The following is a 115,343-nucleotide window of genomic DNA, read 5'->3' as shown; positions in this document are numbered from 1 at the left end:
CAGGATGGGTGGGCCGAACGCCGGCTCGCCGCCGAAGACATGGTTGACGGCGAGGATCTGCCGGATCACGGTCCAACGGCGCCCGGCTCCCCACCAACCGCCACTCATTCGCTCGGAGTTCCAGGCAGAGGCGATCTGCAGGGTCGTGTCGTCGCCGTGCTCGGGCTCGTGATCGAAGAACATGCCCTGGGTGCGGGCGGTGTTCCGGGGGGTGGCCGGCTCCACGGGCTTGGGCGGTGCCAGGTACTGGGCGGCTGCGACAGCCCGGTACACCGCGTCCTGGACGAGCGCGGTGACGCCCGTGAGGAGCCGTACGTCGGACACCTCGGGCAGCAGCCGGGCGACGACCTCCTGGCTCAGCTCCCGCGAAGAGGGACCGGTGTACTCCTTGACCGCCCGGAACGCCTCCAGATGCCGGGCGACCACGACAGCGACCTCCTCGAACAATTCCTCCGCCCGGGAGTCCGTCAGGTTCCGCAGGGCGGTGGAGCCCCGCTCGTCCCTCGGGCGCAGGGCGTGCCAGTAGGTGACGGGAGGTACGTAGGGGGTGCCCGCCGCGTCGTTCCCGCCGGAGGAGTCGGGGGTGACGGACCACAGGCTGCCACCGGTGCCGTCCGTGTCCGCCGGGTGTACTTCGACGGAGCGGTGGTGCAGGGCCGCGAGAGGCCGTGACCCGCCGGGCAGGGTGAGGGCGCCGAGCGGCACCGGGGCGTCCCCGCCGGGCAGCGGGTGCGGCAGGGTGACCGTGTGGCCGTCGGGGGTGCCGGCGACGATCCGGTGCCCGTCGGCCGGGGCGGCCGTGCCGGGCTCGGTGACCGTGTGGCGGACCCAGCGGCCGAGGACCGTGCCGTCGGTGCCGAACGGGGTGGTCTCCAGACCGGGCTGGAGGGGCAGCACCTGACAGTGCTCGGCGAGCAGCCGGGTGCCGTCCTGCACCCCGGAGCGGAGGAAGGCGGGGAGGGACGCGCGGCCGTGCGTGCCGCCGGCCGGGTCGTACTCCAGCCACACCCGCTGCGTGCCCTGGTGGCCTTCCCGCCAGAGCCCGGTGCCGTCGGAGATGACGGCGCGCTGGGGCGGGAGGGAGGTGTCGCCCGCGTGCAGGGCCTTGCCGCCGGTGGCGCGCCCACCGTCGGGCAGCGGCAGGCAGACCTCGTCCGAGGGGCCGGAGCCACCCCAGCGGGGGATCTGCTCGCCGCCGACGGTGAACACCTCGGCGGGGCGGTGCGACCAGTAGCCGCGCTGCTTGCCGTCCTCCCACCAGATGACCAGCAACTCGCCGTCGACGTAACGGAAGGCGAGCGTCCGCCAGTGGTCGACGGTGCCGGGCAGCCGCAGGGTGTGGCGCAGCAGAACGCCTTCCGGGCCGACGACGACGGCCCGTTCGAGCGTGTTCAGGATCAGCGCGGGCCAGGCCCCGGTGACACCGACGCCCTCCGACCGGTGGCGCTGCCGGCGCACGGCATCGGCCTCGGCGGCCAGTTCGGCGTAGGTCTCGTCGAGCGCGGGCCAGCCCAGTTCGTCGAGGACGCCGGTACGCAGGGTGGAGGCGAGCAGCGGCACGACATCGCGGCCCTCGATGAGTCGCACGGCCTGCGGGGCGACGTCTGCGACCACGGTGCGGAACGCCGAGAGCCGGTTGAGAGCGGACTGCAGTCCGGGGAGCCCTCGCGCGGCCGCGTACTCCTCGGCGCGGGCGGTCAGCCACTCCCGCAGGACTGCGGAGAGCACCGGGTGCGCCGCGAGCTTCGCCATGCCGGCGTCGCTCAGCCGCTGGTGTCCGTCACCGAGGCCGCCGACGTTCCGGCTCAGAAGGGCGCGGAAGACCGGCTGTCCGGCGACGGCGGTGAGATCCCGCACACCGGGCGCGGTGTCGGTGAGCCACAGGCCGACCGCGACAGTCGGGGACTGCGCGGTGCGCGTGTCCTGGTCGTCCGGCTCGGCGACGGGGACGCCGGAGGCCAGGCAGAGGTCGAGAAGGTCCAGGTCGGCGTTGCGCTGCCAGCGGCCCTGGAACAGTTCGACGGGGCGCCCGTCCGCGCGCAGCCGGTCCGCCATCCGGGCGGCCAGGTCGAGGGTCTGCGGGCTGCGGGCCGCGGTGGCCCGGTTACGCCGGCGGTGTGCCTCCCAGCGGGCGAGCCAGTCCGCCGGCGAGACGGAAGGGGCGGCGGAAGGGGCGTTGGAAGCCGGGGAGTCGGCGGAAGCCGGGGAGTCGGCGGGCGCGATTCCGGAGGGGTCCGGGAGGGCGGTCAGCAGGTCCTCGGCGCCGGATTCGGCCAGCAACGCGAGCCAGCCGCGTTCGCCGTCCATCTCCCGGCCGCTCTCGCTGAAGGTCTCCGGGAAGAAGCCGAGGAGCCGGGCCCGCACGGCCGCATCGCGTTGAGCGAGGGCGATGAGCGCGGTGCGGTAGGCGGCCCAGAACGAGGCGGGGGCGCGGACGACTCCCGGGGAGCCGATCAGATCGGCCACGAGGTCGCTTTCGGCGGCCTCGCGGTCCAGCCCGGCGGCCTTGACCAGCGCGCGCACGTCCTGCGGCAGCGCCGCGTACGGCGGCATGCCGGCCGCGCAGCGCTCGACCAGCAGGCGGCGGAACTGCGCCCAGGCGTCCGCCGGTGCGAGCCGGGCCACCAGGTCCCGCACGTACTGCCGCAGTGCCTTGACGGTCAGCGCGCCGGCGAAGGCGAACTCCAGGAAGACGGCCCGCTGCCGGTCCTCGTCCACGACCAGCCCGTGCACCCGCTCGGCCTCGCGGGCCTTGCCGAAGAAGGAGGCGGCGTAGGTGGTGTTCTCGGCCTGGAGGAAGAGGCGCGCCACCTGTTCGTAGTAGGTGGGGAGGAAGTGGGGGACGGCCCGGCCGAGCCGGGTGCCGAGTGCGTCGAAGCCCTCCTTGGCCGCTCCGGCGCGGGTCTTGGCCTGCCGGCCCAGCCGCTCGATGTCTTTGACCAGGGCCAGGGCATGGTGCCCGTTGGCCGGGTCGTTGACCAGCGCCCAGGCCGGGAAGCCCAGCGTCTCGCGGCGCACCTGGCCCACGACGGGGGCCTCGGCGGTCCGGGCCAGCCCGAGGAACTCCAGGGCCAGGTCCTCGGCTTCGCCGAGGGTGCCGGGCACGAGCCGGACCACGGGGCGGTCGCCGAGGGCGGTGTGCGTGTAGGTGCGGGCGGTCAGCGCGTCGGCGTCGTCCCGGTCGGTGGTGCCGGGCGGGAGGATCGCGCCCGCGTCGAGCAGGGCTGTCGCGCGGGCCTCGGCGGCCAGGGCGGATGCGCTCGCGCCCCGGGCCTGCGCGGGGAGGACCGGCCGGCCCGCTGCCGTCGTGTTCACGTTGGTGTTCGTCGTCGTGGTGCTCATGCCGCCCGCTCCTCGTCCTCGACGTCGCGGCCGGCGTAGAGCGCCGCCGCCATGCGCATGCCCTCTGACCATGCGACGGGGCCGACCTCGGCGGCCGTCAGCACGCGCCCCGCAGGGTCGGTCCAGCCCAGGGGGCCCGTCTCGGTGCCGTACGCGTCGTATCCGTCGTGCTCGCCGATCCAGATGCGTGCCTCGGCGGTGGCGCCGTCCTCGACGACCGGGCAGACCGCGTACCCGCCGCGCGACCGGTATCCGAGCTGGGTGACGCGGCCGTGCAGGAAGCGCAGTTCCTTGAACACCCCGCCGGCGTAGGTGTCCACGGAGGTGGTGTCCGGGGCGAGTCCCGGCGGGCGGCGCCACACCTCGCGGAACAACTGCTCCACGTTCTGGCGCACTTCCAGTTCGACCGCGAACTCCCGCAGTTCTTCGAGGTCGTCGAGAAGAACGGGGTGGGGGACGCTGACGACGTCCGGGGTGATGCGGACCGTATCGCCGTCCAGGTCGACGAGGCCGAGACCGCGGTCGGGGTCGACATCGCGCAGGAACCCGGCGACTCCACCGTCCGCGCCGGTGACCACCACGTCCCGCAGGGCCGCCTGCCACGACGGGTCGGGCCAGACCCGGGCGAGTACGGCCGTGGGGACGGGCAGCGAGCGCACCATCCACTGCTCGACGTCGGTCAGGCACTGCTGTTCGTGCCGCTCGAGCCACTCGGTCAACTGCCGGAGCCCGACGACCGCCGGGTCTTCCTTCAATTTGGCCGGGACGGACTTCAGCCGCCTGCCCTTCCCGTTGCGGCAGACCACCTTGCCCGCCTCCAGAGCGACTTCGTAGTCGCCCGCCGGAACCCACCCCATGCGCTGTTCTCCCCGTTGTTCCGGACGGCCGCCGCACCGGCGGCACGCTGATGAAACACGTCAACGGCAACGCACCGTGACGAGTGAGAGAGACTCTAGGCGTCCCCACTGACAATGAGTTCGGGCCCTCCGCTTCGTCGAACCGGCCACATCCAGAAGGGACCGCCCGGCCTCGCCCGGTCCAGGCGCGTGGACCCTGTTGGTGATCCGCGTGCGAGAGGTGCCGCCCCTTCGCGTGAGAGGGCCGGGACCGCCGACAAGATGCTCGACAGGGTCGCCGCCCGTTGCCGGCGGATCTCCGGCCCGGGTCACCGGGACGACCGGGTACAGTGCGCGCGCCGGGAGTCCGGCCGATTGAGGAGGGGAAGCGTGACCGACACCAGCGAAGCCCGATCCGCGGACGGTGAAGCGCATGCGGCCCAGCAGAGCCGGCTGCGCCGCCTGATGCGCTACATCCCGCTGATCGCCCCCGTCCTGCTGTGGTCCGTGCCCTGCTGGCTGCTGCTGCACGCCGGCCAGCACTGGCCGCTCCCCGTGGCGCTGGGCGGCACCGCCCTGTTCGTCCTCGGTCTGATCGCCATGCCGCTCACGATGGTGCGGGGCCACGGCCGGCGGCAGCAGGACTGGGCGGCGATCATCGGGGACACCCTTCTCGGGACCAGCTGGGTTCTGTTCACCTGGTCCGTCCTGCTCGGTGTCCTGCTGCGCCTCGCCCTGACCGTGGCCGGCGTGGGCGACGGGCAGAACCGGGCCCGGATCGTCACCTGGGCGGTCCTCGGCGTGGCCGCCGTGCTGCTCGCCTGGGGGTACGCCGAGGCCCGCCGGGTACCACGGGTGCGCCGGCTCGACGTGCAACTCCCGCGCCTGGGAGCCGGATTGGACGGCACCCGGGTCGTCCTCATCACCGATACCCACTACGGCCCGCTCGACCGCGCCCGCTGGTCGGAGCGGGTCTGCGCGAAGGTCAACGCCCTGGAGGCCGACCTGGTCTGCCACACCGGCGACATCGCGGACGGCACGGCCGAACGCCGCCGCGCCCAGGCCGCTCCGCTCGGCACCGTGCGCGCCACCCGGGCCCGCGTCTACGTCACCGGAAACCACGAGTACTACAGCGAGGCCCAGGGCTGGGTCGACCTGATGGACGAGCTGGGCTGGGAGCCGCTGCGCAACCGTCATCTGCTGCTCGAACGCGGCGGCGACACCCTTGTGGTGGCCGGCGTGGATGACGTCACCGCCGAGTCCTCCGGCCTGGCCGGCCACCGCGCCCACCTCGCCGGCGCCCTGCACGGCGCCGACCCCGGCCTGCCGGTCCTGCTCCTGGCCCACCAGCCCAAGTTCATCGACCGGGCCGCAGCGGACGGCATCGACCTCCAGCTCTCGGGCCACACCCACGGCGGCCAGATCTGGCCCTTCCACCACCTCGTACGCATCGACCAGCCCGCCCTCGCAGGCCTCAGCCGCCACGGCACCCGCACCCTCCTCTACACCAGCCGCGGCACCGGCTTCTGGGGCCCGCCGTTCCGCGTCTTCGCCCCCAGCGAGATCACCCTGCTCGTACTCCGCTCCCCGCAGCGGCCCCCGGCGCCGTAACAGGGAGCGGGCCGGCGATCCCTCATGGACCGGTTCACCGGACAGCCCGCACCCCCGACGCATGGATTGCCCCACGGCGACATGGCGAGCGGACCACCCCACAGCGACGCGGCGATTCGCCTGATACGTTCGAAACGTCGCTTTTCGGTCTGCGGCACTCTTCTCTGCCGCCTGTACTACGGGACGTGGAATGACCGGTGGACCCGAGCCCATCAGCGCTGTCGCCCGTGCGGCGATCGAGCGGGACCTCTCCGATCTGCGTACGGAGCGCGAAGCCGTCGCCGTGACGCTGCGGGGCGGCGGCGGAGACCAGACGGGCGACCGGGCCGACCAGGCCGACGAGCTGGAACGCAGCACCGAACTCGACCGCCTCGACCGCCGCATCGCCGAGCTCGAGGGGCGGCTGCGCGAGGGAGCCGTCGCCGGTCCCCCGAGCAGCGACGCGGTCGGGGTGGGCAGCTCGGTGACCGTGCGGTTCGCGGACGGCACGGAGACGACCTTCCAGATCGGCGAGGTCGCCGAGGAGCACGACCCGGCCCTGGTGACGGCCGACAGCCCGCTCGGCCGCGCACTGCTCGGCCGCCGCGCCGGCGACACGTTCGAGTACGTCACGCCCGGGGGCCGCACGACGGCCTCCGTGGTGTCGCTCGGCCGCACGGCGTAGCCGTACGGCTCCCTCGCCGTCACCCCGTGACGATGCCGGCGACGAGGTTGATGGTGGTCGCCAGGATGCTGGCGCCGAACACGTACGACAGCAGGCAGTGCCGCAGGACGACGGCCCGCAGCGCGGACGTGGAGACGTTGGTGTCGGAGACCTGGTACGTCATGCCGAGGTTGTAGCTGAAGTACAGGAAGTCGACGTACCGCGGCCGCTCATCGGAGTTGAAGTCGATCCCGCCCTCGGGCGGCGCGTAGTAGAGCGACGCGTACCGGGTGGCGTACATCAGGTGCAGGGCCGCCCACGCCATGAACACCCCGCACAGAGCGGTGGCGGCCGCGGCGTGGCTCAGGTCCCTGCCGACGAGGAGCAGGGCCACGATGGCGACCAGTCCGCACAGGGCCGCGCCCACGACGGCCAACTCCTCGGCAACGGGCCGGAACTCCTCGCGCCGGACGTTGCGCCGGGTTTCGGCGGGGTCCATGGGGCACAGGACGAGCCAGCCGGTCACGACGAAGAGGATCTCCGCAGCCGCGATGCCGGCCAGCACTCCCAGAGGCGTCGTCGTGGGCAGACCGACGGCCGCGCCGGCCACCGCGCCGGCTGCCGACGAGGCCACGAGCCTGGGGACGGCGGACAGCACAAGCCAGTGACTCATGTCCCCAGGCTTCCAGGAGGCCGGTGTTCCCGCCCGTCGGCCACCGGGGCCGTGCCGGCTCGAATGGCAGGCGTATTCCGGCGGACTTAGCCTGCCCGGGGGCGCACTCGCGCCCCCTGTCCCACGGCCTCCCGGTAAGGGTGAGCGTCATGAGCGTCGACAAGGATGAGCAGGAATCCCGCGAGTCCCGTGTGGGCCCCGTGCCTCGGGAGGAGCCCGGATTCCGCCCCTACCACCACCCCGCGGCCGGCTGGGGCGCGGCGAAGAGCGTGACCCGGTTCATGGCACGCGAGGGCGTCCTTCCTGTGGACGGGCCCCGGGCGATCCTGAAGATGAACCATGAGAACGGCGGGTTCGACTGCCGGGTGAACGCGGCCTCCAACGCTCCCCGGATGCTGACCGCCCTCACCGAGGCGTGCCACCGCGGCGCCCAGGTCGTGCACGTCAACCCGCTCGTCGAGGCAGCGGCCACCCGCGCCATCATCCCGCACGACTTCAAGGACATGGCCACCTTCCGCCCGACCCCTACCAGCACGCTGAACCTCCAGCCCCGCATCGGCGGCGACATGGCCCTGGTCCGCGGCATGGCCAAGGCGGTGCTCGAACAGTCCGCGACCGATCCCAGGGCGCTGGACCAGGAGTTCATCGAGCGGCACACCACCGGCATCGACGCGTACCGCGCGGTGTGCGAGGCCACGTCCTGGGAGGAGCTGGAGACGCAGTCCGGGCTGAGCCGCGAGGACATCCTCGGGGCGGCGCGGGTGTACGGCGAGGCCGACCGGAGCATCATCAGCTGGTGCCTGGGCCTCACCCAGCACGAACACGGCGTCGACACCGTCCGGGAGGTCGTCAACCTGCTGCTGCTCCGCGGCAATCTGGGACGCGAGGGAGCGGGCCCCTCCCCGGTACGCGGGCACAGCAACGTCCAGGGCAACCGCACCTGCGGCATCGACCACCATCCGAGCGGGGCGTTCCTCGACCGGCTCGCCGAGGTCTGCGAGATCTCCCCTCCCCGCGCTCACGGCCTGGACACCGTGAGCACCATCAAGGCGATGAACGACGGCGACGTGAAGGTGTTCGTCGGCATGGGCGGCAACTTCGCCCTGGCGGCGCCCGACACCCCGTACACCTTCGCGGCCCTGGAGAAGTGCGAACTCACCGTCCAGGTGAGCACCAAGCTGAACCGCAGCCACATCGTGCACGGCCGGCTGGCACTGATCCTTCCGTGCCTGGGGCGAACCGAGAAGGACCACCAGCGCAGGGGCGTCCAGAGCACGTCCGTCGAGGACTCGATGAGCATCGTCCATCTCTCCGTCGGCATGAAGCGCCCGGCCTCGCCGCATCTGCTGTCCGAACCGGCGATCATCGCCGGCATGGCACGCGCCGCGCTCCCCGGCAGCGCCACGCCCTGGGAGTGGTACGTCGAGGACTACGACCGCATCCGCGACACCATGGCCAAGGCCCTCGACGGCTTCGAGGACTTCAACCGGCGGGTGCGCCTGCCCCTCGGCTTCCGCATCAAGCAGCCCGCCCGCGAACTGGTCTTCCTCACCCCGTCCGGGCGCGCCGAGTTCTCCAGCGCCCCGCTATCGCCCCGGCGGCCGGCTGACCGCGCGCCCTTCCCGTATGCGTCCTGCATACGGGCGGCGCCCAGGACGGAGCCCGACCGGCACGGTGCCGGTCGGGCTCATGAGCGTCGCCCGGGAGCCGGGCTCAGCGATGGGCGCGCGCCCTCGGGGAGGTCGCGCGCCTTCACCGATGCGGGTCACTACGCCTGGGGACTCTCCTCCTCCGGGGGAAGGCCCGCTTCCTCGCGGTCCTCCTCCAGGCGCTCGTCGAGTTCCTCCTCGTCCGGGCGGCGGGGCAGTCCGCGGCTGTGGCCGGTGTCGGGGTCGCCCTCGACCTCTTCGTTGGACTTGTGGTGGTGGTGGGCCATCGGTCACTCCTTGCCGTCGGTGGTGGCGGTCGCCCGGGGGGTCTCGGGGGTGCTCCCGGCTCCGGGGCCGTCGCTCTTGCGCACGGTGCAGTGGAGGGAGTCGTCGACCACGTCGGCGACGATGGTGTCCCCGGGGTCGGCCTCGCCGCCCAGCAGCAGGGACGCGATCCGGTTGTCGAGTTCCGTCTGGATGGTGCGGCGCAGCGGGCGGGCGCCGAACTCCGGCTGGTAGCCGTGGGCCACGAGCAGCTTCTTGGCCGCTTCGGTGACCTCCAGGGTGATGCCCTGGGCGTGCACGCGGTGCTTGCTGCGGTCCAGGAGGTGGTCGACGATCTCCGACAGGTCCTTCTCGGTGAGGCTGTGGAAGACGATGATGTCGTCGATGCGGTTGAGGAACTCCGGCAGGAACCGCCCCCGCAGGTCCTCCATCAGCTCGTCCTTGAGCTCGGCGGCGTCGCCCTCGTGGGCGAGGATCCGATGGGCGCCGATGTTGGACGTCATGATGACGACGCAGTGCCGGAAGTCGACCGTGCGGCCCTGCCCGTCGGTGAGACGCCCGTCGTCGAGGATCTGCAGCAGCGTGTTGAAGACGTCCGGGTGCGCCTTCTCCACCTCGTCGAACAGGACCACGCTGTACGGGTTGCGGCGGACCTTCTCGGTGAGCTGACCGGCCTCCTCGTAACCGACGTACCCGGGAGGCGCGCCGACGAGCCGGGCGACGGTGTGCTTCTCCTGGAACTCGCTCATGTCGAACCGGATCATCCGGTCCTCCTCGCCGAACAACAGCTCGGCGAGCGTCTTGGCGAGCTCCGTCTTGCCGACACCCGTCGGTCCCAGGAAGAGGAACGAGCCGACCGGGCGGTTGGGGTCGCCCATGCCGGCGCGGCTGCGGCGTACGGCCTCGGAGACCGCGGTGACCGCCTCGTCCTGGCCGACGATCCGCGCGTGCATCTCCTCCTCCAGCCTGAGGAGCCTGTCCTTCTCGCTCGCGGTGAGCTGGGAGACGGGGATGCCGGTGCGGCGCGAGACGATGTCGGCGATGTCGGCCGCGGTGACCGACACGACGCCCTCACGGCGCTCCTCGACCCCCGCGATCTCGCCCTCGACCTCGGCGATCTCCTCCTTGAGCGCCTTGGCCCTCTCGAACTCCTCGGCGGCGACGGCCTGGTCCTTCTCCCGGCGCAGCTTGGCGAGGCGGTCCTCGCGGCCGATCACCTCGGTGGAGCGGCCGGAATTGCGCAGCCGTACGCGGGCGCCGGCCTGGTCCATCAGGTCGATGGCCTTGTCCGGGAGGAAGCGGTCGCTGATGTAGCGGTCGGAGAGTTCCGCCGCCGCCGTCAGGGCGCCGTCGGCGAAGCGGACCTGGTGGTGGGCCTCGTACGCGTCCCGCAGCCCTTCGAGGATCTGCACCGCCTCCTCGACCGTCGGCTCGGGGATGAGGACGGGCTGGAAGCGGCGTTCGAGGGCGGCGTCCTTCTCGATGTGCTTGCGGTACTCGTCGATCGTCGTCGCTCCCACGACATGAAGCTCACCGCGTGCGAGGGCGGGCTTGAGCATGTTGCCCGCGTCCATCGAACCCTCGCCGGTCGCGCCCGCGCCGACGACGGTGTGGAGCTCGTCGATGAAGAGGATGACCTGTCCTTCGGCCTGCTGGACGTCCTCGATGACCTTCTTGAGGCGTTCCTCGAACTGCCCGCGGTACTGCGCACCGGCCACCATGGCGGACAGGTCGAGGGAGACGACCCGCTTGTCCTTCAGGGTGTCGGGTACCTCGCCCGCGACGATCCGCTGGGCGAGGCCCTCGACGATGGCGGTCTTGCCGACGCCGGGCTCGCCGATGAGCACGGGGTTGTTCTTGGAGCGGCGCGAGAGGATCTCGACGGTCTGCTCGATCTCCTCGGCCCGGCCGACCACCGGGTCGAGCTTGCCCGCCTTCGCCTCGTCCGTCAGGTCCCGGCCGAACTCGTCGAGGGTCGTGGCCGGCTGCTGCCCGGCGGCCGGGGCGCCGCCGTCGGAGCGTGCCGCCCGGTCCGTGAGCCCGCGCAGCTTCCTCACGTCCTGGTCATCGGCGCCCAGGAGCCGGCCGGCTCCGGAGTCGGCGTCGTCGAGGAGCGCGGCGAGGATGTGCTCGGGACCGATGTACGACACACCCGCGTCCTGCGAGTGGCCGTACGCGGCGGCCAGGGTGCGCTTGGCCGCCGGGGTGAGTCCGGGCTCGGACGAGGGCTCGCCGGACTCCCGGGGCAGCACCTGGTCCAGCTGGGCCGCGAGCGCCCCGGGGTCGACGCCGACCTCGGACAGCAGCCTGCGCGAGGGTTCGACCTGGGTCGCGGCCCACAGGAGGTGTTCCGTGTCGAGGTCGGACGTGCCGTCCTCGGCGGCCTTGCGGGTGGCCAGGCTGAGGAGTTCGTGCGAGGACTCGGTCAGCAGGCGCCCGATGGGTACACGCTGCACGGCCGGGGGCGACGACGCCGGTGACATCCCGAAGAACCGGTTCAGCATGTCACTGAACGGATCGGGCGGACCGAGGGGTGAACCGAACGCCATCGACATGTCAGCTCCAGAACGCGCGTGGGGGTCTTCACACTCAAACCCGCGCCCATGCCCTCCGCAAACGGAACGATGCCGTATGGGCCTCCGGCCCCACCGCTCGCCGGAATCAGCTCGCCCGCCGTGGCGGTGCCCTCGATCCGTACACGGCCGGGGTGGATCGTCGACCCGTCCGCCGGCCCGATGATTACCGGTGTCGGGGCCGGCTTGCCCGGCACGGTGACCAGGGCTCCGGCGAACGTGCCGCGGGACGCGGCGTTCCTCGTGCCGGTGACGGTCACCACCATCGTGTGCTGCTCGGCCGGGTCGAGACCGGTGCGGGTGAACACCGGTGTCAGGCCGCCGCCGGCGCTGTAGAGGTCGACCTCGGTGGGCGGACCGCCGTCCACCGACACCTTGACGATGCCGTTGCTGGAATTGGTCATGGACCGAAGGGCGACGCCGTCTCCCCGGAACGTCAGCTTCGCGGTGGCGCCGTCGGTGTCGTCCCAGGTGTTTCCGCCGCCCGACGGCCATGTGCCGCTGTACTGCCACTGATTCACCGCGCTGCCGGTCGTGGAGTAGTCGATGTCCGTCACCGCTCCCGGGGGCGACCGGCCAGGCGGAGCGGCGCGAGAAGCCGGCCAGAAACGCAACTGAACCAACTAAATCGAACAGATTCACCCAGACCGCTCGAGGTTAGGCAGGCACCTTCAGCACGTCAAGACTTCGCACAGGCAACACGGCGCGTCGCGATGACCGATGGGGCGCCATATCGATCAACTTGACTCACGCATGGAGCAGTTCAGCTCACGCCTCCAGCGATTCGGTCCACATCTCGAGCGGTTCGGCTCATTTCTCGGGCCAGGAAGTCGGTGTCGGCCGAAAAGAGCCCTACCTCATGAGCGAATCTGTTGGAAAGCATTGAGATCAGTGCAGATCCGCGCTTCAATTTGCGCGCAACGAGTCGACCTCATGCATCGGGGACCCCTCATCCGCTCATCGATGCGGGAGCGCTTCAGTGCGGTGATCCATCCAGTGGAGGTTTCCATGAGCGTGAGAGGCGTAGTGCGCCGGCTCCTGCACAGTTGTCTGGCGGCCGGTACGGTCGTCGCCCTGCTCGGCGGCCTGGGCGTGGCCACGGGTGCGGCGGCGTCGCAACCGGTGGCGGCGCGGACGGGGCAGTCCGCGCGCCCCGCGGGTACGGCGCATTCGGTGACGTACGACGACTACTCGTTCAAGATCGACGGCAGGCGGACCTACCTGTGGTCCGGTGAGTTCCACTACTTCCGGCTGCCCAGCCAGGACCTGTGGCTGGACGTACTGCAGAAGATGAAGGCGGCCGGCTTCAACGCGGTGTCGCTGTACTTCGACTGGGGCTACCACTCGCCCGCGGCCGGGGTCTACGACTTCACCGGCGTGCGTGATGTGGACAAGCTGCTGGACATGGCCGACCGGCTCGGCATCTACGTGATCGCCCGTCCCGGCCCCTACATCAACGCCGAAGTGGACGGCGGTGGATTCCCCGCCTGGCTGCACAACAAGGGCACCCGGACCCGCACCACCGATCCGGCGTACCTGAAGTACAGCGACGAGTGGATGACACGGATCGACCGCATCCTCGCCCGCCACCAGCTCACCAACGGCACCGGCACGGTGATCCAGTACCAGGTCGAGAACGAGTTCTACGACAGCAGCGCGGACGACCGGGCGTATATGCAGCACCTGGAGGACAAGGCCCGGGCGGACGGCATCGGCGTGCCGCTGGTCGGGAACAACAACGGCACGTTCAACTCCGGTACGGGCGCCTTGGACGTGGACATGGTCGACTCCTACCCGCAGGGCTTCGCGTGCGACAACCCGTCGCAGTGGAGCGGCGTACCGGACATCAGCTACAACCACCCGGCCGGAAGGCCGGTGTCCACCATGGAGTTCCAGGGCGGTGCGTTCGACTGGTGGGCCGGCCCCGGCTACGACAAGTGTGCGGACATGGTCAACGACAAGTTCGCCGACGTGTTCTTCAAGCAGAACATCGCGGTCGGCGCGACCATGCAGAACATCTACATGACCTACGGCGGCACCAACTGGGGCTGGCTGAGCATGATGAGCCACTACACGTCCTACGACTACGGCGCCGCGATCCGTGAATCGCGCCGGCTCGACCCGAAGTACAACCAGGAGAAGCTGATCGGCTACTTCACGCAGGCCGTCGCCCCGCTCACGAAGACCGGCCCTCTGCCTGCCGTCCCGACCGGCAACCCCGGGATCGTCGACACCGCCCGGGCCAATCCCGACACCGGTACCCAGTTCCATGTGCTGCGGCACACCGACTCGACCGCGACCAGCACCGACAGCACACACCTGAAGATCGACCTCGGTGCGGGCGGACGGTACACCGTCCCGCAGCAGCCCGGCACTTCCCTGACGCTGAACGGCCGTGAGTCCTCGATCATCGTCGCGAACTACGACCTCGGCGGCAGCCAACTGCGCTACTCCACCTCGCAGATCATGACGAACGCCACCATCGGCGGGCGCGATGTCGCGGTCCTGTACGGCGGCCACGACGCCGACGGCGAGACAGTCCTGCACTACGACACGGAGCCCACCGTCACCTCCACCGGCGGCGCCGTCACCTCCACCTGGGACGCGTCCACCGGCAACCTGCGGCTCAACTACCGGCACACCGGCCTGACCCGGGTACGGATCAGCGGCGGCGGACACCCGCTCCAGCTGCTGCTCGCCGACACCGCGACCGCCAAGACCTTCTGGCGCCACGACACCGCCGCCGGCCCGGTCCTGGTCCGCGGCACCTACCTGCTGCGCGGCGCCTCGTCCGACGGTACGGCCCTCGCCCTCACCGGCGACACCGGCAGCGACGGCGCGGTCGAGGTCTGGTCCACGGCCGACTCCCTCACCTGGAACGGCCAGAAGGTCCGCAGCAGCCAGATGGAGGACAGCGGCCTCACCGCCACGCTCCCCACCGCCGCCGGCATCACCCTGCCCCCGCTCACCGGCTGGAAGCACACCCAGGAGTCGCCGGAATCGCAGCCCGGCTTCAACGACTCCTCCTGGCAGGTGGCCGACAGGACCACCTCGGAGATCACCACTCCGGCCACCCTCCCCGTCCTGTCCGCCGACGACTACGGCTTCCACACGGGATCCACCTGGTACCGCGGCCGGTTCACCGGCGACGACAAGACGACCGGCATCACCCTGTCCACCCGCAGCAGCGGCAAGGCGGCGGCCTCCTCCGTGTGGCTCAACGGCACCTTCCTCGGGAGTTCCACCGAGGACGGCCCGAAGACCTACGCCTTCCCGGCCGGCGTCCTCAAGACCGGCGACGACAACGTCGTCTCCGTTCTCACCGTGAACATGGGACATGACGAGAACTGGGGACGGTCCGACGCCGGCACCGTCCGCGGTCTGACCCACGCCACCCTGGCCGGGAACGCGTCGGGCACCATCACCTGGCGGTTGCAGGGCGTACGCGGGGGCGAGAAGCCGGTCGACACCGTACGCGGCCCGCTGGCCACCGGCGGTCTGTACGGCGAGCGCGCGGGCTGGATGCTGCCCGGCTACCCGACCGACGACTGGACCCCCACCACCCTGCCCGCCTCCGACAAGACCCCCGGGGTCTCCTGGTACGCCACCGAGGTCGACCTGGACCTTCCGAAAGGACAGGACACCTCACTCGGCCTCACCCTCACCGACGACCCTTCCCGCAAGTACCGCGCCGAGATCTACGTCAACGGCTGGCACATGGGCAACTACGTCAACTACCTCGGTCCCCAGCACAGCTTCCCGGTCCCGAACGGGGTGCTCGACCCGCACGGCAGGAACACCGTCGCCATCGCCGTGTGGAACCTCGACGCAAGCACCGGCGGCCTCGGCAAGGTCGAGCTCACCAACTACGGCAGCTACGCCTCCTCCCTGAAGGTCGCGCGGAACGACAGCCCCCGCTACGACAGGGCGCGGTACGCCATGCCTTCCCCGCACCGGCCGACGGTCGCCCTCAAGGTGCCCGGATCGGTCGCGGGCGGCCAGTCCTTCACCGCGACAACCACGGTCGGCGTGCCTGCCGGCATGCCCCCGGCGACCGGGGTGACCGCCGCGCTCGCGGCGCCCGACGGATGGACCGTCAGCCCGCACACCCCGGCGGCGGCGCCCGTGAGGGTGCCGGGCGCGACATCGGCCACCTTCTCCTGGGACGTCACCGCGCCGGCCGCCCCCGGCCAGGTGAACCCGCTCATCACCACCGTGAGGTTCCGCCAGGGCGGCCGGCCGCACACCGCCACCGACGAGCGGATCGTCGGGGCGATCCGCCTCCCGCAGTCGAAGTTGTCGGTGACCTACGCGGACAGCCAGGAGACCTCCGGCGAGAACGCCCCGGCAGCCAACGTCCTCGACGGTGACCCGGACACCTTCTGGCACACCCAGTGGTCCGGCACCGCCACACCGATGCCGCACGAGATCCAGGTCGACCTCGGCGACGAGAGCACCGTGTCCTGCCTCTACTACCTGCCACGCCAGGACGGGTCCAACGGCCGCATCGCCGACTACGAGGTGTACACCAGCGAGGACGGCACCACCTGGGGCAACCCGGTCGCCACCGGAACCTGGTCCAGCACCTCCGGGGAACAGAGGGCCTGCTTCACTCCGGTGGGCGCGCACTACATCCGGCTGCGCGCGCTCAGCGAGGTAAGCGGCAATCCGTTCACCACGGCTGCCGAGATCAACGTCGGCTGAGCGGATACCGCCGGCAGGCCCAGGGCCTGGGAGCATGGTTGGTAGCCTCCGACGATGACTGCGACTTTCGACGAAGCCGTCCGCGCGCGACTGCGGGCCGCCCATATCTGGTACGTCGGTACCGTGTTCGCCGACGGAGCGCCGCAGGTCAGCCCGATGTGGGTGGATCTGGAGGGGGAGGGTGAGCTGTCGTTCAACACCTCGGTGGGCCGGGTGAAGGAGGAGAACCTCCGCCGCGACCCGCGCGTCTATCTCTCGCACGCGGACGCCGCCGACCCCTTCGACCGGGTCCAGATCAGCGGCGAGGCGATCCGCTTCATCGAGGGCGCGGAGGCGGATGACCGGATGGACCGGCTGGCCCGGAAGTATCTGGGCGTGGAGCGGTTCGAGTGGACCATGCCGGCGGAGCGGCGGGTCGCGGTGATCGTCCGCCCGGTCAAGGTGCGGCACATCGTCGGTGTGGAGCGGTTCCGGCCCGGCGGCCCCACCCCCGCACCCTGACCGGTCCTCGAGGACCCGCGGTCCTCGTACGGTGACGGCTGCCGTCCGTGGAGGCGTATCGATCGCGCCGGAAGCGGGTCCGGCCACGGCAGGCGGGCGCCGTGCCCGGTGGCCGGGCACGGCGGACCCTCAGACGGTGCCTCCCGCCGCCAGCGGATCGAGCTCCCTGCGCCGCCGGCTGATGGAGTCGGGGTCCCAGCCCGGCCGGGGGACGGACGCCAGCAGCAGCTGTGTGTACGGGTGTCCGGGATCGTTGAGGAGCTCCGCGACGGGGCGGTGTTCCATGGTGCGGCCCCGGTACAGGACGAGTGCCTCGTCGCACACGTACCGCACGACGGCCAGGTCGTGGCTGACGAAGACCAGGCCGATGCCGGTGTCACGGCGGATGTCCGACAGGAGGTTGAGCACCTGGGCCTGGACGGAGACGTCGAGCGCCGACACCGCCTCGTCGAGTACGAGGACGGCGGGTTCGACCGCCAGCGCGCGTGCGATGGCGGCGCGCTGGCGCTGACCGCCGGAGAGCTTGCGCGGCAGCGCCGCCGCCTCGCGTTCGCCGAGGCCGACCTGGGCCAGGAGTTCACGCACCCGGGCGGCCCGTGCCGCGGGATCGGCGAGACCGTGCAGGCGCAGCGCCCCGTCGATGGTGGCGCCGATACTGATCCGCGCGTCCAGTGAGAGGTACGGGTCCTGGAAGACGATCTGCACCGCCTTGGCCCGGGCGAGGCGGGCCGCCTTGCCGCGTACCGCCGGGGCCAGTGGTTCGCCCTGGACGAGGATCTGTCCGGCGTCGGGTGATTCGAGGCCGATCAGCATCCGGGCCGTGGTCGTCTTGCCGGAGCCCGACTCCCCCACGATGCCGAGGGCGCCGCCGGCCCGCAGCGAGAACGACAGATCGTCGACGGCGACGACCTCCGTCTTTCCCGTCCGGTAGGTCTTGCGCAGACCGCTGACCTGGAGCAGCGTGCGGGCATCCGTTTCGGGGGTCAACTTCCCTCCCTTGTCAATGACTTGTCCGCCGATGTGAGTGATTCGTCCGCGAGGTGGCACGCGACCAGGGCCCCGCCGTGCCGCTCCAGCGGCGGCGGTGACTGGTCGCAGACCCCGGGCCGGGCGAAGCGGCAGCGCGCCGCGAAGGCGCAGCCGGGCGCGGAGTCGAGCAGCCCCATCGGGGAGCCGGGAATCGGGATGAGCCGGGCGGGCGGTCCGTCCGGGGCCCGGAGCGGCGGCGACGAGCCGAGCAGGCCCGCGGTGTAGGGGTGGCGGGGCGTCGCGAAGAGCCGGCCGGTAGGGGCCGTCTCGACGATCCGGCCCGCGTACATCACATAGATCCGGTCGCAGGCGGCTGCCGCGAGTTCGATGTCGTGCGTGATGAGGAGCATGCCCAGGTCGCGTTCGCGCTGCAGCCGCCCGAGGATGGCCATGATCTCGGCCTGGGTGGAGACGTCGAGCGCGGTGGTGGGTTCGTCGCAGAGCAGCAGCCTGGGTTCGGCGGTGAGTGCTCCGGCGATCATGACGCGTTGCAACATGCCGCCGGAGAGTTCGTGCGGGTACTGGCGCAGGTGCCGTTCGGGGTCCGGGAGGCCGACCGAGCCGAGCAGTTCGGCGGCCCGGCCGGTGGCGCGGCTCTTGCTCCAGCCGTTGCTGACGCGCAGCGACTCGGTGAGGAAGTCGCCGATGCGGCGCACCGGATTGATGCCCGCCCGGGGGTCCTGGAAGATCATCGACGCCGTGCCGGTGCGGATCGCCCGCAGCTTCGCGGCGTCGGCCCCCACCAGTTCCGTACCGTCGACGCGCACCTGGCCTTCGATGCCGGCCCCGGCGGGGAACAGCCCGAGGGCCGACCGTGCGGTGACCGACTTCCCGGAGCCGGATTCGCCGACCAGTGCGACGACTTCACCGGCGGAGACGGTCAGGTCGATGCCGTCGAGCACGGGGCGGGCCATGCCGGGCAGGGCGATGCTCAGGTTCTCGTACTCCAGCAGCGCCATCAGGACTTCCTCCCCGCGAGCCGGTCGCCGAAGTTCTCCCCGACGATGTTGAAGGCGACGACGACCACCACGACGGCGACCGCGGGCACGATGGCGGAGAGCGGCTGCCCCCGCAGGACGGCGGCCTGGGACTGGTTGATCATGGCGCCCCAGTCGGGTGTCGGAGCCTGTACGCCCAGGCCCAGGAAGGACAGGGCGGCGAGGTCGAGCAGTACGTAGCCGAAGTTGACGGTGGACTGGGCGAGCACGGTCGGGCCGATGTTCGGCAGTAGCCGGCGTACCGCGACGTACAGCGCGGAGTGTCCCTGCACGCGGTAGGCCGCGATGTAGGGCCTGGCCTGCTCCTGCATCGCGAGGCTGCGCACCAGGCGCGCAGTGTAGGGCATGTAGGCCACGGACATGGCGATCACCGGTGCCGTCATCCCCTTGCCGAAGACCGCCACCGCGAGGATCGCGACGAGCAGTGCGGGGAAGGCGAAGACGACATCGAGCAGTCGCCCGATCACGGTGTCGGCCCAGCCGCCCCGCCATGCGGAGAACAGGCCGACGGCGATGCCGACCGCGGTCGAGACCAGCACCACGAGCAGCGGCCCGACCAGACTCGTACGGCTTCCCTCGATCAGGGCCGAGAACGTGTCGTGCCCGCCCTGGTCGGTGCCGAGCCAGTGGCCGGCGCTCGGGCCGACGAGCCCCGTGCCCAGCTCTCCGTACGTCGGGTCCTGCGGTGACAGCCACGGCGCGAACACCGCGACCAGGACGAACAGGAGAAGAAGTCCCAGGCACAGGTTGCCCAGCCAGCCACCGCCCAGGGAGCGCAGCCTGGCGACCGGGCCGCGCACTATTGCCGCCATCGGTGCACTCATCGTGCACCTCCCGCTGCCGCAACCCGCGGGTCGATCAGCGGATGCACCAGGTCCACCAGGAAGTTGACCACGACGAACGCGGCCACCACGAGCAGCACGATCGCCTGCACCACCTGGAAGTCCATCTGGTTGACCGATGTCACCAGGAGCGATCCCACACCCGACATGCCGAACGCGGTCTCCACGATCGAGGTGCTCACCAGCATTCCGGAGATGAGGAGCGCGGAGACGGTGACGATCGGGCCGAGCGCGTTGCGCAGTACATGGCGCCGGATCACGGTCCAGCGCGGGGTGCCGCGGCTCACCGCGACCTCGACGTGCTCACGGCCCATCTCCTCCAGCATCGACGAGCGGGTCACCCGTGTGACCATCGCCATGAAGGTGACGGACAGGGCGATCGCCGGGAGCACGACGTGGTGCAGCCGGTCGAGGACGCCCGTGCCGTTGCCTATCGTCGGGAACCAGCCCAGCTTCACGCCGAACAGCGACCTCAGCAGCAGCGCGGCGACGAAGGCGGGGGCTGCGGCCCCCACCGTCACCAGCAGCATCAGCGCGGAGTCGGTACGGGTGCCGCGGCGCAGCGCGCCGACGATGCCGGCCGCGACACCGACCACCGCGATCAGCAGGGCCGAGGCGGCGATCAGCAGCAGCGTGGCGGGCAGCCGCGACCAGATGACCGAGCTGACGTCCTGGTGGAAGACGTAGGAGCGGCCGAAGTCGCCGTGCAGTACGCCGCCCAGCCAGTCCCAGTAGCGGACGAAGAACGGTTCGTCGAAGCCGTACCTGTGGCGGATCTGGGCGAGTTCGTCGGGGCCGGCGCTGCGGCCGCGTACCAGGAAGCTCGCCGGGTCGCCCGGCGCCAGGTACAGCGAGGAGAACACCAGGAACGAGGTGACCAGCAAGGTCGCCGCCATCCCGGCCAGGCGGCTCACGATCCCGAGCGCCCGTGTGGTCGTACGGCTCACTTCTTGGCCCCGATCTCGGCAGCCCACGGGTAGTAGAGGTAGGCGACCGACGGCTGGACGCCGGTGATCCGGTTGCCGAGGAAGACGCTGGTGGGCTGGGTGTACAGGGGCAGCCAGGGCAGTTCCCGCAGGGCGATCTTCTGCGCCTTGGCGCTGGCCACGGCGCGCTCGGCCGGGTCGTACTCGCCGGAGGCGTCCTCGACGGCCTTGTCGAACTCCTTGTTCGTCCAGCCGCCGTAGTTGGTGAACATGCCGGTCTCCAGGGAGCCGTACACATCCAGCGGATCGGTGATCGACGTGTACCAGAAGGTCAGGAACAGGTCGATGCCCTTGCGTGCGGCGGCGTCGGTGAAGAGCGTGGAGTACTTCTCCGGGGAGAGCGTCTCGATCTTGGGGTCGAGGCCGATGGCATTGGCGGCCTGCTCGATGGCCTGCGCGACGATCGTCGTCTGCGAGTCGAGCGGGCTGGTCGCGATGACGATCCGCTCCCCCTTCACCCCGGCCTTCTCCGCGATCTCCTTGGCCTTCGCCGGGTCGTACGGGTAGTGCGGCACGTCCTTGATGATGGACTTGCGGCTCGCCGCGGGCGCCTGGCCCCACATGTTGTCGGTGACGAGGGAGTCGGCGACCTCGCCGACCCCGCCGGCGCCCGCCTTGACGATGCCCTTGCGGTCGATGGCCATGAGCAGGGCCTTGCGCACCTCGGTGTCACCGAGCGGGCCCTTGAGGTTGCTGACGATCTCTTCGGCGACGGTGCTGTTGACGCCGTAGTAGAGCTTGCCCGCGGTGGAGGTGCCGAGCTGGTCGTAGGCGTCGGCCGGAACCATCCAGCCACCGTCCACCTCACCGCTCTGGAAGGCGTTGACGCGGGTCGTCGCGTCGCTCAGGAACACGAACTTGACCTTGCTCGCCTTGGGCTCGAGCTTGGTGTTCCAGTAGTCGTCGAACTTCTTCAGGGTGAGCGACTGGCCCGATGACCAGGACCCGAAGGAGAACGGCCCCGTGCAGTTCACCCCGCCCTTGGGGCTGCCGTAGTCCTTGCCCGCCTGGGCGAGGGTCGCCGCCGACTCGATGGTTCCCGAGCTGGTGGCCATCTCCTGGTTGAAGACCGCGTCGGGCTTCGTCAGCTTGACGGTGACTTCCAGCGGCCCGGTCTTGTCGATCGACTTCACGTTGCGGAACGTGTTCTCCCACGCGCTGCCCACGGCGGGGTCCATGTGACGGCGCAGCGAGGCGACGACGTCGTCGGCGGTGAGCACCGTGCCGTCGTGGAAGTGCACACCGGGGCGGATCTTGTAGACCCAGGTGGTGGGCGTCGGATTGCTGAACGAGGACGCCAGGTTCGGCGACGTCGTCAGGTCCGGGTTCCAGCGCAGCAGGCTCTCACAGACGTTGGCGAGGACCTGGTTCGGCGGGTAGTCGTAGGCGTAGACGTAGTCGAGCGAGGACGGCTCGGCGTAGATCGACCAGGTGAAGGAGTCGATGTCACCCGCGGCGGCGGGCGTCTGCTTGGTGAGCTCGTACGAGGCGCTGCCGCCGGCGTCCTTGTCCGGGTCCGCCGTGCCGCTGCACGCGCTGGTGATCAGCATGGCGCTCGCCGCGAGGAGGGTCCCCGCGGTCCGCCGCGCCGCCCGCATCTGTATCGGCTTTTTCGATCCTGCGCTCTGTGAGGGCATCGCCTGTCTCCGTCCGGGGTGGGCTCGATGAGGTGCGGGGGGAGCTCGGTGAGGTGCGGGGGGCTCGATGAAGTGGGGGGGTTCGATGAGGGGGAGGTACGTCAGTCGGTGGCGGTCGCGTCCGCGTCGAAGACGAGGCGGCCCTCGACGTAGGTCCTGCGCACCCGTACGTCGGCGATCTCGTCGGCGGGGCGGGTGAACGGGTCGCGGTCCAGGACGACCAGGTCCGCGTACTTGCCCTCCTCGACCGTGCCGGTCACGTCGTCGAGGTGGTTCACCCACGCGGTGCCCGCGGTGTACGCGGTGAGCGCCTCGGCCAGGGTCAGTGCCTGCTCGGGGTAGAACGGGGGGTACGTCACGCCCTCGGGGAGCTCGTTCGCAGGGGCCGCACGGTTGACGGCCACGTGGATGCCCCACAGCGGGTTGGGGCTGCTCACCGACCAGTCGCTGCCCGCGACGAGGCGGGCCCCGGCGCTGCGCAGATCCCCGAACGGGTACTGCTGGGCGGCCCGTTCGGCGCCCAGGAACGGGATGGTCAGCTCGTCCATCTGGGGTTCGTGGGCGGCCCACAGGGGCTGGATGTTCGCGGCGACGTCGAGTTCGGCGAAGCGCGCTATGTCATCGGGATGCACGACCTGGAGGTGGGCCAGGTGGTGACGGTGGTCATTGGCGCCGTTGGCGGCACGGGCCGCCGCGAGCGCGTCGAGTGCCTCGCGCACCGCACGGTCGCCGAGCGCGTGGAAGTGGACCTGGAAACCGGACTCGTCGAGCGCGCACACCGCTTCGTTCAGCAGTCCGGGCTCGACGAAACTCAGGCCCGAGTTGCCGGTCGAGCAGCCGCAGCCGTCCAGATAGGGCTCCAGCATCCCGGCGGTGAAGTTCTCCGCGACGCCGTCCTGCATGATCTTGATGCTGGTGGCGCTGAAGCGGCCCGCCTGCCCGATGCCCCGGCGCTCCTCCAGTTCGGCGAGCTGCTCCATCCCGCGGTTGCGGTCCCACCACAGGGCGCCGACGACGCGGGCGAGCAGTGAGCCCTCCCGGGCCGCGCGCAGATAGACGGGCAGGTTGTCCGGGTAGCCGTGGAAGGAGCCGATCATGGCGTCCTGCCAGCCGGTGACCCCGAGCGAGAACAGGTACTCCTGCGCGGCGAGCAGCCCGGCATACGTCTCGTCCTCGGTGGCGACCGGAACATGGCGGGCCACCAGCTCCACCGCGCCCTCGTGCAGGGTGCCGGCCGGGGTGCCGTCCGCCTCCCGCTCGATACGGCCGTCGGCCGGGTCCGGGGTGTTGCGGTCGACACCCGCGATCTCCAGCGCGCGGGTGTTGACCCAGGCGCCGTGACCGTCGCAGTTCATGAGCAGCACGGGCCGGTCCGGCACCACCGCGTCGAGCATGGAGCGCGTCGGCGTACCGCCGGGGAAGCTGTCCATCGACCAGCCGCCGCCACGGATCCAGGCCGCGTCCGGGTGGTCCTCGGCGTACTGGGCCACCACGGCGAGGCAGCCCTCGGCGGTGGTCTGCTCGCTCTGGTCGCAGCCGAGCATCTGGGTGCCGCCCATGACGGGGTGGATGTGCGCGTCCTGGAATCCGGGGACGAGCAGGCCGCCCTCCAGGTCGACGATCTCCGTACCGGCACCGGTCAGCGCACGCACCGTACCCGCGTCGGCGACTGCGATGATCCGGCCGCCCGCGACGGCGACGGCTGCTTCCACCGGGCCGGGGCCCGCTCCGGTGAAGACCCGGCCCCCGACGAAAACAGTGTCGGCCCGTTCGCTGCTGTGCGCCATCGATTCAACCTCCAGCAGGGCGGATTGACCCGCCCGACGTGTTCGTTGAGGAGGAGTGAACGGCAGCGCAACATTGCTGTCAACACTGTTGCGCCCACTCGATCCCGAACCGATACACTGGCCCCACCATGCCGAAGTCACCCGCCGCCACGTCCCGGAAGAAACGCTCAGGCAGTCAGCTCACGCCCGACGCGATCATCGACGCGAGCCTGCGCATCGCCGCCAGAGGGAGCGAGGACGCGTTCACCGTCCGGCGCCTGGGCGAGGAGCTCGGGGCGGATCCGACGGCGATCTACCGGCACTTCCGCGACAAGGACGAACTACTGCTGTCGGTCGCGGACCGCACGCTGGGAGAGGCGCTCGACGCCATCCCCGGAGGCCTCGACTGGAAGGGCCGCATCCGGGCGCTCGCCGACGCCTCCCTGGCGGTCTCCCTGAAGTACCCCGTGGTGGGCTCGGCCATGGCGAGCCGGACCACGCGCCGGTCCAATGAGTTCCGGGTCGTCGAACTCATCCTCGGCGCCATCCGGGAGGCCGGCCTGGAGGGCGCCGAGGCCGCCGTCCACTACCGAATGATCGGGGACACGCTCCTCGCGTTCGTGGGCCAGCAGGCCGCGTTCCTGCTGTTCGACGCGGACGCTCGGGCGGCCGACGAATCCGCGTGGAGCCGCGAGTACCGGCTGGTCGACCCGGAGCAATTCCCCAACATCACCCGACTCAGCGGCGAACTCGCCGAGGTGACGGATAGTCAGATCTTCGATGCCACGGTCGAGGCCCTGATCTCGGCCGTCGAGAAGCGTGCCGCGGTCCTGCGGGGTTCCCCGGCCGTGTCCGCCGAGCGGGCCGCTCAGCGGTAGGTGGTTCAGGGGGTCGCCGCGGACACCACGTAGACGACAGGGGACATCGGATCGGTCATGTCGACGGTGATGTCCTGAGTGGGACGCGGGTCCTTGTTGGTGTGCTTCGTGCCCGCCCAGGCGACGCCGTCGCCGAAGTACCAGCCCGCGATCTTCGTGTCGCGCTCTCCGACGGTGACCTTGCCCGCCTTCAGGGCGGCGCGGCCGGTGCCCACATCGGTCAGGAACCGGTCGAGACCGTTGGACGTCGTGCGGAACTGCGCGTACAGCCGGCTGGCCTTCCAGTTGTTGGTCTCGTAGTACTCGACCTGCACCGCGTCGCCGGGGATCGGCACCTCGAAGATCCGGCGCTGCATCCGCGACGGCCAGCCCTCGCGGAGCCCCTGCGCGGAGGCCTCGGCCTCCTTGTCCTGGCCGGAGCGCCGGCTCTGTCCCGCGGAGATCAGCAGATACCCGGCGGGGACGCCGATGAGCAGCACGATGATGGTCGCCGTGATCAGGCGCCGCCGGATCGTCCGGCGCCGCTCCTCGGGCGGCCGGGGGCCGTCCTCGTCGGGCGGCGGGGACTGGCGCGGCACGACGGGGTGCTCGGCTGCGGTCATGGGTCTGTGGATCCCTAGGAAGTGCGGGTATTGCGGGTGTTACGGATGGTGCTCGCGGCCTGGTCGTAGATCTGGGCGTACCGCTCGTACCGCTCGACACGGCGTCGGTTGGTCCGCCGGAACCGGCGGGCCACCAGCCGGGCGAGGTCGGCCGCGCCGACCATACCCGCCTCCGGGCCGAGCTGCGCCTTCGCGATCCGGGCCTCGGGGCGGTAGCCGCGACCGGTGAGGTGGCGTTTGAACGCGTCCCTGGCGGGTCCGATCAGCAGGTCGTCGGCGGCGCTGACGCCGCCTCCGATCACGAAGCAGGAGGGGTCGAGCGCGGCGGCCAGATTGGCGATGCCGACACCGAGCCACTGACCGATGTCCTGGAGGAGCTCGATGCACATCGCATCGCCCTCGCGGGCCAGTTCGGTGATGAGCGGTCCGGTGATGTCGGGGACGTTGCCCTTGACGCGCTCGATGAGTCCGTGGGCCACCGGGGAGTCGGCGGCGGCCAGTTCCCGGGCCTCCCGGACCAGGGCGTTTCCGGAGCTGTACTGCTCCCAGCAGCCGCGGTTTCCGCAGGGGCAGCGGTGGCCGCCGGGCACCACCTGCATGTGGCCGAACTCACCGGCGACGCCGTACTTGCCGCGCTTGACCTGACCGTCCTCCAGGATCGCGCCGCCGATGCCGGTACCGAGCGTGATCATGACGAGGTGGTCCTCGCCGCGCCCGGCTCCGAAGCGCCATTCGGCCCAGGCGGCGGTGTTGGCGTCGTTGTCCACCATGACGGGGACGACGAGCCGGGAGGCGATGGCGTCGCGCAGGGGTTCGTCGCGCCAGGCCAGGTGCGGGGCGAACAGCACCTTGGAGCGGTCCGCGTCGACCCAGCCGGCCGCGCCGATGCCGACCGCGTGCACGTCGTGACGGTCGGAGAGGTCCAGGACCAGCTCGACGATGGTGTCCTCGACGACCTTGGGGCTCTTGGACTTGTCGGGCGTCTCGGTGCGCAGGGTCTCCAGGATGGTGCCGTCGGCGTCCACGACGCCGGCCATCACCTTCGTCCCCCCGATGTCGATGCCGACGGTGGGGACCCGCGGCGCGGTGAGGTGCGAGCGCCGCTCCCGGGTGCCCACGGTCCGAAGGACGGTGGCGCGGGCGGAGCCGCGGTGCGTGAAGTCGCGGTACGTGCTCATCGTCCCTGGGGGGTCTGGGGTGACCGGGGTCGGGCTGACCCCGGTGGCGGACAGCGCCCGTCCGTCCCGATTCTGCCACTGCCGGACCGGCGGGGCTGCCGGACGGGTGCGGCCCGGCTACGGGATGTCGTCGGTGACGGGGCGGCCGCCCGCCCCGTCCGGGCCGGGGGCCCGCTCGAGCTCGTGGCTGAGCTCATCGAGGTCGCTGCCGCCCGCCATCTGGCGGGTGAGCTCGTCCAGCGTGATGCTGTCCTTGGTGTGGCTGCCCGCCATCGCGCCCCGCTTGAGCAGCACGAAACGGTCGCCCACGAGGTACGCGTGGTGCGGGTTGTGCGTGATGAGGACCACGCCGAGTCCGGCGTCCCTGGCCGCTGCGACGTACTTGAGGACGACCCCCGACTGCTTGACCCCGAGCGCGGCCGTCGGTTCGTCCAGGACGAGCACCTTGGCACCGAAGTGGACGGCCCGCGCGATGGCGACGCACTGGCGCTCGCCGCCGGACAGGGTACCGATGGGCTGGTCGACGTCGCGCAGGTCGATGCCCATGCGCAGCAGCGCGGAGCGGGTCGTCTCACGCATCAGCCGGACGTCGAGGCGTTTGAAGGGGCCCGCCCCGGTCGTCGGCTCGGAGCCGAGGAAGAAGTTCCGCCAGACCGGCATCAGGGGGACGACGGCGAGGTCCTGGTAGACCGTGGCGATGCCGCGGTCCAGGGCGTCGCGCGGATTGGCGAGCGCGGTCTCCTCGCCGTCGACGAGAAAGGTGCCCGCGTCGTGCCGGTGCAGCCCGGCGATGATCTTGATCAGAGTGGACTTACCGGCGCCGTTGTCACCGAGGACGCAGGAGATCTCGCCCGCGTGCACCTCCAGCGAGACGTCCTGGAGCGCCTTGATGTTCCCGTAGAACTTACTGACGTGGTCCAGCTCGACCAGCGCCCGCCGGTCGGTGTCCGTCGGCCCGTTCGGTGCCTTGGGGGCCGTCATTTCGTCGCCTCCGCGCGCTTGCGTACCCATGCGTTGAGCAGGGTGGCCAGGAGCAGCATGGCTCCGAGGAAGAACTTGAACCAGTCCGGGTTCCACTCCGCGTAGACGATGCCCTTGCTCGTCATGCCGAAGATGAAGGCACCGACCGCCGAGCCGATCGCGGAGCCGTAGCCGCCGGTGATCAGGCAGCCGCCGATGACGGCCGCGATGATGTAGATCAGCTCGTTGCCGACGCCCTCACCCGACTGCACCACGTCGTAGCTGAAGAGCAGGTGCTGGCCGGAGACCCAGGCGGCGAAGGCCACACCGAGGTAGAGGCCGATCTTCGTGCGGATCACCGGGACGCCGACCGCGCGGGCCGCGTCGGCCTCGCCGCCGACGGCGTAGATCCAGTTGCCGAAGCGGGTACGGAGCAGGATCCAGGTGGCGACCGCGACGAGGACGGCCCACCACAGGATGGTCACCTTCAGCTCGACGCCGCCGACGGTCCAGTACGAGGCGAAGAGCTTGCGGGCCGAGGGGAAGCCCTCCATGTCCCCGATGGTCTTCGTCGAGACGGTGCCGCTGATCAGCTTGGTGAAGCCCAGGTTGAGACCGGTCAGCATCAGGAACGTGCCGAGCGTGATGATGAAGCTCGGCAGTTTGGTACGGGTCAGCATGAAGCCGTTGAACGCGCCGATGGCCAACGTGACCAGCAGCGACACGAACACGCCGACCCAGACGTTGGCCGTCATCTGGTAGCTGAACATCGACGAGATCAGCGCGGAGCTGGTGACCATCACACCGGCGGAGAGGTCGAACTCGCCGCCGATCATCAGCAGCGCCACCGGCGCCGCCATGATCCCGATGGTGGAGGCCGCGTACAGCACCGTGCCGAAGCTGGTGGCGCGCAGGAAGCTGTCGGCGACGATCGCGAAGAACAGGAAGACGGCCAGCGCGCCGACGACCGAGCCCAGCTCGGGGCGGCCGAGCAGCTTGCGCAGCGGTGAGGTGCGCAGCAGCCGCTCGTCCTCCCCCGCGGGGGAGGACGATCCGGACGCCGCGGTCATCGGGTTCCCCGCTTCGCGTACTGGGCCAGCTGGGCGGCGTCCTCGGAGGTGATGATCTGCGGGCCGGTCAGGACCGGGCGGCCGCCGCCGAGCACGTTGCGGTTGTAGCGGTAGAGCCAGAGCAGGTCGACGGCCTCGTAGCCCTGGAGGTAGGGCTGCTGGTCGACGGCGAAGCCGAGGGTCCTGTCCTGGAGCTCGGTGGCGACCTTGGGGTTCAGGTCGAAGGTGTCGATCTCGGCCTTGCTGCCGGCGGTCTTCTTCGCCTTGACGGCGGCGTCCGCGAACGGGGCGCCGAGGGTGACGACCGCGTCGATGTCGTGGTCCGCCTGGAGCTTCGCCTCGATGGACGCCTGGACGTCGGGCATGTTGGTGCCTTCGACGTACAGGTTCTGCATCTCGCCGTCGAAGGTCTTCTTCGCCCCGGCGCAGCGCTGCTCGTGGCCGACGTTGCCCTGCTCGTGCAGGATGCACAGGGCCTTCTTGCGGCCGCGCGCGTTGAGCTCCTCGCCGACGGCCTCGCCGGCGATGGACTCGTCCTGGCCGATGTGGGTGAGCGCGCCGAACCTCTTGGACTCGGCGGAGCCGGAGTTCACCGTGATCACCGGGATGCCGGCCTTGGTGGCCTTGGCGACGACGTCCTTCATGGCGTCGGGCTTGGCGAGCGTGACGATCAGCCCGTCGACCTTCTTGTCGATGGCGGCCTGGACGAGCTGGGCCTGCTGCTGCGCCTCGTCGTTGTGCGAGTACAGGAACTTGATGTTGTCCTTCTTGGCCGCCATCTCGGCGCCCTTCTGGACGATGTCCCAGAAGGTGTCGCCGTCGCCCGAGTGGGTGACCATGGCGAAGGTCCAGCGGGGCGTGTTCACCGCGGCCCGGCCCTCGGCGGCGGCCTGTGCCGCGCGGTCCTCGGCCCGCTTGCCGCCGGTGCTGCTGCATCCCATGAGGGAAGCCCCGAGCACCGCCGCAAGCACGGCACCCATCGCACGTACCCCTGTCCTCACCCTTGCCACGACGTCGTGCCCTTCTTGTGCTGCTCGCTGTGCTGCTGGTGGAGCCGGGGCCATACGGTCCCGGCCCGGCTGGGCAAGTATCCCCGAGCCGGTCCCGCCGCCGCCCGGAGGGGCGCGGCGCGTGTGTCGGAGCGGAGCGTGTACGGCGCCGGGGCGGCCGGGTTCGGCCGTCGTCACCGTACGAGTGGCCGGGGAGCCTGTTTCACCGTAGAAGAACCGGCGGCCTCTGTCACCGTACGAGGAGCTGGAAATCGAGGGCGTAGCGCGAGGCCCGGTAGAGATGGGAGCCGTGTTCGACGGCCCGGCCGGTGTCGTCGAAGGTGGTGCGCTCCATCGTGAGCAGGGCGGCGCCCTCGCTCTCGCCGAGCCGATCGGCCTCCTCGGCGGTGGCGAGACGGGCGCCGACACTCTGGCGGGCGCTGTGCAGGGTGATGCCCGCTCCGCGCATCATCCGGTAGAGGCCGGTGGCCGCCGGCCGTTCGCCGGAGAGGTCGAGGAGTCCGGCGGGCAGATGGTTGCGCAGGAGGGCCAGGGGCTCGCCGTCGGCGTACCGGATCCGCTCGATGTACTGCACCTCGGCGCCCTCCGTGACGCCCAGCGCGTCGGCGACCGCTGCCGTGGCGGGCCGGGGCGCGCAGTGCAGGACGGTGGTCGAGGGGTTCCGGCCGGCCGCCTCGAGGTCGTCGTACAGGCTGCTGAGTCCGGCCGGGCGCCTGACCGTGCTGTGCACCACCTGGGTGCCGACTCCGCGGCGGCGGACCATCAGTCCCTTGTCGACGAGTGACTGGATGGCCTGGCGGACCGTGGGCCGGGACAGTCCGAGCCGGGCCGCGAGCTCGATCTCGTTGCCGAGGAGTCCACCGGGGGCGAGTCTGCCCTCCTCGATGGCCGCCTCCAGCTGCTGAGCGAGCTGGTAGTAGAGCGGGACCGGGCTGGAGCGGTCCACACCCAGTTCGAGTGCGGCGGGGCCGACGGGGGATTTGGGCACGCCGGGAGCGTATCCCGCACGCCGGAGACCCCGGTAGTGCGATCGTCCTGATGTCCGGACAGCAGCCGGGCCGGCCCTCCCGTCAAGGCAGATCCTGCTTTGTCCTGACATTTAGTTGACAGCGCTGCCGGTGGACGGCACGTTGGGTCCATGCGCATCGGACTCATCGGCACCGGCCGGATCGGCTCCTTCCACGCGGGCGTACTCACCCGCCATCCCGCGGTCGAGACCCTGGTGGTGACGGACACCGACCCGGACCGGGCGGCCGAGGTCGCGGACCGGACCGGCGCGAGCGCCGTCGCCGGTGCGCAGGAGGTGTTCGGCGCGGGCGTGGACGCCGTGGTGATCGCCTCGGCCACCGCGGCGCACGCCGAGCTGATCGGCCGGGCCGCACGGGCCGGACTGCCCGCGTTCTGCGAGAAGCCCGTCGCGCTGGACCTGGCGGGCACCCTGGGCGCGCTGCGTGAGGTGGAGCGGGCGGGCAGCGTGCTCCAGCTCGGCTTCATGCGCCGCTTCGACGCGGGATACACGGCGGCGCGCACCGCCCTGCGGGACGGGGTGCTCGGCCGGCTGCACACCGTTCGCACGGTCACTTCCGATCCGGCCCCGCCGCCCGCCGCGTATCTGCCGCTCTCCGGCGGGCTGTACCGGGACTGTCTGATCCATGACTTCGACATGGTGCGCTGGGTGACGGGCCGTGAGGTGACACGGGTGTACGCCACCGGATCGGACGCCGGGCCCCCGATGTTCCGCGCGGCCGGTGACGTGGACACGGCCGCGGCCCTGCTGACCCTCGACGACGGCACCCTGGTCACCGCGACGGCGACGCGCTGCAACGGCGCCGGGTACGACGTGCGGATGGAGCTCGCGGGCGAGCTGGACCAGATCGCGGTCGGCCTCGACGACCGGACACCGCTCACCTCGGCACAGCCGCAGGGCCCCTGCGCCCCGGCCCGTCCCTGGCCGGGGTTCCTGGAGCGCTTCGCCCCGGCGTACGAGGCCGAACTGGACGCCTTCGTCCGGCTGGTGCGCGGCGAGGCGGCCAATCCGTGCGACGGCAGGGAGGCCCTGCACGCCCTGCGGATCGCCGAGGCGTGCGAGGTCTCGCGGCGGGAGCGGCGCCCGGTGGATCTGGCGGAGATCGCGTCCGCCTGAACGCGGGCACCGCCGGCGGTTCACCATCTGACGGGCAGGGACTCCGGTCCCTGGCCGTTCACCATCTGACGGGCAGGGTCTCCGGTCCCCGGATGAGCACCCCCGTACGCCAGTTCAGTGCGGCCGGATCCGTGTCCAGGGCCAGGTCCGGGCAGCGTTCCAGCAGGGACCGGATGGCGACCGCCGCTTCGACGCGGGCCAGCGGGGCGCCCAGGCAGTAGTGGATGCCGTGACCGAAGGCCACGTGCCCGCGGGCGTCCCGGGTGATGTCGAAGCGGTCCGCGTCCGGGTAGCGGCCCGGGTCGCGGTTGGCGTCGGACATCGCGACCAGGACCAGCTCACCGCCGCCCGGGATCACCGTGCCGCCGATCTCGACCTCCTCGGTGGTGAACCGGTACGTGGGGGTCTCGACCGGCCCCGCGTACCGCAGCATCTCCTCCACGGCGTTGTCGATGAGACCGAAGTCGGCGCGCAGGGCCGCGAGCTGCTCCGGGTGGGTGAGCAGGGCGAGCACCCCGTTGGTGATGAGGCTGACCGTGGTCTCGTGGCCGGCGACGAGCAACAGCCAGGCCATGCCGATCAGTTCCTCTTCACAGAGGCGGTCGCCCTCCTCGCCCGCCGTGTGGATCAGCGCGCTCATCAGGTCGTCACCCGGCTGTTGCCGCTTACCGGCGAGCAGTCCGGTCAGATAGCCGGACATGTCGTCGGTCGCCGCGCGGCGTGCCGCGGCGTCGACGGAGGACACGGCGGTGTTGGACCACTCGCGGAAGGCCTGCCGGTCCAGGAAGGGCACCCCGAGCAGTTCGCAGATGACGGACATCGGCAACGGGTACGACAGGGCCTCGACGAGATCGGTCCGGCGGCCCGGCAGGGCCAGCATCGCGTCGAGCAGTTCGCCGGTCATCCGCTGGATGCGCGGGACGAGTTGCTGCACCCGGCGGGCGGTGAACTCCCGGGCCACCAGTTTGCGCAGCCGGGTGTGCACGGGGGCGTCCGAGCTGAGCATGGAGGTCCCCGCGGAGACCTGGCGGGCCACGAGCGCGGGCGAGGCGTTGCGCCACTGCTTGGAGAACCGCTGGTCCGCGAGTGCCGCCCGGCCCTCCTCGTACCCGACGACGAGCCAGGCGGAAGCACCCTCCGGGATGCGTACCCGGTGGACCGGACCGCGGGCGCGCAGCTCGGCGTAGACGGGGAACGGGTCGCGGGTGAACCGCTCACCCAGTGCCCCGAGGTCGACTGACGCTTCGGTGGTCAAGTGGAGCCCCTTCAGGGTGAGGTGGCGCTCAGCACGGTGCCCTGGGCGACGGCGCAGAGGGTCTCGGCGCCGTCCTCCCCCACGACGAACAGATCGCAGCGCGCCACGGCCTGCCGGCGGCCGGTGTGGACGACCTCGGCGCGGGCGACGAGCCCGGTGCCGACGGCGGGGCGGAGGTACTGGATGGAGAAGCCGCCGGTCAGCACGGCCGGGCCGAGCGTGGTTCCGGCGGCGAAGGTGAGGGCGTTGTCGGCGGCGTAGGCGAGCACGCCGCCGTGCAGGAAGCCGTTCTGCTGGTGCAGCTCTTCGCGGCTGTCGATCTCCAGCGTGGCGCCGCCCCCGCCGAAGGCGGTGATCCGTGCGCCGACGAGGCCGCTGAACGGCTGGCTGTCCAGCACCTTCTGCGCCATCGCGAGGTCGAGTCCGGTCATGTCGTGGCCTTCCGTCTCACCAGCGCACGGGGAGCCGGCGCACCCCGCGGATCAGCATCCCGGGCACCCAGTCGGGCTCCCCCGCGGCCGGATCGAGTACGAGGCCGGGGCACCGCTCCAGCAGTGTACGGATCGCGATGCGGCCCTCGAGCCGGGCCAGCGGCGCCCCCAGGCAGAAGTGGAGCCCGTGCCCGAAGGCAAGGTGTCCCTGGGCGTCGCGGCGGATGTCGAAGGTGTCGGGCCGGGGATAGCGTCCGGGGTCGCGGTCGCCGCCCGCGAGGGAGACCAGGACCGGTTCGCCGGCCTGGATGACCCTGGAGCCGATCTCGACCCGTTCCCGGGCGAAGCGGAAGGTGGCGTTCTCCACCGGTCCGTCATGACGGAGCATCTCCTCCACCGCGCCGTCGAGAAGCCCGAAGTCGGAGCGCAGGTCTTCCAGTTGGCGGGGGTGGGCGAGCAGCGCCCGGACGCCGTTGGAGATCAGGTTCACCGTCGTCTCGTGACCCGCGACGAGCAGCAGGAAGGCCATGCCGACCAGCTCGGCGGGTGACAGTGCGTCATCGTCCCCGTGCCGGGCGGCGATCAGCGCACTCAGCAGGTCGTCGCCGGGCGAGCAGCGCTTGTCCTCGATCAGCTCGGCGAGATAGACGCCCAGGGCACGGACCGCCTCGGTCTCCTCCTGTGCGTCGGCCGGGGAGACCACACCGTTCGACAGCTTGCGGAAGGCGGACCGGTCCAGATCGGGCACCCCGATCAGTTCGCAGATGACGGTCATCGGCAGCGGGAAGGCGAGTGCGTCGACGAGGTCCGCCTGCCCTGCGGGGTGCATGAGGTCGAGCAGTTCGTCGGTGATCTGCTGCACGCGGGGCCGCAGCGCCTCGATCCGGCGTGAGGTGAACTCCCGGGCGACCAGCTTGCGCAGCCGGGTGTGGTCGGGGGCGTCCATCTCCAGCATGTGGGCCGAGATCGGCTCGCCCACGGCCGTCTGGCCGGGCAGCGTCCGCCAGTTCTTGCCGAACCGCTGGTCGGCCAGGACGGCGCGTCCCTCGTCGTACCCGACGACGAGCCAGACCCGGTCGAACTCGTCGGTGCGGACGGTGTGCACCGGGCCGGCGGCACGCATTCTCGCGTAGTGCGGGTACGGATCGGCTGTGAAGCCGGCAACTCCGCGCAGATCTTCATCGACTTCGGACATGGGTCCGCCCTCCCGGTCTGATCGGCCGGCCACCAGGACCGGCACATTCAGCGTAAGCCGCGGGGCCCGGTCCGGACGAACGCTTCAAGACAGGCTCGCGCCGTCCTCGTCCTCGTTGTCGAGCAGTCCGGCGTCGTGGACCAACAGGGCGATCTGAACGCGGTTGTTGAAACCGAACTTGGCCAGAATCCGTGACACCTGGGTCTTCACGGTGGCCACGCTCAGATAGAGCGCCGCGGCGATCTCCGCGTTGGAACGGCCGTGCCCGACGGCGACCGCCACCTCGCGCTCCCGGTCCGCCAGCAACGCGATCCGCTGCCGCGCCCGTTCGGCGCGGCCCGCACGCTCCTCCCGTCCGGAGCCGGCGGCGCGGGCCATGAGCTGCCGGGTGACCGCGGGCGAGAGAACCGGGTCACCGGCCGCCACACGCCGCACGGAGTCGACGATCCGGGCGGGCGGGGTGTCCTTGAGGACGAACCCGGCGGCCCCGGCACGGATCGCGCGGAGCACCTGTTCGTCGGCGTGGAACGTCGTCAGGACCACGACCTCGGGGGCGTCCGGGCGGCCGCGCAGCGCCTCGGTGGCCGTCAGTCCGTCCATGACCGGCATCCGGATGTCCATCAGCACCACGTCCGGCCTGAGCCGGTCGACGAGTTCGGCGACCTCGCTGCCGTCGGCCCCCTCCCCCACGATGTCGATGTCGTCGGCGCCGCCGAGCATCAGGGTGAGCCCGGCGCGTACGAGCGGGTCGTCGTCGACGATGAGCAGCCGGACGGGCCGGCCGGCGGGAGGCATGGGGGTCGCAGTGGTCATGACGCCCACGGTAGCCAGGCCCGGACCGCGAACCCGCCGCCCGTATCCGGTCCGTGGTCCAGGCGGCCCCCGGCGAGGGTGGCCCGCTCGGTCAGGCCGATGAGTCCCTGGCCGGACCCCGGCACCAGCTCGAACGGTTCGCCGGGGGCGGGGTTGCGCACCTCGACGGTGATCCCCTGCCCCGGACCGCCGTCGACCGTGACGGTGACCTCGGCGCCGGGCGCGTGCTTGCGGGCGTTGGTCAGGGCCTCCTGTGCGATGCGGTAGACGGTGCGGCCGGTGGCCGCGGGGGCCGCGCCCGGGTCGGCGAGGCGGTTGTCGAGGGTCACCGCCATGCCGGCCAGCCGGGATTCGGCGACGAGGGCGTCGAGGGTGGCGAGGGTGGGCTGCGGCCGGTCGCCCTCACCGTCCCCGTCCCGGGGGCTGCGCAGGACGCCGATGATCTCGCGGAGGTCCTGGAGCGCTTCGTGCGCACTGTCCCGGATGACTCCGGCGGCGCGGGCGACCTCGGCCGGGGGCGCGTCGGGGCGGAACTCCAGGGCCCCGGCGTGGACGCTGAGCAGGGTCAGCCGGTGGGCCAGGACGTCGTGCATCTCGCGGGCGATGTCCTCGCGGGCCAGCCGCTGTGCCTGCTCGGCCCGGAGTGCGGCCTCGGTCTCGGCCCGCCGGGCGCGCTCGCGCAGGGTGACGACGAGCTGGCGTCTGGAGCGCACGACCATGCCCCAGCTGAGCACGACCAGGACCAGCAGCACCCCGATGATGGTCGACGCGACGAAGGAGGTCTCGGGGTCCGGGCGCAGATACGGCTGTACGGGGGCGACGGCCAGGGCGCCCGCGCCGACGAGGGCCACGGGGCGGAACGGCCGGTGCACGGCCAGGCTGAACAGCGCCACCAGCATGGCCCCGGCGGCGGCGGGCTCCACGGTGGACAGGAGGGTCAGGGTGATGGCGAGACCGGCCGGCCACCGCCGCCGGACCCACAGCGCGCAGCAGGACGCGGCGCCGATCAGCGAGTCGATGAGGACGATGCCCTCGGGGGTGCTCCCGTCGGCCTCGATCGCGGCGATCGCGAGCATCCCGATGAGCGCCGCACAGAGGAACGCGGTGATGTCTACGGCCCAGTCCCGCACGGTACGGCGGGTCCGGGTGCCCCGGTCCCCGGGGAGCTCGGGGTCGGCCATCGCCGAGGGCAGCAGCCAGGGATACTCCGTACGCGTCATATCGACAAAGCTACGCAGCCGGGGCGGGGCTTCGGGGCGTTGCGGGCCGCGAAGCGACCAAAGTCGCGGAAGCCGAGACTTTCGGACCGGCCGCGCAGACCACCGGCCGACGCGGCAACCGTGCGCGGCCCGCCAGGCTCGGTCCCATGAAGAAACTCTGCGAGACGGTCGGCTTCCTGGTCTTCGCCCAGGGCGCCGCCGGTCTGCTCCACGAATGGCTCGACTGGTTCAGCTTCTTCAGCCTGGTGCAGAGGCTGCCGTTCATCGGCGACCACTCGCTGTTCGCGTGCATCGTGCTGGTGGTGACGGGGATCGCCGTCATGGTCGCGTCGGACGCGATCAAGGAGTGACGGCCGGGGAGTGACACGGTCAAGGAGTGACGGCCGGGCAGTGACACGGTCAAGGAGTGAGGCTGTCGAGGGGCGACGCGGTCATGCGGTGACCCGGTCCGCGCTGCGGCGCCCCCACGCCGTTCCGGCGAGCACCAGCACCGCGCCCGCGACTCCGAGGGCGCCCAGGCGTTCGCCGCCGATCGCGATGCCGACGGCGGCGGCCCAGAGCGGTTCCGTACCGAGCAGCAGGCTGACCCGGGACGGCGAGGTGCGGCGTACGGACCACATCTGCACGAAGAACGCGAAGAGCGTGCAGAAGACCGACAGGAAGAGCAGCCCGCCCCACTCCCGGACGCCGAACCCGGCGGCGACCGACCAAGGCGACTCGCCGGTGCCGGGGGCTGCGGCCAGCAGGGCGAACACGGCAACCGCGCTGCCGAGCTGGACCGTCGTCAGGGACAGCGAGTCCGCCGACCGGACCGACTTGATGCGTGCCATCAGCAGGACGTGGAGGGTGCGGGCCAGGGCGGCGACCAGCATCAGCAGATCCCCCGCCGACGGGCTGGTGAATCCGCCGCCCTGGGTCAGCAGCACCACTCCGGTGACGGAGAGCGCGGCGGCCGCGAGGAACGCCCCGGTCGGCCGGGTCCGCGTCACGGCGGCCTCGGCGAGCGGGGTGAAGATCATCGTGAGGCTGATGATGAGCCCGGCGTTGGTCGCCGAGGTGTGCACGATGCCGTACGTCTCCACCAGGAAGATCCCGCTGAGCACCAGGCCCAGCAGTCCGGCGCCCCGCCACTGGGCTGCGGTCAGCGCCCGCAGCCGGGTCCATCCGGCGATCACCAGGACGGGCAGCACGACGGCGAAGCGCAGCACGAGGACCGCGATGACGGTCTGCGTCGTGGTGATGCCCTTGGCGGCCAGATAGCTGGAGCCCCAGACCACCGCGACGAGCAGGACGGGCAGATCGGTGATCCACGCCCGGCGCGGCGGGGCGAGGGCGGGCACGGCGACAGAGGACACCCGGATCTCCTGGTTCTCCACTGGACTGATGTGGAGACCTCACTGGCTCGCACGCGGAACGATCACGCTACCGGGCACCCTGCCGTGATGGCGAGCCCCTGGCCCCCGCCGGAGGGCCGTCCGGCGGGGGCCAGGGGCTCGCCATCACGGCGCTCACGTGCCGTCCGGGACCGAGCCGAACGTGGCCCGTCCGGCGGGCCGGTAGGTCTGGATCGCGATGCCGTTGGGCGTCGTCCGGGAGCCGGTCAGCTCGAAGGCGGTGGGCAGCCCGCCGTCCGGGAACAGCCGCCGTCCGCGGCCGAGCACGACCGGGTGGACGAGGAGGTTGTACTCGTCGATCAGGTCGTGCGCCATCAGGAACCGAGCGAGTGCGCCGCTGCCGTGGATCTGGAGTTCGCCGCCCTCCGTGCGTTCCTTGATCCGGGTGATCTCCTCGACGACGCCGGTGGAGATCACGGTGGTGTTCTCCCAGTCGGCCTTCTCCAGCGTGGTCGAGACGACGTACTTGGGAAGGGCGTTGAGGCGGGAGGCGATCGGATTGCCGGGGTCGGTGACCGCCGGCCAGTACCCGGCGAAGATGTCGTACGTACGCCGGCCCAGCAGGAAGGCCGCCGAGCGGTCGAACACCTCGGTCATGAACTGCCCCATGCTCTCGTCCATGATCGGCGCGACCCAGCCGCCGTACTCGAACCCGTCGCTGATGTCCTCCTCGGGCCCGCCGGGGGCCTGCATGACACCGTCGAGGGTCAGAAAGGTGGTGAGCGTCAGTTCTGCCATGGTTCTGCTCCTTCGGAACACCTGCCGTTTTCGCTTCCGTCTGTTCCGACCCCACCCATGTCCGAAACTCATCGGCCGGCGCACCGGGCGTACCGGAGTGGGCGTCCGTTTCCCGCCGGTATCCCGTGCTCAGAAGGCATTTCCTTGTTCCTGTCAGCACTAACGGCAACGGACAGGAACCCCCTGATGAACAGCACCGTCAGCACCAACCGCACCGCCCTCGTCACCGGCGGCAGCCGTGGCATCGGCGCCGCGACCGCTCTGCGGCTCGCCCGGGACGGCGCCGATGTGGCGCTGACCTACGTCCAGGACGAGGAGGCGGCACAGGACGTCGTCCGGAAGATCGAGGCGTGCGGCCGCCGCGCCGTCGCCCTGCGCGCGGACTCGGCCGATCCCGAGGCGGTCCCCGCCGCGGTGCACCGGACCGCGGAGACCTTCGGCCGGCTCGACATCCTGGTCAACAACGCGGGCATCGGCGTCCTCGGCCCCATCGACAGCCTCACCACCGCCGATGTCGACCGGGTCCTCGCCGTCAACGTGCGGGCCGTGTTCCTCGCCTGCCGGGCCGCGGCCGGGGTGATGGAGCGCGGTGGCCGCATCATCTCGCTCGGCACCGCCCTGAGCCGGTACGCGGGCGGCCCCGGCTCCACGCTGTACGCGATGAGCAAGTCGGCGCTGTCCGGACTGACCAAGCCGCTGGCCCGTGAGCTCGGTCCGCGCGGCATCACGGTCAACCTGGTCCAGGCGGGCGCGGTCGACACCGACCTCAACCCCGCCGACGGCCCGTACGCCGCCGGGCAGCGGGCGGCGAACGCGCTGGACCGGTTCGGCACCACCGGTGAAGTGGCCTCCCTGATCGGCTACTTGGTCAGTGACGAGGCGGCGTACATCACGGGCGCGGAGTTGGTCGTTGACGGCGGCCACGCGGCCTGAGCGTGGCAGGGTGAGGGCAACGATCCCGCCCTGAGGAGGCCTTCATGTCCGCACCGGGTGAAAAGGACGACCGTCCGCTGTACGAACGGTTCGCATTCCGCATCGCCCGGCGCGGATACGACCGCGACCAGGTCGAGGACTACCTCACCCGGCTCCTCGCCGGCGCCCCGCCGTCCGCCCCGCCGGCCTTCGACCTGGTACGCCGCGGCTATGAGCGGGACCGGGTCGACGAGGTGATCACCCGGCTGCGCGGGGCGGGCCCGGGACGCTGACCCGGCCCGCGCACCCCAGGGCCTCTCGTCCGGATCATGCCGGGCCGCAGCAGCGGTTCGGCGGGGTCCCCGAGCCGTACGAGGAGTTCTGAGCGCGGGCGGCGGACCGCCCTCCGGCCTCAGCTGGAGCGCGGCTGCACTTCCGCCATCCGGGACCAGCCCTCGCCCGGCACCTCGACGTTGATGATCTCGGGCACCTCGGCCACCAGGTCCGCCATGGTGTCCATCGCCGCGGCGAAGTGCGCCGACTGCACGTGGACCGCGCCCGCCTCGGCGGACGCGAAAGCCTCCAGCAGTACGAACTGGTCCGGGTTCTCGACGCTGCGGGACCATTCGAAGAACACGTTGCCGGGCTCCTGGCGGGTGGCAAGGGTGAAGTCCTCGACGGCCGGAAGCCAGTTGTCGCGCTCGGCGGTGCGGACGGTGAACTTGACGGCGATGAAGATCATGGCGACTCCTGTTCGGGGCGTACGGCAACCCGGGCAGGTTCCCATATCGGTACCGTATCCCCCGAATACGGACAGGCTTCCCCAGGGGCCGGTTCAGCCGCCCAGGTCAGCCTGGCGGGCGGCCAGCCGCACGGCGCCCTGTTCGGTGAGCGAGCCGAAGAGGCGCAGCCGCGAGATGCCGCCGTCCGGGAAGATGTCGATCCGGACCTGGCCGGCCTTCACGGCCTCCGGCAGGACGAAGCGGTGGTTGGTGTCGGGCTGGAGCAGGGTCCTGGGCAGCACCTCGGTCCAGTCGCCGCTGTCCGTGCCGCGGGCGGAAAGGGCCGCCCAGCCCGCCGAGTTGCCCTTGAGGTAGGCGGTGTCGATCTCGACGGCACGGATCTCCGCCTCCTCGACGAGGTGGTAGTGGATCCAGTCGTTGCCCTTGTCGCGCCGGCGCCTGGTCTCCCAGCCGTCGTCCATCTTGCGGGACCGGCCGGGCTGGATGGTGTTGGTCGCCGGGGAGTAGAAGCGGTCGGACGCGTCCTGGACCCGGCCGCCGTTCTCCAGCGCGACGAGGTCGAAGGTGCCGAGCGCCGTCAGCCAGGCGGGGTCCGGGGCCACTTCGCCGTGGACCCGGAGCCGGGCTATGCCGCCGTCGGGGTGCTGGTTGACGCGCAGGTGGGTGAAGCGCTGCGGGGCGTCGACGGCGAATCCGTTGGCCGCGTGGCCGCCGACTTCCGTACGGGGGACGAGGGTTGTCCACTTCACGTCGGGCGCGAGGAGATCCTCGGGGGAGGGCGAGCCGGGCAGCGAGACGGCTTCGACGGAGACCGCCTGCGGGTAGTTGCCGCGGAAGTGGGCGGTGTCGACGACGATGCCGCGCACGACGCCGGGTGCGCCCAGGCGGACCAGTGCCCAGTCGTGGTCCTCGGCCGTGGGGTGGGGCTGCGTGGCGCTCTCGCCACGGCGGCGGCGGGTCTCCCAGCCGTCCATGATCTTGCCCTTGTGGCCGAAGTGCTCGGGGTCGAAGTGGGCGGGCTCCGGCCTCAGCAGGTTCTCGCGCTCCGCGAAGAACTCGTCGTTCGCGGCGATCACACCCGCGCCGAGCCGCCGGTCGGCGAGGTCGACGAGGTGGGTGAAGGGGAGATCGGCGGTGCGGTAGTCGGCGTACGGGTCGCCGCCGCCGTAGGGGTTCGCGTCGCCGGTGAAGTGCGCTGTCGCCGTCATCGTCGGTTGTTCCTTTCGAGGAGCCGGCCGGTGGGCTCGGCGAGGGTGCCTTCGGCGGCGATCCGTACGCCGCGCAGCCAGGTGGACCGCACGACGCCGTACAGCGTCCGGCCGGCGTACGCGGTGACCTGGTTGCGGTGGAAGAGCTCGGCCGGGTCGACGGTGAACGTGGCGTCGGGCGCCAGGACCGCGAAGTCGGCGTCACGACCGGCCTCGATCGCACCCTTGGCGGTCAGTCCGGCCAGCTCGGCGGGTGCGGCCGACATCCAGCGGGCGACGTCGTCGAGCGAGTGGCCGCGCCTGCGGGCCTCGGTCCAGATGGCGGGCAGACCGAGCTGGAGGGAGGAGATGCCGCCCCAGGCGGAGGCGAAGTCCGGTGTCTTGAGGTCGGTGGTGCAGGGCGAGTGGTCGGAGACGATGCAGTCGATGGTGCCGTCGGCGAGGCCCTCCCACAGCGCGTCCTGGTTGGCGGCCTCACGGATCGGCGGACAGCACTTGAACTCGGTCGCCCCGTCGGGGACTTCCTCGGCGGTCAGGGTGAGGAAGTGCGGGCAGGACTCGACGGTGACCCGGACACCCTCGCGCTTGGCGGCGGCGATCAGCGGCAGTGCGTCGCTGGAGGACAGGTGCAGTACGTGGACACGGGCGTTCAGCCGCCTGGCGTGGGCGATCAGCCCCTCGATCGCGGTGTTCTCGGCGTCGCGCGGCCGGGAGGCGAGGAAGTCGGCGTAGGCGGGGCCGCTGCGCTGCGGCGCGGCCGCCAGGTGGTGCGGGTCCTCCGCGTGCACGATCAGCAGGCCGCCGAAGCCCGCGATCTCCGCCATCGAGCGGGCCAGCTGCTCCTGGTCCAGTTCGGGGAACTCCTCGACGCCGGAGGGCGAGAGGAAGCATTTGAAGCCGAAGACCCCGGCCTCGTACAGGGGGCGCAGATCCTTGATGTTCGAGGGGATCGCGCCGCCCCAGAAACCGGTGTCGATGTGCGCCTTGGGGGCTGCCACCTGCTGTTTGACTCGCAGGTGCTCGACGGTGGTGGTCGGCGGGAGGGAGTTGAGCGGCATGTCGAGGAGCGTGGTGATCCCGCCGGCCGCCGCGGCGCGGGTGGCGGTGTAGAACCCCTCCCACTCGGTGCGGCCCGGGTCGTTCACATGGACATGGGTGTCGACGAGGCCGGGCAGCAGGACGTCGTCGCCGAAGTCCTCGAGCCGCGCACCCGCCGGCACCTCGGTGTCGTACGGCAGGACGGCGTCGATCGTCCCGCCGGCGACGGCGACCGCGGCGGGCCGGGTCCCGCCGGGTGTGACGACGCGCGTCGAGCGCAGTACCAGCTTCACGTCCGTACCGGACACCCGTGCTCCCCACTTCATGAATTCAACGAACTGTTGAAGGAGTCTTCACTCGGGATCGCAGCCCGTCAAGACCCCATCCTCCGCTCCGGCCGTCCAGCGGACCACTCGTGATGCCGACTGGAGATTTCCACAAAGTAAAAGACTGATTTCGCAGTGCGGAACGTAGAATGGGCCATACGCGGCGCCGTACGGACCGCCGGCACACCCGCGGACACCCGGACATACGAGCCCTGACCGGCCAGGACGGGCCCCTGCGGCAGTGGGCCGATCGAGAAGTGCCCGGTAGGCTGCTGCCTTGCTCTTCCGCTTCGAAAGGACCGTTGACGTGCCGCCGTCCCACGCCAGCACTTCCGACTCCAAACCCGCCGCTTCCAGCGGTGGTGTGCAGTCCCTTGAGCGCGCCTTCGATCTGCTGGAGCGGATGGCCGATGCGGGGGGCGAGGTCGGCCTGAGCGAGCTCTCCGCGAGCAGCGGGCTTCCGCTGCCCACCATTCACCGGCTGATGCGCACGCTGGTGGTCTGCGGATACGTACGCCAGCAGCCCAACCGCCGCTACGCGCTCGGCCCGCGCCTGATCAGGCTCGGCGAGTCCGCCTCGCGGCTGCTCGGCACGTGGGCCCGCCCGTATCTGGCCCGGCTGGTCGAGGAGACCGGCGAGACGGCCAACATGGCGCTGCTCGACGGCGACGAGATCGTGTACGTGGCGCAGGTGCCGTCCAAGCACTCGATGCGCATGTTCACCGAGGTGGGCCGCCGGGTGCTGCCGCACTCCACCGGCGTCGGCAAGGCCCTGCTGGCCCACACCCCGCCGGACGAGGTGCGGGCGCTGCTCGCGCGCACCGGGATGCCGGCCGCCACCGAGAAGACGATCACCACCCCGGACGGGTTCCTGGACGCCCTGGAGCAGGTGCGCCGGGTGGGGTACGCGGTGGACGACAACGAGCAGGAGATAGGGGTCCGCTGCCTGGCGGTGTCGGTGCCCAACTCCCCCACCTCTGCGGCGATCTCGATCTCCGGCCCGGCGGGCCGGGTGACCGAGGCGGCCACCGAGCGGATCGTGCCGATCCTCCAGCAGGCCGCGAAGGAACTGTCCGAGGTGCTGGCCAGCAGCGGGTCGGCCGGCTGAGACGCGAGGAGGGGTGGCCGGGAGCTCGATGAAGCTCCCGGCCACCCCTCTGTCGTTTCTGCTCCCCCGTCCCTCAGGCCAGTGCCGGGGCGGTCAGCCCGCCGTCCTGCATCGTGACCGTCAGGTCCATCCGGTCCAGGTGGGTCCGGTCGTGGGTGACCAGGACGGTCGCCGTGGACCGCTGCCGGGTCAGCGAGACCAGCAGGTCGAGCACCGCCGCACCCCGTTCGTGGTCCAGGGCGCTGGTCGGTTCGTCGACGAGCAGGACCGCCGGGTCGTTCATCAGGGCCCGCGCGATGTTGATCCGCTGGCGCTGCCCGCCCGAGAGCTGGTGGGGCCTGCGGGAGGCCTTGTCGGCGAGACCGACCGCGTCGAGGAGTTCCAGCGCGCGGGCGCGGGCGGCCCGGACGGACCCTCCCGACAGGTGCGCCATGACCTGGAGCTGTTCGGCGGCGGTCAGCGAGGGCAGCAGATTCGGCTGCTGGAAGACGATGCCGATCCGCTCGCGGCGCAGCGCCGCCTTGTCCGCCCGGCTGAGCCCCGCGGTGTCCGTCCCGGCGACGACGACGGCGCCCTCGTCGGGGGTGACCAGGGTGGCGGCCACGGCGAGCAGGCTCGACTTGCCGGAGCCGGACGGGCCGACGACCGCGGTGAGCGTGCCCGCGGGTACGTCCAGTGTCACGTGGTCCAGTGCGGTGAGCCGCCCGTCGCCGTCGGGGTAGGTGAGCGTGACATCGGTGAGCGTGAGGGTCATCGGGCACTCCCGAGCGCGGTGAGCGGGTCGACGGCGGTGATCCGCCGGATGGACAGGGCGGCCCCGACCGCCCCGAGGGTGATCAGCACGGCCGCCGGGACGAGGACGGTAGCCGCGTCCAGGACGAAGGGCACGGCCCCGCCGCTGATCAGCGCACCGATGCCGGAGGCGAGCGCGGTGCCCAGTCCCGTACCGATCGCGAGCATCACCACGGCCTGCCCGAGTGCGTCCCGCAGCAGATACGGCGTGGAGGCACCCAGTGCCTTCAGGACGGCGACGTCGCCGCTGCGCTGGATCGTCCAGACGGTGAAGAAGGCGCCGATGACCAGGGCGGAGATGGCGAAGAGGAAGCCGCGCATCAGCTGGAGCGAGCCGTTCTCGGCCTGGTAGGAGCCGATGGCGGTGAGGGAGCCGTCGAGGGTGAGCGTGCTGGTGCCCGCCGCCCGGTCGCCGGCGGCGAGGGCGGCCCCGTCGGTGGTGGTGAGCGCGATCACGGTGGCGTGCTCCGTGCCGCCCGCCGCACCGTCGGCCGCGAACCGCTGCCAGTCGGTGAGCGCGGTCCACACCACGGGCGTATGGCTGTACGAGGCGTCGCCGGAGACCGCCGCGACGGTGAACTCGTCGCCCCCGAGCCGCAGCCGGTCACCGGCGCGCACCGCCAGATCGTCGGCGGCCTGCCGGGAGAGCACGGCCTTTCCGGGGCCGACCGGGGTGCCCGGCGGTGCCAGACCGCTGTCCGGCTCGACGCCGAAGGCGGAGACGGCCGCCGTGCGCTGCCCCGTCACCGCGGCGGCGTTCAGCGTGCGGATGCCGAGCGGATGGGCCGCCTCGACCCCGGGCTGCTTCGCCCAGCTCCGCCAGGCGGACTCCTCGACGGTCGAATCGGTGAAGGACACCGACTGGCCGTCGGGCGGGGCGGCGAACGCCAGGTGGTCGGCGTTCAGCCCGGTGACGGCCGAGGTGTTCTCCCGGGCCAGTCCGGCCGTCAGACCGGACAGCAGACCCACGAGCAGCGTGATCAGGACCACGACCGTGCCCATGAGCGCGAACCGGCCCTTGGCGAACCGAAGATCTCTCCATGCGACGAACATGACTCCAGCCTGCGTTTCCGCGGCCGCGGAAACATCGCCCGCAGGCCGGTCCCGACATCAACCTTTCGATTGACCGGCCCCCGGTACCCCCCGTCTACGCTGGACGAATCATGGAAACGCGCGTCCACCCCCCGGTCGCCGCCACGCTGCGGCTGTGTCTGCATGCCCTCCTGCTGGGACTGCTGGCACTCGCGGCCGTCAAGGCGGTCAGCGACCGGGTCCCGCACCCGGGTGCCGTCGTCGCGGTCGCCGGCGCGCTGGCCGCGGTGTACGCGGCGGGCGCGCTGGCCCCCGTCGTGCAGCCGCGGACCCGGGCGGGCGCTGCCTGGCTCGCGGCGCTCTGGGCGATCTGGCTGGCGCTGCTGGTGCTGTCGCCGGACGCGCTGTGGGTGGCCTTCCCGCTCTACTTCCTTCAGCTGCATCTGCTGCCGATGCGCTGGAGCCTGCCCGCCGTGGTGGTGACCGCGGCCGCCGCCATCACGAGCTTCCTGCTGCACGGGCAGCCGGTCAGCCCCGGCACGTTCATCGGCCCGCTGCTCGGCGCGGCGGTCGCGGTGGCCACCGTCCTCGGTTACGACGCGCTGGCCCGGGAGAGCGAGCGGCGCCGTGAGCTCATCGACGAGCTCGTCTCGACCCGTGCGGAGCTGGCCGAGGCGGAGCGCACCGCCGGGACCCTCGCCGAGCGCGAACGGCTGGCCCGCGAGATCCACGACACCCTCGCCCAGGGCCTCTCCAGCATCCAGCTGCTGCTGCGCGCCGCCGAACGCACCCTGCCGGCGGACGCCCCCGCCACGCCCCACGTCCGCCAGGCCCGCGAGGCCGCCCAGGACAATCTCGCCGAAGCCCGTCGCTTCGTCCGCGCGCTGACCCCGCCCGATCTGGAGAACGGCTCCCTGGCGGCGGCGCTGGAACGGCTCTCGGCCCGCACCACGGATCCCTCCCTCACCGTGCAGTTCGCCGTCAGCGGCACCCCGGTGGAGCTGCCCACCCCCTACGAGGTGGCACTGCTGCGCACCGCGCAGTCGGCGCTGGCCAACACGGTGCAGCACGCCGGAGCCCGGCGGGCGGAGATCACACTGAGCTTCATGGACACCTCGGTGTCGCTGGACGTCGTCGACGACGGCCGCGGTTTCACGGCCGCCGCCACGCCCGGCAGGACCGGGGCCGGCGGCTTCGGGCTGCCGGCCATGCGGTCCCGGGCCCGTTCGCTGGGCGGCACGCTGAGCGTGGAGTCGGCGCCCGGACAGGGCACGGCCGTCGCCCTCACCCTGCCGCTGCCCCTCACCGTCGGCCGGACCGGACAGGACGCCGCATGACCACCCCGATCAGACTGCTGCTCGCCGACGACCACCCGGTGGTCCGGGCGGGACTGCGGGCCGTTCTCGACACCGAACCGGACTTCCGGGTCGCCGCCGAGGCCGCCACCGCCGAACAGGCCGTCGCGCTGGCCGCGACCGGCGAGTTCGACGTCGTCCTGATGGACCTGCAGTTCGGTGCGGGTATGCACGGCTCGGAGGCCACCGCCGCGATCACAGCGGCGCCGGACGCGCCCCGGGTCCTGATCCTCACGACGTACGACAGCGACGCCGACATCCTGGCGGCGGTGGAGGCGGGCGCCGCCGGCTATCTGCTCAAGGACGCCCCGCCGGAGGAGCTCGCCGCAGCGGTCCGTACCGCGGCGGCCGGCCGCTCCGCTCTCGCGCCGGCTGTCGCGCACCGGCTGATGGACCGCATGCGGACGCCGGCCGAAGCACTCACCAAGCGCGAGCTGGAGGTGCTGCAACTGGTCGGCGAGGGCCTGTCGAACCTGCAGATCAGCAAGCGGCTCTTCCTCAGCCAGGCGACGGTCAAGTCCCATCTGGTGCACATCTACGCCAAGCTGGGCGTGGACTCGCGCACCGCGGCGGTCGCGGCGGCGACGGCCCGCAGGCTCATCCGCCGCTGAGAACCGCCCCCGCCCCTCCCCCTTTCAGCGGCGTGGCGGCTCGCCGAAGAGATCGACGGCGATCCGTACGTCCCTGAGCGCCGACGCCAGGGCGCTCACCGAACCGATCGCCCCCGCGATCAGCAGCAGCGAACGGCGGAGCCGGGGGATCTCCGGCGCGCCGCTGAGCGCCATCGCGTCCAGCGCCGCCAGCTCGTCCTCGGCGATCGCACGGTCGGGGAATTCCGCGGGGTGTCCGGCCAGCTCCCGACGGAGCCGGGAAACGGCCGTGCGCAACTCCGCCACTCTCGGGTCCTCACCACTGCCGGTCACCCGCGCCTGCCCCACGCTCTTCAACAAAGCACTCCCCCTCGCACATCTCTGTGCCGGTGTTCCGACCGAGTCCCGAACCGTATTCAAGTGTCCAGGGGTGCGGGCAAGTTAACGCCATGAAAGGTGTCGTGCGCCACTCCGCCGACCGAACTCGGAGTGTCCCGCCGACGACACAGTGTGCAGGCGCGCCCCGAGCCGTGCGCGAACGGACCGGTCTGAGGTATCCAGTCGGCATGACAAGCACACCGCGTTCCCCTTCCTCCACCTCCCCCGTCGTCGCCGGCCTGCTGCTCGCGGCGGGCGGCGGGCGCCGTCTCGGTGGCCGCCCGAAGGCCCTGCTGGAGCATCGCGGCGGCCTCCTGGTGGAGCATGCGGTACGCACCCTGCGGGAGGGCGGCTGCGGCCCGGTCCAGGTGGTGCTCGGCGCGGCGGCCGACGAGGTGCGGGCCCGGGCGGACCTGTCCGGCTGCTCGGTCAGCGTCAACCCGGAGTGGACCGAGGGCATGGGCTCCTCGCTGCGGTCGGGGCTCGCCGCCCTCGCGGGTTCGGGCGCGGACGCGGTCGTCGTCCTGCTGGTCGACCAGCCCGGCATCGGTGCGCGGGCGGTGGCGCGGGTGCGCTCGGCGTACCGCTCCAGGACGAGCCTCGCCGCGGCCTCGTACGCCGGGGAACGCGGTCATCCGGTGCTGTTCGGGGCGGATCTGTGGACGGACATCGCGGCCGGCGCGGTGGGCGATCAGGGCGCCCGGGCGTATCTGCGGGCGCACCGCGATGCGATCACGCTCGTCGAGTGTTCCGATGTGGCTCAGGCGTACGACATCGACACACCGGAGGACCTCACCCACCTCGAGTGAGCGCACTGGCACTCTGCGCCAGCAGTCGGCCACTTCTGTCGACCCGGAGAATCTCGACATCAACAAACCATTGAACTTCCACCATGAGGAAACTACTATCCACTGGTCAGAAGCCCTCTGTACCTCAGACGGCGACCACGGCCGTATCCCGGAGCCATGGCACGCCGTGCCGTTCCAGGCGACCCGGCGGCCGTGAGAGCCGCCCGCACCGCCCGCTGAAGGAGTGACAGCTCATGTCCGCACCAGCGCCGTCCTCGCTGGCCATCGTCGATGCCGAGCCCCTGCCCCGGCAGGACGAGGTCCTCACCCCCGCGGCCCTCGCGTTCGTGGCCGAGCTGCACCGCCGGTTCACGCCCCGGCGGGGCGAGCTGCTCGCCCGGCGCGGAGAGCGCCGCGCGGAGATCGCCCGCACCTCCACGCTGGACTTCCTGCCGGAGACCGCCGCGATCCGTGCGGACGACTCCTGGAAGGTCGCACCGGCCCCCGCCGCTCTGAACGACCGCCGGGTGGAGATCACCGGTCCGACCGACCGCAAGATGACCATCAACGCCCTGAACTCGGGCGCCAGGGTCTGGCTCGCCGACTTCGAGGACGCGTCCGCCCCCACATGGGAGAACGTCGTCCTCGGCCAGCTCAACCTGATCGACGCCTACAACCGTGCCATCGACTTCACCGACCCGAAGTCCGGCAAGTCCTACGCCCTCAAGCCGGCCGCCGAGCTCGCCACGGTCGTCACCCGCCCCCGCGGCTGGCATCTGGACGAGCGCCACCTCCAGCTCGACGGCACCCCGGTGCCCGGCGCGCTGGTCGACTTCGGCCTCTACTTCTTCCACAACGCCCAGCGCCTCATCGACCTCGGCAAGGGCCCGTACTTCTATCTGCCGAAGACGGAGTCGCATCTGGAGGCCCGCCTCTGGAACGACATCTTCGTCTTCGCCCAGGACTACGTGGGCATCCCGCAGGGCACGGTCCGCGCGACGGTCCTGATCGAGACGATCACCGCCGCGTACGAGATGGAGGAGATCCTTTACGAGCTCCGCGACCACGCCTCCGGGCTGAACGCGGGCCGCTGGGACTATCTCTTCTCCATCGTCAAGAACTTCCGTGACGGCGGCGCCAAGTTCGTCCTCCCGGACCGCAACGCGGTGACGATGACCGCCCCGTTCATGCGGGCGTACACCGAACTCCTCGTCCGCACCTGCCACAAGCGCGGCGCCCACGCGATCGGCGGCATGGCCGCCTTCATCCCGTCCCGGCGCGACGCCGAGGTCAACAAGGTCGCGTTCGAGAAGGTCAAGGCGGACAAGGACCGCGAGGCGAACGACGGCTTCGACGGCTCCTGGGTCGCCCACCCCGACCTGGTCCCGATCGCCATGGCCTCCTTCGACGCGGTCCTCGGCGAGAAGCCGAACCAGAAGGAACGCCTGCGTGAGGACGTCTCGGTGGCGGCGGGCGATCTGATCGCCATCGACACCCTGCACGCCAAGCCCACCTACGACGGACTGCGCAACGCCGTCGCGGTCGGCATCCGTTACATCGAGGCGTGGCTGCGCGGCATGGGCGCGGTCGCCATCTTCAACCTGATGGAGGACGCGGCCACCGCCGAGATCTCGCGCTCGCAGATCTGGCAGTGGATCAACGCGGATGTGGTCTTCGAGAACGGCGAGCACGCCACGGCGGAGCTGGCCCGCAAGGTCGCGGCCGAGGAACTGGCCGCGATCCGCACCGAGATCGGCGACGAGGCCTTCGCCGCCGGCAAGTGGCAGCAGGCCCACGACCTGCTGCTCCAGGTCTCCCTGGACCAGGACTACGCGGACTTCCTGACGCTTCCGGCGTACGAGCAGCTGCGCTGACGCCACCCGCTCACACGGCTCTGCCCCCGGCGCCACGCAGGCACCGGGGGCAGAGCCGTATCGCGACGATGCAGAAGCCGTCGTACGGAACGGTCAGAGCTCGTTGATCGGGCGCATGGCCAGGCCCTCGGTGCCTGCCCAGCCGTTCACCCGTGCCGCGTCGTCGTAGGAGACGGAGTCGAGACCGCCGGGCAGGTCGAAGATGAGGGTGCCGCTGAGCTCGGTGCCCTCACCGGCGACCAGGGTGGCGGTGAACCGGTCGGCCTGGTCGTACTCCGCCTCGCCTCCCTCGTCGTTACCGAAGACGTACAGGCCGGCGTACGCCTTGCCGCCTCCCTCGACGACGAGGGGTTCGGTGTCCGGCTCTCCGAGCGACTCGACGATCGGAGCGTCGTTCCCGGCTCCGAGCCGCACCTGCGGCGCGTCGTTGAGGACACACGGTGACGTGCCGCCGTTGGTGACAGTCAGCATGAAGTGACGGGGGGTCTCCCCGGCGGAGTCCTGAAGCTCGACCGCCGTGTTGAGGTCCGTGGACTTGCAGTCCTGGTGTTTGGTGCCGTTGCCACCACCGGTCTCACCGCTGTCCCCGGTCTCCTCGCCACCCCCGCCGTTGCTGCCGGTGCCGGAGTCGCCCGAGGGCTCGGCGCTCTTCGACGCGCCCGCACCCGCCGAGGCGGAGCCCGACGGGGTGGCGGCCTGGCCGTCGTCCCCGGTGGGCTGGCAGGCGGTGACCGCCAGCAGGGCCGCGACCACGGCCGCCCCCATGAGAGTTCCGCGCAGGGCCTGACGTACTGAACCGGCTCTGGCTGTCTTCGAGTTCATATTGTGTTCCTCTTCCCCCGAGACCGGCCCGAAGGACCGGCATATGTTCAAGCGACACCGCCGATTCTGACCGTGGCCGAACAGCCGGGTCACCCTGCCCTGCGGTTTTGTTGCCGCCTCCGCATGAACTGGCTACCGCGGCGTGACCATGTCCGGAGCGAACACGGCCCGGTGCGCGAAGAACCCGCCCGGCCCGCGCTGCACCCTCCCGTCGTGCGATCATCCCGGCGTCGGCCGCTGGGGCCGCTCCGTGACGCATCGACCGGGAGAGACCGCGCCCATGCCCGTCCATTCGCTCGCCCACTCACCTCTCTCGGCCACCGCGGTAAGGGAGTTGATGGCCATTCCCGCCATGCCGGCCGTGCCCGAGGAGGAGTTCTACGAGTACAGCGAGAAGGAACTCGGCTGGGAGTACACCGAGCTCGTCAGCGATGCGGTCCGCACCAGGCACCACCACGTCCTGTGGTACGAGGGCGCCCCGCTGGGCGATCCTGAGTGCACCCTGGTCCTGACGTTCGGCGAGGCGTATCCCGTCGACCCCCCGGATCCCGATGAGTACGATCACGACGAGCTCGTCGAGATCGTCGGGGACTGGGCCGCGCTGCCGGGCTGGGTCCATCTCGAGGCGCCCGCCGAAACGGAGTGCGAGGCCGTGCTCGACCGGGCGGCGGACGTCGTCGCCGCCGAGCTCGGGCCGCCCCTGCGCACGCTGCGCTCCGACGGATGGCTCAGCCTGGGACCTCATCTGCGGTGCCGGATATGGCGCATGGGCGAGCACGGCGTCGTGCTCGCCCCGCGCGAGGACGGCGGGCCCTACGGGTATCTGACCCACCTCGTGCTGGCCGTGCACCCCTGGCAGGCGGGCGAGGAGCTGCCCGTCGCGGACGAGGACTGTCTGCGATGGGTGCGGGACCGCATCATTCTGTGACCGCTCACGCGGGCGCCCGCCGGAGCACCGGCACCCTGCGCACATGACCGGCCCGCGGAGTCCGCCGGAACTCCGCGGGCCGGACGGTCCGTTACCGGCCGCGCTACTTCAGGCCGGTGTCGAGGGCGTTGAGCAGGGTTCCCTGTGGGGTGTCCCCCGACATCTCCCAGACCATGACGCCCAGCAGGCCCTTGTCCTTCACATAGGCCGTCTTCCTGCCGATGGACCAGGTGTCGTCGAAGGACCACCACTGGTTTCCGGTGTAGCCGTACGTCGACACGGACTGCTCGTCGTGATGCACCGTCATCGTCGGGTACGCGCCGATGAGGTTGGAGTAGCCGCGCGTTCCGGCCTCCTCGGCGAACTGGCCGGGTGCGGCGCCGCCCGCGGGCTGCCACTCACCGGCCGCGCCTCCGTCGGTGACGCCCTGCCACCCCCTGCCGTAGAACGGGATGCCGAGGGTAAGCTTGCGGGGTTCGACGCCCGCGTCCGTGTACGCCTTGATCGCGGCGTCCGCGCTGAAGTGGAAGTCGTACGGGTCCTGCGTGTCCGCGTAGAGATTGGCCTGGTGGCCGGTGCGGTTGGGCTCCCAGGAGTTGTCGCTGCCCGAGCCGTGGAAGTCGTAGCCCTGGACGTTGGCCACGTCGAGGGAGTCGAAGACCTTGGACAGGTCCCAGCCCTCACCGATCTTCTGCGGGTCGGCGGGGGTGAAGGCGGTGAGGAGACGGTGACCGCCGCCGAGGGCGTCCAGCTGCTTGCGGAACTCGGCGAGCAGCAGCGTGAGGTTGCCCTTGTCGTTCGGCGAGTAGTGGTTGCCGGGGTGTCCGGTGCCGGTGCCCGGCCACTCCCAGTCGATGTCGAAGCCGTCGAAGATGCCCGCCGCGGTGCCGGGGCCGCCGGCGCCGCCGTACTCGGGCAGGTTGCCCTTGATGTACATGTCGATGCAGGAGGAGACGAACTTCTTGCGGGCAGCGTCGGTGGCGGCGACGTCGGAGAAGTACTTGGAGTAGGTCCAGCCGCCGAGCGAGACCACGATCTTCAGGTCCGGGTGGAGCTTCTTCAGCTTCTTCAACTGGTTGAAGTTGCCCCGCAGTTTGCCCCAGCCGTCGTCCGCGACTCCGTCCACGGACTGGGCGGCGCTGAACGGGCGGGCGTAGTCGGCGTCCGCGTCACCGGCGCCGGTCCCCTGCTCGGGGTCCTGGGGGTCGGCGGTGGTGCCCTTGGTGACGCCGTTCAGGCAGGTGAGGTTGTTGGGATCGATGTTGGCGAAGGCGTAGTTGACGATGTCGAGCTTGCCGGCGGCCCCGGAGTCCTGGAGGTTCTTCACGAAGTACTGACGGCCGTAGATCCCCCACTGGACGAAGTAGCCGACCTTCGCGTAGTTGCCGGCGCCGACGATGTCGTCGGTCTTCACCGTGAGGGTGCTGCTCGCGGGCGAGGCGTTGTCCGCCGCGTCACGGGCCCTGACCGTGAAGGTGTAGGAGGTGGACGGCGACAGGCCGCCGATGGTGGCGGTGGTCGTGGTGCCGGAGACCGTGGTGGCCGGGGTGGCGCCCCGGTAGATGTCGTACGCGGCGACGCGCTGGTTGTCCGTGGAGGCGGTCCAGGCCAGCGTGACGGACGAGGAGTCGGCCGCGGTGGAGTGCAGGGCGCCGGGGGCCGTCGGCGGGGACGTGTCGGTGGCCGGGTCTACGGTCGTGACGGCCAGCGGGGCGCTCTCGGCCGAGGTGTTGCCCCGGGTGTCCTTGGCCCGGACGGTGAAGGAGTAGGCGGTGGCCGGGGTCAGACCGGTGACCGTGGTGGAGGTCGTCGCGGTGGCCGAACCGACCACTTTGCCGCCCGCCAGGATGTCGTACGACGCCACCGGGAAGTCGCCCGCCGCGGCGGCCGTCCAGGACAGCGAGGCGGTGCGCGCGGTGACATCGGTCCGCTTCAGCCCGCCGGGTGCGCCCGGCGGCGCGTCGGCGGAGCCGTCGCACTTGTCACCGTTGATCCGGCAGCCCACAGGTGCGGCGATCGGGCCGGTGGCGACGAACCAGAAGCTGTACGGCTCGGTGGTGGAGTGCGCCGCGACCGTACCGTTGTAGTGGGCGTTGACCGCGGTGATGTGGCTGCCCTGGGTGGTGACCGTTCCGTTGTACGAGGAGCTGATCGCGACCCCGGCCGGCAGGTCGAATTCGAGGCTCCAGCCGGTGACGGCCGTGTCGGTGTCGTTGTGCAGGATGTAGGTCCCCTTCCACCACGGGCCGTTGTCGGCCGAGGTGAAGGTCGCCGTCAGTTTGCCGGCCGCGTGGGCGGGGGCCGCCTGCAGGGACAGCAGGGCGAGGAGGAGTGCGACGACGGCGAGCAGCGCGGTCGCCGTTCTCCGTCCGAGGGGCACGTGCTCGGGCATGGTTCTCCCTTGGGACAGGGACCGATGAGGCGGTCCGTGGGGGGAGCAGGTGAACATGACGCCATGGAGCACAGGGGAAAGTAATTGGTCTGGACCAACTCGTCAATAGGTACAGACCATTTAGGGCGTGCCGTCCTCGGTCGCCCACACATCGCCACCGTCCGACGCCGTGAACGAGCTGCGGTCGGCACGCACGCTCGTCGGCGGATACGTCGGCGGATAGGTCGCCGCATGTCTCAGGTACTGCTGAGCGGCCGCCTCGACCACCTGGGGCAGAATCCGCCCGAACGCCTCCAGACTGGGCACCCCTTTGGCTGCGGCACGGCTGAAGGTGCGCCCCTGCCTCATCCTCGCCGGCATCGTCATCTCAAGCGTCTCGGTCAACTCGGCCTCGGCGCCCCGGCTCTCGGGGTCCTCACGGTTCCAGGGCACGACCACGGACACCCAGGGCCGGTCCTGCGTGTCATAGGCGGCGAGCCGCATCCTTCGTTCCTCGTCCCGAAGCACCCAGCGGTCGAGGACGAGGATCTCCGGCGTACTGGGCTGCGCCGCTCGTTCCTCCCCTGCCGATTCCCAGTCGAACGGGGCGATGACGGGCTGGTAGTTGAGCGCGCGGACGATGTCCGCGGCCAGCTGCGCCAGCGGACGGGCGGAGGCCGGGTGGTACGGGTTCCAGTCCTGAGGGGTGTCCCCGTAGTAGTCGGCGCTGCGCTCCCGGGGCAGATCATGGCGGGCGGGGGCGGCGATGGTGATCTTCATCGGCCGGGAGGCCCCACCTCCGCCCGGGGGCCCGAACGCACTGGGAGCAGTACGGTAATCGACCGGCCGGCCGGGGGTGATAGCCGCGGTGTCGGCCACGCGGACGATGCGCTTCGCCAGTTCGTAGACCGCCCGCTCGTACTCCTCGGCGAACAGCCGCAGCTTGATCAGACCGTAGAGCCCGTCCGTGACGTACCGTTCCCCGAAATCACTGTGGTTGAACTGCAACCGCTCGGCCGGTCCCGGCAGTTGGCTGGGCGGGACCGGCACCCAGAGCGCGGGAACGATGGCCGAGGCGGGCCGGTTCGTCCGGGCCCGGTGGTGGATGACGCGCTGCTCGAACGCGTACCATTCCTTGCCGCACATCTCGCTGGCGAAGTAACGCGGTGAGAAAAGCGGAACGAACACCCTGCAGGTGGCGAGCACCTCGCCGAGCCGCTCCGACCAGCCCTCGCCGGACCGTATCTCCCGGTCAAGGAACCCGGCCGGGGCACCCGCCGGAAGATCGGTCATCGCCATCACATGACCGCTCAGGTCCTGGAACAGCCGCTCGACCCACATGTCCGGGTCCGTTCCCCCGCCGTACCCCGGTGTGTGCGCATAGCTCATGAAGAAGTACGGGAGCCGCTCCTGCGCTCGCACCGGCCGAGCCGGGCTCCCGGGGAGCGCGCCAGGAGCGGACGGCTCCGACGCCTCGTCCCCCGCAACGGCGGACCCCTCCTCCACGACGGTGGGCTCCTCCTCCGGGGGTGCGACGGATGCGCCCGCCCCGGGCCCCGGGGCGGGCGCGCCGGACGCGGTGTCCACCGGCACGGCCGTCCCGTCCACGAACCCCAGCGCCCGCAGCGCACTGGCCGACACCTCGCCGAACGGCTCGGGGTCCACCGGGATCGCGGCGGCGGGCAGCCTGCCCGCTGCGGCGGCCGGGACGCGGCCGGCCGAGGAAGCGGAGCCGCTCCCGATGAAACGGTCCAGGGCGCTGTGCAGGCGCCGGGCGTCCCGGGCGCCGAGCCTGGGCTTGAGCTGCTCGCGCGCCCCCTCCCGGAACCGCAGGACCAGGGGCCCGCCGTCGCGGGCGGCCTCGGTCACGGTGACGAGACCGCCGACGACGAACTCTGCCAGGTCGGCCGACGACGCCTCCGGTACGAGGCTGCGCCGGACGGCCCGCAGCATGTCGATGCTCACCTGCGGATACAGCGAGCACAGGACCGCCAGCCGCACCGCGGCCGGAGAGGCGCGGTGCAGATAGGCCTCCGTCAGGGCATGGCCGCTACGCGGTACCTCCTCCTCCGGCTCCACCAGCTGGTCGACGAGATCCGGCGCCGGCAGCAACAGGGCTTCGCAGCCCGCCGGATCGGACAGCATCAGGGTGCGCGCCCAGCTGCCGACGGCGTGGGGCGACAGCGCGTTCACCGGGACCGGAAGCCAGTCGCGGCCGGCCGTCCCGGGAAACGCCTGCTCCATCAGGAGCGTGGTGGTGAACCGTAACCGGGCATTGTGCACACCGGGCGTCCCGGGCGAGACCACCCGGACGGCGGGAAGGCTCATCCCCGCGTGCCGCCAGATCTTGGGGGGCAGCGGGTTGAGCAGGACGGTGGGCATGGACACCGCCCAGGTGCGGAGCTGCTTCCACTGCGCGCCGTCGCGCCACGCGGCCGACGCCCAGTCGGAGAGAACGAGCATCAGCCGCCGCGGCTGGGCCGATCTTCCGCCGCCCTCCGTGACCCGCTGGCCCAGAGGGCCGTGCAGGGCCGGGGCGGCCCCGTCCACGTAGAGGTCCCGGACCCGCAGGGTGCGGAACACACCGGTGCGTGCCAGCAGCCGCACCAGTTCGTCCGCCGTATCGCTCCACACCCTCATGGTGGGTGACCGGTCGATGACCACGGTCGCGTCGAACCAGCGCTCCGGTTCGTCGGAGAACACCGGGGTGAGCTCACCGGCGCGTACGTAGTCGTCGACCGTCGCCGCGATGTCCAGCCGCTGCCGGCGGCCGCGCCGCCAGGGGCGTTTCAGCGGCTTCAGTGCCCGGGCCAGTTCCCTGCTGCGCGGCAGGGAGCCGGCCCGGGGAAGCGACACCTCGGTTCCCCCCGGCGTGCGCGACCCCTCCGCCCAGGGAGTGTGCAGCGGGCTGCGCCGTGCGGCCTCGGCCGGCTGCGCCGGCTGCCCGGCGGCGGGCTCACCGGCCTGCGCGTCCTCCTGCCGCCCGGCGCCGTCGGCCGGTGTGCCGCGGCCGGACGCGGGGCCGTCCTCCCGGGCCGCGAGCCAGAGGATCTCGGCGATGGCCACCGCGTCGAGGCCGCGGTCCAGACCCAGGAGCGTGTCGACGACGGCGTCCAGCCCACCGGTCCGGTCAGGCACCGGACAGGTTCTTCATCAGCAGTCCGATGAGTGCGCCGCGCTCCGCCGCCTCCGGCTTCTGCGCTCCGTCCAGCAGATGAAGGGTGCTGAGCAGTTGGTCGATCGCGACGTGTTCGCCGTCGCCGACGCGGCGCACGAAGTCGTCGACGAGGTCGGCGAGCGGGCCCGAACCGGGCACGTCCAGCTGCAGATGCCCGCGCACGACCTCCCGGACGAGCGCCGCCGTGGGGCGCGGCATGGTGTAGCGCAGACAGCGGCGCAGGAACGGCGCGGGCAGCTCCTGCTCCCCGTTGCTCGTCATCACGATGAACGGGAACTCGGTGCACTGGACGAGCCCGCCGCGTACGGGATACTTCGCGTCCTCACCGGACATGCGCAGGTGCGCGACCTCCTGCCCTTCGCGCCGCAGTTCCTCGATGCGGAACACACCGCGCTCCAGGACGTCGAGCAGGTCCCCGGGCAGGTCCAGATCGGCCTTGTCGATCTCGTCGATCAGGAGCGCACGCGGCCGGTCCGACGGCAGCAGCGCCGTTCCCAGGGGGCCCAGTGACATGAACGCCGCGATGTCGTCCGTGCCGGTATCCGTCTCACCGGCGCGCGCCTTCTCCTGTTGCAGCCGGTGGGCGTGGATGCGTCCCAGGGCGTCGTAGTGGTAGAGCGCGTCCGCCAGTGTGCTGCGCGAGGTCACGTGCCAGCGCAGCACCGGACCCAGCGCCAGCTCCACCGCCACCTGTTCGATCACGGTGGACTTGCCCGTGCCCGGACTTCCGGTGACCAGCAGGGGCCGGCGCAGGGCGAGGGCGGCGTTGACCGCGTCGACGAGTCCTTCCGGGGGCTGGAACACGTCGGCGCCGGAAGTACGGGGAAACGTGCGCCACGGCGGCGGGTCGGGCAGCCGGGTGTCCTCCCTCACCACGCCGTCACCTCGGTAGTACGGATTCCAGGTCATGAGGCTTCCTTGATCGTGTTCTGGACGGGAGGAACGGTGGACCTGACGAGCCGGCAGAAATTCAGCCACGCGCGGTCGTCCCACACGGCGCGGAGATCGGCGAAGTGACCCGCGTACTCGCCGCGCCACCGCCGCTGGTAGGCGTGGCCGAGCCCTTCCGGCATGGTCAGCCACTGCGGTTCCAGACAGCCGTGCCGGTCGGCGGGGAATCCCTCGGCCCCCCGGGGCCACAGCAGCACCGGGGTGTAGGACAGCAGGATCTCCATGAGCTGGTCGTCGATTCCCGTCCGGTGCATCAGGCCGATGCCCCGCCGGTAGCGGCCGTCGCGCAACCGGTCCCGCAACGGCGGCCGGTCGGCCGTGTCGGAGTCGTCCAGCCAGTCGACGGGTACGCCCGTACAGGCGGCGATCTCCTCCCAGCGCTCGTTCAACGCGCCCTGGATACGCCGCAGCAGCGGATCCGGGGCGAGCCGGCGGCTCCAGTGCACCACGACGTCGTACTGCACCCCGAAGCGCAGGCTCTCCCCCGCCTCCTCCGGCCGCCATTCCAGCAGTACACCGCTCGGCGCGGCGACATCGAGCCACCGCAGTCGCCGTCCCAGCGCCTCCGCATGGCCCTCCGCCCAGATCGCCGCCTCCTCGATGGCGGCCTCGGCCCCTTCCCTGTCCACCGTGGGACAGCCGAAGTCCTGCCGGTCGAGGAGTTCCCCGTCCTGGAGCAGCCACGCGCTGACGGCTTCCGGCCAGCCGCCGGTGAGTGAGGAGTCGAGGCTGACGGCCAGCCTCAGCTGCTGGTCCTCCCGGTCGTCCAGCACCTTGGTCACCGCGTCGTTGAGCTCCTGCTGCGCATGCACCGAACGCGCCCACACGTGCAGTTCCGGGGCGTCGAGGTCCTTGCCCGACGCGAGGGCGAGGCGCACCACGAACTCGGCGACCGAGGGCCGGCAGCTCTTGCGGGCGATCGGGAAGTCGAAGGCCAGCCGGTCCAGGATGGCGACGTCGGTGAACTCGGGTACGGGGGCCGCGAGGGTGCGCCGTTCCGATGCGAGCAGGACGCGCAGGGCGTGGCGCAGCCGGGCCGTCGTCAGCTCGCCGCCGAGCCAGTCGCGGAGGAACACCACGGTCCGCATCGCGATGAGCCGGCAGTCCACGGCGACGACCGTCCGGTCACGGGCCGCGGACTGCGGGAGTCCCTTGAGCGACGCGAGGCTGTCGAGTACCGAGGCCATGTCGCCCACCGCACCCAGGGGCGGTGTACCGGTGCCGAGTGCGCCGAACGCCTCGGTGAGTTCCTCGCGCGCCAGCGGTCCGAGGAGACCGCCGGGGTCGGTGTCCTGATCACGCCGGTTGCGAGCGACCCAGATGTGCTCCGTCGCGAAGGGATCACCGTCGTGCTGGGCCAGCGTCACGTTCTGCCCGACGCAGAGGCGGCTCACTTCCTGCTTGACGTCGTCCACCCTCAGCACGGGTCCGGCCCCCGGCAGGCCCTCCCGGATCAGGCCGGCGAGAGCCCTGGAGAACGAGAGGTCGACCGCCGGCTGTCCGAGCGAGGAGGCCATGAGGACGGCGAGCCTGGTGCTGCCGTTGCCCGCTCCCGCCGCGAGTTCCTGCGCCGGGGGCAGTGCGCCGGCCGCGTGGCAGGTGTCGATGATGCCGAGCACGCTGGGGATGCCGGCCTTGTTCGCGGCGGCCGCGAGGAGTTCACCGACGTCGACCGCGCTCTCGGTCGCGTCCTCCGTGGAGTCGGCACCCATCAGGTACATCCGGTTCGTGCTTCCGGGGACGAACCCGTGCCCCAGCAGAGCCAGTACGAGTGACGCCCGGCAATCCGCGGCGTGCTGGATCGCCTCGCGGATCAGCATCCGGATCCAGTTGCTCGTGAGCGGTTCGCCGGCGAACAGGGAACGGCCGCCGGGAAGAGCCGGATCGCAGCCGCCCAGCTCCGCGTGGCCCAGGGCGGCATGGAGCGCGGAGGCCGCTTCGGTGAGACGGGTGAGGTGCAGCATCGACGCGCACTGGGGCGCGAGGACCAGAAGGTGGCGGCGGGGCCCCTCACTCATGAGGCGGTCCGGCGCTCTGCCGACGCCAGTGCTTGTGCGACGGGCCCGGCGACGGCCGCTTGGGCCAGATACTTGCCCGCGGAGTGGACCCAGACCCCGTCCGCGTCGGTCCGGCGGCTGCGGGGGCCCACGCCGGACGCGTTGGGAACGATGTCCCGCTCGAGGTGCGGCCGTACGGCGATGATGTCGTCCTTGTCCCAGAAGTTCAGCCAGCGCTCGACGGTCCCCGGGGTGCTCGGCGGCTGCGGTAACAGCCTGGGCCGGACGACCGTGCGCATCGACAGCGGTGAGCCGAGTGTGACGAGCAACGGGACGCGCTCCGGGTGGCCGTGCAGGGCCTCCAGGGCCACGACGGTGCCGAGGGAGTGTGCGACCACGACGGCGGGCTCGTCCCCCAGCGCCTCGTGCAGGCGACGGCGGATCCGGGCGTCCAGCGTCACCCCGGAGGCGTCGCTCTCCCCGCGCGCCAGGTAGCGGGACACCTGGGCGAGGTCCCTGACCATCAGCTTGGGCGTCGCCCAGTGGGCGACGCCGCGCCACGGTTTGAGCGCCATGAGGGTGGTCGCCACGTTCAGCGCCCTGCGCAGCACGGACATGCCCCCCTGGGCCTGGCCGGCGGTCTCGGCCTCGGCGCTCGCGTGGGCCAGAATCCTCTCGCGGCGCTGCCAGGCACCGTCCCGGGGGGCCGTGCTCCCGGAGTGCTCGGAGCCGAGCGCGGCCACCAGTTCCACGAGCAGATCCGCGAGGATCTGCTCCGCCGCCCCTTCGCCGGCCACCTCGCCGGCGCCCTGGGCCTCGGGCTGCACGAACAGGTCGGCGTAGTACGCCAGCGAAACGCCGCCCGCGCCCTCGGCGTTCAGGCGCGCGGCACGTTCCGGATGACCGGCGTCCCGCATGCCCCGCGCCAACGCGTCCGTCCACTCGGCCAGTTCACGTCCGGTGTCCCGAAGTCCGCCTATGCCGTGCACGAACACCAGCCGCGGCATCATGCGCGCCTCCCCCGTGGTCCCTGGCCGACGAGGCTATCAATCAGCAGGTCCACGGGGCAGCGAAAGAGCATGTGCCGACCGGTACACGGGGACGCCGTGGCGCGAACTCGTCAGTCGCCGAGCACGACCGTGCGCTGCGCCGAGAAGTCACCCCATCTCCCGTCGGGGAGCTTGGCGCGGATCTTCATCGAGTACCGGGTGCCTCGCGGGTCACCGACGGTGAGCCGGTAGCTCGCCCGGCCCGCGGGCGGCTCGCCGCCCCAGACGATCGTGGTGGTGAGCCGGCCGTCCAGATAGAGCTGGTAGGCGGGTATCTTCCCGCCGGTCTCGGGCTGCTTCCAGTCCAGGTCGACGGCGTACTCCTTGCCCTGCGCCGTACTCGTGACCCGCAGGTCGGTGGGGGCGGTACTGGCTGCCGCGCCGGGGGCGGAGGCGGTGGTGAGGTCGAGCGCGTTGCTGTCCGCCGACGAGGTGTCGGCTGCGTCGCGGGCGCGGACGGTGAAGGTGTAGACCGTGCCGGGGCGCAGCCCGGTCAGGTGCGCCGTCGTCTGTGTGCCGGGCACACTGTGGATCCGGGAGTCCTCCTGGTAGATGTCGTACGAGGTGACGCCGACATCGTCCGTGGAGCCGCCCCAGGACAGGGTCGCCGCCCGGCTGCCGTCGGCCTTGCCGCGCAGCTTCACCGGCCGCGTCGGGGCCTCGTGGTCGGCGGGGGTCGGCGCGGGCGTGGTGACGGACGCGGCGGCGCTCGGCGCGGAGAGGTTCCCGGCGGCGTCCCGGGCACGGACGGTGAAGGTGTACGCGGTCGAGGCGGTCAGCCCGTCGACATCGATCATCACCTTGGCCGCCGGGACGGACTTGACCTTCTTGCCCCGCCGGTAGACGTCGTATCCGGTGACGGCCCTGTCGTCGGTGGCCGGCTCCCACATCACATGCGCGGAGGTGGCGCTGCTCGCCTGGGCGGTCACCCCGTGCGGCGCGGTCGGTCTGCTGGTGTCCGCCTCGGCTTCGGAGCCGCAGGCGGTGAGCGTGGCGAGGAGCAGGGCGGCGGAGCAGGCCAACGCGGCAGGTGCGTGGGGGCGTTGCACGGTCTTGCCTTCCATCCGGCAGCAATGGTCCAGACCTGTATCGCACGGTACGGGGGTCCCCGACAAGAGGACGGAGCGGAACGTTCCGCAATATGCCGGTGTGCACCTCGGCGCTGCCGCCTCGTGCACTGCCTGGCGTACGGTCGGCCGATGCTGTGTGTACGAGGTGTGGTGCTGCCGGAACGCGAGGAGCGCTCGTTCTGGATCGACGGGGAGGTGCTCCGGGCCGGAATACCGCCGGGCGGCTTCGCCGGCCGGGATGCCGAGACCGTCGTGGACGGCGGCTGGCTGCTGCCCGGCCTCGTGGACGTGCACACGCACCCGGGGTCGACGGAGCCGGGCAGCCCCTTCGACGAGGAGTTGCTGAGGCGGCAGCTGGGCGAGCACCGGGACGCCGGGGTGCTGGCGGTGCGCACCCCGGGAACGGCCGCGCGGATGCCCGCCTGGGTGGACGCCGATCCGGAACTGCCGCGGGTCACCTCGGCGGGGCGGTGGCTGGCCACGCCCGGCAGGTTCTTTCCCGGGTACGGCCGGGCCGTCGGCGAGGAGGACCTCGTCCGGGCCGCACTGGAGGAAGCGGCGTCCTCCTCCGGGTGGTGCAAGGTCATCGGCGACTGGCGGGCCGACGAACCCGCGGTAGCGCTCACGCTGCTGACCGAGGTGGTGACCGCCGTGCACGCGGCGGGCGGCAGGGTGGCGGTCCACTGCCAGACCGCCGAGGGGACCCGCAACGCGGTGCTGGCCGGCGCCGACAGCCTGGAGCACGGCATGCATCTGGACCCGGCCCTGCTGGACCGGATGGCCGCGCAGGGCACGGCGTTCGTGCCGACGCTGGGCGTCTTCGGCGCGAAGGCGGACGCGATGCGGGCCCGGGAGCCGGGCGTGCGCCGAGATCTGTGGCTGGCCGGCTGGGACGGCATGTTCGACAGCGTCCGGGCCGCCCACGAGGCGGGCGTCACGGTACTGGCCGGCACCGACTCGTTCCCCTGTGGAACGGTCGCCGGCGAGGCCGCCTGGCTGGTGCGGGCCGGCCTGTCCGCCGAAGCCGCCCTGGGCGCGGCATCGTGGACGGCACGGGCCTGGCTGGGCCTGCCGGGGCTGGTGGACGGGGCGCCGGCCGACCTGGTCGCCTACGACAGCGATCCGACGGCCGGGCCTGCCGTGCCCGCTCACCCGAGCCGGATCATTCTGCGGGGACGCGTGGTGCGCTGAGCGATGAATCCGGGGTGCTCGGGCAGTCTGCACAGGTATGGATACGCAGACGAACTCCACGCCCCTCCTCGACCTGGAACCCGCGGCCCGGCAGATCGCCGGGATGCTCGACACGATCGACGACACCCGGCTGACCGCTCCGACGCCCTGTCCCGATGTCACGGTGGGCGCCATGCTCGCCCACGTCGGAGGGCTGGCCGTGGCCTTCCGGGATGCCGCCCGCAAGAAGCTCGGGCCGGCCACCGGCACGGCGCCCTCGGTGGAGTCGGGGGTGCTCGAGGACGGCTGGCGCGGCACGCTGCCCGCGGCGCTCGATGAGATGGTCGCCGCCTGGCGCTCCCCCGAAGCCTGGCAGGGCATGACCCAGGCGGGCAGCGTGGACCTGCCGGGCCAGGTGGCGGGGATGGTCGCGCTCAACGAGCTGGTGCTGCACGGCTGGGACCTGGCGCGGTCGACCGGGCAGCCGTACCAGGCCGAGGAGGCGCATCTGCGCAACACGCTGGCGCTCCTGGCCGACCTCGGTGACAACCCGCCGCCCACGTCCCCGTTCGGCCCGCCGGTCACGGTTCCGGACGACGCGCCCCTGGTGGACCGGGCGGTCGCCCGGAGCGGCCGGCGTCCCGACTGGCAGCCGGGGGACTGACCCCTCGGCCGCCGGCGGACCGGCCGGAAGGCCGCCTGGGGTCTTTCGTTTGGATCATGCCGGGCCCCGCGAGCCCGGCATGATCCAAACGAAAGACCCCAGCTCCCCGGCGGTCAGCTGGTGAAGAACTCCGTGATCTGCTGGGCGACCTGGTCGGCGTGGACCTCGTGCACCCGGTGGCCGCCGCCGAGCGTGATCAGCCGGCAGTCCGGGATCAGTGAGGCCATGTCCTGGAGCCGCCCCTGCGGCATGGTGCTGGCCGGGCCGCCGGCCAGCAGCATCGTCGGGGCGACGATCTCGCCGAGCCCGTCCGCCCAGGCCGGGTCGGGGTCGTTCACCTGAGTGCGCACGGCCGCGAGCACGGCCTCGTCGTAGTCGACCGGACCGTCGGGCCGGACGGCGGGGCCGGCCGCGCCGGGGAACGGCGGCGGGGTCTCCACCAGCACCAGCCGCTCCACCCGGTCCGCGTGCTCCTGGGCCAGGAGGTGGGCGACGACGCCGCCCATGTCGTGGCCGACCAGCCCGACCCGGTCGAGCTCGCACTCGTCCAGGAAGCCGAGGACGTCGTCGCGCATCAGCTCGAAGTCGTACTCGTCCGGCCAGTCGCTCTCCCCGTGACCTCGCAGGTCGAGGGCGTACACCCGCCATTCCTGACCGAGCAGACTCCCGGCCGCCTCCCAGTTCGCGGCCGAATCGCCGAGGCCGTGCAGCAGTACGACGGGCGAGCCGAACGGGTCGCCCCAGGTCCGGTACGCCAGCCGTACATCGCCGACATCCACAACAGACTGATCATCCATACCCCTGACGCTACAGCCGAATGAGCGAAGATCACTCCCACGGCCTGGCAGGCTGGAGCGGTGAAGCTCATCCCGCGTTCCCGGGCCGCCGTCCTCGCCGCTCTCGTCATGGCCGTCGCCGTCCTGTCCGGGTGCGCGGGGTCGGGGCCGGCCGCCTCCGCGGGCAAGGGCGCGGCCGGCGCCGGGCTCGACGATCCGGCGAAGAAGGACATCGCCATGCGGCTGATCGCCAGCGCGGAGAACTCGACCCTGGACTGGAAGGCGCAGTACAAGTACATCGAGGACATCGGCGACGGCCGCGGCTACACGGCGGGCATCATCGGCTTCTGCTCGGGCACCGGCGACATGCTCAGCGTGGTCGAGCGGTACGTGAGGGCGCGCCCCGGAAATCGGCTGGAGCGGTTCGTCCCGGCGCTGCGCGCGGTGCGGGGCACCGACGCGCACACGGGGCTCGGCCGCCCTTTCACCGAGGCCTGGGCAGCGGCCGCCGGTGACGCGGCGTTCCGGTCGGCCCAGGACGCCGAGCGGGACCGGTCCTACTTCGACCCCGCCGTCCGGCAGGCGAAGAAGGACGGGCTGGGCGCGCTCGGCCAGTTCATCTACTACGACGCCCTGGTGATGCACGGGTCCGGTGACACGGAGGGCGACGTCGGCTTCCGTACGATGCGCCGCCAGGCGCTCGCCGAGGCCCCGGCGCCCTCGAAGGGCGGCGACGAGGAGGCGTATCTCGACGCCTTCCTCGACGCCCGGGTCGCCGCGATCCGCAAGGAGCCCTCGCACAGCGACACCAGCCGGGTCGACACCGCGCAGCGGGTGTTCCTGCGCGAGGGCAGGTTCGGCCTGGAGACGCCCCTGCGGTGGAAGGTGTACGGCGACAGCTATCTGATCGAGGGCCCCCCGGGGTCGTGAAGCCGTGATCGGCGGGCGGCCGGAACCGCGCCTGGGCTGATGAGCCCGCGTTCCACCGCTCCGCACCACGCATACCGGCGCCCGGTGCGGAGCTTGCACCCTCCCGGGTCGAACTCAACTCGCCCGTGTCGCAGGGGTGTACGACCGCCGTTCGACTCTGATAGGAAAGCTTCCTAACAGATCCATCGGAACGACGAACCCTCTTGGAGGACTGGTGCACGCTCCCCACAAGCGCACCGCACGTCGCAGCACCCGCTCCACGCGCGTCGCCCTCGTCGCGCTCGGACTGGCCCTCACGGCGATTCCGGCCACGGCCTTCGCCGGCACCACCCCCGCTCCGGCGGCGGTCCACCAGCAGGTGGCCGCAGCGACCGGCCTCGACGATCCGGCGAAGAAGGAGATCGCCATGCAACTGGTCTCCAGCGCCGAGAACTCCTCGCTCAACTGGAAGGCGCAGTACAAGTACATCGAGGACATCGGCGACGGCCGCGGCTACACGGCGGGCATCATCGGCTTCTGTTCCGGCACCGGCGACATGCTCGATCTGGTGGAGCTCTACACCTCGCGGGAGCCGGGCAACGCCCTCGCGAAGTACCTGCCGGCCCTGCGGGACGTGGACGGCACCGACTCGCACGACGGCCTCGACCCGGGCTTCACCGCGGCCTGGGAGAAGGCGGCCGCCGATCCGGCGTTCAAGCAGGCGCAGAACGACGAGCGCGACCGGGTGTACTTCGACCCGGCGGTCAGCCGGGGCAAGAGCGACGGGCTGGGCACGCTCGGCCAGTTCGCGTACTACGACGCCATCGTGATGCACGGCAACGGCGGCGACAGCACGAGCTTCGGCTCGATCCGCAAGCGGGCCCTCGCCAAGGCGAAGCCGCCGGCCCAGGGCGGCAACGAGGTCACCTACCTCAACGCGTTCCTGGACGCGCGCGTCTGGGCCATGCAGCAGGAGGAGGCCCACTCCGACACCAGCCGGGTGGACACCGCCCAGCGGGTCTTCCTGAGGAACGGCAATCTGAACCTGGATCCGCCGCTCGACTGGAAGGTGTACGGCGACAGCTTCCACATCGGCTGACGCACCCCCGCCCCCACCGGGGGACGGACACGGCTGTGGCGCGTACGGCGGCCCTCACGGGCATTGCCGTACGCGCCACAGCGCTTTGATGAACCGTCAGTGCACGGCCACCGGTGCCGGGTTGACCGATTCGACGTCCTGGGCCTCGGTCTCCGCCCCGTCGCCCGGCTTCCGGCCGAGGTGGTTGAAGGCCAGGTTGAGGACGATCGCCACGACGCAGCCGGTCGAGATCCCCGAGTCGAGGACGACCAGCAGGTCCTTCGGGAACGCGTGGTAGAACTCCGGCGCGGCGATCGGGATCAGCCCGACGCCCACGGCGGCCGCGACGATCAGCGCGTTCTCACCCTTCTCCAGCGCGGCGGTGGCCAGCGTCTGGATACCGCTCGCGGCGACCGAGCCGAACAGCACTATGCCCGCGCCGCCGAGCACCGGCAGCGGTACCAGGGCGATGACGGAGGCGGCCACCGGGAACAGGCCGAGCAGGATGAGGATGCCGCCGCCCGCGGCGACGACGAAGCGGCTGCGTACCTTCGTCATCGCCACCAGACCGATGTTCTGGGCGAAGGCGCTGCACATGAAGCCGTTGAACAGCGGGCTGATGGCGCTGCCCAGGGTGTCGGCGCGCAGCCCTCCCTCGATGGTCCGCTCGTCGGCCGGCCGGCCGACGATCTTGCCGAGGGCCAGCATGTCCGCGGTCGACTCGGTCATGCAGACCAGCATCACGATGCACATGGAGACGATCGCGGCGATCTCGAACTGCGGTGCCCCGAAGTGGAACGGGGTGGGGAAGCCGATGGCGTCGGCGTCCTTGATGGCGCCGAAGTCCGTGATGCCGACCGGGATCGCGACAAGGGTGCCGATGACCAGTCCGAGCAGGATCGCGATCTGCTGGAGGAAGCCGCGCAGCAGCTTCCGCAGGGCGAGGACGATCACCAGGGTGAGCGCCGCCATCGTGATGTTGGTGGTGGAGCCGTAGTCGTCGGCCCCGGCGTTGCCGCCCTGGGACCAGTTGAAGGCGACCGGCAGCAGGGAGATACCGATCAGGGTGATGACCGTGCCGGTGACGACGGGCGGGAAGAAGCGGACCAGTTTGCAGAAATACGGGGCGAGGACGAAGCCGAGGACGCTGGCGACGATGATCGCGCCGAAGATCACGGCGATCCCGTCGTGTCCGCGGTCCTTGCCTATCGCCACCATCGGGGTCACACCGGCGAACGACACTCCGTTGACGAACGGCAGCCGGGCGCCTATGCGCCAGAAGCCGAGCGTCTGGAGCAGGGTGGCTATGCCCGCGGTGAACAGACTCGCCCCCATCAGGAAGGCGGTCTCCTTGGGGGTGAGGCCCACGGCGGGTCCCACGATCATGGGCGGGGCCACCACGCCCGCGTACATCGCGGCCACGTGCTGCAGACCGCTGGTGAACATCTTCAGTGGGGGGAGCGTCTCGTCGACCGGATGCTTCCGGTCGGACGGGGCCGTTGCCGGCGCACCGTCGGGGTCGGTTGCTGCACTTGCGTCTTTGCGAAACCTGGGCGTAGCTGCCACGGCGGTTCCTCCGGTCGGGTACACGTCTGCGGCGACGTGGTTATCAGGGAGGTGGTGCCGGGGGCGGTCCGCGGGACCGGGCCCCGTGTGGTGCGTTGATGCAGGTGGGGCAGGTCGTGCAGCTGGTGCGGGCAGCTCGGTTCACCGGTACGGGAGGCGCGTGCGCATGGGTACGCGCCTCCCGTACCGGTTGCCGTGGACCCCGCTCGGGTCCACGGCGGCCGGTCGAGGGCCGTCCCCCTCGGCCGGCCGGTATCGGGGGGTGCCGGGCCGTCAGGCCCCGGCGGCGGCCTGCGCGAGACGGCGGGCCTCGTCGCGGGTGGCGCGCGCGATGGCGTCCTCGTCCACGGTGAGCAGGCGGTTCGACTCGACGACGGGCTTGCCGTCGACGAGCGAGAGGGTGACGGGGGCGGCGGCGCCGAAGACCAGGGCGGTCACCGGGTCGGCGATGGAGGCGTGGGCGAGGGTGTCCAGCTTCCAGAGCACGAGGTCGGCGAGCTTGCCGGGCTCCAGGGAGCCGATCTGGTCCGCGCGGCCGAGGACCTGGGCGCCGCCGTACGTACCCAGGCGCAGCGCCTGACGGGCGTTCAGGGCTCGTTCGCGGTGCGGGCCGAGGCGGTTGATGAGGAGGGCGTTGCGCAGTTCGGTGTGGAGTTCGCCGGACTCGTTGGAGGCGGTGCCGTCGACGCCGAGGCCGACCGGGACGCCCGCGGCGAGCATGTCCGGGACCCGGGCGATGCCGGCGGCGAGACGGGCGTTGGAGGACGGACAGTGGGCGACGCCGGTGCCGGTGCGGGCGAAGGCGGCGATGTCGGAGTCGTTCATGTGGACGCAGTGCGCCATCCACACATCGGCGCCGAGCCAGCCGGTCGACTCGAAGTAGTCCGTGGGGCCCATGCCGAACAGCTCGTGGCAGAACTTCTCCTCCTCCACGGTCTCCGAGCCGTGGGTGTGCAGCCGCACACCGCGACGGCGGGCCAACTCGGCGCCCTGCCGCATCAGTTCGGTGGATACGGAGAACGGGGAGCAGGGCGCCACGGCGATCTGGGTCATCGCGTCGAAGGAGGCGTCGTGGTGCGCGTCGATGGTCGCCTCGGTGGCGGCGAGCGCGCCTTCGAGGCTCTCCACGGCGAAGTCCGGCGGCAGTCCGCCGTCCTTCTGGCTGCGGTCCATGGAGCCGCGGGCGAGGGTGAACCGTACGCCCATGTCGCGGGCGGCGCCGATGATCGCGCCGGACAGGTCGCCGGAGCCCTTCGGGTAGACGTAGTGGTGGTCCATGGCGGTGGTGACGCCGCCGCGGGCCATCATGGCGAGGGAGCCCTGCGCGGCGGTGCGGGCCATGGACTCGTCGATGCGCGCCCAGGTCGGGTAGAGCGCGACCAGCCACTCGAAGAGGTTGTGGTCCGTGGCCAGGCCGCGGGTGATCCACTGGTAGAAGTGGTGGTGCGTGTTGACCAGGCCGGGTGTGACGAGGTGCCCGGTGCCGTCGATCCGGCGTACGACGTTGTCCAGGCCCTCCGGTGCCCGGCCGGCGCCGACGGACTCGATGCGGTTGCCCGCGACGACGACATGGCCCGAGGCGTACTCGGTGTCGTCGGCGTCGACGGTCGCGATCGAGCAGTTCTCGATGACGATGCGTTCCACTCGGCCGGGCGCTGCCGGTGCTGCCATGATGCTTCCTTCTCTCATCAGCGATGTGGGCACGGCAGGACCCTAGGAGGATTTGAGTGCCACAGCCGTGCGGCCGTGGGTGCCGAGATGGTGGAAGAACAGGTTGAGCAGGACCGCGACGAGCGCCCCCGCACTGATCCCGGAGCCCAGGACGGTCTGCGCCCAGGACGGGAATCCCGCGTAGAAGCCGGGCGCGGCGAGCGGGATGATGCCCGCGCCGAGCGCCACGGCGACCAGGATGATGTTGGAGCTGTCGTCGAGCCCGGCCTCGGAGAGCGTACGGATGCCGCTCACGGCGATCGAGCCGAAGAGGACGATGCCGGCGCCGCCGAGCACGGGCATCGGGACGAGCGAGACGACCGCGCCGAGCACCGGGAAGACGCCCAGGACGATCAGCGCGCCGCCCGCGGCCGCGACGACGTAGCGGCTGCGTACCTTCGTCAGCGAGACCACGCCGACGTTCTGTGCGAAGGCGCTGGTGGGGAAGCCGCCGAAGACCGGTCCTACGAGGGTGGCGATGCCGTCGGTGCGCAGTCCGCGGGTGATGGTCCGCCCGTCCGTGGGGCGGTCGCAGATCTCGCCGAGGGCGAGCATTCCGGCGGAGGACTCGGTCATCAGGACGAGCATCACGATGCAGAGGGAGAGGATCGCGGCGGGCTGGAACTCCGGTGCGCCGAAGGAGAAGGGGGCGGGCAGCGCGGCGACCGGTGCGGACCCGATCGCGGAGAAGTCCGCGAGGCCGAAGGGTGCGGCGGCCAGCGTGCCGGTCAACAGCCCTACGAGCAGGGCCACTTGCTTGACGAATCCGCGTCCGAAGCGCTGGACGATCAGAATGACGACGAGCGTGAAGGCGGCCAGGGCCAGGTACTTCATGGCTCCGAAGTCGGCGGCCGACTTGTCACCGCCCCGCGCCCAGGAGACCGGGACCGGCATCAGGGTGACGCCGATGAGGGTGATGACGACGCCGGTGACGAGCGGCGGGAAGAAGCGCAGCAGCCTGCCGAAGAACGGACCGACGGCCAGGCAGAAGACGCCGGCGACGAGCACCGCCCCGTAGATCGCGGGCAGTTGGTGGCCGGGGGCGCTGGTCTCGGCGATGGCGAGCATCGGTGCGATGCCCGCGGACGAGGCCGCGTTGACGAACGGCAGCCGGTTGCCGGCGAAGCCGCCGATCCCGAGTGTCTGGAGAAGGGTGGCGCAGCCCGCGATCAGGAGGCTCGCCGCGATCAGCCGGGTCATGCCGGCCTGGTCGAGGCCGACGGCCTGGCCGATGATGAGCGGAGGGGTGACGACGCCCGCGTACATGGCGGCGATGTGCTGGAGCGCGGCGGGCAGGAGCCGCGACGGTGCGGGCTTCTCGTCCACCGGATGGACCGCGCTCTTGGGCGGGGTGGGACACGGGCCTTCTGCTTCTGCCGGCCCGGGTGCAGGCTGTGCCATGGAAGTTCCCTCCGGCCCGGCCGGCCCCCGTCCGCTGTGGACGGACGGGAACCGGCGCGGTGCCTCGTCAGAGGTTGGTCATGTCGACCGGGATCTGCGGCTCGACGCCGTCGCGCAGCACGGTGGCCTCGATGAGCCCGTACGGACGGTCGGCCGCGAAGTAGACCTCGTTGTCGTTCTTGAGACCGAACGGCTCCAGGTCCACCAGGAAGTGGTGGTTGTTCGGCAGCGAGAAGCGGATCTCGTCGATCTCGCTGCGGCTGTTGATGACCCGCGAACCCATCTGGTACAGGGTCTGCTGGAGCGAGAGGGAGTACGTCTCGGCGAAGGCCTGGAGCATGTGCTTCTTCGCCTGCTCGTACGACTTCTCCCAGTTGGGCATCCGGTCGGCGTCGCTGGTCCAGTTGTAGCGCCAGGCGGCGGAGACGTCGGTGCACAGGATGCGGTCGTACGCCTCCTTGAGCGTCGTGTACTTGTCCTTGACGTAGCCCCAGAACTCCGAGTTGGTGGAGTTCATGACCGTGAGGTCCTTCAGGCCGGAGATGATCTCCCACTTCTCGCCGTCGTAGGTGATCTGCGTGGTGCGCAGTTCCTGGCCCTTGCGGGCGAAGGAGTGGTTGACCTCGTCCGATCCGATGAACCTGGAGCTGTTGTCCGAGGTCGCGATCCGCTCCCAGGAGTACTCCTGGATGCGGATGCGGGCGACCTCGATCGGCTCCTGCGAGGTCACGAAGTGACGGGCGAGGTGGATGCCGAACTGCTCGGCGGACTCGATGCCGTGCTCCTTGGCGAACGCGAACACCGTGTTCTTGGTGGTGTCCGTGGGCAGGACGTTCGCGTTGGAGCCGGAGTAGTGGACGTCGTCCATGTCGCCGGACAGGGCGACCGAGACGTTCAGGTCCTTGATGTGGTGGGTGTCGCCGTCCCGCGTGATCCTGACGACGCGGTTCTCTGCTTTGCCGTACTGGTTCTGGCCGAGAATCGTGGGCATGTGTCTGCTAGCTCCCTCGGTATACGGAGTAGCCGAACGGGTTGAGCAGCAGCGGTACGTGATAGTGCTCGCCCGGGGTGACGGCGAACGTGATCGCCACCTCCGGGAAGAACGCGCCGCTGTCCCTTACGCGGGGGGCGTCCTGCTGCGCCTCGGCTTGCTTCTTGGCTGTGAAGTACGGCTCGGTCTCGAAGTCGAGCCGTACGTGGGTGGTGCCCTCCGGCAGGGCCGGCAGATCCTTGCAGCGCCCGTCCGCATCGGTCGCCGATCCGCCGAGCGTCACCCACGGCGCGCCGCTGCCCGTGCGGGCGGCGAGCGAGACGGGGACGGCCGCGGCGGGGCGGCCGATGCTGGTGTCCAGGATGTGGGTGGACACCGATGCGGTGGCGAAGGTGCTCAAGACCTTCACTCTCCTTCTGGTACGAGCTCTTACGAGTCGTCCGTGACGAGACGGGTGAGGCGGATGCGGTTGATCTTGCCCAGTTCGGTGCGCACGATGGTGCGCTCCTGTTCGGGCGTGTTCCCGGTCCGGGACTTCACCGCGTCGCGCATCTGCTCACCGGTGGCCCCGGTGGCGCAGATCAGGAAGACATGTCCGAACCGCTCCTGGTAGGCCAGGTTGAGTTCGAGCATCTCGGCCTTGAGCTCCTCGGTGGCGCCGGCCATCCCCCGCTGTTCGCGGGAGGAGGTCGGGTCCCCGGGCTTCGGGCGGCCGATCGGCGGATGACCGGCCATCGCGTCGGCCAGGTCCTGCGCGCCGAGTGCCGCCGTGGCGGTGTCGCTCGCGCAGAGCAGGGCTTCTGCGGTGGCGTACGGACGGCGGGAGAGGATCGCTCTTCCCCAGGCCGCACTGGCACAGACCTCGTGCAGCACGGTGGCCGCCTCGTCGTCCGCCAGGGTGTTGAACCGGGCGAGGCCCGGCGTGGAGCTCGAAGTCACGGGAGCCTCCGTGGCTGTTTTTCGCTGTGCGTTGGTCGGGCTGCGGATAGCTAACGCCCTCCACAACACCACGTCAACACTTTGTTGAAATTCCGTTCATGTAAAAAACCGTCGCCCGGTGATCCGGACGACGGCTCGCACGTTCATGTGCCGTTTACATCTGGCCGAGGGCCCAACTACTCACCTTTGGAGCCGTTTTCCCTGTTCAGGTAGTTGTAGACGGTGAAGCGGGAGACCCCCAGGGCCCCCGCCACCGTCTCGACGCCGTGCCGCACCGAGAAGGCACCGCGTGCCTCCAGGGTCCGTACGACCTCCTGCTTGGTCCTGCGGTCCAGTTCGGCGAGCGGCTTGCCGTGCCGGCGCTCCATCGCGGCCAGGATGTGGTCCAGCGAGTCGGAGAGCTGCGGCAGGCGGACGGCTATCACGTCCTGGCCCTCCCAGGCCAGGACGACGTCGTCGGCCTGTGCCTGCTCGGGCCCGAGCAGCTCGGCGCCCATGGCGTCGGCCAGCGGCTTGACGGCGGCGACGAGGGGGTGGTCCGCGGGCTCGGTCACTTCGGGTCCTCCCCGATGACGTTGACCTGGAGCGAGACCCGAGTGGCACCCGATGCCAGCGCCTGGCGCAGGAGGGAGTCCACCGCGGTGAGCACCTCGTCGGCGCCGCCCTCCGCCGTGTTGCCGAAGGGGCCGACGTCGACCGCGTCCAGTTCGGCCGACTGGATGACCTCGCGGGCCACGACCGCGTGGGCCGGTGCCTCGTCGAGATCGAAGGGCTCGGTGGTGAACTCCACTCTCAAGCGCACTGTGCCTCCATGATGCGTTGCACCGCGTCCGGGGCGACCCGCGGCTCGGGCACGACCCTAACGGACGGGCACCGCCCCGCACGGTCTACAGCGGCAGCACGCAGACCGCGGCCGGGGCGGCGAACGGTGTCCCGGCCGGGGTCAGGGCGCCGGTGCCCCCGTCGACCCGGAAGGCCGTGACCGTGCCGGACCGCTGGTTGGCGGCGAAGAGGAACCGGCCGTCCGGGGAGAAGGCGGTGTGCCGGGGGAAGTCGCCGCCCACCGGCACCGTGTCCAGCAGCCGCAGCGCGGCCCCGCCGTCCTCGACGGCGTACCGGGCGAGGCTGTTGTGCCCCCGGTTGGCGAGGTAGGCGAAGCGGCCGTCACCGGTGACCAGGAGCTGGGCGGGGTAGCTGGTGCCCTCACCCGTCCCGGAGGACTGCGGGGTGCCGGGCGTCAGGACGCCGGTGGCGGGGTCGTAACCGCAGACGACGACCGTGTTGTCGAGCTCGCACGCGAGGTAGGCGTACCGGCCGCCCGGGTGGAAGGTGAGGTGGCGCGGTCCGGCGCCGGGGCGCAGTGCGGCGTACGAGAGCTGCTCCAGGGTGCCGCGGTCCTGGTCGAGCCGGTAGGTGTACACCGTGTCGTTGCCGAGGTCGACGGCGAGGATGTGGGCGCCGTCGGGGGCGGTGACGATCTGGTGGGCGTGGGGGCCGTCCTGACCCGGTCCGGGCGCGGGCGCGGAGTGGGCGACCAGGTCGGTGCGCTCCCCCACCGATCCGTCGGCGGCGAGGGGGTGAACGGCGACGCTGCCGGCGGTGTAGTTGGCGCTGAGCAGCCACCTTCCGCCCGGGTGGACCGAGAGGTGGCAGGGGCCCGCGCCGCCGGTGGGCCGCGTACCCAGCACCCGGAAGGTGCCGTCACCGGCGAGGGCGACAGCGGTGACGCCCCCGTCGCCCTGCTCGTCGACGGCGTACAGCGTGCTGCGCGTGGGGTGCAGGGCGAGGTACGAGGGGTTCTCGACGCCGGTGACGACGGTGCGGGCGGTGATGGTGCCGTCCGCCGGGTCGTACGAGGCGACGCCGATACCGGTGCCTCCCGGGCTGGTCGAGGTGTAGGTGCCGAGGAAGAGGGTCCCGGTCCTGCGTGCCCCGTGCTTCGCGGGGTGCGGCGGTCGGCCGGGGCGGTGTTCGCCGCGGGGGAGCCCGGGGGCGGCGGCGAGGGCGCCGCCCGCCAGGAGTGCCCCGAGGACGGTGCGGCGGCTGGTGGGGGATGTCATGCGAGGCACCTCGTGGGGTCGGTGGCGTCGGATGTGACAGCCACAGTGGCCTTCCCCGATGACCATGGCAAGAGGCGCACCGGCCATTGCGCAGGACGCAACAACCGGCAACGTCCCGTACACGAACTCCGCACGTGAAGGACCAGGTCCCGACCCCGGCGCAGGTCAGCGTGCGGGTGGGCGCGTTCCGCGCGGCGGGGACGACGTTCCAGGACACGGTGCCCGCCCGGCGACCCGGCAGCGGACGCAGAGGGCGGGGCGGAGGTCCGGGGACCTCCGCCCCGCCTTCGGTATGTCCGGGTCCCGAATTCCGGGCACCCCCTTGACAGCCCGCCCGCCTCCCGGGCAATCTTCCGTTAAGCAGAAACTAACTTCCGCAATACGGAAGGAGCGCCGAAACCCTCATGGGCTACCCGGACCAGCGCTTCGATGTAAACCTTTCGATCCTCTTCACGGAACTCCCGCTCCTGGAGCGACCCGCGGCAGCAGCCGCGGCGGGCTTCACGGCGGTCGAGCTGTGGTGGCCATGGATCGAGACCCCCACCCCGCCGCAGGCCGAGCTCGACGCGCTGAAGAAGGCGCTCGACGAGGCCGGCACCCAGCTGGTGGGGCTGAACTTCTACGCCGGACAGCTGCCCGGCCCCGACCGCGGCGCGCTCTCCGTGCCCGGCACGGAGTCGGACCGCTTCCGGGCCAATATCGAGGTGGCGGCCGACTTCGCCGCCTCGGTCGGCTGCAAGGCGCTCAACGCGCTCTACGGCAACCGCGTCGACGGGGTCGACCCCGCCGTGCAGGACCAACTCGCCCTGGAGAACCTGGTCCTCGCCGCCCGTGCGGCCGACCGGATCGGGGCCGTCCTCCTGATCGAGACCCTGAACGCGCCGGAGTCGCCGCGCTACCCGCTGGTCAGCGCACCGGCCGGGATCGAGGTCGTCGACCGGGTCAACGCGGCGTCGGGACTCGGCAACGCGAAGTTCCTCCTGGACCTGTACCACCTGTCGATGAACGGCGAGGACCTCAGCCAGGTCATCACCGCCTACGCCGGCAAGACCGGTCACGTCCAGATCGCCGACAACCCGGGACGCGGCGCACCCGGCACCGGCTCGCTCCCGCTGGAGCAGCTCCTCGACGAGCTGACGAAGGCCGGTTACGACGGCTGGGTCGGCCTGGAGTACAAGCCGGGCGACCGGCCGAGCGCCGAGTCCATCGAGTGGCTCCCGGCCACCGCGCGGGCCGCCCGCCGATAGCGGCGGACCGTCACTCGCACACACGTTTATCGGAAGGCACCCTCATGAGCAACAACCTCCCCAAGGTTGCGTGGATCGGGCTCGGCATCATGGGCTCGCCCATGTCGGAGAACCTGATCAAGGCCGGTTACGACGTCACCGGTTACACCCTGGAGCAGGACAAGGTCGACCGGCTGGCCGCGGCCGGCGGCACCGGCGCGGGCTCGATCGCCGAGGCGGTCAAGGACGCCGACGTGGTCATCACGATGGTGCCCGCCTCCCCGCAGGTCGAGGCGATCGCGTACGGCCCCGAGGGCATCCTGGAGAACGCGAAGCGCGGCGCGCTGCTGATCGACATGTCCTCGATCACCCCGCAGACCTCCGTGGACCTGGCGAAGAACGCCCGCGAGAAGGGCATCCGGGTCCTGGACGCCCCCGTCTCCGGCGGCGAGGCCGGCGCCATCGAGGCCGTGCTGTCCATCATGGTCGGCGGCGAGCAGGCCGACTTCGACGCCGCGAAGCCGGTGCTCGACGCACTGGGCAAGACCATCGTGCTCTGCGGTCCGCACGGTTCGGGCCAGACGGTGAAGGCGGCCAACCAGCTGATCGTCGCCGTCAACATCCAGGCCTGTGCCGAGGCCGTCGTCTTCCTGGAGAAGTCCGGGGTCGACCTCGCCGCCGCGCTCGACGTCCTCAACGGCGGACTGGCCGGCTCGACCGTACTGACCCGCAAGAAGGACAACTTCCTGAACCGGGACTTCGCTCCGGGTTTCCGGATCGACCTGCACCACAAGGACATGGGCATCGTCACGGACGCCGCCCGCAACGTCGGTGCCGCGCTGCCCGTCGGTGGTGTCGTCGCCCAGCTCGTCGCCTCGCTGCGCGCGCAGGGCGACGGCGGCCTGGACCACTCGGCGCTGCTGCGCTCGGTGGAGCGCCTGTCCGGTCAGCCCGTCCAGGACTGATCCGCAGCGGCCGGGCCCGTCACGGGCCCGGCCGGCACCACCTCCGCCGGGTGCGTATCCCCCGGCCCCACAGACTTCCGGACGGCGTCGGCGCTGACACCTGTCCTGTCGCGCCCAGGCGTCGACGCCGTCCGGAACACCTCTTCACGCACCTTGCCACACCTCTTCACCAAGAATTTCAACAAACTGTTGACGTCGGGTTCGGGGCGTACTTACGCTCCTGGAGCCCCTACGCCCCCAGGCCGTCGCAGTTCAGCAGCTCCCGTACGGAAGGTCGCCCCGACACCATGACGCAGCGTGTGCTTACGACCGAGTCAGGCGCCCCGGTCGCCGACAACCAGAACTCCGCCACCGCAGGCGTCGGTGGCCCGATCCTCCTCCAGGACGGTCACCTCCTGGAGAAGCTCGCCCGCTTCAACCGGGAGCGCATCCCGGAGCGCGTGGTGCACGCCCGGGGCTCCGGCGCGTACGGCTACTTCGAGGTGACCGACGACGTCACCGGCTTCACCCGCGCCGACTTCCTCTCCGAGGTGGGCCGCCGCACCGAGACGTTCATCCGCTTCTCCACGGTCGCCGACTCGCTCGGCGGTGCGGACGCGGTACGCGACCCGCGTGGCTTCGCGCTCAAGTTCTATACGGACGAGGGCAATTACGACCTCGTCGGCAACAACACCCCGGTGTTCTTCATCAAGGACCCGATCAAGTTCCCCGACTTCATCCACTCGCAGAAGCGCGACCCGTTCACGGGCCGTCAGGAGCCGGACAACGTCTGGGACTTCTGGGCGCACGCCCCCGAGGCGACGCACCAGGTCACCTGGCTGATGGGCGACCGCGGCATCCCCGCCTCGTACCGCCACATGAACGGCTACGGCTCGCACACCTACCAGTGGACGAACGCCGCGGGCGAGGCCTTCTTCGTCAAGTACCACTTCAAGACGAACCAGGGCGTGCGCTCCCTCTCCGCCGACCAGGCCGCCGAGCTCGTCGGCAAGGACGCCAGCTCCCACCAGACGGACCTGCTCCAGGCGATCGAGCGCGGCGTGAACCCGTCCTGGACACTGCACGTGCAGGTGATGCCGGCCGCCGAGGCCGCGGACTACCGCTTCAACCCGTTCGACCTCACCAAGGTGTGGCCGCACAGCGACTACCCGCTCCAGCGGGTGGGCCGGCTGGTCCTGGACCGCAACCCGGACAACGTCTTCGCCGAGGTGGAGCAGGCCGCGTTCTCCCCGAACAACTTCGTGCCCGGCATAGGTCCCTCGCCGGACAAGATGCTCCAGGGCCGGCTGTTCGCCTACGCGGACGCGCACCGCTACCGGCTGGGCGTCAACCACACCCATCTGCCGGTGAACGCGCCGCGCACCGCGGTCGTCGACAACTACGGCCGCGACGGGCTGCACGCCACGCGCAACGGTGCGCGGCACGACAAGAACTACGAGCCCAACTCGTACGCGGGCCCGGCCCAGACGGAAGCGGCGCACTCCGCGCCGCTGGCCGTGCAGGGCTGGACCGGCACGCACGAGGCGCCCGCCCACACCAAGGACGACGACTTCTTCCAGGCGGGCGAGCTGTACCGGCTGATGTCGGACGACGAGAAGGGCCGGCTGATCGCCAACATCGCGGGCGGCCTGTCCCAGGTCACGCGCGACGACGTGATCGAGAAGAACCTCGCCCACTTCCATGCCGCGGATGCCGAGTACGGCAAGCGCGTGGAGGAGGCCGTCCGCGCCCTGCGCGAGGACTAGGCCCTGGGTAAAGCCCTGCCTGCGCCGTCGTGCCCGCCCGGATGAGGGGTTGCGCGGGGCGCGGGCAGGACGAGGCCGCGGCGGTGGTGCGATGCCAGTGCGGTGGTGCGGGGTGGTGGTCCCGGCTCCTGACCTGAAGGAACCGGGGCCCGCCGCCCCCTCGCACCTCGCCGCGGCCCCTGTCATTCCCCTGTTCCAGGGCGTGGAGTACGGATTACGGTCCCGTACTCCACGCCCTTTCGCGTGCGCGGCCCCTGGGTGGCCGGTTCCGTCCTCAATCGCCGGACGGGCTTGGAATGCCGCACCGGGCCAGGCCCCTGCGAGTTCGGGACCCCCGCCCTGACGGTTCCGTCCTCGAACGCCGGAGGGGCTGGGGTTGCTCTGCCGGAGGGACTGGGACACCGCCACACCGGCCGGGTTGCCGCCGCCGGACGGATCGGTTTGCGCCGCCGGATGGCTGGGACCGTCCGCAGGGCGGGCCGGACTACGCTGCGGACGCCCGGCGAGATCAAGCCCGTCCGGCGATTGAGGACATCTTTCAGCCCGTCCGGCGATTGAGGACACAACGATGCGGCCCCCGCCCCCGTCGAACGGGAGCCGGGGCCGCAGGCCCGGACGGGTCAGGCTGTCGTGAACGGCCGGATCGCCGTCGGCGCGTGGCCCGGCTCCGTCGCCACGTCCTCGAACTCGTTGACCGACGCGATATCCGTACCGCTCATCGCGATGTTCGTGACCCGCTCCAGGATCGCCTCGACGACCACCGGCACCCGGAACTCCGCCGCCAGTTTCTTGGCCTCCTCGAAGGCCGGCAGCAGCTGGTCCGGCTCGGTGACCCGGATCGCCTTGCAGCCCAGGCCCTCGACGACCTTGACGTGGTCCACGCCGTAGACGCCCAGCTCCGGCGAGTTGAGGTTCTCGAACTCCAGGTTGACCTGGAAGTCGATGTCGAAGTTGCGCTGGGCCTGGCGGATGAGCCCCAGGTAGGAGTTGTTCACCAGGACGTGCACATACGGAATGCGGTGCTGCGCGCCGACCGCGAGCTCCTCCAGCATGAACTGGAAGTCGTAGTCGCCGGAGAGCGCGACGACACAGCCCTCGGGGTCGGCCGTCGCGACGCCCAGCGCCGCCGGGATGGTCCAGCCGAGCGGGCCCGCCTGGCCGCAGTTGATCCAGTGGCGCGGCCGGTAGACGTGCAGCATCTGCGCACCGGCGATCTGGGAGAGACCGATCGTGGTGACGTACCGGGTCTCGGGGCCGAACGCGCGGTTCATCTCCTCGTACACGCGCTGCGGCTTGAGCGGCACGTTGTCGAAGTGGGTGCGCCGCTGGAGGGCCGCCCGGAGCTCCTGTGTGGACGCGGCCCACTGGGCACGGTCCTTCAGCCTGCCGGCGGCCTTCAGCTCGCGTGCGACCTCGATGAACAGTTCCAGCGCGGCCTTGGCGTCGGAGGCGATACCCAGGTCGGGGGCGAAGATCTTGCCCAGCTGGGTGGGCTCGATGTCGACGTGGACGAACTTCCGGCCCTGCGTGTAGACGTCCAGCTTGCCGGTGTGGCGGTTGGCCCAGCGGTTGCCGATGCCGAGGACGAAGTCGGACTCCAGGAAGTTCGCGTTGCCGTAGCGGTGCGAGGTCTGGAGCCCCACCATGCCGGCGTTGAGCTCGTGGTCGTCCGGGAGGATGCCCCAGCCCATCAGGGTCGGGACGACCGGGACGCCGGTCAGCTCTGCGAACTCCACCAGGAGTTCGGACGCGTCGGCGTTGATGATGCCGCCGCCCGCGACGAGCAGCGGGCGCTCGGAGGCGTTCAGCATCTCCAGCGCGCGCTCGATCTGCTTGCGGCTCGCGGCGGGCTTGTGGACGGGCAGCGGCTCGTACAGATCGGGGTCGAACTCGATCTCGGTGAGCTGCACATCGATCGGCAGGTCGATGAGGACCGGGCCGGGACGGCCGGTGCGCATCAGGTGGAAGGCCTGCTGGAAGACGCCGGGGACCTGCGCGGCCTCCAGGACGGTGGTGGCCGCCTTGGTGACCGGCTTGGCGATCGACGCGATGTCGACGGCCTGGAAGTCCTCCTTGTGGAGCACGGCGGTCGGGGCCTGGCCGGTGATGCACAGGATCGGGATCGAGTCCGCGATGGCGGAGTACAGGCCGGTGATCATGTCGGTGCCGGCCGGTCCCGACGTACCGATACAGACACCGATGTTCCCCGCGCGGGCCCTGGTGTAGCCCTCCGCCATGTGGGAGGCGCCCTCGACGTGGCGGGCGAGCGTGTGATGAACCCCGCCGGAGGCCTTGAGGGCCGCGTAGAAGGGGTTGATCGCCGCGCCCGGCACACCGAACGCGTTGCTGACGCCTTCGCGCTTGAGGATCTCAACTGCCGCTCGGGCAGCGGTCATTCGAGGCATTGAGTGCTCCTGCTCGGACCTGGGTGGAGTCGGGCTCTGTCGCGCCACCTGAGAGCACCAATTCCGTATTACGGAAGTTTGATTCTGCTATACGGAAGCAAATCTAAAGTGCGCCCGGACAGGCGTCAAGAGAGGCGGTCCCGGAGCGGCCGGATCGGAGGCGTCCGGGCGAAGTACCTCAACTCCCTCCCCAGGACCTCGCTCCTGGTGGAGCATGGGGGCACGGAGCGGAGTCGGCGCCCGGCTTCCGGGGCCGGCCGCATCCCCGCGCGCCGGGAGGAGCCCATGGTGGAGTCAGTGCCGGTACGGTGCCCGGCCTGCCGCCGCGATCACGCGTACATCACGCCCGCCTATCCCTGCCCGTGCGGCGCCCCGACGGCCCCGCCCCTGCTGCGCGGCGCCCCGGTCACGCCGATCACGCACCGCACCTGGAACGAGGACTGGGTGACGGTGCGCTGCCGCGGCTGCGGACGGCACGACCAGTGGCCGCAGCCCGAGCTGTGCTGCCCGTGCGGGGCCGTCCTGAGGATCCCGGTCCGCCCCATGGCGCCCCCCGGCCGCACGACCGGTGCGCCGTCCCGGCCGTCGCACATTCCGCTGCCGCGCACGGCGGCGGCCCCGCGGCCGCCGTTCCGGCCGCTGACGATCCGCACCGCGCGCGACGCGGTCGGCGCCGCCGCGCTGTACCTGAAGTGGCTGGGCTACCGCGATGTCGTGCAGCCGGCCGAGCGCCCGTCGTCCCGGATCGACCTGCGGGCGACCGGGCTGATCGCCCAGGTCGACTCCACCACCCGGCCGACCGGGCTGCGCGAGGTCGAATGCCTGTGGCTCAACGCGCTCAACACCTCGGTGTCCGGCGTGTTCTTCTCGCTCGCGGGGTACGCGCCGGACGCCCGGGAGCGCGCCGACGGGCTGCGCATCCCGCTGTTCGTCATGGATCTCACCGGGACCCCGCAACCGGTGAACGGCCCGGCGGACGAGCTGCTCAGCACCGGCGCCTGACCTCGATATCCGCTGCCCTGCCACGGTCGGGCGCGCCATACTGAACCATGCGCATCCGTCCCGCCCGCCGCTCGGATCTCCCGCTGATCCAGGACATCGAGCGCGCCGCCGGCGAACCCTTCCGCACCCTCGGCATGGCCTGTGTGGCCGACGACGACCCGCCGCCGCTGGAGCTGCTGGACGGCTACCGCGGAGCCGGCCGCGCCTGGGTGTCGGCCGGGCCCGACGACCTGCCCCTCGGCTATCTCATCGCCGACGAGGTCGACGGATCCGCCCATATCGAGCAGGTCTCCGTCCATCCGTCGGCCGCCCGCCGCGGGCTGGGGAGCGGCCTCATCGACCATGCGGGCGGCTGGGCGGCGGCCGGCGGCCTGGGCGCGCTGACGCTGACGACGTTCTCGCACGTCCCGTGGAACGCGCCGTACTACCGGCGGCTCGGCTTCCGGGTACTGCCGGAGGCCGGACTCACCGACGGGCTGCGCAAGATCCGGGCCGAGGAGGCCGAGCACGGCCTGGACCGGTGGCCGCGGATCTGTATGCGCCGCGACGTGCCGTACCTCACAGAAACCACCCGGCCACAGTGAGTGCGATCGGTCACGTTCGAGCCAGGGGCCACAGATGTTCGGTCCTTTGTCAGTGGCGGGCCCTAGAGTGGGGCGCATGGTCTTAACTCCACGGCTTTCCCCGTCTACCGCTGCACCGCGCACCGCGCTCCCGGCGCAACCGGCCCACCCCGCCGCAGTCGAGGCGAACGAGGCGATCCGCGCGCTCGTGGACGCGCGGGCCGGCCAGGACTGGTCCCCCAAGGAGTCCGCGGCGTACGAGGTCCTGCTCATCGAGTGGGCGGCCGCGACGCAGGGCGCCGCCGGCGACATCATCGAAGCCGCCTGACAGCGCCCCGGCGCCTGTCCCCCGGGCCCTACCGGGCGTAGTTCTCCCGCAGTTCGATCTTCCGGACCTTCCCGCTGACCGTCATCGGGAAGGTCTCCAGGATCTGCACCAGGCGCGGAATCTTGTAGTGCGCCAGCTGTCCGCCGCAGAACTCCTGCACCTCGTGCACGGTCGGCGGGTCCGCCGGATCGGCCGGGACGACGCAGGCCAGGATCTCCTCGCCGTACCGCTCGTCCGGCACCCCCACCACCTGCACATCCGCGATCTTGGGGTGGCGGTGGAGGAACTCCTCGATCTCGCGCGGATAGACGTTCTCGCCACCCCGGATGATCATGTCCTTGATCCGGCCGACGATCTGCACATAGCCGTCCTCCCGCATCACAGCCAGGTCCCCGGTGTGCATCCAGCGCCCGGCGTCGATCACCTCCGCGGTCCGCTCGGGCTGCTCCCAGTAGCCGAGCATCACGCTGTAGCCGCGGGTGCAGAGTTCACCGGGCGCGCCGCGCTCGAGGGTCACTCCGGTCGCCGGATCGACGACCTTGACCTCGATGTGCGGCATCACCCGGCCGACGGTGCCGGTGCGGCGCTCCAGGTCGTCGTCGCGGCGGGTCTGCGTGGAGACCGGTGAGGTCTCCGTCATGCCGTAGCAGATGGACACCTCGTCCATGTGCATCTCGGCGACGACCCGCTTCATCACCTCGACCGGGCACGGCGATCCGGCCATGATCCCGGTGCGCAGGGAGGAGAGGTCGTACGAGGCGAAGTCGGGGAGGTTCAGCTCCGCGATGAACATCGTGGGGACGCCGTACAGCGAGGTGCAGCGCTCCTGCTGGACGGCCGCGAGCACGGCCGCGGGCTCGAACGCGGCGGCCGGGATCACGATGCAGGCGCCGTGCGAGGTGATGCCGAGGTTGCCCATCACCATGCCGAAGCAGTGGTAGAAGGGGACCGGCAGACAGACCCGGTCCTCTTCGGTGTAGGCGACCAGCTCCCCGACAAAGTAGCCGTTGTTGAGGATGCTGTGGTGGGAGAGGGTGGCTCCCTTGGGGAAGCCCGTGGTGCCGGAGGTGTACTGGATGTTGATCGGGTCGTCGCAGGACAGCCCGGCCTCGCGTGCGGCGAGCTGGTCCGTGGTCACCGAGCCCGAGACGGCGAGCAGTTCGCCCCAGGAGCGGTCGCCGATGTAGTGAACGGCGCGCAGGGCGGGGCAGTTCGCGCGGACCTCGTCGACCAGGGCCCGGTAGTCGCTGGTGCGGTGCGCGAGCGAGGCGACCAGGAGCGAGATCCCGGCCTGCTTCAGCACGTACTCCAGCTCGTAGGCCCGGTAGGCGGGGTTGATGTTGACCATGACGGCGCCGATGCGCGCGGTGGCGTACTGGACGAGCACCCACTCCGGGCAGTTGACGGCCCAGATGCCGACCCGGTCCCCCTTGGCCACCCCCGAGGCCATCAGCGCACGGGCCAGCTCGTCGACGGCCGAGCCGAACTCGGCGTACGTCCAGCGCCGCCCGGACGGTACGTCGACGAGTGCCTCGCGGTCGCCGAAGGCCTCGACCGCCCGGTCGAGGTTGCGCCCGATGGTGTCGCCGAGCAGCGCGGTGGTCGCGGTGCCGTGGGCGTAGGACGGCCCGGTCACGTCAGGTCCCCCTCGGCGTACTCGGTTCCGGTGCCCCGGGCCGTGCGCTCGCGCAGTTCGATGCGGCGGATCTTGCCGGAGACGGTCTTGGGCAGCTCGGCGAACTCCAGCCTGCGGACCCGCTTGTACGGGGCGAGGACCGCCCGGGAGTGGGCGAAGAGGACCTTGGCGGTGTCCGGTCCGGGCTCCCAGCCCTCGGCGAGCACCACATAGGCCTTGGGGACGGCGAGCCGCACCGGGTCGGGGGCGGGCACGACCGCCGCCTCGGCGACGGCCTCGTGCTCCAGCAGGGCGCTCTCCAGCTCGAACGGCGAGATCTTGTAGTCGGAGGCCTTGAAGACGTCGTCGGCGCGGCCGACGTAGGTGATGTAGCCGTTCTCGTCCCGGGAGCCGATGTCGCCGGTGCGGTAGTAGCCGCCCGCCATGGCCTCGGCGGTGCGGTCCGGATCGCCGTGGTAGCCGGTCATCAGGCCGACCGGGTGGGCCGACAGGTCGAGCGAGATCTCGCCCTCGACAGCGCCGGGCTCACCGCTGACCGGGTCGAGGAGCACGACCTTGAAGCCGGGGCTCGGGCGCCCCATCGATCCGGCCTTCAGTACCTGGCCGGGGGTGTTGGCGACCTGGACGGCGGTCTCCGTCTGGCCGAAGCCGTCGCGGATGGTCACGCCCCAGGCGCGCCGGACCGACTCGATGACCTCGGGGTTGAGCGGCTCGCCCGCCGCGACGACCTCGCGCGGCGGGGTCTTCAGCTGGGAGAGGTCGGCCTGGATGAGCATGCGCCAGACGGTGGGCGGGGCACAGAAGCTGGTGACGCCCGAGCGGTCCATCTCGGCCATCAGCCGGCCGGCGTCGAACCGGGTGTAGTTGAAGATGAACACGGTCGCCTCGGCGGTCCACGGGGCGAAGAGGTTGGACCAGGCGTGCTTGGCCCAGCCGGGCGAGGAGATGTTGAGGTGGACGTCGCCGGGCTTGAGCCCGATCCAGTACATCGTCGACAAGTGGCCCACGGGGTAGGAGACATGGGTGTGCTCGACGAGCTTGGGGCTGGCCGTGGTGCCCGAGGTGAAGTAGAGCATCAGCGGTTCGTCGGGGTCGGTCTCGCGGTCCGCCGTGAAGGTGTCGGGCTGGTCACCGGCCCCGCTGTAGGAGATCCAGCCCTCGGTGTCCGCGCCGACCGAGATCCGGGTGTAGCCGCCGGGCACCTCGTCGAACTTCCCGGTGTCGGCGTCCCTGACCAGGACGTGCCGGACCCGGCCGCGTTCGACCCGGTCGCGCAGGTCGGCGGGGCCGAGCAGCGGGGTCGCGGGGATGACGACGGCACGCAGCTTCATCGCGGCGAGGGCGGTCTCCCAGAGCTCGGCCTGGTTGCCGAGCATGACGAGGATGCGGTCGCCCTCGCGTACGCCCTGGGCGCGCAGCCAGTTCGCGGCCCGGTTGGAGCGGGCCGACATGGCGGCGAAGGACACCTCGGTGCGGGTGCCGTCCTCCTCCACGATGTGCAGGGCGGTGCGCTCGTTGTTCTCGGCGATGACGTCGAACCAGTCGAGCGCCCAGTTGAAGTGGTCGCTGCGGGGCCACCGGAAGCCCTTGTAGGCCGCGGTGTAGTCCTCCCGGTGTTCCAGCAGGAAGTCCCGGGCGGCCCGGAACGTCTCCGTCGCACTGGATGCCGACATGTGCCCTCCTCATTGCGGACCGGACCGGTCTCTTAACATGATGTAAACAGTGACCCAGGTCTCACCACCCCCGAACGGGGGTGCCGCGGGGCTGCATGCCCCCTGGAGCCGGGCGGAGAGGCGTCGGAGTGCCGGAATCGGCCGATGCGGTGGAGATGCAAGCGGCGCTGCAACGGCTGCGCCGGACGAGCGGCCTGCCCGTGGCCTTCGGGGGGCTGCTCTCCGACACCCGCCATGCCAGGATCGCCGAGCTGACCGGGGCGCAGACCACGGCGCTGCGGGGGCTCGTCATCTCGGCCGGCAGCGGCCTGGGCGGCAAGTCGATCGCGCTGTCCCGGCCGTGCGCGGTGACCGATTACCACTCCTCGCGCCACATCAGCCACGAGTACGACACGGCCGTGGCCGCGGAGGGCCTGCGTTCGGTGGTCGCCGTGCCCGTCGTCGTACGCCGCAAGGTACGGGGCGTGCTGTACGGGGCGCTGCGGGAGCCCCTGACGCTCGGGGACCGCACGTTCGACGCGGCGGTCGCGGCGGCCCGTGACGTGGAGCAGGCGCTGGCCGTGCGGGACGAGGTCCAGCAGCTCCTGGCCGTGACCCGGGAGGAGGTCACCGACCCGCGGGCGGTCCCCGGGGCCTGGGAGGACGTCCGGGAGGCGCACCGCGAGCTGCGCGCCCTGGTGCCGAAGGTCCTGGACCCGGCGCTGCGCGACGAGCTGCTCGCGGTGTGCGGGCGGCTCGCCTCGGCGGCCGGTGCCCGGGTGCCGAGGGCGCGGGAGGTGCAGCTGGCGCCGCGCGAGGTCGATGTGCTGGCCTGCGTCGCGGCGGGCGCGACGAACGCGGTGGCCGCGGACCGGCTGGGGCTGCGCCCGGAGACGGTGAAGGGCTATCTGCGCTCCGCGATGCGCAGACTCGGCGCGCACACCCGGCTGGAGGCGGTCGTCGCCGCCCGGCGGGCGGGGCTGCTGCCGTAGGGCCTCTCGTCCGGATCACGCCGGGCTCAGGGCTGTCCGGACGGGTGCCCGGCCCCGCGCACCCCGGGCACACCCTCCCGCACAGAAATCCGCAGAGCCGCGTTTACCGTCCGCTCCCTGTCGGAATTTGCACCGAACCGCTGCGGATAAACCTGTCGGCGCCCTGCTCCTTCGAGCACCTTTCTCGCCGAATGACTAAACGGACCACAGAACCGTCAGCACGGGATTCACCTTTCCCGATAACCCTTCTCGAGCAGAGCACTACCACACCCATGCAACCTACACAGATCATTGCCCGAAAGTGATCGCCCAATACCTTCCGCCACCGGCCGGAGTGCCGGTCACAGCCGCGCCGCAGGATCCCAGGAGCCGGCGGGCCACGATCGGGCGGCTGGAAACAGGCGCAGCGTCCGGCGACTTCCGACCGGTTCACAACCACGCCCCACCCAGCGCGACCGACGCGGCTTGCACCCAGCATGTTTATCAACACTCCTTACAATGCATGTGACTTGGGCTCTACGGCCTACCGGGTGGCCAACCTCGCCACGCCACCCGATCGCGAGGGTCACCGAGGCCGGGAAGCCCACCACCCCCGCCCCGGCGACCGTCAAGACCGCCGGGCAGGCCAGGCGTCGGCCACTCCGAAGGAGCCCCCCGACATCGCCGCATGCCTAGACCATTGAAATCAGCCAGAAGCCTCCTTTTCTCTCGATTCACTCGAAAATGACCACCTGCGGCGCTGTTGCGAACCAGATAATTAACAATTGCTCCATTGACATGTACCTCCCGACTGCCAGCTAAATGGTGCCCGGCGAAAACCCTTCGCTGTCGACCTGAAAAACGCGTGGTCGACCCGTGCATCACATGGGAGACACTCAATTGACTGTCACCGGCATATCCAGACCGGCTGTCAGACGGAGAAGACCGGCCCGGACCGGGCTGACCGCCCTGGTCAGTGCCTCAGCCATCGCCTTACTGGGGCTCACCGCTCCGGCGGCGAGCGCGGCGCCCACCGCGAGCTCCGGCCTCAGCACCAAACCGTCCGTCGAGGCCTCCTGCGCCGAACCCGGGCCCGGTGAGGTCCGCTGCTTCGCGCTGCGCCGCACCGACGTGACCCCCAAGGAAGGCATCCAGCCCAGCGGCACCACCCCGAGCGGCTGGGGTGCCACCGCCCTCCAGAGCGCCTACAACCTGCCGGCCGACGGCGGTGCGGGCCAGACGATCGCCATCGTCGACGCCTACGACGACCCGACCGCCGAGACGGACCTCGCGCTCTACCGGGCGCAGTACGGACTGCCTGCCTGCACCACGGACAACGGCTGCTTCAAGAAGGTCGACCAGCGGGGCGGAACCGACTACCCGGTGCCCGACAGCGGCTGGGCCGGTGAGATCTCGCTCGACCTGGACATGGTCTCGGCAGCCGCACCGTACGCGAAGATCGTCCTGGTGGAAGCCGACTCCGCGAGCTTCGAGGACATGGGCGCCTCCGTCGACCAAGCGGTCGCCCAGGGCGCCAAGTACGTCTCGAACTCCTACGGCACGGGCTACACCAGCGATCCGGGCAGCGGTGAGGACCCGTCGGAGACCACGGACTTCGACGCCCACTACAACCACCCGGGTGTCGCCGTGGTCGCCTCCTCGGGCGACAGCGCCTACGGCGTCTCCTACCCGGCGGCCTCGCAGTACGTGACCTCCGTGGGCGGCACAGCCCTGGAGCAGGACTCCTCCACCACCCGCGGCTGGTCCGAATCGGTCTGGTTCAACAGCTACGGCGGCCCGGGTTCGGGCTGCTCGCTCTACGAGGACAGGCCCGCCTGGCAGGAGGGCGTCAGCACCGACTGCGACAAGCGCGCGGTCTCCGATGTCGCGGCGGTCGCCGACCCGTTGACCGGTGTCTCGGTCTACCAGACCTACGGCGGTGACGGCTGGGCCGTCTACGGCGGCACCAGCGCCTCCTCGCCGATCATCGCCGGCGTCTACGCCGCGGCCGGCACACCGACCGCAGCCACCTACCCGGCCGCCTACCCCTACGCGGCCGGCGGCAGCGGTCTGAACGACGTCGTCGACGGCAACAACGGCTCCTGCACCCCGGCCAGGCTGTGCACCGCGGGTACGGGCTATGACGGTCCGACCGGACTCGGCACACCCAACGGCGTGCAGGCGTTCCGTAACGGTCCGCACGGCGTGCTGAGCGGCACCGTCACCGACAGCACCACCGGTGACCCGGTCACCGGTGCGGAGATCACCGCGGGCGACTCCCGGGCCACGTCCGGCGCGGACGGCACCTATTCGCTGACTCTGACGCCCGGCACCTACGACCTGTTGGTCGATGCCTACGGCTACGACACGGCCACCTTCTCCGGTATCGAGATCACCGACGGAGGCTCGGTCACCAAGAGCCTCGCGCTCCACCCGGTCGAGACCCGGACCGTCTCCGGCAGGATCACCGATGGTTCCGGCCACGGCTGGCCGCTCTACGCAGCGATCACCGTTGACGGAGTGCCCGGCGCGCCCGTCCAGACCGACCCGAGCACCGGCACCTACTCGGTCGACCTCCCGGCCGGCCGGTCGTACACCCTGAAGGTCACCAGCAACTACCCGGGTTACCAGGACGCCGCCAAGGACATCACCGTGGGCGACTCGGCGGTCTCCGCCAACGTGAGCCTGCCGGTGGACACCTGGGCGGGCACCGCAGCCGGGTACACGGTGGTGGACGAGGGCACCACCGAACCCTTCGACTCGACCACGTCGGCCCCCGAGGGCTGGGCCGTCGTCAACGCCGAAGGCACCACCGGCGGATGGCAGTTCGACGACCCGGGCAACCGGAAGAACACCACCGGCGGCAAGGGCGCCTTCGCCGTCGTGGACAGCGACAAGGCGGGCAGCGGCAAGCTCCAGAACTCCACGCTGACCAGCCCGTCCTACGACTTCTCGGGCACGGATCTGCCCGAGCTCAGCTACCGGACCAGCTACAAGACGTACTCCGGCCAGAAGGCCGAAGTCGAGGTCAGCGCGGACGGCGGCACCACCTGGTCCACGGTCTCCTCGCTCACCACCGCTGTCACCGGTTCCAAGATCACCATTCCGCTCACCGACTACGCGGGCAAGTCCGACGTCCGCGTGCGGTTCCACTTCACCGGCAAGTTCGGCTGGTGGTGGCAGCTCGACGACGTGTTCATCGGCAGCCGCAGCCTGTCGCCCCTCCCCGGCGGTCTGGTCGTCGGGCAGGTCAACGACGCCAACACCGGCAGCGGCATCACCGGGAGCACGCTCACCGGCACCGGTGACGGCGCCGTGAGCACGACCTCGGCCGCCACCCCGGACGACCCGGCGCTCGGCGACGGCTTCTACTGGGCCTTCGCACCGGTCGGCAAGCAGACCCTGACCGCAGCGAGGCCCAAGTACACCACCGCCTCCAAGGCCGTGACCCTCGCCGCCGACTCGACCGTGACCAAGGACTTCTCCCTGAAGGCCGGGCGTCTCAAGGTCACCCCGGCCGAGGTCAACACCTCTGTTGCCTGGGGCGGTTCGGCGACCAGGACCGTCACGGTCAAGAACACCGGTGGTGCCGACGCCACCGTCAAGCTGGCCGAGAAGAGCGGCGCCTTCACACCGGCCGCCTCGGGCGCGCCGCTGATCAGCAAGAAGGGCGACTACTCACCTCTGTCGGCGAAGAGCCGGGCCGGCAAGTCCGCCGGTGCCGCGGCCGCTCCGGCCGAGGGTGGCGATGCCTGGCAGACCGTGGCCGACCTTCCCGAGGCCATCATGGACAACGCGGTCACCGCTGACAACGGCAAAATCTACTCGGCGTTCGGCTTCGACGGTACGGACGACACCAAGTCGCTGTACTCCTACGACGCCGCGAACGGCTGGACGAAGCTGGCCGACGCGGCCGACACCCGGGAGGCTCCGGCCCACGGATTCATCAACGGCAAGCTGTACATCTCCGGCGGCTGGGCCGCCAGTGGGGATCCGGACGCCAAGCTGGAGATCTACAACCCCGCCACCAACACCTGGACGACCGGAGCCTCCTCGCCGGCTCCGCTGGCGGGCTCGGGCTCCGCGGTCCTGGACGGCAAGCTCTACTCCGTCGGCGGCTGCACCACAGCCTGCGGCTCCACCTCGGTGACGGTCTACGACCCGTCGGCCGACTCGTGGTCCACCGCGGCGAGCTACCCGGACAGCGTCGCCTGGGAGTCCTGCGGCGCCATCAGCGGGCTGCTGTACTGCTCCGGCGGTACCAACAGCGCGGGCGAGCTGAAGTCCGCATACGTCTATGACCCGGCGGCCAACTCCTGGTCGGCCCTGCCGGACATGCCGCAGACCCAGTGGGCCTCGGCTTCCACCGCGGCCAACGGCCTGCTGCTGGTCTCCTCCGGCGTCAGCGGCGGTGCTCTCACCAACGCGGGTTACGCCTACGACCCGGCCGCCGGCACCTGGTCGTCCCTGCCCAACGCCGACGTGGCGACCTACCGCGGCGGCGGCGCCCCGGGCTTCTACAAGGTCGGCGGTGCCAACGCTCCCAGTACCCCGTCCACCACCGTCGAACTGCTCGCCGGCTACGACCAGACCGGCGGGTCGGACGTCAGCTGGCTGTCGCTGGACACCCCGGAGTTCAAGCTCGCTCCGGGAGCCAGCATCGCGGTCACGGTGTCGGTGAAGGCCTCGGTCGACGAGATCACCCAGCCGGGGGACTTCACGGCCGAGATCGGCATCTCCGCCAACACCCCGTACCCGGTCGCATCGGTCCCCGTCACCATGACGGTGGCCCCGCCCAACACCTGGGGCAAGATCACCGGAACGGTGCTCGGCACGTCGTCCGCCGGAGCCGCGCCCCTCAAGGGAGCCACCGTCCAGATCGACTCGTGGGCGTCCTCGTACACCCTGATCACCGACAAGGACGGCCACTACGCCCTCTGGCTCGATGCCCGTAACAACCCCCTCACCGTGATCGTCGCCAAGGACGGTTACGCCCCGAGGACGACGACGGTCAAGGTCGTCAAGAAGGGAACGGTGACCACCGACTTCACGCTGAAGAAGTCCTAGCGGAAGCGGCGGGCCCGGCCTCGGGCCGGGCCCGCCACGCATCTGCGACTGCCCCGCCACGAAACCTCGTCGGCGGGGCAGCGCCCGTCCGCACTCCCCTGCGGCGCCCGGCTCACCCGTCGAAGTCGATGAACGAGTCGAAGCGGATGTCGTATCCGGTGCCGCCGGTGGTGGCCTTCGTCATCACGGCGAGCATGGCCGCGGCCTCGTCCGTGACGGCGTCCCGCTCGTCCGTTCCGAGCCGGCGCAGCTCCTGCACGGTGACGGTCGTCGGGGCGCCGCCCCGTCCGGCGTCCAACCGCCAGATCGCGGCGAGGAAGCCGTCGGCCAGCACGGTTCCGTAACTCTGGTTCCCCATCCCGTTGCGGCCCTTGAACCGCGGCGGGATGACGCGGGTGCGGTCGGCGTGGCCGAGCAGGACGTTGTCGAACTCGGGCAGGAAGCGCGGCGGCGCCGGGGTGTCCTCGTCGGGGCGCGGGGCGTCGGGCAGGTCGAAGAGTTCGACGCCGTTCTCGTCCCGGAAGGTGATGAGCCGGGGGCGCAGCCGTTCGAAGACCTCCTGCATCCTGGTCAGTCCGGCCCACATCTGCAGGTCCTTGACCGATGCGGGACCGAACGCGCCGAGGTAGCGCAGCACGGTGGCGTCGGGCGCGGGAACCGGTCCGGAGGGTCTGCCGAGCCAGTGCTCGGCGGTGGTCAGCGCGACCTGGCCGCTCTTGCCCCACACCCCGCGCGGGGTGACCTGGACCAGCGGCAGCAGACAGCGGGCGGCCGTGCTCAGGGCCTGCGGGTCGGCGTCGGGCCACTCGGCGAGGAGCGTCTCGCGGATCTCCTTCGGGGTACGGGGCGCCTCCTCCACGTACGCCCTGCTGATGTCCCGGAGCCGGTCCAGGTCCACCCCGGCGAGCCCCTTCCGGAAGGTCTTGAGCTCCCGGTCGCGGGCCTCCTGCACGAGAGGGCGCAGGGTGAGTGCGTCATCGGCGGTGTGGGTGTGGATGGTGGAGCGCAGGGTGACGATGCGGACGACTTCGCGCGACTCCATCAGCCCGGCGAGCTCCGCCGGCTCGAAGCCCTCCAGCCTGGCGAGGAGCTGGTAGTACGGCGGCTTGGTGTTCTGCGCCTGGAGGCCGACCAGGTGGACGACGGCGTCCTTGGCGCTCATCGCGGCGCGGCGGAGCAGGAGTTGGCGTTCCAGGGTCGCGCGCCCCAGTGCCCGCGTCGAGAGCACGGCTGCGGGGCGGGGCCCGGCGGAGGTCTTCTTCTTCACGGCCATGGACGGCACGCTACGCGGCCATGCGGTCAGGTTCGTTCCTGATGGGAACAGTGTTCCCGCGCTGCCGCCCGGCGCCATGCCGTCGCGTGGCGAGAGCCGGGATCGCACGCCGGACACCCGCATCATGGACCGGTGATCAGCGTCCTGTTCGCCGTCCTGACCGCACTCAGCAACGGCGCCGCCTCCGTCCTCCAGCGCCGGGCCGCCCTCGACGTCCCCGCCGGTGAGACGACGGGGACGTCGCTGATCGGCCATCTGCTGCGCCAGAAGGTGTGGCTCGCGGGGATCGGCCTGGTGATCGTCGCGGCCGTCTGCCAGGCCGTGGCGCTGGCCACCGGGCCGATCGCGGTGGTGCAGCCGATCTTCGTCATCGAGCTGCCGGCGACGCTCCTGATGGCCGGATTCATGATGCGGGTGAGGCTGCCCCGGCCGGTGTGGTTCGGAGTGGCCGCAGTGACGGCCGGTCTGGCCCTCGGCATGGCGTCGGCCGCTCCGGGCGGCGGCAGCGCCACGGTGCACGGCGCGGCGTGGGTGCCGGCGCTGATCCTGACGGGCCTGTTCGAGGCGGCTCTGATCGGGGCCGCCCTGGCGACCCGCGGCAATCCCCGGGCGGCGCTGCTGGGCCTGGCCGCCGCCTGTGCGTACGCGCTCACCGCCGCCCTGATGAAGGACGCCATGGCCCGGCTCGACGACGGCGGCGGGGCGGCGGCACTCTTCTCGTCCTGGCAGCTCTACGCCACCGCCGCGGCAGGCGTCGGCGCGCTGTTCCTCCTACAGAACGCGCTGCAGGCGGGGACGCTGGTCGCAGTCCAGCCGTGCCTGACCCTGGGTGACGCGCTGATCAGCGTCCTGTACGGAGTGACCCTGTTCGGCGAGGACCTGCGCACCGGCTGGTGGCTGCTCCCGGAGCTGCTGGCGCTCGGATTGATCGCCGCGGGGTGCGTGGAACTGGCGCGATCCCCACTGGCCTCCGGGAATGCGGCGGCCCCGGCACGTACGCGGCGGGTCGACTGAACGCCACGCGTACGGGCCGGGGCGGGGCGGGGCGATGCGAGGCGAGGCGGGTGCGCTCGCGCCGTACCACTGCCGCTTGCCACTTGCTGCGGCTGCCTGCTGCCTGCTGCCTGCTGCCTGCTGCCTGCTGCGGCCAGTGACTACTTGCTGACAGCAAAGCGCATCAGCGCCTGCTCGTCGCCCTGCTTGATCTTCCCCGTCTCGTTGATCACCTCGAGCTTCCAGCCTCCGCCGACCCGCATGGCCTTGGCCACGGCGCAGCCGTTGTCGCTGGTGAGCAGGCTCGGCCAGATGTCGGCGACCTGCTGGGTGCTGCCGCCCGTCGCGTCGTACACCTTGAAGCTGATGTTGCGCGCGCTCTGGAAGGAGCTGTGCTTCTTGTACGCGGCGGCGATGAAGACGACGGAGGTGATGTTGGTCGGCACCCGGGCGAAGTCGACGGTCACGGTCTCGTCGTCGCCGTCACCATGCCCGGTCTGGTTGTCGCCGCTGTGCTTCAGCGAGCCGTTGCCCAGCGGGTCCAGGGAGTCCAGGCCGGCCAGCCGTACGGGCTCCGTGCCCTGCATCGCGATGGCGATCAGGTCGAGGTCGGTGCCCTTCTTCTGACGAAGCTTCCCCATCAGCCCGCCACTGGCGCCGACAGTGGGGTCCCAGGACACCCCGATGGACAGGTGAGTGACCCCGTCCAGATCCGCCGGGCCGTCTTCCTTCTTCAACGTGATCATGCGTGATCCTCTTCGTGGCGAGATTCCTACAGGTCGAGTGTGCCTGGTGTCCCCCGGATGCATCCCACCAGGGGCAAAATTTCGACCAAGTGTTTGACGGCTCAAACCGAATTGTCCTGCGTCGGCACGATGTCATCACAGGCTGTCTCGTGATAAGGATCCGCGAGCTCCACGATGCCCCGGGTACACAAGGCCTCGATGTCGGCGCGGCTGCGGCCCAGGCCGGTGAGGATCTGCTCGGTGTCCCGGCCCGCCGCCGGGACCGGGTCCATCCGCGGGCCGATCCCGCCGAGATCCACCGGTGGCAGCAGTGCCTGTACGGGGCCGGGGGCACCGGGCACGTCGATGTCCCGCCAGCGGTCGCGCTCGGCGAGCGCGGGATGATCGAGGAACTCCACGACGGAGTTCACGCCGGCGTTGGCGATGACCGCCCGGTCCAGGAGCTCCATGGCCTCCTCGCTGCCGAGGTCCGCGAACCGTGCGGCGACGATGGCGTTGAGCGCCTCACGGTGGGCGACCCGGTCCGGCCCGGTGGCGAACCGGGGGTCGCCGGCGAGTCCCGGCCGGTCCAGAACGGTGGTGCACAGGGCCTCCCACTCGCGCTCGTTCTGGATGGAGAGCATCACGTCCTTGCCGTCGGCGGCGGTGAAGGGTCCGTACGGCGCGATCGTGGCGTGCTGCGCGCCGATCCGCGGCGGCTGGGTCCCGCCGTAGCGCGTGTAGTACGCGGGCTGGCTCATCCACTCGGCGAGGGCGTCGAAGAGGGAGACCTCTACGGTGAGGGCCCGGCCGGTGGTGGCCCGGGTGAAGAGGGCGGACAGGATGCCGCTGTAGGCGTACATCCCGCCGGCGATGTCCGCGACGGAGATGCCCGAGCGCGCGGGTTCGTCGGGCGAGCCCGTGATCGACAGCAGCCCGGTCTGGCACTGCACCAGGAGGTCGTACGCCTTGCGTCCGGACCACGATCCGCTGGTGCCGTAGCCGCTGACCGTGCAGGTGATGAGGGAGGGATACCGGGCCTGGAGTGCGGTGGCGCCGAGGCCCATCCGGTCCGCCGCGCCGGGGGCGAGGTTCTGCACGAACACATCGGCTCCGGCCAGGAGTTCGTCGAGGATCTCGCGTCCCTCGGGTGCCTTGAGGTCCAGGGTCAGGGATTCCTTGGAGCGGTTGAGCCAGACGAAATAGCTGGCCTGGCCGTGCACGGTGGTGTCGTAGCGGCGGGCGAAGTCACCCCCGCCGGGGCGCTCGACCTTGATGACGCGGGCGCCGAGGTCGGCCAGCTGACGGGTGGCGAAGGGCGCGGCGACGGCCTGTTCCAGGCTGACGACGGTGATGCCCGCGAGCGGGAGCGGAAGCGGTTCGGTCATGCGGTCATACTCCCGGGGCGGACACGGCGGGAGTACGGGCGCCCCGCCTGCTCAGGAGGTCGGCTCCGGCACCACCAGCGGCGTCCCGAGGAGCTGGTGCCCGCCGCTGGCGAGCATGCGCACCTCTCCGCGTTCGCTGATCTCCGCGCGGACGATCCCGGTCTCGTCCTCGTAGACCGGGTATCCGCCCGCCCCGGACTGTGCGGTCCGCCGGACGGTCACCACGTCGTCCTCCACGGCGGACGACTGAAACACCAGCTGATAGCTCTCCGGGTAATCCATGACGGCCTCTCCACGACGGCCCTTCGGACGGCCTCTGCGGGCCGGCCTGCGCCACGGACTCCGCATGACGGACTCCACATATCCGGCGTACACCGGTCCGGCCTGCACCCTCCATCGTCTCGCACACCGGCCGTCCCCGCCCGTGCACGGCCGCACGGTGCGGGCCCCGGCCCTGGCTGCCTATCCTGAAGGGGCAGGAAGGATTCGAAGGCAATCGGGCCGGTACGCCCCCTTGCTCCCGCGTCGTACGGCAGGCATGACCGGGATCCCCGACACCCGGAAGGGAATCGTCATGGAAGGTGCCGACCGGGGCGACGATGTCTACCAGCCCCAGCAGCCGGAGGCCTCCGACCCCGTCGAACAGCTCGACACGGCGGACACCCTCGAGGGCCGGCAGCTCACCGACGTCCTCGACGAGGGGTACTCCCCGCCGGAGCGGCCGTGGGCCGTGGAGGACCGGGGCACCACGGCGTCCGAGCAGGTCAGCGGGGAGACGCTGGACGGCAGGCTGGCCCGGGAGCTGCCCGAGACCACCGGACCGCCCGGCGACGGCGTGGGCGATCTGACCGACGGGGACGGCGAGCCCTGGGACCGCGAGGTCGGGGACGTACGCGCCGGCCGCCTCACCCGGGAGCTCGACCTGGACGAGCCGGACAGCATGGCGGGCGAGGACGTCGGCATCGACGGGGCGGCGGCGTCCGCCGAGGAAGCGGCCATGCATGTCATTCCGGATGCCCTGGCGTAGACGGCCGCCCTTACCCCGGAGGTAATCGACGCTTCTCGCCCCGTCGGACATCGTGTTCCTCACCAGCACAGCGCTCCCGGCCCACCGGCCGGGGCCAAGGAGAGGAACGCACGATGACCGCTTACGACGACGCCGTCCAGCGATACTTCGCCGCCTGGAACGCGGCCACCCCCGAGGAGCTGGCCAAGGCCGTCGCCGCGGCGTTCACCGAGGACGCCACGTACACCGACCCGCTGGCCGACGTGCGGGGTCACGAGGCGCTGGCGGCCGCGATCAGCGGTGCGCAGCAGCAGTTCCCGGGATTCGCCTTCCGGCCGGCCGGGGCGGTGGACGGGCACCACGCCCTCGCCCGCTTCGGCTGGGAACTGGTCGCCGCGGCGGACGGTTCGGCGCCCGTCGCCGGCTTTGACGTCATCGCCCTCGCCGACGACGGGCGGATCAGCTCGGTCAGCGGCTTCCTGGACCGCGTGCCGGCGGCCTGAACCGCGGGCGCGAACGGCAGCGCGGGGCCGGGTCGGTGAGCTTCGCCGGGTGGCAGCCGGCGGACCCCGGGATCGGACAGTCCGTTCGACGTATCTGCTGTCGATGCCCGTCAGCGAGGTGCAGGTGTTGATGGACATGTTCACCGCGCCGCCGAGCGCGATCACTTGCGGTCCGCCCGCTGCCGCAACAGGCCACCCTTGCGGCAGCGACTCCGGTGCCGCCCGGGCGCACGGCGCGCACGACCAACCCCAAATTCCGCTGCTCTGCGGCGGGTTGACGCGGAACCGGCCGGTCTGCCATCCGCACCCCCGAGGCCGGTGGGCAGGGTCGCCGGCAGCGGCCGCGCCGAAGGAGGGCCCACCAGGAGCTCGCCGGAACGATTTCCGGAATTAACCTCCGGTGCCTTGTCATGACCCGTTCTACGCGCATAGCTTATGCCCCTCATCACACTCTGAGGGGCAGCTCACCGTGCACATTTCCAGACCCCGTTCCGTCCTTCTGGCCGGCGCGGTCGCCGCGACCCTCTCGGCGACCGCACTGCCCGCCGCGTTCGCGGCCCCGTCCTCGTCCGCCGTGATCTCCGAGGTGTACGGCGGCGGTGGCAACTCGGGCGCCACGCTCACCCGCGACTTCATCGAGCTGGCCAACGCCGGTACGGCGGCGTACGACCTCTCCGGCTTCAGCGTCCAGTACCTGCCCGGCGCACCCTCCGCCGGTTCGCTCTGGCAGGTCTCCGCGCTGACCGGTTCCGTCGCGCCCGGCGGCCGGTACCTGGTCGCCCAGGCCGCGGGCACCGGTGGCACCGTCGCGCTGCCCGCACCGGACGCCACCGGCACCGTCGCCATGTCCGCGGCCAGCGGCACCGTCGCCCTCGTCTCCGGCACCACCCCGCTGACCTGCAAGACCGTCGCGGACTGCGCCGTCGACACCCGCATCGTGGACCTCGTCGGATACGGCTCCGCGGTCGTACGCGAGGGCAGCGGCCCGGTGCCGGGCGCCTCCGCCACCGCCTCCGTGGCGCGCGCGGCCTCGCTCGCCGACACCGACGACAACGCCGCGGACCTCGCCGCAGCCGCCCCGACCCCGGTCAACGCGGCTGGCGAGACGTCCGGCGGTACGGGCCCGACCGACCCCGGCAACCCGACCGAGCCCGGCACCGTGCGGATCCACGACATCCAGGGCACCACCCGGGTCTCGCCGCTGGACGGCAAGCCGGTGACGGGCGTCCCCGGCATCGTCACCGCGGTACGCACCAGCGGCTCGCGCGGCTTCTGGATCCAGGACACCACTCCGGACGCGGACGGCCGCACCGCCGAGGGCATCCTCGTCTACACCGGTTCCGCCGCACCCACGGTCTCCGTGGGCGACTCGGTGCTGGTCAGCGGCACGGTGGACGAGTACTACCCGTCGGCCACCGCCCAGTCGGTCACCGAGATCACCGCCCCGAAGATCACGGTCCTGTCCTCGGGTAACCCGCTGCCCGCCCCGGTGGTCCTCGACGCGGCCGCGGTGCCCTCCCAGTACGTCCCCGCCGCGGGCGGCGGCTCGATCGACCCGCTGCCCCTCGAACCGTCGACGTACGCCCTGGACCTGTACGAGTCGCTCGAAGGAACCCGCGTCCGGGTCGCCGACACCCGGGTCACGGGCGCCACGACCTCGTACGGCGAGGTCTGGGTCACCGTCGAGCCGGAGCAGAACCGGACCGCGCGCGGCGGCACGCTCTACTCCTCGTACACCGACCAGAACACCGGCCGGATCAAGGTGATGTCGCTGGACCCGGCCAGGCCCGTGCCCGTAGCGAATGTGGGCGACGTGCTCTCCGGCACCTCGACGGGCGTCCTGGACTACGACTCCTTCGGCGGCTACAGCCTCCAGGCCACCGAGCTCGGCACGCTCACCGACAACCACCTGCGCCGTGAGGTCACCCGGAAGCAGAAGGGCAAGGAGCTCGCGGTCGCCACGTACAACGTGGAGAACCTCGACGCGCTCGACGCCCAGGCGAAGTTCGACACGCTCGCCGCAGGGGTCGCGGTCAACCTCTCCTCCCCCGACATCGTGTCGCTGGAGGAGATCCAGGACGACAACGGCGCGGTGAACGACGGGACGGTCGGCTCCGACGCGACGCTCAAGCGGTTCACCGACGCGATCGTCGCGGCGGGCGGCCCGCAGTACGCATGGCGCTACGTCGCTCCCGAGAACGGCAAGGACGGCGGGGAGCCCGGCGGCAACATCCGTAACGTCTTCCTCTTCAACCCCGAGCGCGTCGACTTCGTGGACCGCGCGGGCGGCGACGCGACGACCCCCGTCTCGGCCGTCAAGACGAAGAAGGGTGTCACCCTGTCGGTCTCGCCCGGCCGGATCGCACCCGCGAGCCAGGCGTGGGACGACAGCCGCAAGCCGCTCGTCGGCGAGTTCCGCTTCCACGGACGGGCCGTCTTCGTCATCGGCAACCACTTCGCCTCCAAGGGCGGTGACCAGCCGCTGCACGGCCGTTACCAGGCGCCGGTGCGCAGTTCGGAGACGAAGCGCGTGCAGCAGGCGACGGAGGTCAACACCTTCGTCAAGTCACTGCTGGCCGCGGACAAGTCGGCCCGAGTCATCACGCTGGGCGACCTCAACGACTTCGCCTTCTCACCGACGATGGCCGCCCTGACCGGCGGCAAGGTGCTCAAGCCGCTGATCACCACGCTGCCGGCGAGCGAGCAGTACAGCTATGTGTACGAGGGCAACTCGCAGACGCTGGACCACATCCTGACCAGTCCCGGGGTGCGCCGCTTCGACTACGACGTGGTGCACATCAACGCGGAGTTCGCCGACCAGGCGAGCGACCACGACCCGCAGATCGTGCGGGTGGACGTGAACGCTCCGGACCACGGACACCACGGCCACCGCTGACCCGGCGGAGGTGGCCGCCCGGACCGGGCGGCCACCTCTGTCCGACCGGACGTACCGCCGTCGCCCCCGCCCGGATCAGCGGCGGCTTGCGGGCAGGCCGCCGCCGCGACCGGCAAGGGAGCGCTCCGCGGACACTGCCCCCTGGCGCGGCAGCACGGCCTGCGCGAGGGCGTTGCCGAGCGGGCGGTCGGTGGCGAAGCGGGCCACGAGGTCCGCCACGTCGTCGGGGCGCTCCAGGACGACCCAGTGGTCGGACTCACCGATGGTGAGGAACCGGCTGCCGTCGATGGTGGCGGCGAACTCGCGCTGCTGCGCGGGTGTGCTGACCGTGTCGTGCTCGCCGGCGAAGACCAGGGCGGGCACGCCGGACAGCCCGCCGGAGAAGTCCGGCGGATCCCCCAGCACCCGCAGGACCGAGTCCGCGGCGTGCCGGGAACCGGCGAGGGCGTGCAGGAACGAGCGGCGTACGTAGCGCAGGGCCAGCTCCCTGCGGTGCACCGGGCGGTCCGGGTCGAGGCACATCAGCCCTTCGGCGGCGAGGGCGGCCGCACCTTCGGGATCGCCTTCCCTCAGGCACTGTTCGGCCCGCCGCCAGTGGGCGCGCTGACGGTCGTCGATATGGCACGGCACACCGCCGAGGATCAGCCGGGCGACGCGGCCGGGACTGTGCCGGGCGCAGCTCAGGGCGATCGAGGTGCCGTAGGAGTAGCCGAAGAGGTTGACCTTCGGTACGCCGAGGTCGTCGATGATGCCGGTGAGGGCGGCGCGCAGGACCTCGGCGCCGGGGCCCGGCGGCAGGGGGTCGGCCGTGCCCATGCCGGGCAGGTCGGCGGTGACGACGTCGGCCACCGCGCCCACGTGGGTGTCCATCTGGGGCCAGCCGAACATCCCCTGGAGCGCACCGCCGATGATGACGACCGGTTCGGTACGGGGTGCGGGCTGCGGCAGGACGCGGTAGCCGTACCGCAGTCCGTTCACCGACAGGGTCCGGACGGACTCCTCGGGCTCCATGCGGCAACCTCCGTTTCTGCGTCAGGCCCTCGTGAGGACGAGCGCGGCGTTGTGGCCGCCGAAGCCGAGCGAGGTCTTGGCCGCGGCTTCGAACACCGCGGGCCTGGCCTCCTTGCTCACCACTTCGAGCGGGATCTGCGGGTCGGGGGCGTCGAGGTTGACGGTGGGCGGCACGAGCTGGTGCTGGAGGGCCAGCACGGTCAGCGCGGTCTCGATGCCGCCCGCGGCGCCGAGGGTGTGCCCGGTCATCGCCTTCGTCGACGTGACGAGGGGGTGCTCGCCCAGGACCCGGCGCAGCATCGTCGCCTCGATCAGGTCGTTCGACACGGTCGAGGTGCCGTGGGCGTTGACGTGTCCGATGTCCGCGGTGTCCACGCCGGCGTCCGCGAGGGCGGCGCGCAGGGCCCGTTCGATGCCGAGCCCGTCGGGGTCCGGGGCGACGGCGGAGTAGGCGTCGCTGGACGCCCCGTATCCGGCAATGTGCGCGCGGACCGCGGCGCCCCGGGCTCGGGCGTGTTCGGGGCGTTCCATGACCAGGAGGCCGGCGCCCTCGCCGACGACGAAGCCGTCGCGGTGGGTGTCGAACGGGCGGCAGGCCGACTCGGGGTCGTCGCGGCGGGTGGAGACGGCCCTCAGTTGGCAGGCGCTGGCGATCAGCAGCCGGGAGCAGACGGATTCGGCGCCGCCCGCGACGACGATGTCGCAGGCCCCGGTGCGCAGCATCTGGTGGGCGGTGCCGATGGCGACGGTGCCCGACGAGCAGGCGGTGGAGACGGCCTGGCTCGGGCCGTGTGCGCCGAGGTCCGTGGCGACGCTGCTGGCGGCGCCGTTGACGACGGTGAGCGGGGCGAGCTTGGGCGAGACCCGGCGGGCGCCGCGTTCGGTGAGGGTGGTGTGCTGCTCGTCGTAGAAGGGCAGTCCGCCGTGGGCGGAGCCGATGACGACGGCGACCCGGGCACTGTCCCAGACCGAGGGGTCCAGGCCGGCGTCCGCGACGGCTTCGCGGGCGGCGATGACGGCGAGCTGCGAGAAGCGGTCCATCAGCCGCAGGGCCGCCACCCCGAGCACGGCCTTCGTGTCGAGGCCCGTGATGGTGTACATGAAGTCGCAGGGCAGGTCGTGGAGTTCGGGCCGGTGCAGCACCGAGGGGGCGGCAGCGGCCTCGGACACGCCGCGCCAGGTGGCGTTGGTGCCCACGCCCGCCGCGGTGACGAGGCCGATTCCGGTGACGGCCGCGGCGAACGGCTCGGGGCGGTACCGGCCCGTCATGCCGCGGCCTTGCGGTGCACCGCGTCGACCAGTTGGCCGACGGTGTCGCGCGAGGTCAGCTGGACGTCCTCCAGGTCGACGCCCATGCGGTCCTCGATGAGAAGGCGCAGTTCCTCCAGGGCCAGGGAATCCAGCCTGAGCTGACGGAGCGACGCGTCGGGGCGGATCGCCACCGGATCGGTTCCGAAGTTCGCCACCAGCAAGGTGCTGATCTCGTCTGCCGTGCTCATCGGGCACTCCTCCGCTGTCGTACGCGGTGACGCCTTGCCGCGTGAGGGGTGAGTGCCATCGGGGGACGCCGGCTGGTCCGCAGGAACCTTTTATACGCCCTGTGAGCGGCGGTTCCGGTCCGCGTTCCCCCGTGCGGAGGGGGGGTTGTCCAGGTGTACGAATCCGCTGTCGCACACGGCCGCTCACCATCGATCCGTCAACTCCATTGGAGTGAAAGGGAGTTCGACACGCCGGACAGCGATTGTCATGCCCCGAACAGGTCGATACCCTGACCCTGCTTCGCGGCCCCTCGGCCCACCCCACTCGGGCCCGGGGGCCGTTCTTCTCCCCCCACAGAGCAGGAGCAGGTATGCCCACCCGTGCCGCCGCCCACACCAAGGCCCGCGCATCCGTGCTGGCGGCCCTCACCGCCACCGTCCTGGCCGCGACCGGTACCCCGGCCCTCGCCGCGACGGACACCGGACACCCGATGAACCGGGCGTTCGCGCGGGCTGCGGAGCAGTTCGACGTACCCCGCGATCTGCTCGCCGCCGTCGGGTACGGCGAGACCCGCCTCGACGGCCACTCCGGACGCCCCAGCCAGGCGAACGGCTACGGCGTGATGCATCTGGTCAGCAACCCCACGAACCGCTCGCTGGAGCGGGCCGCCGGCCTCACCGGCGCGACCGTGGCCGATCTGCGCTCCGACACCGGCAGCAACATCCTGGGCGGCGCGGCGGTGCTGCGCGGATACGCGGACAAGCTCGGCCTCGACGACGGGGACCGCGACGACATCGACGCCTGGTACCCGGCCGTCGCCCGGTACAGCGGCACCGCGGGGGCGTCCGCCGCCCTCTACGCGGACACGGTCTACAGCTTCCTGGCGAACGGGCTCGACGCAGTCTCCCCGGACGGCGAGCGGATCTCGGTGACGGGCCGCCCGGTCTCACCGGACAAGGGCGCGCTCGCCACCGGGGACGCGAGTGTCCGCAGCGCCGACTACCCCTCGGCGCTCTGGGTCCCCGCCGACCCGAACAACTACGCCACGGGCCGCTCGGCGGCGATCGACAAGGTGGTCATCCATGTCACGCAGGGCTCGTACGCGGGCTCGATCAGCTGGTTCCAGAACCCCACGGCCGAGGTGAGCGCGCACTACGTGGTGCGTTCGTCGGACGGCCAGATCACCCAGATGGTGCGCGACAGCGACACCGCGTGGCACGCGCGCAGCGCGAACGCCTCGGCGCTCGGCATCGAGCACGAGGGGTTCATCGACGACCCGTCCTGGTTCACGGACACGATGTACCGGTCCTCGGCCGCCCTGACCGCGTACCTGTGCGAACGGTACGGAATCCCGAAGGACCGGGCGCACATCATCGGGCACAGCGAGGCGCCGGGCAACGACCACACCGACCCCGGACCGTACTGGGACTGGAACCGCTACATGGAGCTGGTCGGCGGGAGCACCGGCGGCGGCAGCACGGGCGACGGGCTGAGCTTCACCGCGTACGCGACCCAGCGCAGCGGCTCGACGGGGGCCCAGGTGAAGGCCGTTCAGACGCTGCTGAAAGCCCAGGGCTACCAGGTGGGCGAGGTGGACAGCAGCTTCGGGCCGGCCACGCAGGGGGCGGTGAAGGCGTTCCAGACGGCACGCGGGCTGGAATCCGACGGTGTGGTGGGGGCCAGGACGTGGACCGCGCTGCTGTCCGCCGGCTCCACGTCCACGCTCGCCGAGGGCGCGTCGGGCGACACCGTGAAACGGCTCCAGCGCTCGCTGACCGCGGCGCTCGCCTCGACGGTCGGCGTCGACGGGAGCTTCGGCCCGGCGACGGCGACCGCGGTGCGCGCCTATCAGACGGGCCGGGGCCTGACGGCCGACGGGATCGTGGGTCCTGGCACCTGGGCGGCGCTGCAGGCGGGCCGCTGACGGACGCGGGCCCGGGGACCCGCACGGTTCCCGGGCCCGAGGGCTCTTCGTCACGTTTGGGTAACCTGCCCGAAACCCTTGACGTTTGTCCTGACGGCTTCCTAACCTCCTCGTGTAGTCGCTCTTCACGTGCTGCGGCGCTTTCCGCAGTGTTTTGACAGGCACAGACATAGACCACCTGTCGGTGGTTTCGTCATGCCTGTTTTTTTGTGCTCCCCGTGCCGCCGATGGGTCTTCCTCGAAGGCGGATTCATGGCACAACGTCCGAGCGTCAAAGGCGTCGGCGACGTCGTTGCGCTCATCGATGGGCTGGGAAAGATCACCGGCCGGGCGCAAGTCATCTGGTTCCTCGTGTTCGGCGGGCTGTTCCTCGACGCCTACTCGAACGCGGCGCTGAGCGCCGGTCTGGGGCCGATGACGTCCCAGATGGAGCTGACCAGCACGCAGGTCTCGATCCTCACGGCCACCGCTCCGGCCCTGGCGATCATCTTCAACCCGGTCGGCGGCTGGCTCGCCACCAGGATCGGCCGGGTCCCCCCGCTGCTCATCGCCAAGGTCTTCGCCATCGCGGGCGCCCTGATCGCCGCGTTCGCCGGTGACTTCACGGTCGTCTGGGTCGGCCGGGTCCTGGTGGGTGTCGCGTACGGCATCGACTTCGCCGTCGCCATGGCCCTGCTCGCCGAGTACACCCCCGCCAAGCTCGGCGGCCGGCTGAACCTGTGGCAGGCCGTCTGGTACGTCGCCACCACCAGCAACCTCGCGCTCGCCCTGCTCTTCTTCAACCTGGACGTCGGCGCGGACATCTGGCGCTGGTCGGTCGGTTCGGCAGCGGTCGTCGCCGTCGCACTGCTCGTGGGCCAGTGGCTGATGCTCAGGGAGAGTCCCACCTGGCTGGCCAGCAAGGGCCGCCTGGACGACGCCGTCCTCAACCTGGACCGGATCTACGGCATCAAGGCCGTCGCCGGGAAGCCGGACGCGGCGACCCGCGCCGCCGCCGCCGCGCCGGCCATCGGATTCCGCCAGGCCGGGCTGCTCTTCAAGGGCGACTACCTGCCGCGCACCGTCCTGTCCTCGGTCATCTCGCTCGCGCAGTCGATGCAGTACTTCGCGGTCGGCTGGTACCTCCCCCTGATCAGCCTGACGATCTTCGGCGAGAGCTTCGAGAAGGCCACGATCGGCTCAATGGTCTTCAACGCCTTCGGCATCGCGGGCGGGCTGCTGTCCGCGTACTTCGGCCGCCGGCTCGGACTGCGGCTCAGCTCCGCCGCCGGGTTCGCCGGGGTGTTCGTCGCCCTGATCGCGATGGGACTGACCTTCGGGAAGGTCCCCACGGCCGTGGCGTTCCTGCTGCCGGTGCTGTTCATCCTCTGCCACTCCGCGGGCCCCGGCGCCAACGGCAAGTCCATCGCCGCACTCTCGTACAGCAGTGATGTGCGCGCGCTGGGCACCGGTGTCACCGGGATGGTCGGGAGCTTCGGCAGTGTCGCCGGGCTGTACCTCTTCCCGCAGATCAAGGAGTCGCTCGGCCTCGCCGACACCTTCCTGGTGCTCTCGGTGGTGCCGCTGCTCGGAATGATCACCTGTCTGGCCATCAAGTGGGACCCGATGAAGGCCGCTTCCCCGGACGAGGCGGCGGCGCAGCAGGCAACCGGCGCTCCGGAACACGCGGAGTCCGTCACCGCGCGCTGACCGTCCGCCGCGCCTGCCGCACCACACGATGGTCCCCCTCCCCCTCCGTACAGCTCGCGATGCTCGCAATGAAAGGGCTGCAATGACGCAGACGCTCCCCGGCGCCGCCTCTCCCCGGCGCGGTGTGCTGGCCATCGACGAGGGCACCACCGGCACCAGGGCCGGAGTCGTCCTCGACTCCGGCGCCGCGCACGAGGTGTTCTACCGGTCGATCGCGGTCAGCCATCCGGACGACCTCTCGGTCGAGCAGGATCCGATGGAGATCTGGACCGCCACCCTGGACGTGGCGCGCCGGGCCGTCGGCGCCGCCCGGGCGGAGGGGATCACGGTCACCGCCGTCGCCCTCTCCACCCAGCGGGCCACCGCGATGCTCTGGGACCGGGTCACCGGGCAGCCGCTGCTGCCCGCCGTGGTGTGGCAGGACCGGCGGTACGCCGCCGAGCTCACCGCTCACGAGGCGAAGTGGGACGCCGCCCTGCTGGCCCGTCAGGGCCGGCCGGTCGGCGCCCGCGCGCCGTTCCTCTGGGCCGCCCGGCAGATCGCCGCGCGCCCGGAGGTGGCCGCCGCCCACCGCGAGGGCCGGCTGCTGTTCGGCACCGTCGACACCTGGCTGATCTGGCGGCTGACCGGCGGCGCCGTACACGCCACCACCCCGACCAACGCCGCCTCCAGCGGGGGTTACCTGCTGGAGCGGCACGCCTGGGACGAGGAGTGGATCGGCCATCTCGGCTTCCCCCTCGACCTGCTTCCGGAACTCCGCTCGGACGACGCCGGATTCGGCGTCACCGACCCGGCCGCCCTCGGCATCGCCGTCCCGCTGGCCGCCTCCATGGGCGACCAGCACGCCGCACTGATCGCGCTCGGCGGCCTGGCCGCCGGGCAGGGCATGTGCATGTACGGGACCGGCGCGTTCGTCGCCGCGGCGACCGGCACCACGCCCGCCCTGCCCCGGCCGGACATCTCCGGGGTGCTCGCCCAGCCCGGCCGGCGGCAGGGCGACGTCAGCCACTACAGCCTGGAGGCCTACACCTCCACGGCGGGTTCGGCACTGCGCTGGCTCTGCGACGACCTGGGCCTGTTCGCCTCGCCGAAGGAGCTCGGTGAGGAGGCCGGCCGGGTCCCCACCCGGCCGGGCCGCACCCCTCGTTTCGTCCCGGCGCTCGCCGGGGTCCGGACACCGGTCTGGCACCCGGAGGCCACCGCCTCCCTCACCGGGCTCACCCTCGCCACCACCCGCGCCGATCTGGCCCGCGCCGTGCTCGACGGCATCGCGCACTCGGTGTGCGACCTCGTCGACGGGGTCGCCGCCACGATGGGCGCCCCGTTCACCCGGCTCCGGGTCGGCGGCGGGGTCGCGGGCAGCGACCCGCTCCTGCGGATCCAGGCCGACCTGACCGGCCTGCCGCTGGAACGGGTCTCCGACTCGGCGACCGCCAGCCTGCGCGGCACCGCCTATCTGGCCGGTGTCGCCCAGGGCCTGTGGGGCTCGCTGGAGGAGATCGTCGAGGCGCAGCCGCGCGGCCAGGTCTTCGACCCGTCCACGGGCGCGGACGAACGCGCCGAACAGCGGGCGGCCTGGCGCGACGTGCTGATCGGCCACCTCAAGGACCCCGCTCTCACCCCCCACTGACGGCCCCCCGCCGTCAGCAGGCGGCGGCCGGACACCCGACCACGCGGCCGCCGCACCGAACCACCTGGAGTTGATGTTGTGATCACCATGCCCGCCCGGAAACCGCGGCGCAGCGCCGCGGCGACCCGCCGCACACCCCTGCTGCTCGACCGTGCGACGGCCAAGCGGCAGCTGGCCGACGACACCTACGACGTACTCGTCATCGGCGGCGGCATCACCGGCGCGTACGCCGTGCTGGACGCCGCCTCGCGCGGGCTGCGCGCGGCGCTGGTCGAGAAGGACGACTTCGCCTCCGGTACGTCGTCGAAGTCCTCGAAGATGGTGCACGGCGGACTGCGCTACATCGAGCAGGGCAACGTCAATCTCGTACGCCACTCGCTCCTGGAGCGGCACCGCTTCCGCAAGAACGCCCCGCACCTGGTGCACCGGCTGCCGTTCCTCTTCCCGATCCTGGAGAAGGAGGGCATCTTCGACGCCCGCCTCGCCAGGGGCTTCGAGGGGCTGCTGTGGACGTACGACCTGGTCGGCGGCTGGCGGATCGGCAAGCTCCACCAGCGGCTGACCGTCCCCGAGGTCCTCGCGCAGGCGCCGACGCTGCGCGCGGAGAACCTCCAGGGCGGGCTGATGTACTTCGACGCCCGTACCGACGACGCGCGTCTCGTCCTGACCATCGTGCGCACCGCCGCGGCGCTCGGGGCGACCGTCCTGAACGGGGCGAAGGCCGAGGGTCTGCTGATGCAGTCCGGCAAGGTGGCCGGGGCCCGGGTCGCGGTGGACGGTGACAGCGTCGACATCCGGGCGCGGGCCGTCGTCAACGCCACCGGGGTGTGGACCGACGAGCTGGACGCGAAGGCCGTCGAAGGCCACCGGCCGCAGGTGCGCCCGGCCAAGGGCGTGCACATCGTGGTGCCGTGGGACAAGGTGCGGATCAACTGCACGGTCACCGTGCCGATCCCGGGCCGGGCCCGCCGCGCGACCTGTACCCGCTGGGGCAACAGTGTCGTGCTCGGCACCACGGACGAGGACTACCAGGGCTCCCCCGACGATGTGCACTGCACGCGTCAGGAGATGGACTTCCTGCTGGAGGGCGCCAACACCGCCTTCGAGGGGAAGCTCACCGCGGACGACGTGGTCGGCTCGATCGGCGGGCTGCGTCCGCTGGTCGGCGGCAAGGAGGGCGCCACGCTCGACATGCGCCGCGACCACCACATCAGCATCGGCCGCACCGGCATGGTGACCGTGACCGGCGGCAAGCTCACCACCAGCCGGCACATGGGCGAGCTGGTCATCGACAAGGTGATGACGGTCCTGGGCCGCAGGGCGAAGAGCCGCACCAGCAGCCTTCCGCTGCTCGGCGGCGCCGGTTACGACGCAGAGGCCGTGGCCGCGTCCGGCGGCATCGCCGCCCATCTGGGCGAGCGCTTCGGCACCGAGGCGCGCTTCGTCGGCGACCTGATCCAGGAGGACCCGACGCTGGCCGAGCCGGTCGTCGCGGGGCTCCCGTACACCAAGGCCGAGGTCGTCTACGCGGCCCGCGCCGAACTGGCGCGTTCCGTCGACGACGTCCTGTCCCGCCGGATGCGCGCCCGGCTGTTCGCCCGCGACGCCTCCGCCGACGCGGCGGGCGCCGTCGGGGCGATCCTCGGCCGGGAACTGAACCTCACGGAGGCCGAGGTGGAGCGCTCCGTCTCCGACTACCTCGCGGCCGTCCGTCACGAAAAGTCCGTACTCCTCGAAGGGGCAGCAGCATGATCAGCCGTCAGACCATCACCCACCCGTTCAACCGTGGCAACTACACGATCGGCGCCCCCAGTTTCGCCAAGTGGGCCCAGAACACCCCGATCGGCGACGGCGAGGCCGCGCTCCAGGTCAACCCCGTCGAGGTCCCGGCGTCCGTGATCGCGGCGCTGCGCGAGGCCGCGCACGCCGTGCACGTGGAGCGCGACGAGGTCGTCACCCGGACCCGTGACTGGTGGGCCGGTTCGATGATCGGCGAGACCGAGGGCCGTCCCGCGACCCCGGACGCCGTCGTCGTCGAGGCGGCCGACGCGGACCAGATCGCGGCCGTGCTGCGGATCTGCCACGCGGCGGGCATCCCGGTCACCCCGTCCGCCGGCCGCTCGAACGTCACGGGGGCGGCGCTGCCCGTCTTCGGCGGTGTCGTCCTGGACGTGTGCGCGCTGAACGCGATCACCGGCTTCGACGCCGAGTCGAACGTGGTGGACGTCCAGGCCGGCATGTTCGGCGACCTCTTCGAGAAGCAGCTCCAGGAGGAGTACGGCGTCACGACGGGCCACTGGCCGTCCGCGTTCGCCGTCTCCACCGTCGGCGGCTGGATCGCCTGCCGCGGCGCCGGGCAGCTCTCGACGCGCTACGGCAAGATCGAGGACATGGTCGTGGGTGTGGACGTGATCCACGCGGACGGCACCCGCGCCACGTACGGCGACTACGCCCGCGCCGCGGTCGGCCCGGACCTGCGCCAGCTGTTCATCGGCTCCGAGGGCACCCTCGGCGTCATCGTCGGGGCCCGGCTGCGCGTCCACCCGCTGCCGGAGTACGCGAACGCCGTCGCGTTCGGCTTCGACACCTTCGCGGAGGGCCTGGACGCCTGCCGCAAGATCATGCAGCGCGGTGCGACGCCGGCCGTCCTGCGGCTGTACGACGCCCTGGAGTCGGGCACGCACTTCGGCCACCCGGAGGCCAACCTCCTGCTGATCGCCGACGAGGGCGACCCGGCGATCGTGGACGCCTCGATCAAGGTGGCGGCCGAGGTCTGCTCGGCGTACGGCCCCGAGCTGGACTCCAAGGCGGTCTTCGAGCGCTGGCTGGACGAGCGGATGATCGTCGGCAAGTCCGCCGACGGCTTCACGCCCGGCCCCGGCTTCGTCGCCGACACCCTGGAGATGGCCGCGTCCTGGGCCGACCTCCCGGTGATCTACGACGAGGTGGTCGCCGCGATCCAGTCGGTGGAGGGCACCCTGGCGGCGTCGGCGCACCAGTCGCACGCGTACACCGACGGCGCGTGCGTGTACTTCTCGCTGCGCGGCGAGGTGGCGCCCGAGTCGCGGCGCGACTGGTACCGCTCGGTGTGGGACGCCGCCAACGCCGTCCTCATCAAGCACGCGGCGGCGCTCAGCCACCACCACGGCTGCGGACTGCTGCGCGGCCCCTACCTGGAGGAATCGCTGGGTGCGGGCTTCGCGACGTTCGTCGCGGTGAAGTCGGCCCTGGACCCGGCCGGCATTCTCAACCCTGGCAAACTGGGCCTTCCCAGCCGATTCGGTACGTCTCCGCTGAACTGACCCAGCACCGCATACCCCTCCCAGGCAGGCTTTGCCATGACCCCTTCCCCGTCCCGGTCCGGCGCACCGGTCGATCCCCGGCTCACCGCGGCGTTCGCCGAGGTGCCCGTCATCGCGTCGGTCGTCGGCACCCAGCCGCTGCGGCAGTTCCTGACCGCACCGGCCAAGGTGTGCATCCTCGCGTCGTTCGCGGTGGGGCAGCTGCCCCAGGTCGTGCCGGCGCTGGGCCGGGCGGGGAAGCTCGTGTTCGTGAACGTGGACAGCAGCCCCGGTCTCGCGCAGGACCGGGGCGCGCTGGAGTTCATCAAGAACATGGGCGCGCACGGTGTGGTCAGCACCCGGCTCTCGCTCATCGAGAAGGGCCGCCCGCTCGGCCTGCTGACGATGATGAAGGTGTTCGTCACCGACCGGTCCAATCTGCGCCGCTCCACGGACGCGATCTCGCGCGGGGCGCCGGACCTGGTCGAGATCATGCCCGCCCCGATCATCGCCCGGATGAGCGCGCAGGCCCAGCGCGCGATGTCCCCGTCGGTGGCCGCGGGCTTCGTGGAGTCCCCCGCGGACGTGGCGCTCGCGCTGGCCCTCGGGTCGGCCGCGGCCGCCACGTCCGACCCCCGCCTCTGGCATCTGCGCCGCGACCAGCTGCCGCCGGTCCCGCCCGCCGCCCTCAAGAGGCCCGCACCACCCCAGGAGTAGTACCGACGTGACATACGTAGTCGTAGCCCGCTACCGCACGAGGCCCGGCGAGCAGGACACGGTCCTGCCGCTCCTCGACACCATGGCCGCCGCCTCCCGCGAGGAGCCCGGCAATCTCGCCTACCGGGTCCACCAGGGCATCGAGGACCCGCGGGCGATCGTGCTCTACGAGGAGTACGCGACCGAGGCCGACTTCACCACGCACTGCGCGACCCCGCACTTCCGGGAGATCGTGCTGGAGCAAGTCGTCCCGCTGCTGGAGAGCCGCGACGTCCTGCGCTGCGCGCCCCGTGACGAGGTGACCGCGTGAAGACCCGGGCCGTGGTCCTGCGCGGAATATCGACGGCCCGCCCCTACACCCGGACCCGTCCGGTCGAGGTGGAGGAGCTGAACCTCGGCGCCCCGCGCGAGGGCGAGGTCCTGGTCCGGGTCGCGGCCGCGTCCCTGTGCCACTCGGACCTCTCCGTCGTCAACGGCGACCGGGTCCGGCCGCTGCCGATGGCCCTGGGCCACGAGGCGGTCGGCGTGGTCG

General features: G+C 71.3%; 96 protein-coding genes and 1 pseudogene (2 of these 97 cut by a window edge). 40 read left to right on the top strand and 57 right to left on the bottom strand.

Annotation, left to right across the window (positions count from 1 at the left end):
• Together OG782_RS31135 and OG782_RS31130 are read right to left on the bottom strand one after the other, a co-directional pair.
• On the bottom strand, window positions 1–3,342 hold the 5' portion of the coding sequence (locus OG782_RS31135) for a hypothetical protein (protein ID WP_406456666.1). Its footprint begins 1,881 nt before the window's first position; only the first 3,342 of its 5,223 coding nucleotides appear in the window; it begins with the start codon at window positions 3,340–3,342; its stop codon lies off the left edge, out of view.
• Window positions 3,339–4,199, bottom strand: coding sequence for a DUF4132 domain-containing protein (locus OG782_RS31130; RefSeq protein ID WP_406456664.1), 861 nt, complete (start codon window positions 4,197–4,199; stop codon window positions 3,339–3,341). Before OG782_RS31130 ends, OG782_RS31135 begins: the two co-directional genes overlap by 4 nt.
• 369 nt (window positions 4,200–4,568) lie before the next feature.
• Here OG782_RS31130 and OG782_RS31125 point away from each other — a divergent pair, with 369 nt between their 5' ends.
• Together OG782_RS31125 and OG782_RS31120 are read left to right on the top strand one after the other, a co-directional pair.
• The gene (locus OG782_RS31125; protein ID WP_406456662.1) at window positions 4,569–5,789 is read left to right on the top strand and encodes a metallophosphoesterase; all 1,221 of its coding nucleotides are present in this window, start codon (window positions 4,569–4,571) and stop codon (window positions 5,787–5,789) included.
• Window positions 5,790–5,979: 190 nt separating this feature from the next.
• The gene (locus tag OG782_RS31120; protein WP_406456660.1) at window positions 5,980–6,453 is read left to right on the top strand and encodes a GreA/GreB family elongation factor; all 474 of its coding nucleotides are present in this window, start codon (window positions 5,980–5,982) and stop codon (window positions 6,451–6,453) included.
• Window positions 6,454–6,472: 19 nt separating this feature from the next.
• Here OG782_RS31120 and OG782_RS31115 read toward each other — a convergent pair whose 3' ends face one another.
• Entirely contained in the window at window positions 6,473–7,105 is a 633-nt protein-coding gene (locus OG782_RS31115; protein WP_406456658.1) for a DUF1345 domain-containing protein, read from the bottom strand.
• 149 nt (window positions 7,106–7,254) lie between these two features.
• Between OG782_RS31115 and OG782_RS31110 the strand changes: the two are divergent.
• Window positions 7,255–8,712: pseudogene (locus OG782_RS31110) on the top strand (molybdopterin-dependent oxidoreductase); the annotation flags it as partial.
• A gap of 332 nt (window positions 8,713–9,044) precedes the next feature.
• Here OG782_RS31110 and OG782_RS31105 read toward each other — a convergent pair.
• Window positions 9,045–11,594 carry an ATP-dependent Clp protease ATP-binding subunit gene (locus OG782_RS31105; RefSeq protein WP_406456656.1) on the bottom strand — a complete coding sequence of 850 codons (2,550 nt, stop codon included), beginning with the start codon at window positions 11,592–11,594 and terminating at the stop codon, window positions 9,045–9,047.
• On the bottom strand, window positions 11,537–12,169 hold the full coding sequence (locus tag OG782_RS31100; RefSeq protein ID WP_406456654.1) for a hypothetical protein: 633 nt from the start codon (window positions 12,167–12,169) through the stop codon (window positions 11,537–11,539). Before OG782_RS31100 ends, OG782_RS31105 begins: the two co-directional genes overlap by 58 nt.
• A gap of 451 nt (window positions 12,170–12,620) precedes the next feature.
• Here OG782_RS31100 and OG782_RS31095 point away from each other — a divergent pair, with 451 nt between their 5' ends.
• Together OG782_RS31095 and OG782_RS31090 are read left to right on the top strand one after the other, a co-directional pair.
• Window positions 12,621–16,316 (top strand): beta-galactosidase, encoded by a 3,696-nt coding sequence (locus tag OG782_RS31095; RefSeq protein ID WP_406456652.1) that lies wholly within the window; start codon window positions 12,621–12,623, stop codon window positions 16,314–16,316.
• A 54-nt stretch (window positions 16,317–16,370) separates the two neighbouring features.
• Window positions 16,371–16,817: a TIGR03618 family F420-dependent PPOX class oxidoreductase gene (locus OG782_RS31090; RefSeq protein WP_406456650.1), complete on the top strand. Its 447-nt coding sequence runs from the start codon at window positions 16,371–16,373 to the stop codon at window positions 16,815–16,817.
• A gap of 129 nt (window positions 16,818–16,946) precedes the next feature.
• Here the strand turns inward: OG782_RS31090 and OG782_RS31085 are convergent, their stop codons facing one another.
• From OG782_RS31085 to OG782_RS31060, 6 genes are all read right to left on the bottom strand, one after another.
• Window positions 16,947–17,804: an ABC transporter ATP-binding protein gene (locus OG782_RS31085; RefSeq protein WP_406456648.1), complete on the bottom strand. Its 858-nt coding sequence runs from the start codon at window positions 17,802–17,804 to the stop codon at window positions 16,947–16,949.
• A complete protein-coding gene (locus OG782_RS31080) occupies window positions 17,801–18,805 on the bottom strand; it encodes an ABC transporter ATP-binding protein (RefSeq protein WP_406456646.1) in 1,005 nt (334 codons plus the stop codon). The genes OG782_RS31085 and OG782_RS31080 overlap by 4 nt, the downstream gene beginning before the upstream one ends.
• A complete protein-coding gene (locus OG782_RS31075) occupies window positions 18,805–19,656 on the bottom strand; it encodes an ABC transporter permease (protein ID WP_406456644.1) in 852 nt (283 codons plus the stop codon). The genes OG782_RS31080 and OG782_RS31075 overlap by 1 nt, the downstream gene beginning before the upstream one ends.
• Before the next feature lie 8 nt (window positions 19,657–19,664).
• Window positions 19,665–20,633 (bottom strand): ABC transporter permease, encoded by a 969-nt coding sequence (locus OG782_RS31070; RefSeq protein WP_406456642.1) that lies wholly within the window; start codon window positions 20,631–20,633, stop codon window positions 19,665–19,667.
• Window positions 20,630–22,222 (bottom strand): ABC transporter substrate-binding protein, encoded by a 1,593-nt coding sequence (locus OG782_RS31065; protein WP_406456640.1) that lies wholly within the window; start codon window positions 22,220–22,222, stop codon window positions 20,630–20,632. The genes OG782_RS31070 and OG782_RS31065 overlap by 4 nt, the downstream gene beginning before the upstream one ends.
• 188 nt (window positions 22,223–22,410) lie before the next feature.
• Window positions 22,411–24,096 carry an amidohydrolase gene (locus OG782_RS31060; RefSeq protein WP_406456638.1) on the bottom strand — a complete coding sequence of 562 codons (1,686 nt, stop codon included), beginning with the start codon at window positions 24,094–24,096 and terminating at the stop codon, window positions 22,411–22,413.
• A 128-nt stretch (window positions 24,097–24,224) separates the two neighbouring features.
• On the opposite strand from OG782_RS31060, the gene OG782_RS31055 reads away from it, so the two are divergent.
• Window positions 24,225–24,953, top strand: coding sequence for a TetR/AcrR family transcriptional regulator (locus tag OG782_RS31055; protein WP_406456636.1), 729 nt, complete (start codon window positions 24,225–24,227; stop codon window positions 24,951–24,953).
• A 5-nt stretch (window positions 24,954–24,958) separates the two neighbouring features.
• On the opposite strand, the gene OG782_RS31050 is transcribed toward OG782_RS31055, so the two are convergent.
• From OG782_RS31050 to OG782_RS31025, 6 genes are all read right to left on the bottom strand, one after another.
• Window positions 24,959–25,555 (bottom strand): hypothetical protein, encoded by a 597-nt coding sequence (locus tag OG782_RS31050; RefSeq protein WP_406456634.1) that lies wholly within the window; start codon window positions 25,553–25,555, stop codon window positions 24,959–24,961.
• A gap of 14 nt (window positions 25,556–25,569) precedes the next feature.
• On the bottom strand, window positions 25,570–26,733 hold the full coding sequence (locus OG782_RS31045) for an ROK family glucokinase (protein WP_406456632.1): 1,164 nt from the start codon (window positions 26,731–26,733) through the stop codon (window positions 25,570–25,572).
• 117 nt (window positions 26,734–26,850) lie between these two features.
• Window positions 26,851–27,714: an ATP-binding cassette domain-containing protein gene (locus tag OG782_RS31040; protein WP_406456630.1), complete on the bottom strand. Its 864-nt coding sequence runs from the start codon at window positions 27,712–27,714 to the stop codon at window positions 26,851–26,853.
• Window positions 27,711–28,763 carry an ABC transporter permease gene (locus OG782_RS31035; RefSeq protein ID WP_406456628.1) on the bottom strand — a complete coding sequence of 351 codons (1,053 nt, stop codon included), beginning with the start codon at window positions 28,761–28,763 and terminating at the stop codon, window positions 27,711–27,713. The genes OG782_RS31040 and OG782_RS31035 overlap by 4 nt, the downstream gene beginning before the upstream one ends.
• Complete coding sequence (locus OG782_RS31030) at window positions 28,760–29,743, bottom strand: sugar ABC transporter substrate-binding protein (RefSeq protein ID WP_406456626.1); 984 nt, start codon at window positions 29,741–29,743, stop codon at window positions 28,760–28,762. The genes OG782_RS31035 and OG782_RS31030 overlap by 4 nt, the downstream gene beginning before the upstream one ends.
• A 259-nt stretch (window positions 29,744–30,002) precedes the next feature.
• Window positions 30,003–30,761, bottom strand: coding sequence for a GntR family transcriptional regulator (locus OG782_RS31025; RefSeq protein ID WP_406456624.1), 759 nt, complete (start codon window positions 30,759–30,761; stop codon window positions 30,003–30,005).
• A gap of 150 nt (window positions 30,762–30,911) precedes the next feature.
• Between OG782_RS31025 and OG782_RS31020 the strand changes: the two genes are divergently transcribed.
• Window positions 30,912–31,916, top strand: coding sequence for a Gfo/Idh/MocA family oxidoreductase (locus OG782_RS31020; protein WP_406456622.1), 1,005 nt, complete (start codon window positions 30,912–30,914; stop codon window positions 31,914–31,916).
• Between the two features lie 58 nt (window positions 31,917–31,974).
• On the opposite strand, the gene OG782_RS31015 is transcribed toward OG782_RS31020, so the two are convergent.
• The 5 genes from OG782_RS31015 to OG782_RS30995 all read right to left on the bottom strand — a co-directional run bounded on the left by OG782_RS31015 (window position 31,975) and on the right by OG782_RS30995 (window position 36,830).
• Complete coding sequence (locus OG782_RS31015; RefSeq protein WP_406456620.1) at window positions 31,975–33,171, bottom strand: cytochrome P450; 1,197 nt, start codon at window positions 33,169–33,171, stop codon at window positions 31,975–31,977.
• A gap of 11 nt (window positions 33,172–33,182) precedes the next feature.
• The gene (locus OG782_RS31010; protein WP_406456618.1) at window positions 33,183–33,602 is read right to left on the bottom strand and encodes a PaaI family thioesterase; all 420 of its coding nucleotides are present in this window, start codon (window positions 33,600–33,602) and stop codon (window positions 33,183–33,185) included.
• A 16-nt stretch (window positions 33,603–33,618) separates the two neighbouring features.
• Complete coding sequence (locus tag OG782_RS31005; protein ID WP_406456616.1) at window positions 33,619–34,797, bottom strand: cytochrome P450; 1,179 nt, start codon at window positions 34,795–34,797, stop codon at window positions 33,619–33,621.
• A gap of 84 nt (window positions 34,798–34,881) precedes the next feature.
• Window positions 34,882–35,619: a response regulator gene (locus OG782_RS31000; RefSeq protein WP_406456614.1), complete on the bottom strand. Its 738-nt coding sequence runs from the start codon at window positions 35,617–35,619 to the stop codon at window positions 34,882–34,884.
• Complete coding sequence (locus OG782_RS30995) at window positions 35,607–36,830, bottom strand: sensor histidine kinase (RefSeq protein WP_406456612.1); 1,224 nt, start codon at window positions 36,828–36,830, stop codon at window positions 35,607–35,609. Before OG782_RS30995 ends, OG782_RS31000 begins: the two co-directional genes overlap by 13 nt.
• 146 nt (window positions 36,831–36,976) lie before the next feature.
• Between OG782_RS30995 and OG782_RS30990 the strand changes: the two genes are divergently transcribed.
• Window positions 36,977–37,180 carry a hypothetical protein gene (locus OG782_RS30990; RefSeq protein WP_406456610.1) on the top strand — a complete coding sequence of 68 codons (204 nt, stop codon included), beginning with the start codon at window positions 36,977–36,979 and terminating at the stop codon, window positions 37,178–37,180.
• A gap of 81 nt (window positions 37,181–37,261) precedes the next feature.
• Here OG782_RS30990 and OG782_RS30985 read toward each other — a convergent pair whose 3' ends face one another.
• Together OG782_RS30985 and OG782_RS30980 are read right to left on the bottom strand one after the other, a co-directional pair.
• Window positions 37,262–38,185, bottom strand: coding sequence for a DMT family transporter (locus OG782_RS30985; RefSeq protein WP_406456608.1), 924 nt, complete (start codon window positions 38,183–38,185; stop codon window positions 37,262–37,264).
• Between the two features lie 153 nt (window positions 38,186–38,338).
• The gene (locus tag OG782_RS30980) at window positions 38,339–38,962 is read right to left on the bottom strand and encodes a dihydrofolate reductase family protein (protein WP_406456606.1); all 624 of its coding nucleotides are present in this window, start codon (window positions 38,960–38,962) and stop codon (window positions 38,339–38,341) included.
• A 186-nt stretch (window positions 38,963–39,148) separates the two neighbouring features.
• On the opposite strand from OG782_RS30980, the gene OG782_RS30975 reads away from it, so the two are divergent.
• Window positions 39,149–39,895 (top strand): SDR family NAD(P)-dependent oxidoreductase, encoded by a 747-nt coding sequence (locus OG782_RS30975; protein ID WP_406456604.1) that lies wholly within the window; start codon window positions 39,149–39,151, stop codon window positions 39,893–39,895.
• Between the two features lie 44 nt (window positions 39,896–39,939).
• A complete protein-coding gene (locus OG782_RS30970; RefSeq protein WP_406456602.1) occupies window positions 39,940–40,167 on the top strand; it encodes a hypothetical protein in 228 nt (75 codons plus the stop codon).
• 119 nt (window positions 40,168–40,286) lie between these two features.
• Here OG782_RS30970 and OG782_RS30965 read toward each other — a convergent pair whose 3' ends face one another.
• The 3 genes from OG782_RS30965 to allB form a co-directional block, all read right to left on the bottom strand.
• On the bottom strand, window positions 40,287–40,616 hold the full coding sequence (locus tag OG782_RS30965) for a putative quinol monooxygenase (protein WP_406456600.1): 330 nt from the start codon (window positions 40,614–40,616) through the stop codon (window positions 40,287–40,289).
• 93 nt (window positions 40,617–40,709) lie between these two features.
• Window positions 40,710–41,825 carry an allantoicase gene (gene alc / locus OG782_RS30960; RefSeq protein ID WP_406456598.1) on the bottom strand — a complete coding sequence of 372 codons (1,116 nt, stop codon included), beginning with the start codon at window positions 41,823–41,825 and terminating at the stop codon, window positions 40,710–40,712.
• A complete protein-coding gene (gene allB / locus OG782_RS30955) occupies window positions 41,822–43,171 on the bottom strand; it encodes an allantoinase AllB (RefSeq protein ID WP_406459362.1) in 1,350 nt (449 codons plus the stop codon). The genes alc and allB overlap by 4 nt, the downstream gene beginning before the upstream one ends.
• Before the next feature lie 325 nt (window positions 43,172–43,496).
• Between allB and OG782_RS30950 the strand changes: the two genes are divergently transcribed.
• Window positions 43,497–44,297, top strand: coding sequence for an IclR family transcriptional regulator (locus OG782_RS30950; RefSeq protein ID WP_406456597.1), 801 nt, complete (start codon window positions 43,497–43,499; stop codon window positions 44,295–44,297).
• A gap of 73 nt (window positions 44,298–44,370) precedes the next feature.
• Here the strand turns inward: OG782_RS30950 and OG782_RS30945 are convergent, their stop codons facing one another.
• Window positions 44,371–45,051 (bottom strand): ABC transporter ATP-binding protein, encoded by a 681-nt coding sequence (locus OG782_RS30945; RefSeq protein ID WP_406456596.1) that lies wholly within the window; start codon window positions 45,049–45,051, stop codon window positions 44,371–44,373.
• Window positions 45,048–46,142, bottom strand: a complete 1,095-nt coding sequence (locus OG782_RS30940) for an ABC transporter permease (protein ID WP_406456594.1) — start codon at window positions 46,140–46,142, stop codon at window positions 45,048–45,050. Before OG782_RS30940 ends, OG782_RS30945 begins: the two co-directional genes overlap by 4 nt.
• Window positions 46,143–46,252: 110 nt before the next feature.
• On the opposite strand from OG782_RS30940, the gene OG782_RS30935 reads away from it, so the two are divergent.
• Window positions 46,253–47,458, top strand: coding sequence for a sensor histidine kinase (locus OG782_RS30935; RefSeq protein ID WP_406456592.1), 1,206 nt, complete (start codon window positions 46,253–46,255; stop codon window positions 47,456–47,458).
• Window positions 47,455–48,087, top strand: a complete 633-nt coding sequence (locus OG782_RS30930; protein ID WP_406456590.1) for a response regulator — start codon at window positions 47,455–47,457, stop codon at window positions 48,085–48,087. Before OG782_RS30935 ends, OG782_RS30930 begins: the two co-directional genes overlap by 4 nt.
• Window positions 48,088–48,111: 24 nt before the next feature.
• On the opposite strand, the gene OG782_RS30925 is transcribed toward OG782_RS30930, so the two are convergent.
• Entirely contained in the window at window positions 48,112–48,414 is a 303-nt protein-coding gene (locus OG782_RS30925) for a DUF5955 family protein (protein ID WP_406459360.1), read from the bottom strand.
• Between the two features lie 218 nt (window positions 48,415–48,632).
• On the opposite strand from OG782_RS30925, the gene OG782_RS30920 reads away from it, so the two are divergent.
• Both OG782_RS30920 and aceB read left to right on the top strand, forming a co-directional pair.
• The gene (locus OG782_RS30920; protein WP_406456588.1) at window positions 48,633–49,253 is read left to right on the top strand and encodes an NTP transferase domain-containing protein; all 621 of its coding nucleotides are present in this window, start codon (window positions 48,633–48,635) and stop codon (window positions 49,251–49,253) included.
• Window positions 49,254–49,486: 233 nt separating this feature from the next.
• Window positions 49,487–51,106, top strand: a complete 1,620-nt coding sequence (gene aceB, locus OG782_RS30915) for a malate synthase A (RefSeq protein WP_406456586.1) — start codon at window positions 49,487–49,489, stop codon at window positions 51,104–51,106.
• Between the two features lie 93 nt (window positions 51,107–51,199).
• Here the strand turns inward: aceB and OG782_RS30910 are convergent, their stop codons facing one another.
• Window positions 51,200–51,928, bottom strand: a complete 729-nt coding sequence (locus tag OG782_RS30910) for a DUF4232 domain-containing protein (RefSeq protein WP_406456584.1) — start codon at window positions 51,926–51,928, stop codon at window positions 51,200–51,202.
• 280 nt (window positions 51,929–52,208) lie between these two features.
• Here OG782_RS30910 and OG782_RS30905 point away from each other — a divergent pair, with 280 nt between their 5' ends.
• Window positions 52,209–52,856, top strand: a complete 648-nt coding sequence (locus OG782_RS30905) for a hypothetical protein (protein ID WP_406456582.1) — start codon at window positions 52,209–52,211, stop codon at window positions 52,854–52,856.
• A 103-nt stretch (window positions 52,857–52,959) separates the two neighbouring features.
• Here OG782_RS30905 and OG782_RS30900 read toward each other — a convergent pair whose 3' ends face one another.
• From OG782_RS30900 to OG782_RS30875, 6 genes are all read right to left on the bottom strand, one after another.
• Window positions 52,960–55,248: a glycosyl hydrolase family 18 protein gene (locus tag OG782_RS30900; RefSeq protein ID WP_406456580.1), complete on the bottom strand. Its 2,289-nt coding sequence runs from the start codon at window positions 55,246–55,248 to the stop codon at window positions 52,960–52,962.
• 120 nt (window positions 55,249–55,368) lie between these two features.
• Complete coding sequence (locus OG782_RS30895; protein ID WP_406456578.1) at window positions 55,369–58,365, bottom strand: TIR-like protein FxsC; 2,997 nt, start codon at window positions 58,363–58,365, stop codon at window positions 55,369–55,371.
• Window positions 58,358–59,314, bottom strand: coding sequence for an AAA family ATPase (locus OG782_RS30890; RefSeq protein WP_406456576.1), 957 nt, complete (start codon window positions 59,312–59,314; stop codon window positions 58,358–58,360). Before OG782_RS30890 ends, OG782_RS30895 begins: the two co-directional genes overlap by 8 nt.
• A complete protein-coding gene (locus OG782_RS30885; RefSeq protein WP_406456574.1) occupies window positions 59,311–61,374 on the bottom strand; it encodes a hypothetical protein in 2,064 nt (687 codons plus the stop codon). Before OG782_RS30885 ends, OG782_RS30890 begins: the two co-directional genes overlap by 4 nt.
• The gene (locus tag OG782_RS30880) at window positions 61,371–62,363 is read right to left on the bottom strand and encodes an alpha/beta fold hydrolase (protein ID WP_406456572.1); all 993 of its coding nucleotides are present in this window, start codon (window positions 62,361–62,363) and stop codon (window positions 61,371–61,373) included. The genes OG782_RS30885 and OG782_RS30880 overlap by 4 nt, the downstream gene beginning before the upstream one ends.
• Before the next feature lie 110 nt (window positions 62,364–62,473).
• Window positions 62,474–63,466 (bottom strand): fibronectin type III domain-containing protein, encoded by a 993-nt coding sequence (locus OG782_RS30875; protein WP_406456570.1) that lies wholly within the window; start codon window positions 63,464–63,466, stop codon window positions 62,474–62,476.
• A gap of 135 nt (window positions 63,467–63,601) precedes the next feature.
• On the opposite strand from OG782_RS30875, the gene OG782_RS30870 reads away from it, so the two are divergent.
• Both OG782_RS30870 and OG782_RS30865 read left to right on the top strand, forming a co-directional pair.
• Window positions 63,602–64,663 (top strand): amidohydrolase family protein, encoded by a 1,062-nt coding sequence (locus OG782_RS30870; protein ID WP_406456568.1) that lies wholly within the window; start codon window positions 63,602–63,604, stop codon window positions 64,661–64,663.
• 37 nt (window positions 64,664–64,700) lie between these two features.
• The gene (locus OG782_RS30865; RefSeq protein WP_406456566.1) at window positions 64,701–65,306 is read left to right on the top strand and encodes a TIGR03086 family metal-binding protein; all 606 of its coding nucleotides are present in this window, start codon (window positions 64,701–64,703) and stop codon (window positions 65,304–65,306) included.
• Between the two features lie 113 nt (window positions 65,307–65,419).
• On the opposite strand, the gene OG782_RS30860 is transcribed toward OG782_RS30865, so the two are convergent.
• Window positions 65,420–66,103 (bottom strand): alpha/beta fold hydrolase, encoded by a 684-nt coding sequence (locus tag OG782_RS30860; protein ID WP_406456564.1) that lies wholly within the window; start codon window positions 66,101–66,103, stop codon window positions 65,420–65,422.
• A 60-nt stretch (window positions 66,104–66,163) separates the two neighbouring features.
• On the opposite strand from OG782_RS30860, the gene OG782_RS30855 reads away from it, so the two are divergent.
• Window positions 66,164–67,012, top strand: coding sequence for a chitosanase (locus OG782_RS30855; protein WP_406456562.1), 849 nt, complete (start codon window positions 66,164–66,166; stop codon window positions 67,010–67,012).
• A 214-nt stretch (window positions 67,013–67,226) separates the two neighbouring features.
• Entirely contained in the window at window positions 67,227–68,090 is an 864-nt protein-coding gene (locus tag OG782_RS30850) for a chitosanase (RefSeq protein ID WP_406456560.1), read from the top strand.
• A 96-nt stretch (window positions 68,091–68,186) separates the two neighbouring features.
• Here OG782_RS30850 and OG782_RS30845 read toward each other — a convergent pair whose 3' ends face one another.
• The 9 genes from OG782_RS30845 to OG782_RS30805 all read right to left on the bottom strand — a co-directional run bounded on the left by OG782_RS30845 (window position 68,187) and on the right by OG782_RS30805 (window position 76,736).
• Entirely contained in the window at window positions 68,187–69,635 is a 1,449-nt protein-coding gene (locus OG782_RS30845) for a nucleobase:cation symporter-2 family protein (RefSeq protein WP_406456558.1), read from the bottom strand.
• A 273-nt stretch (window positions 69,636–69,908) separates the two neighbouring features.
• Window positions 69,909–71,306: an 8-oxoguanine deaminase gene (locus OG782_RS30840; protein WP_406456556.1), complete on the bottom strand. Its 1,398-nt coding sequence runs from the start codon at window positions 71,304–71,306 to the stop codon at window positions 69,909–69,911.
• A gap of 42 nt (window positions 71,307–71,348) precedes the next feature.
• Window positions 71,349–72,746, bottom strand: a complete 1,398-nt coding sequence (locus OG782_RS30835; RefSeq protein WP_406456554.1) for a nucleobase:cation symporter-2 family protein — start codon at window positions 72,744–72,746, stop codon at window positions 71,349–71,351.
• A gap of 67 nt (window positions 72,747–72,813) precedes the next feature.
• A complete protein-coding gene (gene pucL / locus OG782_RS30830; RefSeq protein ID WP_406456552.1) occupies window positions 72,814–73,737 on the bottom strand; it encodes a factor-independent urate hydroxylase in 924 nt (307 codons plus the stop codon).
• Window positions 73,738–73,744: 7 nt separating this feature from the next.
• Window positions 73,745–74,137 (bottom strand): hydroxyisourate hydrolase, encoded by a 393-nt coding sequence (uraH, locus tag OG782_RS30825; protein WP_406456550.1) that lies wholly within the window; start codon window positions 74,135–74,137, stop codon window positions 73,745–73,747.
• Window positions 74,138–74,166: 29 nt separating this feature from the next.
• Window positions 74,167–74,676, bottom strand: coding sequence for a 2-oxo-4-hydroxy-4-carboxy-5-ureidoimidazoline decarboxylase (uraD, locus tag OG782_RS30820; RefSeq protein WP_406456548.1), 510 nt, complete (start codon window positions 74,674–74,676; stop codon window positions 74,167–74,169).
• Window positions 74,677–74,852: 176 nt separating this feature from the next.
• Window positions 74,853–75,230, bottom strand: coding sequence for a helix-turn-helix domain-containing protein (locus OG782_RS30815; RefSeq protein WP_406456546.1), 378 nt, complete (start codon window positions 75,228–75,230; stop codon window positions 74,853–74,855).
• Window positions 75,227–75,478 (bottom strand): hypothetical protein, encoded by a 252-nt coding sequence (locus OG782_RS30810; protein ID WP_261991771.1) that lies wholly within the window; start codon window positions 75,476–75,478, stop codon window positions 75,227–75,229. Before OG782_RS30810 ends, OG782_RS30815 begins: the two co-directional genes overlap by 4 nt.
• An 85-nt stretch (window positions 75,479–75,563) precedes the next feature.
• A complete protein-coding gene (locus tag OG782_RS30805) occupies window positions 75,564–76,736 on the bottom strand; it encodes a lactonase family protein (RefSeq protein ID WP_406456544.1) in 1,173 nt (390 codons plus the stop codon).
• A 404-nt stretch (window positions 76,737–77,140) separates the two neighbouring features.
• Here OG782_RS30805 and OG782_RS30800 point away from each other — a divergent pair, with 404 nt between their 5' ends.
• The 3 genes from OG782_RS30800 (at window position 77,141) to OG782_RS30790 (ending at window position 80,672) form a co-directional block, all read left to right on the top strand.
• Entirely contained in the window at window positions 77,141–77,983 is an 843-nt protein-coding gene (locus OG782_RS30800; protein WP_406456542.1) for a TIM barrel protein, read from the top strand.
• A 44-nt stretch (window positions 77,984–78,027) separates the two neighbouring features.
• Window positions 78,028–78,927: a 2-hydroxy-3-oxopropionate reductase gene (locus tag OG782_RS30795; protein ID WP_406456540.1), complete on the top strand. Its 900-nt coding sequence runs from the start codon at window positions 78,028–78,030 to the stop codon at window positions 78,925–78,927.
• A gap of 287 nt (window positions 78,928–79,214) precedes the next feature.
• Complete coding sequence (locus tag OG782_RS30790; protein WP_406456538.1) at window positions 79,215–80,672, top strand: catalase; 1,458 nt, start codon at window positions 79,215–79,217, stop codon at window positions 80,670–80,672.
• A gap of 620 nt (window positions 80,673–81,292) precedes the next feature.
• Here the strand turns inward: OG782_RS30790 and gcl are convergent.
• Window positions 81,293–83,077, bottom strand: coding sequence for a glyoxylate carboligase (gene gcl, locus OG782_RS30785; protein WP_406456536.1), 1,785 nt, complete (start codon window positions 83,075–83,077; stop codon window positions 81,293–81,295).
• Between the two features lie 288 nt (window positions 83,078–83,365).
• Between gcl and OG782_RS30780 the strand changes: the two genes are divergently transcribed.
• The 3 genes from OG782_RS30780 (at window position 83,366) to OG782_RS30770 (ending at window position 84,970) form a co-directional block, all read left to right on the top strand.
• The gene (locus OG782_RS30780; RefSeq protein WP_406459358.1) at window positions 83,366–84,079 is read left to right on the top strand and encodes a hypothetical protein; all 714 of its coding nucleotides are present in this window, start codon (window positions 83,366–83,368) and stop codon (window positions 84,077–84,079) included.
• Window positions 84,080–84,126: 47 nt separating this feature from the next.
• Window positions 84,127–84,663: a GNAT family N-acetyltransferase gene (locus OG782_RS30775; protein WP_406456534.1), complete on the top strand. Its 537-nt coding sequence runs from the start codon at window positions 84,127–84,129 to the stop codon at window positions 84,661–84,663.
• Between the two features lie 76 nt (window positions 84,664–84,739).
• Window positions 84,740–84,970, top strand: a complete 231-nt coding sequence (locus OG782_RS30770) for a hypothetical protein (protein WP_406456532.1) — start codon at window positions 84,740–84,742, stop codon at window positions 84,968–84,970.
• 28 nt (window positions 84,971–84,998) lie between these two features.
• On the opposite strand, the gene OG782_RS30765 is transcribed toward OG782_RS30770, so the two are convergent.
• Both OG782_RS30765 and OG782_RS30760 read right to left on the bottom strand, forming a co-directional pair.
• The gene (locus OG782_RS30765; RefSeq protein ID WP_406456530.1) at window positions 84,999–86,606 is read right to left on the bottom strand and encodes an AMP-binding protein; all 1,608 of its coding nucleotides are present in this window, start codon (window positions 86,604–86,606) and stop codon (window positions 84,999–85,001) included.
• On the bottom strand, window positions 86,603–88,279 hold the full coding sequence (locus OG782_RS30760) for an AMP-binding protein (RefSeq protein WP_406456528.1): 1,677 nt from the start codon (window positions 88,277–88,279) through the stop codon (window positions 86,603–86,605). Before OG782_RS30760 ends, OG782_RS30765 begins: the two co-directional genes overlap by 4 nt.
• A 128-nt stretch (window positions 88,280–88,407) precedes the next feature.
• Here OG782_RS30760 and OG782_RS30755 point away from each other — a divergent pair, with 128 nt between their 5' ends.
• Both OG782_RS30755 and OG782_RS30750 read left to right on the top strand, forming a co-directional pair.
• Complete coding sequence (locus OG782_RS30755) at window positions 88,408–89,250, top strand: response regulator transcription factor (RefSeq protein WP_406456526.1); 843 nt, start codon at window positions 88,408–88,410, stop codon at window positions 89,248–89,250.
• 879 nt (window positions 89,251–90,129) lie between these two features.
• On the top strand, window positions 90,130–94,296 hold the full coding sequence (locus OG782_RS30750; RefSeq protein ID WP_406456524.1) for a carboxypeptidase regulatory-like domain-containing protein: 4,167 nt from the start codon (window positions 90,130–90,132) through the stop codon (window positions 94,294–94,296).
• A 112-nt stretch (window positions 94,297–94,408) separates the two neighbouring features.
• Here OG782_RS30750 and OG782_RS30745 read toward each other — a convergent pair whose 3' ends face one another.
• The gene (locus OG782_RS30745; protein WP_406456522.1) at window positions 94,409–95,569 is read right to left on the bottom strand and encodes a winged helix DNA-binding domain-containing protein; all 1,161 of its coding nucleotides are present in this window, start codon (window positions 95,567–95,569) and stop codon (window positions 94,409–94,411) included.
• Window positions 95,570–95,701: 132 nt separating this feature from the next.
• On the opposite strand from OG782_RS30745, the gene OG782_RS30740 reads away from it, so the two are divergent.
• Entirely contained in the window at window positions 95,702–96,583 is an 882-nt protein-coding gene (locus OG782_RS30740; protein ID WP_406456520.1) for a DMT family transporter, read from the top strand.
• A 140-nt stretch (window positions 96,584–96,723) separates the two neighbouring features.
• Here the strand turns inward: OG782_RS30740 and OG782_RS30735 are convergent, their stop codons facing one another.
• The 3 genes from OG782_RS30735 to OG782_RS30725 all read right to left on the bottom strand — a co-directional run bounded on the left by OG782_RS30735 (window position 96,724) and on the right by OG782_RS30725 (window position 98,957).
• On the bottom strand, window positions 96,724–97,308 hold the full coding sequence (locus OG782_RS30735) for a TerD family protein (RefSeq protein WP_406456519.1): 585 nt from the start codon (window positions 97,306–97,308) through the stop codon (window positions 96,724–96,726).
• Between the two features lie 101 nt (window positions 97,309–97,409).
• The gene (locus tag OG782_RS30730) at window positions 97,410–98,675 is read right to left on the bottom strand and encodes a CaiB/BaiF CoA transferase family protein (protein WP_406456517.1); all 1,266 of its coding nucleotides are present in this window, start codon (window positions 98,673–98,675) and stop codon (window positions 97,410–97,412) included.
• Window positions 98,676–98,726: 51 nt separating this feature from the next.
• Window positions 98,727–98,957: a DUF6296 family protein gene (locus OG782_RS30725; protein ID WP_406456515.1), complete on the bottom strand. Its 231-nt coding sequence runs from the start codon at window positions 98,955–98,957 to the stop codon at window positions 98,727–98,729.
• A gap of 292 nt (window positions 98,958–99,249) precedes the next feature.
• On the opposite strand from OG782_RS30725, the gene OG782_RS30720 reads away from it, so the two are divergent.
• From OG782_RS30720 to OG782_RS30710, 3 genes are all read left to right on the top strand, one after another.
• Window positions 99,250–99,702 carry a DUF5709 domain-containing protein gene (locus OG782_RS30720; RefSeq protein WP_406456513.1) on the top strand — a complete coding sequence of 151 codons (453 nt, stop codon included), beginning with the start codon at window positions 99,250–99,252 and terminating at the stop codon, window positions 99,700–99,702.
• Between the two features lie 113 nt (window positions 99,703–99,815).
• Complete coding sequence (locus OG782_RS30715; protein ID WP_406456512.1) at window positions 99,816–100,184, top strand: nuclear transport factor 2 family protein; 369 nt, start codon at window positions 99,816–99,818, stop codon at window positions 100,182–100,184.
• 469 nt (window positions 100,185–100,653) lie between these two features.
• Window positions 100,654–103,080 carry an endonuclease/exonuclease/phosphatase family protein gene (locus OG782_RS30710; protein ID WP_406456510.1) on the top strand — a complete coding sequence of 809 codons (2,427 nt, stop codon included), beginning with the start codon at window positions 100,654–100,656 and terminating at the stop codon, window positions 103,078–103,080.
• A gap of 75 nt (window positions 103,081–103,155) precedes the next feature.
• On the opposite strand, the gene OG782_RS30705 is transcribed toward OG782_RS30710, so the two are convergent.
• The 3 genes from OG782_RS30705 to OG782_RS30695 are packed head-to-tail and all read right to left on the bottom strand — an operon-like array spanning window position 103,156 to window position 105,590.
• Window positions 103,156–104,091, bottom strand: coding sequence for an alpha/beta fold hydrolase (locus OG782_RS30705; protein WP_406456508.1), 936 nt, complete (start codon window positions 104,089–104,091; stop codon window positions 103,156–103,158).
• Between the two features lie 21 nt (window positions 104,092–104,112).
• Window positions 104,113–105,360, bottom strand: coding sequence for a beta-ketoacyl-[acyl-carrier-protein] synthase family protein (locus OG782_RS30700; protein WP_406456506.1), 1,248 nt, complete (start codon window positions 105,358–105,360; stop codon window positions 104,113–104,115).
• On the bottom strand, window positions 105,357–105,590 hold the full coding sequence (locus tag OG782_RS30695) for an acyl carrier protein (RefSeq protein ID WP_406456504.1): 234 nt from the start codon (window positions 105,588–105,590) through the stop codon (window positions 105,357–105,359). The genes OG782_RS30700 and OG782_RS30695 overlap by 4 nt, the downstream gene beginning before the upstream one ends.
• 350 nt (window positions 105,591–105,940) lie before the next feature.
• Here OG782_RS30695 and OG782_RS30690 point away from each other — a divergent pair, with 350 nt between their 5' ends.
• The 8 genes from OG782_RS30690 to OG782_RS30655 all read left to right on the top strand — a co-directional run.
• On the top strand, window positions 105,941–107,494 hold the full coding sequence (locus tag OG782_RS30690; protein WP_406456502.1) for an N-acetylmuramoyl-L-alanine amidase: 1,554 nt from the start codon (window positions 105,941–105,943) through the stop codon (window positions 107,492–107,494).
• 252 nt (window positions 107,495–107,746) lie between these two features.
• Entirely contained in the window at window positions 107,747–109,183 is a 1,437-nt protein-coding gene (locus tag OG782_RS30685; protein ID WP_406456500.1) for an MFS transporter, read from the top strand.
• Window positions 109,184–109,265: 82 nt separating this feature from the next.
• Window positions 109,266–110,813: an FGGY family carbohydrate kinase gene (locus tag OG782_RS30680; protein ID WP_406456498.1), complete on the top strand. Its 1,548-nt coding sequence runs from the start codon at window positions 109,266–109,268 to the stop codon at window positions 110,811–110,813.
• 78 nt (window positions 110,814–110,891) lie between these two features.
• Window positions 110,892–112,565, top strand: coding sequence for an FAD-dependent oxidoreductase (locus OG782_RS30675; protein WP_406456497.1), 1,674 nt, complete (start codon window positions 110,892–110,894; stop codon window positions 112,563–112,565).
• Window positions 112,562–114,115: an FAD-binding oxidoreductase gene (locus OG782_RS30670; protein WP_406456495.1), complete on the top strand. Its 1,554-nt coding sequence runs from the start codon at window positions 112,562–112,564 to the stop codon at window positions 114,113–114,115. The genes OG782_RS30675 and OG782_RS30670 overlap by 4 nt, the downstream gene beginning before the upstream one ends.
• Before the next feature lie 36 nt (window positions 114,116–114,151).
• Entirely contained in the window at window positions 114,152–114,811 is a 660-nt protein-coding gene (locus tag OG782_RS30665; protein ID WP_406456493.1) for a glycerol-3-phosphate responsive antiterminator, read from the top strand.
• Window positions 114,812–114,818: 7 nt separating this feature from the next.
• On the top strand, window positions 114,819–115,121 hold the full coding sequence (locus OG782_RS30660; RefSeq protein ID WP_406456491.1) for a putative quinol monooxygenase: 303 nt from the start codon (window positions 114,819–114,821) through the stop codon (window positions 115,119–115,121).
• Window positions 115,118–115,343, top strand: partial view of a zinc-binding dehydrogenase gene (locus OG782_RS30655; RefSeq protein ID WP_406456490.1) — the start only. 914 nt of this gene lie beyond the right edge of the window; only the first 226 of its 1,140 coding nucleotides appear in the window; the start codon lies at window positions 115,118–115,120; the stop codon falls past the right edge of the window. Before OG782_RS30660 ends, OG782_RS30655 begins: the two co-directional genes overlap by 4 nt.

The organism is Streptomyces sp. NBC_00876, assembly GCF_045207435.1.
Taxonomy (GTDB): domain Bacteria; phylum Actinomycetota; class Actinomycetes; order Streptomycetales; family Streptomycetaceae; genus Streptomyces.
This window is presented reverse-complemented; position numbering and strand designations above follow the sequence as displayed.

What these genes read in the sequence shown, in the direction of transcription:
- OG782_RS31130 (WP_406456664.1), bottom strand. Translation starts at nt 4,199, where the DNA reads ATGGGGTGGGTTCCGGCGGGCGACTACGAAGTCGCTCTGGAGGCGGGC.
- OG782_RS31120 (WP_406456660.1), top strand. Translation starts at nt 5,980, where the DNA reads ATGACCGGTGGACCCGAGCCCATCAGCGCTGTCGCCCGTGCGGCGATC.
- OG782_RS31115 (WP_406456658.1), bottom strand. Translation starts at nt 7,105, where the DNA reads ATGAGTCACTGGCTTGTGCTGTCCGCCGTCCCCAGGCTCGTGGCCTCG.
- OG782_RS31105 (WP_406456656.1), bottom strand. Translation starts at nt 11,594, where the DNA reads ATGTCGATGGCGTTCGGTTCACCCCTCGGTCCGCCCGATCCGTTCAGT.
- OG782_RS31095 (WP_406456652.1), top strand. Translation starts at nt 12,621, where the DNA reads ATGAGCGTGAGAGGCGTAGTGCGCCGGCTCCTGCACAGTTGTCTGGCG.
- OG782_RS31090 (WP_406456650.1), top strand. Translation starts at nt 16,371, where the DNA reads ATGACTGCGACTTTCGACGAAGCCGTCCGCGCGCGACTGCGGGCCGCC.
- OG782_RS31080 (WP_406456646.1), bottom strand. Translation starts at nt 18,805, where the DNA reads ATGGCGCTGCTGGAGTACGAGAACCTGAGCATCGCCCTGCCCGGCATG.
- OG782_RS31075 (WP_406456644.1), bottom strand. Translation starts at nt 19,656, where the DNA reads ATGGCGGCAATAGTGCGCGGCCCGGTCGCCAGGCTGCGCTCCCTGGGC.
- OG782_RS31065 (WP_406456640.1), bottom strand. Translation starts at nt 22,222, where the DNA reads ATGCTGATCACCAGCGCGTGCAGCGGCACGGCGGACCCGGACAAGGAC.
- OG782_RS31060 (WP_406456638.1), bottom strand. Translation starts at nt 24,096, where the DNA reads ATGGCGCACAGCAGCGAACGGGCCGACACTGTTTTCGTCGGGGGCCGG.
- OG782_RS31055 (WP_406456636.1), top strand. Translation starts at nt 24,225, where the DNA reads ATGCCGAAGTCACCCGCCGCCACGTCCCGGAAGAAACGCTCAGGCAGT.
- OG782_RS31050 (WP_406456634.1), bottom strand. Translation starts at nt 25,555, where the DNA reads ATGACCGCAGCCGAGCACCCCGTCGTGCCGCGCCAGTCCCCGCCGCCC.
- OG782_RS31045 (WP_406456632.1), bottom strand. Translation starts at nt 26,733, where the DNA reads ATGAGCACGTACCGCGACTTCACGCACCGCGGCTCCGCCCGCGCCACC.
- OG782_RS31040 (WP_406456630.1), bottom strand. Translation starts at nt 27,714, where the DNA reads ATGACGGCCCCCAAGGCACCGAACGGGCCGACGGACACCGACCGGCGG.
- OG782_RS31035 (WP_406456628.1), bottom strand. Translation starts at nt 28,763, where the DNA reads ATGACCGCGGCGTCCGGATCGTCCTCCCCCGCGGGGGAGGACGAGCGG.
- OG782_RS31030 (WP_406456626.1), bottom strand. Translation starts at nt 29,743, where the DNA reads ATGGGTGCCGTGCTTGCGGCGGTGCTCGGGGCTTCCCTCATGGGATGC.
- OG782_RS31020 (WP_406456622.1), top strand. Translation starts at nt 30,912, where the DNA reads ATGCGCATCGGACTCATCGGCACCGGCCGGATCGGCTCCTTCCACGCG.
- OG782_RS31010 (WP_406456618.1), bottom strand. Translation starts at nt 33,602, where the DNA reads ATGACCGGACTCGACCTCGCGATGGCGCAGAAGGTGCTGGACAGCCAG.
- OG782_RS31005 (WP_406456616.1), bottom strand. Translation starts at nt 34,797, where the DNA reads ATGTCCGAAGTCGATGAAGATCTGCGCGGAGTTGCCGGCTTCACAGCC.
- OG782_RS30995 (WP_406456612.1), bottom strand. Translation starts at nt 36,830, where the DNA reads ATGACGCGTACGGAGTATCCCTGGCTGCTGCCCTCGGCGATGGCCGAC.
- OG782_RS30990 (WP_406456610.1), top strand. Translation starts at nt 36,977, where the DNA reads ATGAAGAAACTCTGCGAGACGGTCGGCTTCCTGGTCTTCGCCCAGGGC.
- OG782_RS30980 (WP_406456606.1), bottom strand. Translation starts at nt 38,962, where the DNA reads ATGGCAGAACTGACGCTCACCACCTTTCTGACCCTCGACGGTGTCATG.
- OG782_RS30975 (WP_406456604.1), top strand. Translation starts at nt 39,149, where the DNA reads ATGAACAGCACCGTCAGCACCAACCGCACCGCCCTCGTCACCGGCGGC.
- OG782_RS30970 (WP_406456602.1), top strand. Translation starts at nt 39,940, where the DNA reads ATGTCCGCACCGGGTGAAAAGGACGACCGTCCGCTGTACGAACGGTTC.
- OG782_RS30965 (WP_406456600.1), bottom strand. Translation starts at nt 40,616, where the DNA reads ATGATCTTCATCGCCGTCAAGTTCACCGTCCGCACCGCCGAGCGCGAC.
- alc (WP_406456598.1), bottom strand. Translation starts at nt 41,825, where the DNA reads ATGACGGCGACAGCGCACTTCACCGGCGACGCGAACCCCTACGGCGGC.
- OG782_RS30945 (WP_406456596.1), bottom strand. Translation starts at nt 45,051, where the DNA reads ATGACCCTCACGCTCACCGATGTCACGCTCACCTACCCCGACGGCGAC.
- OG782_RS30940 (WP_406456594.1), bottom strand. Translation starts at nt 46,142, where the DNA reads ATGTTCGTCGCATGGAGAGATCTTCGGTTCGCCAAGGGCCGGTTCGCG.
- OG782_RS30935 (WP_406456592.1), top strand. Translation starts at nt 46,253, where the DNA reads ATGGAAACGCGCGTCCACCCCCCGGTCGCCGCCACGCTGCGGCTGTGT.
- OG782_RS30930 (WP_406456590.1), top strand. Translation starts at nt 47,455, where the DNA reads ATGACCACCCCGATCAGACTGCTGCTCGCCGACGACCACCCGGTGGTC.
- OG782_RS30920 (WP_406456588.1), top strand. Translation starts at nt 48,633, where the DNA reads ATGACAAGCACACCGCGTTCCCCTTCCTCCACCTCCCCCGTCGTCGCC.
- aceB (WP_406456586.1), top strand. Translation starts at nt 49,487, where the DNA reads ATGTCCGCACCAGCGCCGTCCTCGCTGGCCATCGTCGATGCCGAGCCC.
- OG782_RS30910 (WP_406456584.1), bottom strand. Translation starts at nt 51,928, where the DNA reads ATGAACTCGAAGACAGCCAGAGCCGGTTCAGTACGTCAGGCCCTGCGC.
- OG782_RS30905 (WP_406456582.1), top strand. Translation starts at nt 52,209, where the DNA reads ATGCCCGTCCATTCGCTCGCCCACTCACCTCTCTCGGCCACCGCGGTA.
- OG782_RS30900 (WP_406456580.1), bottom strand. Translation starts at nt 55,248, where the DNA reads ATGCCCGAGCACGTGCCCCTCGGACGGAGAACGGCGACCGCGCTGCTC.
- OG782_RS30890 (WP_406456576.1), bottom strand. Translation starts at nt 59,314, where the DNA reads ATGACCTGGAATCCGTACTACCGAGGTGACGGCGTGGTGAGGGAGGAC.
- OG782_RS30885 (WP_406456574.1), bottom strand. Translation starts at nt 61,374, where the DNA reads ATGAGTGAGGGGCCCCGCCGCCACCTTCTGGTCCTCGCGCCCCAGTGC.
- OG782_RS30880 (WP_406456572.1), bottom strand. Translation starts at nt 62,363, where the DNA reads ATGATGCCGCGGCTGGTGTTCGTGCACGGCATAGGCGGACTTCGGGAC.
- OG782_RS30875 (WP_406456570.1), bottom strand. Translation starts at nt 63,466, where the DNA reads ATGGAAGGCAAGACCGTGCAACGCCCCCACGCACCTGCCGCGTTGGCC.
- OG782_RS30870 (WP_406456568.1), top strand. Translation starts at nt 63,602, where the DNA reads ATGCTGTGTGTACGAGGTGTGGTGCTGCCGGAACGCGAGGAGCGCTCG.
- OG782_RS30865 (WP_406456566.1), top strand. Translation starts at nt 64,701, where the DNA reads ATGGATACGCAGACGAACTCCACGCCCCTCCTCGACCTGGAACCCGCG.
- OG782_RS30860 (WP_406456564.1), bottom strand. Translation starts at nt 66,103, where the DNA reads ATGGATGATCAGTCTGTTGTGGATGTCGGCGATGTACGGCTGGCGTAC.
- OG782_RS30840 (WP_406456556.1), bottom strand. Translation starts at nt 71,306, where the DNA reads ATGGCAGCACCGGCAGCGCCCGGCCGAGTGGAACGCATCGTCATCGAG.
- OG782_RS30835 (WP_406456554.1), bottom strand. Translation starts at nt 72,746, where the DNA reads ATGGCACAGCCTGCACCCGGGCCGGCAGAAGCAGAAGGCCCGTGTCCC.
- pucL (WP_406456552.1), bottom strand. Translation starts at nt 73,737, where the DNA reads ATGCCCACGATTCTCGGCCAGAACCAGTACGGCAAAGCAGAGAACCGC.
- OG782_RS30805 (WP_406456544.1), bottom strand. Translation starts at nt 76,736, where the DNA reads ATGACATCCCCCACCAGCCGCCGCACCGTCCTCGGGGCACTCCTGGCG.
- OG782_RS30800 (WP_406456542.1), top strand. Translation starts at nt 77,141, where the DNA reads ATGGGCTACCCGGACCAGCGCTTCGATGTAAACCTTTCGATCCTCTTC.
- OG782_RS30795 (WP_406456540.1), top strand. Translation starts at nt 78,028, where the DNA reads ATGAGCAACAACCTCCCCAAGGTTGCGTGGATCGGGCTCGGCATCATG.
- OG782_RS30790 (WP_406456538.1), top strand. Translation starts at nt 79,215, where the DNA reads ATGACGCAGCGTGTGCTTACGACCGAGTCAGGCGCCCCGGTCGCCGAC.
- gcl (WP_406456536.1), bottom strand. Translation starts at nt 83,077, where the DNA reads ATGCCTCGAATGACCGCTGCCCGAGCGGCAGTTGAGATCCTCAAGCGC.
- OG782_RS30775 (WP_406456534.1), top strand. Translation starts at nt 84,127, where the DNA reads ATGCGCATCCGTCCCGCCCGCCGCTCGGATCTCCCGCTGATCCAGGAC.
- OG782_RS30770 (WP_406456532.1), top strand. Translation starts at nt 84,740, where the DNA reads ATGGTCTTAACTCCACGGCTTTCCCCGTCTACCGCTGCACCGCGCACC.
- OG782_RS30760 (WP_406456528.1), bottom strand. Translation starts at nt 88,279, where the DNA reads ATGTCGGCATCCAGTGCGACGGAGACGTTCCGGGCCGCCCGGGACTTC.
- OG782_RS30745 (WP_406456522.1), bottom strand. Translation starts at nt 95,569, where the DNA reads ATGGCCGTGAAGAAGAAGACCTCCGCCGGGCCCCGCCCCGCAGCCGTG.
- OG782_RS30735 (WP_406456519.1), bottom strand. Translation starts at nt 97,308, where the DNA reads ATGATCACGTTGAAGAAGGAAGACGGCCCGGCGGATCTGGACGGGGTC.
- OG782_RS30730 (WP_406456517.1), bottom strand. Translation starts at nt 98,675, where the DNA reads ATGACCGAACCGCTTCCGCTCCCGCTCGCGGGCATCACCGTCGTCAGC.
- OG782_RS30725 (WP_406456515.1), bottom strand. Translation starts at nt 98,957, where the DNA reads ATGGATTACCCGGAGAGCTATCAGCTGGTGTTTCAGTCGTCCGCCGTG.
- OG782_RS30720 (WP_406456513.1), top strand. Translation starts at nt 99,250, where the DNA reads ATGGAAGGTGCCGACCGGGGCGACGATGTCTACCAGCCCCAGCAGCCG.
- OG782_RS30715 (WP_406456512.1), top strand. Translation starts at nt 99,816, where the DNA reads ATGACCGCTTACGACGACGCCGTCCAGCGATACTTCGCCGCCTGGAAC.
- OG782_RS30705 (WP_406456508.1), bottom strand. Translation starts at nt 104,091, where the DNA reads ATGGAGCCCGAGGAGTCCGTCCGGACCCTGTCGGTGAACGGACTGCGG.
- OG782_RS30700 (WP_406456506.1), bottom strand. Translation starts at nt 105,360, where the DNA reads ATGACGGGCCGGTACCGCCCCGAGCCGTTCGCCGCGGCCGTCACCGGA.
- OG782_RS30695 (WP_406456504.1), bottom strand. Translation starts at nt 105,590, where the DNA reads ATGAGCACGGCAGACGAGATCAGCACCTTGCTGGTGGCGAACTTCGGA.
- OG782_RS30690 (WP_406456502.1), top strand. Translation starts at nt 105,941, where the DNA reads ATGCCCACCCGTGCCGCCGCCCACACCAAGGCCCGCGCATCCGTGCTG.
- OG782_RS30685 (WP_406456500.1), top strand. Translation starts at nt 107,747, where the DNA reads ATGGCACAACGTCCGAGCGTCAAAGGCGTCGGCGACGTCGTTGCGCTC.
- OG782_RS30680 (WP_406456498.1), top strand. Translation starts at nt 109,266, where the DNA reads ATGACGCAGACGCTCCCCGGCGCCGCCTCTCCCCGGCGCGGTGTGCTG.
- OG782_RS30670 (WP_406456495.1), top strand. Translation starts at nt 112,562, where the DNA reads ATGATCAGCCGTCAGACCATCACCCACCCGTTCAACCGTGGCAACTAC.
- OG782_RS30665 (WP_406456493.1), top strand. Translation starts at nt 114,152, where the DNA reads ATGACCCCTTCCCCGTCCCGGTCCGGCGCACCGGTCGATCCCCGGCTC.